Here is a 114,490-nt window from a genome sequence, read left to right as displayed (position 1 = left end):
GCCGCAATAGATCGTACGGCAGGCCTCGATCGACCCTTTTCGCGCCTGTTCCAACGCCAGGACCGGAGGGATCGCGTCACCCTCATAGCGCAGAGCCTGATAAGCCCCGTCCTCGATCACCGCGATATTCAGATCATCGGCAAGATCCAGCAGGTATTCTCGACCACGCAGGTCAACGGTTTCACCGGTTGGATTTGCGAAATCAGGCGACAGATAAGCGAATTTGACCGCGCCCTCGCCTGCGGCTTCGGAATATTCGGCGGCACCTCTATTGCCATTAAGCATAAGACGGTCGAACCGGGGCTCATAGGCATCAAAGGCGTTGATCGCCCCCAGATAGGTCGGCCAGCCGATCAACGCAGTATCCCCCGGCGACAAATAGAGCTTGCCCAGATAATCCAAGGCCTGTTGCGATCCCGAGGTGATCAGGATGTTATCGGCACTACAATCGACGCCGATCTCGCGCATATGCCGCACAAGCCATTCGCGCAATGGAACATAGCCCTCGCTGACTGAATATTGCAGCGCCTGCGGCCCAGCACTCAAAGCGGCCTGACACGCTTGGGCAAAGGCCTCGGTGGGAAACAAGTTTGGGTCTGGGATGCCGCCGGCGAACGAGATGATTCCCGGCTGATCAAGAAGTTTCAACAACTCGCGAATTTCCGATGCTTTCATCCGGGACGCGCGCGTTGCAAACAGATTCTGGGTCATCCTTGGCCTCCTCCTGCCCTGTTGCGACCCACCCTAGGTGCAAATTTTATAATGTCAATATTGCTGACCTAAATTCAACTCCACCCCCCTGCTTGAACCAGGCCCGGATACGTGGTCATATGAATTGACCAATTTCGAAAACGCGCCGCCATGCCCTTCCAAAAGATCCAAACTGAAAAGCTGTCCATTGCGGTGGTCAAACAAATCGAGTTGCTGATTCTGCGCGGGATTCTGCGCCCGGGAGAACGTTTGCCTGCAGAACGGGAACTGGCCGACCGTCTGGGCGTTTCACGCCCCTCACTGCGCGAAGCGATTTCTGATCTTCAGCATCAGGGTTTGCTGACAGCCAAGGCGGGGTCAGGAATCTATGTTGCCGAAGTCTTAGGTTCGGCTTTTTCACCGGCTCTGATCCGGTTGTTCAGCAGCCATGACGAGGCGGTTTTCGACTATCTGTCCTTCCGCCGGGACATGGAAGGGCTTGCAGCAGAACGCGCGGCAAGACTGGGGTCGGAAAGCGACCTGAAGGTCGTACAGGCGATCTTTGACAAGATGGAGGCCGCCCATGCCCGCAATGCGGCCGAGGAAGAGGCCCATCTGGATGCGCAGTTCCACATGGCCATCATTGAGGCCAGTCACAACGTGGTCATGCTGCATATGATGCGGTCGATGTTTGACCTGCTACGACAGGGTGTCTTCTACAATCGGCAGATGATGTTCCGGCAGCGTACGACGCGAGACGCCATTCTGGATCAGCACCGGGAAATCAATTCAGCGCTGCAGGCTCGCGACCCTGAGGCGGCGCGCGTTGCAGTCCAGGAGCATCTGGGCTTTGTTCGCATCTGCATGGAAGACCACCAGAAAGCCCTGCGGAACGAAGCCATTGCGCAGCAGCGCCTGGACCATGAGACAGGGCAGCACTGATGTTCATTGGGCACCTACCTGGTGCGTATCTGGTCTTTCGCACTGCGACGCCCGGATTGGATAAAGCTGCGTTTGCCGCTGCGATGATTGGTTCCATCGCCCCAGATATCGATTTGCTGTGGTTCTATTTCGTAGACAATCGCAGCCACCACCATCACGAATACCTCACACACCGCCCTCTGCTTTGGCTCGGCATCCTGACGCTCGGCCTGCTGCTGCGGCTAAGATTCCCGCGCGCAGGACTCATTACTGCAGCCTTCGGCGCCGGGGGTCTGGTGCATATGACCTTGGATTCGATTGTTGGCGAAGTGGCATGGGCTTGGCCAATTTTTGAATTCACCCACCCGCTGGTGGTTGTTCAGGCCACGCATTCTCATTGGATTTTATCTTTTCTAAGCCATTGGACCTTCAAGATCGAAATCGCAATCACTCTCCTGGCGGCCTATGTGTGGTGGACCAGCAGGCGCAAGAAACAGCAGGGCCTTGAGGGTTAAATTCCGTTCAGCCGCCGCTTAAGACTGTGAACCCACAAATTTGGCCGTTTCATTGCCTTCGGGTCCTGACTGGACAGCGACGGAAACAACCCTTCAGCTTCGGTCCGAGAGCGCAATTCCAACGGCGTGTCCAATATCGCCCCGATCAGGTCATCCGACCGGCTCTGCGCCTGACGCTCGACTTCAATCGCCTGAAGCATTTCCGAATGGTAAGCCTCAGCCGCTTCGGACCGCTGGCCCTTGCGGAACCGGAAAGCCCCGACCTGAGCATGCACGGGCACCAAATCGGTATGTCGCGAAAACCGCAGCCATAGCTCTCCGTCGACGGCAAGCTTGAGGTTCTCGTTTAGTTGGCCCCCGACCTGATCCCAAAGGTCACGCCGCCAATAGGTCGATTCCTGCTGAACCCACTGATAGTCCCCGGCAAGCAGTCTTACCCGTGAAACGGGCTTTGGGCGCCGTACAGTCAGGACATTGTCTTCTTCGTCAATGCACGTGACCCGCCCGGTCATCCAATTCATGTTTTTGTTCAACGCAAACAGCGATCCTACCGTGGCAAGGCCGCCGGGAATAAGAACATCGTCCGAATTGATCCAACCCATTACGTCGCCCGTGGCCACTGCAAAGCCTTTGTTTACAGCGTTGGCCTGCCCGGTATCCGGGCCCGAGATGATATGTGAAAACGCATCGCGGTACTTTTCGACCACCTCCATCGAACCATCGGTGCTGCCCCCGTCCGACAGGATCAGGTCCAGCTTGGGATAGTCCTGCTCGAGCACCGAGAGAATTGTCCGTTCGATGAAATCGACGCAGTTCAGGTTGGGGATAACGACACTGATCGTCGGCAATTCGGTCATAAAGGGCTCTTATCCGGTCCGGTGTCGGCAAATGCCATCGCACGGGCGCAAATTTGGTTGGAGTGTTTCCGAATATGTAACGCAGACAATCGGTCCCCGGTCAAATCGGGAAGCGGGGTTCGGGCCTGATAGCCCAAAGCCCGGACCCGGCAGATGTGCTGCCGGGCCGGAAGTGTCTTAGTGAAGCTTTTCGTTCACATCCGCGATGGATGCGTCGATCAGCTTGTTGGCCTGCGCGGCGGTCATCTGCTTGGCCAGCACAGCATTGGCTGCAGAAATAGCAACGGTGATGGCCTGATCGCGGACTTCCTTGACAGCCGACGCTTCAGCCGAAGCGATCTGATCCTGCGCGGTCGCCAGACGGCGCGCGATGGATTTCTCCAGATCGACCTTGGCTTGCTCAGCTGCCAGAACCGCATCTTCCTTTGCGGCGGCCACGATGGCATCCGCCTGACCCTGAACCTCGCGTTGCTTGCGCTCGTACGAGGCAAGCAGGCTGCGCGCTTCTTCATGCAGGGCGCGAGCTTCGTCCAGTTCGGACTTGATGCCTTCGGCACGCTTATCCAGCGCTCCACCGATCATGCCCGGGACCTTGAAGTAGAACAGGACTGCGATGAAAACGATGAAGCCCAGCAGAACCACAAAGTCGGTGTTGCCAAGCGAGAAAAACGGGCCACTTGCGGCCAGCGCGGGGCTGGCGGCAACAAATGTCAGGATAAGGGCAAGAGTGTTCCGCATGTCACTTATCCTTTTGTCTGCGCGTCAACCGCACCGTTGATGGTTTTGGCATCAGCCTCGCCACCCAGAGCGGTAACCAGTTCTACTGCCGTATCCTTGGCAACGATTTGAATGCTTTCCAGCGCACCTGCACGGATGTCGGCAATAGCCTTTTCCGATTCAGCCGCTTTTGCAGCGATTTCAGCATCTGCCTTGGCAATCGCGTCATCCAGACCAGACTGGATTTCGGCGCGTGCTTCGGCAGCGATACGCTGTGCCTCAGAACGGGCATCGGCCAGCGCCTTGTTATAGGCCTCTTCAGCCTCGACCGCTTTGGCCTTTAGATCTTCGGCCGCAGCCAGGTCATTTGTAATGGTCCCCTGACGTTCCGCCAGGATTGCCGCGATGCGGGGCAGAGCCACGCGGGACAGGACCAGAAAGATGACGACCAGCGTGATGACCAGCCAGAAAATCTGGTTGGGGAACCAATCGAAGCAAAGCTGAGGCATACCAATCGCCGACCCATGAGAGTCAACGCAGGTGCCGGCCACCTCTTCGTATACGGGTTCTGTCGCCATGATGTCCTCCGTCGGAACGTTGTCTTTACAACAGGCGGGCCGCTATGGCTTGGGCCCACCTGCGCGTAAGGATCAGGTTCCGCAGATTAGACGGCGAACATCAGCAGCAGCGAAACTAGGAATGCAAAGATCCCCAGGGCTTCTGCAAATGCGATACCGATGAACAGGGTTGCGGTCTGCGAAGCAGCCGCCGAAGGGTTGCGCAGAGCGCCAGCCAGGAAGTTGCCTGCTACGTTGCCCACCCCGATTGCGGCTGCGCCGGAACCGATTGCTGCCAGGCCTGCGCCGATGTGTGCGAGATCGCCTTCCATGATGTTTCTCCTTACGAATTGGAAGTTTCGATGTTTGGGTATCGGACCTTAGTGCGACGGATGCAGTGCATCCTTCAGATATACACAGGTCAGAATGGTGAATACGTAGGCCTGGATAAAGGCCACCAGGACCTCAAGACCGTACATTGCGGTGATCGCCAGAACGGACACAGGCGAGATCACGGCAATCGCGGCAAAGCCTGCGAAAACCTTGATAACCGCGTGGCCTGCCATGACGTTACCGGCAAGACGAATAGAGTGGCTGACCGGGCGCACGAAATACGAGATCAGCTCGATGATCGCCAGGATCGGGCGCAGCGCCAGCGGCGCGCTGGAGACCCAGAACAGGCCCAGGAACCCGGCGCCGTTCTTGACAAAACCCAGAATGGTCACAGTCAGGAACACGGCCAGCGCCAGTGGGATGGTCACGGCGAAATGCGATGTGGTTGTGAACGAGGTCGGGATCAGACCCAGGAAGTTCGCGGTCACGATGAACATGAACAGGGTCATGACATAAGGGAAGTATTTGACGCCATCCTTGCCGCAGATGTCTTCAAGCATCTTGTAGATAAAGCCATAGGCCAGTTCGGCCACCGACTGCATGCGCGTCGGGACAATGGCGCGCTTGGACGTGCTGAGCACCAGCAGGCCGATCACGGCGAGAATTGCAAAAAACAGCCACAGAGTGACGTTAGTGGGCGTGTACCAAGCAATCGCACCGTCGCCAAAAAGCGGTTTGACGATGAACTGATCCATCGGATGGAAAACCAGGCTGCTGCCTTCTGCTGCGGTGGTCTCGGTTGCCACGTTCAGTCCCTCTCGTCTTCGTCGGCCTTGTCGGCCATCTGTTTCTCTTGCGCCTGTTGTGCGCTGCGGAGCATAACCTTTACCCCGGCGACCAGACCCAGCAATGTGAACAGCACCAGGAAGATCGGGATTGTCCCGAACAGGCTGTCCAGCCCGTATCCGATGCCAAATCCGATCCCCAGACCGGATACCATTTCGATGACCATCCGCCAGGCAAGCTCGCCTCCCGAATAATCGGCGTCCGCACGGGCCTCAGGCTTTGACTTGGCCTTTTTCGCCGCCGTGATCTTAGCCTCAAGCTGCGCCATACGCTGCTTTTGGTCATCATCAGTCACGGGCGTTTCCCTCGTACAGTCTTGGGCACGGTGCTAAGGGGCGGAGAGCGCAGAGTCAACGGCGTTGGCAGCCCGAATTGCCGCACTTTACTCTATTGTTTTTAAAGGTAATTTTTCTGAGTCACCATAGGCGTGATCAGCCCGAACCACAGGAAGCGGGTACAAAGGCACGGAATCCGCATATTCAACCTTTTGGTTGATCTTTGCCCGACACCCCCTGCCAGATACGTCTGATCACGCGCCCGTCGATCAGCAGCAGACCGGCGAAGATCGCTGCCATTCCCAGTAGATGCTCGGGCCGCAGGGTTTCCCCCAGCACCCATGTTCCAAGCACCAGCGCCGAAACAGGCGCAATCAATGTCACTGTCGAGATATTGGTCGGGCCAACCTTGGGCAGCAACCAGTAGAACGCGATAAAGGCGGCGGATGTCAGCACAAACCCGATCATCGCCAGCGAGGCCCAAGTCTCGGCCCGGGTTATATGGGGTAGTCCTTCTTGCCAAAGCGCCAAGGGCGTGATGGCCAGCGTAGCACCCGTCAATGCAAGGGCGGTCAGAACCACAGGTTGCATATCCCGGAAGGCCCGCGCGATGTTGACTGAGAACGCATAGCAGATCGGTGCGCAAAGTGTCAGAAGGATCGCCCAAAATTCGGACGACGCGCCACCGCCCAGTACAGGCAGGGACAGCACAACGATACCGGTGAAGCCGCAAACCACGCCCAGAGACTTTAACAGGGTGGCACGTTCACTTCCGGGCCAGAAATGCGAAACAATGACGGCAAAGGCCGGTGTCGTTGCATTGACGATCCCTGCCACACCCGAAGCGATATGCTGTTGCCCAAGCGCATAGAACGCAAAGGGCGCGGCATAGCTGAGCGCACCAAATCCCAACAACCCAAACGCACGTGCCAGTGTCAGATTGACTGGCAATCGCGCCCCGATCACATAGACCCAGCACCCGAGCGCCCCAAATGCAACCCGTCCCATCGACACCGAAAGCGGCCCAAGTTCCCGCAGCAAAATGGCATTAAACATGAAGGACATGCCCCAACCGATGCCAAGAATACAAATCACCAGCCAGTATTTTAGTGACATCCCAACCCCCGATACACATGCCGGGGCACAGTGACCTCATACCGAAAATTGTCAAACCGGTTCTTGCGCTTTAGGAAAGGAGTATGTCCAACGATCTCGATACCGTTTTTGCGGCCCTTGCCGACCCCACACGCCGCGCCATCCTTGCGATGCTGCTGGAGGATGACATGGCGGTGACGGATGTCGCCGAACCGTTCGAGATGTCGCTTGCCGCGATTTCAAAACACCTGGTGATCCTGACCAGAGCCGGTTTGATCAGCCAGGAAAAGCGTGGACGGGTGAAGTGGTGCAAGCTGGAGCCTGACGCGCTGCGATCCGCATCCGTCTGGATGCAAGGGTTCGGGCAGTTCGAGCCGGTCAATCTGGACGCGTTCGAACGATTTCTTGAGGTTGAACTGCCCGCAGCCGAGGAATGATCCGCCTACCTGACTACAAAAACAGAGACACTGGCATGTTTCGCCAGATACCCCGCATGGCTCGAGAATATATAGTCGGTAATACGCGGCGCATGGGTGCCGACGACGATAAGGTCAGCTTCGATTTCTTCGGCAGTTCGTGTCAGGTCACCGTCAACTTCGGCGGCGACATCAACCGAATGGATATTGCGATACGCCACTTCGGTCCCGCTGCTTTCAGCCAACTGTTTGGCAAAATCACGTAGGTTCTTGTCAATCGCAGCATCTGACTGAACAGGGTCACCCGGTTGGGTGCCGGTGACACTGACCAAAGTAATCTTGGCCCCCTGCCATTCGGCTATAGCTGCTGCAACTTTGGCGGCCTTGCGCACCTCGGGTGGCAGATGAAGATCAACCGGGATCATGATATGACTGTACATGGGACGTTCCTCCTTGGCCTGAAGCATAGAGAAACCAGAGGGTGCCAGGCCTTGATCTGCCTCAACACCGTCGCCCGCTTGGTCAAACATTGAAACGGGCTAGCCTTCCTGACTGTATTCAACACCGGTCACGACCCCCGAAGGGTCCGCCCGACACAGCCACGGGGCCTGGGCCCCGGTAACGGAAACCGTCGTGACCGACCCGCCCGGTTCGGTATCGGTGGACAATGCCCGAACATCCCCGGGCCGCGTTCCAGTTTCGGCTGCGACCAGCGCCTCGCAACTGGCTTGTAAATCCGTTTCAGATGACCCGGCACAGGCGCCGCAAGCCACCAATATCATTATGGAAAGAACTGGTTTCATGTCGTCCCCTTGGACGTTTCATATTCTGGTCTAGGGCCAAGCCTGACACAATTTGGTCGTTTCACAAGTTCAATCGGATTGCGGCAAAGGACGCGCGGGTTTGCCCTCCTCGGATTTCAGCAGCAAAACCAGGGCCAGGATCGTCAGACCGGCACCGAAATAGACGACAGGGCCAACCGCCTGCTGCCCCAGAGAGATTTCCCACAGAATGACCCAACTGGGAACCAGATAAGTATAAGCCATCACCTTTGCCGATGGCAGGCGCAGCGTTGAATACTGAACCAGCACGAAACTGGCCGCGGTTGCAAAGACCGAAACATAAATCAAACCCACCCAGACTATCGCTGGCAGGTTCGCCCAGTCGGTGGCACGGATCTCGGACCACCCGTAGATCGTCAGCATTAGGCATCCCGCCAGAAGCGTACCAAAAGTAAACACCACTGCAGGCTCTCCACGGTTCAGCTTGCGTACAAGGGGGGTATACAAAGCATGCGCGACACAGCCCCAGAAATAGATGATTTCCCCCTGCCCGATATCGAACGCGCGCACGGCTTGCCAATCGGCGCGAAAGATCACCCACAGCGCGCCGACTGCCCCAAGGGTCAGTGCAAGCGCCATCCTTGGTGTGGTGATCTGGCGCAACAAGATCCAACCGGCGAATGCGGCCATAACCGGAGTCAGCGTAAAGACCGCTGCCGCGTTGACAGGCGGTGCAGTTTTCAACCCGTAGAACATCAACACGAAATAGGCCGCGAATACTCCGCCCAGAACCAAATAGCGCCACGGGGCTTGTGCCGCGCTGCGCGGCAGACCGGTGGTCATAAGGGCGGCACCCCCAATCACCACGGATGCGATGCCGAACCGGGCCGCGGTAATGGCTTCGGGCGCGATCTGATTGGCGATCAGTGACCCCAGCGAGAAACTCCCTGCAACCAGGGCCGAAAAAATCAGCATGGCCAGATGGCCACGCGCCTGTTGACTCATTTTGCCCAGCTCTTGGATTGCTCTTTCAGATAGGTCAGAAAGGCCTGCACCTTGGTCGTGCGATGCAGATCCACATGGGTAACAAGCCACAGATCACCAAACCACTCCGGCATCGGGTCGATCACTTCGACCAGGTTCGGATCTCCTGCAGCTGACCAACGTGGCATGAAACCGATACCCGCGCCGGACAGGACCGCCTCGCGGATACAGAAGTTGTTGGTACAACGGAAGGTGATGCGCTCGGCTGGCACGGTCTGGCGCAACCAGCGGGAAAACGGCGCTCGGCTGTTTTCGTCATCGGTACTGATGAAAGAATGATCTGCAAAGTCATCGAGGCTGCCAGGCTTGCCGTGCAGCGCGACATAATCGGTGCTGGCGTATAACCCGACCTCTTGCTTCATAAAGGACTGAACCACGTTGTCGGGCTGATCAGGCGCTGACCCGGCACGGATCGCCACGTGCGCTTCGCCATATTCCAGACGAAACAGCCGATCACCGGTCAGATACCGGACGATCAGTTCCGGGTGCCGTCGCTGAAACTCGGCAAGAACCGGCACCACCAGAGATGCCAGAGAGGACAGCGACGTCACGACCAACTCGCCCGACACGTCATCACCCCGACCCTTCATACGGCCGATCAGTTGATTGAACTGATCCTCAGTCGCCTGTGCCACACGCAACAGGTCCTCTCCGGCTTCGGTCGGGGTATAGCCACGCGCATGGCGCTGGAACAACTTGACCGCCAGCCGGGCCTCGATTGCATCAATGTGGCGAATGACGGTGGCATGATGCACACCCAGCACCTCGGCCGCGCCACTGACCGTTCCCATACGCGCCACCTGATAGGCGGTTCTTACCTCGTCCCAGTTGTCCACTGCGGTTTTCCATTGTGCAAATTCTAACAGACCCTGTTGACTTACCAGAGTTTTGTTCGCTCGCGCAACGCTCATATCGGGCCAAGACACATCCTGTACACCAAAGGAAATTGAACCATGACCAAAACTATCCTGCATATCGACGCATCGGCCCGCCGCGAGGGCTCGACCACTCGTGACCTGTCGGCACGCATCGTCAATCACCTGGGCGCTGACCGCATAATTCGCCGCGACCTTGCCACACCTCTGCCGCTGCTGACCGAAGCCTGGGTCAGCGCAAATTTCACCCCTGCCGATCAGCGCAGTGCCATGCAACAGGACCAGTTATCCCTGTCTGACGAGCTGGTAACTGAACTGCAGCAGGCCGATACGCTTGTCATAGGCCTGCCGATCTACAATTTCTCGGTGCCCGCGGCGTTCAAAGCCTGGATCGACCTGATTGCCCGCGTCGGAGTGACCTTTTCGTATTCCGAAAGCGGTCCAAAAGGCCTGTTGGATGGAAAGCGCGCGGTTTTAGCCGTGGCGTCGGGTGGCACAGCTGTCGGGTCTGATGTCGATTTTGCCACCACCTATGCCAAGCATGTACTTGGCTTTATCGGTATTCATGACGTGGAAATCGTCGCCGCCGACCAGTTGGCGCTGGATGCCGAAGGTTCTCTCAGCAATGCACGAAATGCGGTTTCGCAACTGGCAGCCTGATTGACCTTCACCTCAGAAAGCGTCCAGTCTGTCCTGGATACCAAATGGGCAGACTGGACGCACGCAATGAAAAAGATCGGCATTCTGGGCGGCGTGGGCTGGGCCTCGACCGTTGATTATTACCGGGCGATTGCCGAAGGCGCGGGGCAGTTTTTCGCCCAGCGCGGACATGGATCCCCTCTGCCCATCCCACCCATGACCATCGAGTCCGTGACCCAGGCTAAAACCCGTGCCCTGCGTGGCGTCGCTGGCGATGAGGCCAGTTGGGCCGGATTTGATGCTGTATTTCGGGAAGCTTTGTTAACTCTTGAAGCCTCTGGCTGTGACTTTGGGATTATCGCCTCGAACACACCCCACGCGCGGCTGCATGCAATCCGACAGGGCGTTACGATGCCCATTCTCAGCATCTTCGATGCAACCGCCGAGGTTACGGCCTCGACAGACGCCACGCGCGCGTTGGTTCTGGGCACCACGGTAACGATGCAGGCGACGCACTATGCCAACAAGCTGGGCGAGATTGGCATCAGGGCAAACGCCCGCCTGCCCGAAAGCGAAATTGCAAAGATGCAAGCGATGATCGACGGTGATTTCTACGGCGGCGCGTCAGAAAGCGCCCGTGCGCGCTTGCTGGCCTATTGTAACCGGCATGCCGAACCCGGAACCGCAATCCTTCTGGCCTGCACGGAACTGCCGCTGGCCTTTCCCGATCATCTGGACAACCCTGTGTTCAAGGCTGACGGGCATCTGTTCATCAACCCGTCCGCTGCACATGTGGCCGCGGCCCTGGAGGAGGCGTTAGTGCCCTGATCAGGGCAGCCAGTTCACCGCGCATGTAATCCGATCGAAGAAGGCCATCAAATCAGCGCGCGATATGGCAACTGTGCGGTCGTTGACCAAGGGATGCATGTTGATCACATCGGCCTGTTGTGCGGCAGCATCCATGTAAAAGCGTACATCATTCTGCACCCCGTTGATCATCGCCAGCGGGCTGACAGCCCCAGGGCGGATGCCGAGGTTTTGCAACAGCCGATCCGCCGAGCCAAAGGACAGGCTGCCGACACCCAGCTCGGCGCCCAGCGCCTTGAGGTCGATGTCGCGGCTCTGTTCCAGCGTCACCAGATAGTTCCGCTTTTTCTTATCGCGCAGATAGAGGTTCTTGAGGCGCAGGGTACGCTCACCCGGCACAAGAAACTGATCTTCGACGCCTTTCGCATCCTCAACCGTGCGCAGCGGGATGTGGGTATGCAGCCTATAGGTCAGGCCCCACGCATCCAGCTGCGCCAACAGCCCATCGGAACTGAGCGGCAATGTGTCTTGAAAAGCGGATGATGCGTCCATGGGAACCTCCTGTCTGCCTCGCTCATCGCCCAACACGGGCACGATTTCAAGCCGAGACAAACCGCAAAACGGGTGCTAGCGTGCCGCCATGAAAGTGACGCGCAATTCCTCTAACCAGTTGATCCTTTCCGATACCCCTTGGTTTATCGGCATCATGCTGGTCTTCTTCATTCTGGCATTTATCGGCGCAGGCCTGTTCTTGGCCAGCGAAGGCGGTGAGGGCATCTTGTTCGGCATCTTCTTTGCACTGTTCGGCGGTGGAATGGGCTTTGGAGCATTCTGCGCCTTTGTCCGTCGTGTTCAGGTCATCCTGGACCGAAAGGAAGACCGCATAATGATCCGCAGGCAGTCGGTTTTTGGCTATGAGACTGTCGAGCATGTGCTTTCAAACCTATCCCATGCGGAGATTGAAAGCACGATATCTAGAAGCGACAAGGGGTCATCCACCCTCTATCGCCCTGTGCTAATATTGGACAAGGGGATGAGCGCGGGACGTCATCCCATCGTCGAAGCGTTCTCGAACGGTCGTGGCGCGCATCGGCTGGTTGATGCGGTCAATAACTGGCTTCCTGCGCGCAAGGTTGACACCGCTAGCCGTTCAGCTTAAATCCCTGCCCAACATCCGGAAGCGTCTGATCTTCCGGTCCCTTGAGTCGTTCAGGGATCGCCCCCCACCAGCGAGTTTCGCCCGTGGGGGCAATTGTGTATTTAACCGGTGTTTCTTATCTGAGAAGCGCCACCAGATAACCGGCTAAGGAGGCCGCAGGCATGTTTGAAAATCTATCCGAACGCCTCTCTGGCGTCTTTGACCGGCTGACCAAACAGGGTGCGCTGTCTGAAGGGGACGTCAAGACCGCCCTGCGCGAAGTACGGGTTGCCTTGCTTGAGGCTGACGTCTCGCTGCCGGTCGCGCGGGAGTTCGTCAAGAAGGTACAGGATCAGGCCACCGGTCAGGCTGTCACCAAGTCGATCACACCCGGCCAGCAGGTCGTCAAGATCGTGCATGACACGCTGGTCGAGGTGCTGCGCGGCGAGGAGGACCCCGGCGTTCTGAAGATCGACAACCCGCCTGCTCCGATCCTGATGGTCGGCCTGCAGGGGTCAGGTAAGACGACCACAACCGGGAAACTGGCCAAACGTCTGAAAGAAAAAGAAGGCAAAAAGGTCCTGATGGCCTCGCTGGACGTCTATCGCCCGGCGGCGATGGACCAGCTGGCGGTTCTGGGTACGCAGGTTGGTGTCGACACTCTGCCGATCGTACCGGGCCAGAAACCCGTCGATATCGCCAAACGTGCCAAACAGCAGGCCACATTGGGCGGCTATGACGTCTACATGCTGGATACCGCAGGCCGTTTGCACATCGACGAAGTGCTGATGGGTGAAGTCGAGCAGGTCCGCAACGCGGTTGACCCGCGTGAAACCCTGCTGGTGGTCGATGGCCTGACCGGTCAAGTTGCTGTCGAAGTGGCCGAAGAATTCGAAGCCAAGGTCGGCATCTCGGGCGTGGTTCTGACCCGGATGGACGGTGACGGGCGCGGCGGTGCGGCGCTGTCGATGCGCGCAGTTACCGGCAAGCCCATCCGCTTTGTGGGCTTGGGCGAAAAAATGGACGCGCTTGATACCTTTGAGCCGGACCGGATCGCCGGTCGTATTCTGGGCATGGGCGACATCGTGGCCCTGGTCGAAAAGGCCCAGGAAACGATGGAGATGGAACAGACCGAGCGCATGATGAAGCGCATGGTCAAAGGTCAGTTCAACATGAACGACCTGAAGATGCAGCTGGAACAGATGATCCAGATGGGCGGCATGCAGGGCATGATGGGCATGATGCCGGGCATGGGCAAGATGGCCAAACAAGTCGAAGAATCGGGCATGGATGACAAGGTGCTCAAGCGCCAGATCGCCTTGATCCAATCCATGACCAAGCGTGAACGCGCCAACCCGCAACTGCTGCAAGCCAGCCGCAAGAAACGTATCGCGGCGGGTTCGGGTATGGAGGTCAGCGACCTCAACAAGCTGCTCAAGATGCACCGGCAGATGTCGGACATGATGAAGAAGATGGGCAAGATGGGCAAAGGCAAGATGCTGAAACAGGCCATGAAGGGCATGTTTGGTAAAGGCGGCCCCTCGCCAGAAGACATGGCGGCAGGCATGGACCCCAAGGCGCTGGAGCAGGCGGCCAAAGCGATGGGTGGCAAGATGCCCGGAATGGGCGGAGGCATGGCCCTGCCTCCGGGCCTCAGCGGATTTGGCAAAAAGAAGTAAATGACCGCCGCTGCACCTCATATCCCCCGGCTTGAAACCGAACGCCTGATCCTGCGCGCCCCGTGCGAGGACGATTTCAGCGCGCTGGAAGCATTCTTTGCCAGCGACGCATCGAAATTCGTCGGCGGTCCCAAGCGTGCGGATGAGACATGGCGGACACTTGCCCTACTGCTGGGTCACTGGACCCTTCGCGGCTATGGGTATTGGGCGGTAGAGGAAAAAGGCGCCGGCAAATACATCGGTCATGTAGGGCTGTGGTTTCCGCATAGCTGGCCTGAGCCGGAAATCGGCTGGACACTGATGAGCAGCGCAACAGGCAAAGGATACGCGACCGAGGCGGCGCTCGCCGCACGGACATATGCCTATGACGTACTGGGCTGGGATACTGCTATTTCTCTGATCGACCCCGACAATCTGGCAAGCAGAGCCGTGGCCGATCGATTGGGTGCGCGGTTTGACAGCATCTATAAACACCCGGCCTATGGCGAGATGCAGGTTTGGCGGCACCCGGCTCCATCAGACCTTGAGAACGGTGGAGTGGAGGCATACGCATGACGACGTTCTCCATCCCGATCATCGAAACTGAACGCCTTGTTCTGCGGGCCCCGCATGCGGATGACCTGCCTGAGTTGACTGCCTTCTATGCATCCGAGCGCAGCCATATGGTTGGCGGTCCGCGGGATCAGGTGGGCAGCTGGAGCTCTCTGGCAACACGTCTGGGTCACTGGGCGCTGAAAGGCTACGGCCTTTGGCATCTGGCCGAGAAATCCAGCGGTCGCTTTGTTGGCGGGGTTGGCATCATTGATGTACCTGGCTGGGACGAACCCGAACTCGGCTGGACCCTGATGGAAGGGGCGGAAGGCAAAGGTCTGGCTTTCGAGGCAGCCCTTGCAGCTCGCGACTATGCTGCACGCCAACAGGGTTTGAATGGCGTCATCAGCTATATCGCGCATGAAAACACGCGCTCTCGTGCCTTGGCCGAGCGTATGGGGGCCAGCTTCGAGCGCGAAGGCGAAGTGATGGGCAAGCCCTGCCAGGTCTGGCGCCATCCCACGCTCGATTTATCCGAACCTGCTTTGACCACCGAAAGGACCGGCCAATGACCAATCCCGTGACTCAGGCTGCCGCGTTGCTCAAGGACCACCGCGAAAGCATCGATCGCTTGGACGCGATTCTGGTTTACACACTGGGCGAGCGGTTCAAGCACACACAAGCCGTTGGCAAACTGAAAGCGGCACACGACCTTCCCCCGTCCGATCCCACGCGCGAAGCTGCGCAGATCGCACGGTTAGAAGACCTGGCGAAAGAGGCCGATCTTGACCCCGATTTCGCCAAGGCTTTTCTGAATTTCATCATTCAGGAAGTCATCCGACACCATAAGAAACACCAGAATTGACCGGGCCGTTCCCGGCACACGCCATCTAAAGGAGATACCACCATGGCAATGAAAATTCGTCTCGCCCGCGGCGGCTCGAAAAAGCGTCCCTTCTACCGCATCGTGGCTGCCGACAGCCGCATGCCGCGCGACGGCCGTTTCATCGAAAAGCTGGGCACCTACAACCCGCTGCTGCCGAAAGACAACGAAGAGCGCGTTAAAATGGACATGGAGCGCATCCAGTACTGGCTGGACCAGGGCGCCCAGCCCACCGACCGGATCGCCCGCATGCTGGAAGCAGCCGGCGCCAAGGAAAAAGCTGAGCGTAGCAACCCCAACAAGGGTACCCCGGGCAAGAAAGCTCAGGAGCGCGCGGAAGAAAAAGCTGCAAAGGCCGCTGAAGCTGCCGAAGCTGCTGCTGCGCCTGCTGAAGAAGCAGCAGCAGAAGAGTAAGCAGGGCGGCGCGTGCGGGATCAGACCTTTACCGACGATTTTCGCGCGCAGTTCGATCTGTTGTTGCGGCTCCGGCGCGACGTGCGCCGGTTTCGCGACGAAGCTGTGAACGAGGCAGTGCTGACGCGCTGCCTCGACGCGTTTCGACTGGCGCCTTCTGTGGGGCTCAGCGAGCCTTGGCGTGTGGTCCGAGTCGAAAGTACCGCCGCGCGCGAGGCTGCGCTTAAGAACTTTCAGGCGGCGAATGCCCAGGCCCTAAAGGGATACTCGGGCGACAATGCGCGGCTCTACAGTCAGCTGAAATTGACGGGAATGCAGGAAGCACCGGTGCAGCTGGCCGTGTTCTGCGACGATTCCACCGACAAGGGGCGCGGTTTGGGTGCAGGTTCGATGCCCGAGATGCGGCGCTATTCCGTGGTCTCGGCTGTCACGCTGTTCTGGCTTGCGTTGCGGGCCGAAGGGATGGGCTTAGGATGGGTGTCTATTCTGGATCCCGAACAAATGGCGCGTGATCTGAATGTGTCGGATAGCTGGCGGTTGATCGGTTACTTCTGTGTCGGATGGCCCGAAGAGCACTCGGAAACCCCCGAGTTGCAGCAATCTGGCTGGGAATTCCGCGACGACAACCTGCTTGTGGAGGTACGATAGACGTATGTTCGGACTATTACGGCTTCCTATCCTGATGATGATCGCCTTTATTGTGGGCGTGTTTTTCGAACGCTCGAACCAGCGCGAAGCGTGTGAGGCACGCGGGTTATGGCAAGACGGGCTATGTGTGACGGTGGATGGACCAAATGAATGACCTGATCTGCGTAGGAAGTGTTGCGGGCTCATACGGGGTGCGCGGCGAAGTGCGCCTGAAAAGCTATTGCGCGATCCCTGAGGATATCGAAGCCTATTCGCCGCTGACGGATGAACAGGGCGCGGAACGCTATCCGCTGGTCCTGACTCGTCCGATCAAGAATGGCTTTGCCGCCAGATTGGGCGGAGTTGAAACCAAGGAACAGGCAGATGACCTGAAGGGGCTGCGCCTGTTTGCGCGGCGCGATCAGTTGCCTTCGCTACCTGATGACGAGTTCTACCACACAGATCTAATCGGGCTTGCGGTCTATGACACAGGGGGCGCGTTGCTGGGTCAGGTTAAATCTGTCCAGAACCACGGTGCGGCGGACCTGTTGGAATTGCACGGGCCGGGCCTGAATTCCACTGTTTTGCTACCGTTCACACTCGAGTCGGTTCCTACAGTTGATCTGGAACAGGGCCGCATCGTCGCCGACCCGCCCGAAGGGCTGATCTGATGCGTCGGGTCCTGCTGCATCTGGGCCTGCACAAAACTGGCACAACAGCAGCGCAATCCTTCCTCTATGAAAATCGCGAGCTGATTTGGCCGCATTTTGCGCTGGTCCTACCGTATCGCACCCGCAATTCCGGCCTGTCCCGCGCGGCCACCAACCATTCCGTCTATGGAACGGTGGGAACCCTCTCAGGGTTTGGCAGTCAGCTGCGCGAATTTCTGGACAGCCTGGATTTCGGCGACAAGCGGGGACTGATCCTGAGCGAAGAAAACTTCGCCGGCCTCAGGCCCAGCCGCAATATCGACCAAGGCTATGCTGCGGCCCCTGATCTGGCTGCCTGTCTGGTGGATTCAATTCGCCAGCGATTTTCAGGGCAAGAGGTTGAGATCACGATATACCTGTCTCTGCGCCAGCGCGGAGGCTGGTTGCGCAGCCTGTGGGCACATGATCTGGAACGGATGCGACAGGTTTTTGACTTTGAAACCTTTCGCGACAACCTGGACCACCTGCCCCCGCTGCAAGACACCGTCAGCCGCATCAAGGAAAAGCTGCCTTCCGTCTCTGTTATGACTGAATGGCTGGAAGATTTGCAACTGCGACGGCTTGGACCTGGCGACCCCTTTGCCGAATTTATGGACCTGCCGCGTGACAAGGCCAACCTTCTGGTGCCTCCGACACAAGTCAATACCCGGCTCCCCGAAGACGTCCTGTCCGAGTTGCTGGACCTGAACCGTTCGCGCCTGGACGAGGCGGCTCTGGTGGCGCAAAAGACTGCCGTGATTGAACGCGCGCAGACAGACCTGATTGGTACATCATGACTGATACGTCCCCGAAATCTCATGGTCGCAAGGCGATCCGTCCTACGTTGAAACCGCGCGAGCTGCTTACGCCCACGCCCGATTTGCATGGGGTGTGGAAGGCCAAGATCATCACCTTGTTTCCGTCGGCCTTTCCCGGAGTTCTTGGCGAAAGCCTGACTGGAAAAGCCCTGCAAGAAGGGTTGTGGCAGCTGGAAACCGTTGACCTGCGTCAGTTCGGTGTCGGCAAGCATCGCAATGTGGACGACACCCCGGCCGGTGGCGGAGCGGGGATGGTGTTGCGCTCAGATGTATTGGGCGAAGCAATCGAGCACACGATGACCGAGGCGCAAGGAAACTGGCCTCTGATCTACCTTAGCCCGCGCGGTCGCCGCATGGACCAGTGCATGATGCAGAACCTCGCGCGCTGTGATGGCATGACCCTGCTATGTGGGCGGTTTGAAGGTGTTGATGAACGGGTGCTGGAGCATTACGGCGTCCAAGAGGTCTCGCTGGGGGATTTCGTGATGACCGGAGGCGAGATTGCCGCGCAAGCGCTGATCGACGCCACGGTGCGTCTGATCCCCGGCGTCCTGGGCAATCAGGCCTCGGCCGAAGAAGAGAGTTTTTCGTCGGGCCTGCTGGAGCACCCCCAGTACACCCGCCCGGCCGAATGGAAAGGCCGCCCAATCCCCGAGATTTTGATGTCAGGCCATCATGGTCGCATCGCCGAATGGCGTCACGATATGTCCGAACAGATCACCCGCGAACGGCGACCCGATCTGTGGGAGGCCTATCTGGGTGAACAGGAAGAGACGTCTGACTGACATCCCCCGTGTGACATGAGCCCCGCAGCTGAGCGGTCCCGGTTGCAGAATTATTCGGGGGGGAAAAGCGCGAATGCAGGCTTGATCACTTCGTCGTGGGCGACACCATCGAAACCTATGGGGTGCCCAAAGTCTAAGGGCTACCAGATTTCCAGCGCGCCCAGATTTCCGGTGGCCCGTTGAAGACATTGATATCAACCCTCCCCTGAACACCGGGCACCAGCCCGGTGCCGGTGTATTGCCAGAGCCGCCACACCGCTTTGGGATACACATTTCGCGGATGACCGGCGACCGAACGCAACCAGAACTCGGTCTTGGGCAGCCGCCCGATATTCGTATCACCATAGAAATCCACCGTCGTATAGACGATCGGACGGCGCCCATAGTGGCGTTCGAGGATATCCAGGAACCGTTGAGCCTCGGCCCGAACCGTCGCACCATCGGGGCGCAGGGTGCAGGTCTTAGAATGCGGGGTCCACTCCATGTCCAGCACATGTGGCAGATCCGATCCCTTTGGTACGTTTTGGATGAACCAGCTGGCCTGTTCCCGCGCCGACCGGCAGAAATAGTAGTAATGATATGCCCCCCACGGCACACCCGCTGCCCGCGCACCTTGCCGATGGCTGGCAAACATGGGGTCGGCCACATCGCCCCCTTCGGTCGCTTTGATAAAGACGAAACTAACGCCGGACTGCTTGGCGGTGCGCCAGTCTATCGCTCCTTGCCAGCGCGATACGTCCAGCCCGTGCACCGGGTAATGCCCCGGATGTCGCCCTTCCCATTCGTGGGGGTCTGCATCTGCAAAGGCTGGGAAGATCACAGAGGGCGGCGTAGCATCTGGAAACGACTGGGCCTCGACCAGTTGCGGCGGCGGGCTGCTGCGACCGCAGGACAGGGTCGCAAAGGCCATGACGGCGAGCATCAATGCGGTGCGCATGATCTAATCCTGTATCAAATGACTGCTCTTATAATTACGTCCAGTTTGCCTGATCAGCCCCGCAAGGCAATGGTTCTGTTTGCGTGCGGCGGAAACCCACCGTTTTCCCCGCCTTGCATGGCGATTTAGGCTTGATCCCTGCCCCCGATGCCCGTAAATGACCGCAATCCGGTGCCGCAACTTCGCGACTCCGGTGTTTTGGTTTGCATCATGTCGTGACGCCCGGCTTTCTTCAGCCACGGCGCGGCGGGCAGGCCAGAGACCAAGTGAACATTCGATCTGACCTCTGGCGGGCTGTACGCAGGACCCGGTGAAGACCAAGAGCTCTCAGGCCGTGCCCAAACTTCGTGGACCAACCACGAGCAGATAGGAGAACCTGCGATGGACCTGATCGCACAGCTTGAGGCGGAACAGATTGCCGCCCTGGGGAAAGACATCCCCGATTTCAAAGCCGGTGACACCATTCGTGTCGGCTTTAAAGTGACCGAAGGGTCGCGCACCCGTGTTCAGAACTACGAAGGCGTCTGCATCGCCCGTAAAGGTGGCAACACCATCGCCGGTGCGTTCACCGTGCGTAAGATTTCCTTTGGTGAAGGCGTGGAACGTGTGTTCCCGCTGTATTCAACCAATATCGACAGCATCACCGTTGTCCGCCGTGGCCGCGTTCGTCGCGCCAAACTGTACTATCTGCGCACTCGTCGCGGTAAATCCGCACGTATCGCAGAGGTCACCAACTACAAGCCCAAAGCTGGCGCCGAAGCGTAAGGAACGGAAAGATGAAAAAAGACATCCATCCCGATTATCACGTCATCGACGTCAAAATGACCGATGGCACCATAGTTCAGATGAAATCCACCTGGGGCTCCGAAGGCGATCAGCTGGCTCTGGAAATCGACCCCTCCGTGCACCCCGCATGGACCGGTGGCGGCGCGCGTCTGATGGACGCCGGTGGCCGTGTGTCGAAGTTCAAAAAGAAATACGAAGGTCTGGGCTTCTAAGCCTGACCCGTTTCGAATGCGAAAGGCCGCCCCTCTGGGCGGCCTTTTTCGTTTTACCCGAAACCTCTGACACCGCCCTGGCAAGAAACGCGTCAGGATCAATCCCTCAGGGTTTCGTCACGCGTGTCAGATCCGCCGCGCTGTGCACCGGGGGCACAGGGCCGCGCAGCAACATCAACCCCAGCGTCACGCCGATCAGCGCCGCAATCGCCGTCACCATCATGGCGCTGTCAAATGCGTTGTCCTGCAGGTCGCGCAAGGCCTTTGCCAGAGCACTTCCCGATGTTGGATCCATGCCTGCAATCAACTGCTGGATCTGACTGGGCGTTCCGTGGGTCAGCGCATGGGCCAGATCTTCGCGCGGGGTCGAGCCAGCCGGAAGCGCGTCAATCACTTCGGTCAGACCCCGGCGCGAAGTGATGGCCTCGGCCAGCCCGCAGACCACAGCCCCCAGCGTGGCCCCGAAGTATAGACAGGCATTGATCACACCTGACCCCTGCCCTACATGCTCGTCCGGCAAAAGCCGCAACCCAAGACGCGGCAGCAGCGAAAAACAGATGCCAAGGCCAATGCCGACGATCATCAATTTCCACCATATCTGCGCATATTGAGTGGGCACTGTGATCGTGGTCAGCAACAAAAACCCAACCGCCATAGCACTCAGCCCAATCACTACGGGCCACTGAAAGCTGTAGGGCGCCAGAAACCGGGGCGCGATGACCGAGACCGCAAACATGCTCAGGCTCAACGGCATAATCGCAAGCCCAGCCCCGATAGACGTGTATCCGAATGTATCAGGCGATTGGACGAATGTGTTGAAGTAGACGAAAAAGCCAAACAGCATAAAGCCGGTAAGGAACATCCCCGCTGCCGCCATGAAATAGCGCGGATGAAGGAAATAGCGCAGCTCGACCAACGGATCTTTACTGCGGCGCGAAGCCAGCACAAGGCCGACCATGGCCAGCATGGCCACACCCAACGGCACCAGCGTCAACGGTGCCCACCATCCACCACTTTCCCCATTGCTCAGCGCAAATGATAGCGGCCCCAGAAACAGCACAAGAGCCACAGCGCCGAGATAATCGAACCGGGCACCGGCCAGTCGCGTGTTCGGTACATAGTTCCGTTTTCTCACGGTCAAGCCAATGATAAACGCGGTGGTCAGCAGGATCAGATCGGTGGCGAATACGGCTCTCCAACTGATGTAATGGGCGAATGCGCCGCCAAGGATAGGGCCGATCCCGATCGACAGTCCGACGATGGCGCCCCATGCTCCGGTAACGCTGGCGCGTTTTTCCTCCGGGGTCGCTGCAGTCAACAAGGGCAACGACGTGCCAAACAGCGCTGCGGCCCCTGCCCCCTGCGCCCCACGGCCAAACAGCATCATCGCCCCGTCCTGCGCGAACAAGGCCGAGGCAGAGCCTATGGCAAAAACGATCATGCCAACAAGAAACACGCCCAGCTTGCCCGTGATATCACCCAGCCGACTGATAATCGTCACCAGCGTGGCACTGACCACGGTATAAATGGCCATGACCCATTGCAGGTCCGAAGGCGACAGATCGAACTCATTCTTAAGATCAGGCAGGATGGTCGCAACCGCCGTGGAGTTAAAGCCTACAACAACCATGCAAATCGCCGTCATGACCAATACAACGCGTGCGCCGAAATCAGATGAATTCGTTTGTAACATCAAATACGTCCTAAAATACGGGCGACGACTATGGATCGCCACACCGACAGTTTAGCAGGAATGTGCAAACCGCCTAGCCTTAGATCCAGTAGGACAGCGCCAGCGGCAAAGCGATGATCGTTGTCAGGGTCGAAACCAGTATGAACCCGGCAACATCGGGGCCGTATTCCGGCACATGCTGGTCTATGAACAAATAGGTCGCCACCGATGACGGCATCAAACAGCACAGGATCACCGCGCCGCGCTCAGCGCCTGTAAAGCCGAAGGCCCAGACCAACCCGCTGGCGATTGCAACTGCCATCACCAGGTGCAAAGCGGTCAGCATCACCGCACGCCCAAGGCGGTTGACCCGAAGGCTGGCCAATGTGTGGCCCAAAGTCAGCAGCATCAGCGGGATGGAAAGCCCACCCAGGATATCGAATGACTTCGCAACAGGCTGAGGCAGGCTATAGCCGCTGGCCATCAGCACCAGCGATAGGACCACCGCATATATGATCGGCGAGGTGGCGAGCTTTCTGGGCGAAAACTCTTTGGCTGGTATCCACATCCCTACAGTGAAGATGCTGACAAGAACGACCACTACAAATGCCATCGTATAGGCCATCCCCGCATCGCCTAACGCAAGCAAGGTGATTGGCAATCCGATATTGCCCACATTCCCATGCATCAGAGGCGTCAGAAAGGCCCGCGCCGGCAGACGCATAACCTTCAGCGCCGCAAATCCCAGAACACCAAACCCGGCAATCGCCAAAACCGCAGCGGCCATCACGTCCAGAAACGTTCCAACAGCGATCTTTGTGGCCGACAGATGCGAGATGATCAGTGTGGGATATCCAACCCGCGAAACGATCGCGCCAATGACCTTGTTGTCAAAGGGCGTTTTAGTCAACGCCAGTGCATACCCAGCCCCGGCACAGATCAGCACCGGCAACACCACATTCAGTACGTTCAGAAACAGATGCTCCAAGCCATGTCTTTCTCACAGTCCTTAAGCCTGGAGATTGAAACATAGTCCTGGCTTTCGCAAGTCAGCGGCCTATGGGCAGGCTGAGATTTCCGCAACACCGCCTTTTTATGCCGCCATACATTGTTTCGGGTTCTTCCCTTCCCGCTTTCCACAACATATAGTGGCCTGCAACAACGTGTACGCAAACACGGTGAGACTTGGGAATACAGGCATGGCACATATTATCGTAGTGGGGAACGAGAAGGGCGGCGCGGGCAAATCGACTGTGTCGATGCATGTGGCCACCGCACTCGCCCGCCTGGGTCACAAGGTCAGCACCCTGGATCTGGACCTGCGGCAACGCAGCTTGGGACGGTATTTCGAGAACCGGAATAGCTTTCTGAAAAGCGCGGACCTGACCCTTCCCAGCCCCCGCCACCATGACCTGCCCGAAATTGACGCAAGCACGCTGAAACCCGGCGAGAACATCTATGACCACCGCCTGTCAGCAGCCGTGTCCGAGCTGGAAAGCGATAGCGATTTCATCCTGATCGACTGCCCCGGCTCTCATACCCGTCTCAGCCAGGTGGCGCATTCGCTGGCTGATACGCTGATCACTCCGCTGAACGACAGTTTTATCGATTTTGACCTGCTAGCACGCATCGATTCAAAGGGTGAGAAAATTCTGGGCCCGTCGGTCTATTCCGAGATGGTCTGGAACGCACGCCAGCTGCGCGCGCAAGCCGGCCTGAAGCCCATCGACTGGGTCGTAGTGCGCAACCGCGTCGGCACCCAACGCATGGTCAACAAGGAAAAGATGCAGCGCGCGATCGAGATGCTGTCGCAGCGGATCGGCTTCCGGGTTGCTTCGGGCTTTTCCGAACGCGTTATTTTCCGAGAGCTGTTCCCGCGCGGGCTGACCCTATTGGACCTCAAGGATATCGGGATCAAACAGCTGAACATTTCGAACATTGCAGCACGTCAGGAATTGCGCGACATGATGAAAGAGCTGAACCTGCCGGGTGTTGAGATCGATTTTTAGAGGCTTTTTACGACGGGTAGACGGACTATACTGCCGCTCACCTGGAAAAACGAAAGTCCGTTTCTGGCAATCGTTTTAGCTTCAGAGCCCTTGTTGGGCCTAAGCTATCACTGCTTTCCAATACTCAGGGTAAACTCGAACGAAACCAAATCCATCGACAGTCAAATTTGCTTCGTATCCACTATTGATCGAAGTTTACCTATAGGTATTCTCGTTCAGCCGCTCATATCGTTGCTTCAGCGGTTTGAATGTCCAGGTTTCATCATCCAACCAAACAGCAGTGAACTCTGCCTGATCTCCAATCCCTAGCTGGAGTCGCTTGATCGCATTCGTGTTCGTGGCCGGTGTAAACCCAAGATCGATGTCGAGCAATTCATCAACAGCATCCACAACTTTGTCATTCGAGGTCCATGTACCATCGTCTTGCTTCACTAAAACAAGATCAACCCTATCTGCCCCAATCCAACGCTGTACGGTGGCGGCGCTACACTCCCATTCGTCATTACAGGTCACGGAATAAGCTATTCTGACAGGAGAATTTTCAACTACGTAGACAGCCATGCCCGAGATTACGCGAGACGTTCCGTTACGGTTAACCGAACAGGCTTCTGTGCCCACGACATCAATCCGTCGCCACATTGTACTTCGCATCATCGCCTCAACCATCGCTATTGCTTTGCTTGCCCCATAGCGGACATTCATGCGTGTTTCAGCATAGGTCAATCAGGGCTCTCTCCAACCGTTCTCGGCGGCGTGCATGAACGGCTGGGTCAGTGTTGTCAGAAGTCGAACGAGCTAACCGCTGTTCCTTGCGATGATGAAAGCAGTCGAACCCGTTTCGGGACGCCACTTTTGTTCAATTTCGAACCCATGAGCTTGCATACGCTCTACAAGGATTTCTTGCGTCAGGACGCGGATCTTGGGCAATAGGCCGATGGTCCCGAGAGCTGGTATGACGAACTTCTCGAGACCTTCCAGGCAGACCGTCGAGCTGAAGAACAGGCCACCTTCCTTCAAGGAACTGCGAACACGATCCAGTGTCGCGTCAAGTTCCAGTACCAAGTGCAGGATCGACATAGCCAGTACGGCATCATAATGTTGACCCTTCGCCGGAATAGGCCAGCACTCGAACGCGCTGACTTCAAAGTTGATGTTCTTGCTGCCCTGCGCGTCGGCTTTTTCCCGGGCGATTGAGATCATTTCGGATGAATAGTCGATGGCGTCGATATGGGCGACTTTTGGGGCGTGAATGAGCGCCGTCGTACCTGTGCCGCAACCAAATTCCAGGACACGATCTTGGGGGGACAGGTGTCTTGCAGTGATGTCCAGTTTGTATTCATACGCGGCTTGGTTTTGGACCGGACGGCGGGCATAGGATCTCGCCATCAGATTCCAGAACCGGGTGGGTTTGATGAACATATCTATTCCTATGGTAGGGTGCAGCAGACGCGATGATTTAGCTGGCGTCTTGGATGTCGAAGACTTTTTCGAGGGGCTTGTCGAATACACGAGAAATCAAGATCGCCAGTTCGAGCGTTGGCGAATACTTGGCGTTTTCAATGGCAACGATGGTTTGTCGGGTGACTCCAACCTTTTCGGCGAGTTCTTTTTGCGTCATTTCATCTGCGTCAAAGCGTAGACGTCTAATGTTGTTGGTGATCCTGAGCTTGCCCATGGATCAATACCCCCGCCGATAGCTAGCAAATTTGACAATATCTGCTGACAGGGATCCGAAAGCCATTCCGAAATAGATGATGTTGAAGCCGGTGAGCGCTGATGCGTTGAGAGCCATGGCGACGACAGCTGAGACAAAACCCGCACCCGCGAAGATAATGATGGCGTAGCTGCCACGGCGCTCGAACATCTTGTCACGTTCATCAACGACGAAGCTGGGTTTGGGTTCGTGAGTAACAATCGCAAACCCAATGTTGAACAGTATGGTGCCGATGATGGTGGCCACGACGCCCAAGGGGATCAGCCAGATCACCATGCGGGCCCAGTTGTTTACAGCGTCTGGGCCATCAAACAATCCAGAGGCATTCATTTCCAGAAGCCGTGAAACAACAAATGCACTAACGGCGAGGTTCACGAAGATCGAGACGACCGTATTGCGATCTTGGTAGGTCATTTCTGAAATCCCTATTGGACAGAACACTTCTAGTGAGTCGATTATTACTTACATCTTGTATGAAATATTATACCCAATGTCAAAAATAATATACTTCAATATCGAAGCGTAGTTGCAGCTTATGCTCGATGATGGGCATCTACCCTTCAACTGGAGTGCTGCGCGTTTGCGACTGGCCCAAAGGTTGCGTCGCCAACTTTTCGAAGACTAGAACCAGCGTTATGCTAGACCCAGTTATCCTGCGATCTCAGCAAACATCCGAAAGCCAGAGGTTGTATTACTAGAGAATTGTTTCTTCCGGATCATGTTGACTACCTCAATGCCATCGAGTGTGGCTGAAGCTGATCTAAATGGCTTGAACCCACACATGTGCCGTACGCGTCATTTAAAGTTTGCGACACAACCCCTTCGCTTCAGCAGCGGCAACTTTGGACGATATCGAAGTCCCTCACATAATCCGCAAGGGGCAATTCACACCCGGATTCTGTCCGTTTCGGCCGTTCCCTGAGCTCGCGGCCTAACTCACGAGCGATTGCTGAAACCGCTCGGCAGGTTCAGAACTTTGTAACAGAACCGTTCGAGTGCTCGAAATAGTTAAGAATCACCTGGGTCAAAGGCTGCGAATGCCTAGCAAGAAAGGTATGAGGTTCGTTCTGAGAAATCTCAAGGGAAACCTGAGGCCCTAAAATCACGACTCAATTCGACGTTGAATCGCGTCAGCTTCGGATACAAGCTAAGAAAGAGCGCCAACTGTGGTCAGAATCTGCCTCAAACGTGTCCATAAGTGGGGGGAAGCAAGGCAATTTTATGTATCCCCGCTGCAGCCTTGACTAAACTTCCCGGGTACCGCTACGTCATTAAGAAATTATGAAGGTTGTATCAGTTTTTGCGAAACAACCTTGAGTAAAACGAGAATCAATAATCAGAAGTTTGAGGTTAGGAAAATGTTAAATCGGGTCCTGAAAACTACCTCTGGTGCGTTGATGTTGTCCGTCGCGACCATGGCAAACGCTGAAACTGTTCAATTGAACAGTTTAGACGGCGGAATGACTCTGACCGGAGAGCTAATAGATTTTGATGGCGCCAATTACGAACTCCGAACGGTGGTTGGTACAATCACGGTTGACGCTTTCAAAGTTGAATGCATTGGCGAAGCCTGCCCCAGTCGGAACGAAGGTCCGGTCGAATATGGCATTTCTGGTTCTTCTCGCCTGGTCGATGTCTTATTCGCTGACCTTACGACGCAATTCGGTGAGGAGATTGGCGGCACTGCTTTGCGCTCTGAGGAAGAAGGTGTTGATAAGCTACTGCTCCGCAACGAACTAGGCGAGTTTTTGGCCGAAGTCTCCTTGATGGGTGGTGACTCCGCAGACGGGATCAAACAACTGGTCGATGGAAACTCAGCACTGGCAGTGACCACACGCCCGGCTCAACCCGACGAGCTGGCAAGCGCATCGCAGGCTGGACTCGGGGATATCACCACGAGTGAAAACGAGAAAATTTTTGCGCTGGACGGTCTAGTTGTTATTACATCGCAAAGTAACCAACTGCGGGCAGTCGCCGAACAGGATCTAGCGCGAATATTTTCCGGAGCCATTTCCAACTGGAGCCAGATTGGTGGGCCCGATGCCCCGATCCAGCTTTACATGCGAGTGCCTGAAAGCGGAACTGCGTTGGTTTTCAATGACCTGATCATGAACCCCGTGGGCGCAACATACGCGAGCGATACAAGCTTTTTCGAAACAGACACGGAATTGGCTGCAGCAGTTGCTTCTGATCCGCTTGGTATCGGAATTACCAGCCTCGCAAGTGCTGATGAGGCCAAGGTTCTTGCAATTCGCGGTGTTTGTGGAATTCAGGTTCCAGCGACACCTTTCACCATCAAGACAGAAGAATACCCGCTTAGCCGACGCTTGTATGCATATACCGGCAAAACTGCGCCAGCACAGTTGAACCGCTTCATGCAATTCCTCGAAAGCGAAAAGGCGCAAGAGACAATTGATGCTTCGGGCTTTGTGTCACTTGGGGAATCCCTGCAAGGCCCCAATGAGCAGGGACTACGCTATCTTGGCGCAGTTATGCCAACCGATGCAGAGGTTACTCTGAAACAGTTGCAGGAAATGTCGGCTGAGCTGTCCGGTGCCGACCGTAGTTCTATAACCTTTCGGTTTGCATTCGGATCCTCTCGCCTGGATACGCGGGCACAGGACGACATAAGGCGCCTTGCTTCGTTGCTTGCCAAGGAAGAAACCACAAACAAAGAACTTCTTTTGATCGGATACACAGACTCTGTCGGTGCTGGCGGATCCAACCGGTCACTCAGTCAGCAGCGTGCCAAACAAGTTAGCAATGCGTTGCTACAAGCAGCGCCTACCAACAGCCTGGACGGGTTAACCATCCGAACTCTGGGTTATGGTGAGATCTCGCCGCTAAGTTGCAACGACACTGAGAATGGTCGCCGTATCAACCGCCGAGTGGAAGTCTGGTTGCGAGACGTTGTCACCACATCCCAGTAGCGAAGCGCCAACTCAGCTTCGGAACGGGAATACAACGGTCAGTGACCAAGACGATAATTCAATGGAGTAACGTCGTATGAGAATGCTCGCAGTATTGGCCAATGTTTTCCTACTGCAATTGTCAGGGGCGGCTGTCGCGCAGGAAGACCCATACAAAACCGCAGTAGACATCTGGCTCAATGGTAGCGAGGCCGTAGGCCTGCAAGGTTTGTCGGAAGCGGCCAGTCAGGGGAACACGTCGGCGCAAATGATCCTTGGTCAGATCGATCGCGATACTGTACCTGGAGGATTTTCCGATTACTTGATCAATCATCAGGCACGAGACCAGCTTCTTCGTGCACCGGATCCCGATAAGGGAACCGTAAACTGGTTGCTTGCTCTGAGCAATCCTGCCCTACAAAAACACGGCGAGGCCATCTTTGGATATCGGGTTGGTCGTCAGCCAATCAGCAATGCGATAGCACTGCAAACTCATGGTGAGATTGAAGGTGCCGAGTATGTACTGTGGAATACACTGAATAACGGCCGTTTTGATCTGATCAATTCCATGCCTTCAGAAAACTACGGCCTGTCCGAAGCCGGTTTTCTCAAGTGGATCGAAGCTTATATGGCGCGGGAAAACAAGGCGATCACGATGCGGGCCTTTGTGGAAGAATCCAATCCCAAACGTGTTTCGGGGTTGTTGGGTCTCAAACGACTGGCACGGCTGTTGAACCTCAATCAGCATTTTTCCGACGAAGCCAACCAGTTCACGACAGTGATGCTGGGCCGGGGCTCGGACTTGCCTGAAAGTGTCGATTTGGTTCGCTTGAACGAAAGCATTTCCCGCATCAGTGAAACCGATAAATACTTGAACATCGTAAAACGCTACTGCGACTCATGCGAAGGTGAAACAGTGGACTACGATTGCGTGGTTCAGGCTCTGGAAATCATAGGTGGCTACAAGACGCTGATGTCCATCCGCACCCCAGTTGAGGGGTCAATTGACCAGGCTACATTCATGAATTCTAATCGTGCGGTCGAAATCTTCGCGCAGCTGGTAAACAACATGCGCCGCCACTACTCTCGTGGCATTCGATCGTCTTGCATTGCCGCTAATCTGAAAGCCAAGATCTAACATATAGCTAAAACAAGGTTTGATTGAGATTATCACATGTTTGAAGGCGTCGTGAACCTTTGCAAAATAGCTTAACCGTTCAATGGTTCCGGTTCCGGTAAAGCAAAAGTAAAACGTTTGTATGTACTGACTTCCTACGCTGACCAACTTGGATCGAACAGTGTGCATACTGGAAATCACGAAACAAACGGACTCGCGTAAAGAGTGTGTATAACTGAGAAACGTTTTGTGATTGGAAATTGAATAATTCCTGATGTGCAAGGGACGATAACGGACGGGACGAGGCATGGGCAACGTAATGAAACTAGTAACGACTGGTGATGAAGATACGGGTCAGATGATCGGAGCCTCTTCCGCAGACGACCTCCCTGCAGGCGCCCGGTTGTTGCATGGTCAGTACAAAATTGACCACTACCTGAACAGCGGCGGCTTCGGCATTACCTATCTGGCCAATGACAGTCTCAACCGCAAGGTGGTCATCAAAGAGTGTTTTCCAGCCATGTTCGCGCGCCGACAGAATCTGCTGGTGAAGGCTCGTGTGCAAAAACACAAAGAAGATCTTCGCCAGATTGTGCGGCACTTCATCAACGAAGCCCAGCGCCTGGCAACTATGGATCACCCCAATATCGTTGGTGTGCACCAAGTCTTTGAGGACAACGACACCGCCTATATGGCACTGGACTTCGTTGAAGGCCCGGACCTTTTGGACGCAATCGACGACGCTGAAACCCAGCTGGACGAAGCCGATGTCATGTCGATCCTGCGGCAGATTCTGGATGCGGTCGCATTTATGCACAAGCAAGGGATGTTGCATCGGGACATATCGCCTGACAACATTCTGGTCGGACCCAACAAGATACCTGTATTGATTGATTTTGGTGCTGCGCGTGAGCAAAATAGGAAAACAAACCGTGTTTTGTCTGCCTTACGCGCAGTCAAGGATGGCTATTCCCCACAGGAATTTTATGTCACTGACGGCGTGCAAGGGCCGTTTAGCGACCTCTATTCCTTGGCGGCAACATTCTATCATGTGATCACCGGAGAGCGCGCGCCAGACAGCCAGACTCGGGTCTCTGCGATTGCCGAGCAAAAGCCCGATCCTTGCAAACCTTTGCAGGGGCGCTTTGATAAGTATGATGACGTCTTTCTCGAAGCGCTCGACAAGGCTATGTCGGCGATGCCAAAGGATCGCTTTCAAACCGCTGATGAGTGGCTCGAGGCGATAGATCACTTGACCGAACAGACCGCCGTTGAACAGGATGTTAGAGTTGCGGTCTCTTCATCCGGCGGAATCAACCGTGTCGCAATAACCGGCGGGCTGCTGGCATTTGGAGTTGTAGGTGCCGTAGTCGGCGTGCTGGCCATCGGAGTATTTTCACCATCCTCCGAGCCACAAGCAACGCAAGAGGACGTTTTGGCTGCCGAAGCTGAAGCCCGCGCCCAAGCTGAGATCGAAGCAGCGGCGACAGCAGAAGCAATCGCAGATGCCACCGCACGGGTCGCAGAAGCCGAGGCACGATTGGCCCAAGCCGAAGCCCGCGCGCAGGCAGAGACCATAGCGCGTGCTGAGGCCGAAGCCGCAGCTCAGGCAGCGGCTCAGGCCGAAGCCGAAGCCCGCGCCAAAGCGGCAACCGAATCGGAAGCTCGTGCACAGGCTGAGGCCGAAGCGGCTGCCCAGGCAGCTGCCCAAGCCGAAGCCGAAGCACGTGCCAAAGCCGCTGTCGAGGCAGAAGCACGCGCGCAAGCCGAGGTTGAAGCGGCCGCCAAAGCCGCTGCAGAGGCAGAAGCGCGCGCGCAGGCCGAAGTCGAAGCGGCAGCCAAAGCCGCAGCAGAAGCGCAAGCCCGAGCACAGGCTGAGATCGAAGCAGTCGCAATGGCGATGGCAGAGGCAGAATCGCGCGCGCAGGCTAACGATGAAGTTGCTGCTAAAGTGAGCACTGGCGACACAGATCAGGCGAATGTCGAAGCTGATACTACCACTCAAATCGTTCAGGATTTAGGGCCGACTTCAGTGAAGTCTGAATGGAAGGTTCTTTTGCCTTTTGTAGCGTCGGCGGATAGTCCCGATACTGTGGAATACGTCGCTAGCGAGGCCCCGGTTTGGGTTCACGCGGGGCTGCGTATTGACTCTGTCAATGGGATTGAAATCAATGATCTGAACTCCATCGCTGCCGTTCTACTTCAATCTGGGGCTACTCCTTCGCAAGAGGGAACCATGGATGTGACCATCGGGCTTTCTAACCCAAGAGACGGTGTCGAAGTGCGGGACGTTACACTGGGTGTCGTACAAGACACGACCTTGTCGAATGGCGTCGTTTTTCAAACTCAATATGCAGAGAATGGAAAATGGGTTACGAGCGTGGCTCATGTCCCAGAAGATGTAGGCCCAGGCACAACTCTGAAACCGAACGACCAGCTGACAGCATATTTTCCGACAGATGAAAATATCGATGGGCAAGATACGATTGCCGATCTTCTGCGAGCAGGTTTGAATGACGGCCAGACTGACTTCAAGTTCACGGTCAGAAGAGGCACTTCTTTGTGGCTGGCGGACTTGCACTACGTGGGCAAGTAATAGAGAGATCATGGCTGAACGCAGTGTGCGAGTTGACCACGCCACATTGAATAGGTGGGTTGTGAAAAAGCATAAACTGGTTCTAGTCTTTCGAAAAGTTTGCGACACATCTGTCTGGGCGTTCGTCACAGACGAAGATAACGAAACCGGTATGTTTCATTTCACCGTATATGGAGAAAGTGAGCCAAAGCTCTCTGAACAAGTCGGTGTTCTGAGCAGCGGAATGCTTACCAGCCTTGCAATGAGCAAGCTATGCGGTTCCACTCGCGATTGGCGCGAAGTCCTAGCCTGTTGTCGGCACATTCATTCACTGAGATTGTGACTTTGCTAACGCAGCATGAAGGCTGCGCCACGGACGCGGCTTCGAGCCGAGACTACTGTCATTCGATTTGTGACCAAGTATTTACGCCGAGTGTGAATGCTTGGAATTTTGCGGATTATGGTCGTCGAATTGTGGTTTCTCTTTTGAATTTCGAAGTGCGCGGTACTCGATAGGCGTTTGTCCGTAGACCCGTTGGAATGCACGATAGAAGTTGGAGCGTGCCAAAAACCCTGATTGAGAAGCGATGTTGGCAACGCTTTCATTAGTTTCTGCAAGCAACCGGGCCGCATGAGCCAAACGGAACTCGTTCACGTATTGCGACATGTTGGTTCCTTGAGTTCTGTTGACAGCAGACGACACAGAGCGGGCCGGAAGGCTTAGGCGCTTGGCAAGTCGTTGGACAGTTATGTTGGGGTCCAAAAAAAGCTGTTGTTCATCCATCAATGTCTGCAGTCGTTCTAGGACTTTCGCATCTTCAGTATTGGCTACTGGCGCTGCGTATGACACCGCGTCGGCTTTAGAGAACATCACTGGGAGCGTGATTGACGTCGCAAGAAGTAGAAAGATCAACGGAACAGTTCCGTAAGAAATCAGCATTGAGGCATTGGCGCCCTTGTTGAATGCAAAGTCGATTGCGATCGCGCTATCCAAAACCAGTACAAAGACGAGAAATCCAATGCCGCGTAAAAGCCAGTTGGAAAGGGCCTGGGTGACATCGACCCGTGCTTGACTCAGTGCGTCGGGCCCCTTCCGCCAAAGTAAGAAGAGAGCGACGCAATAATACGAATAGCTGGCACTGATTACCCAATCCATACTTCTCAAGTCGCTGGCCAAGAGCAGATACAACCCAATCAAAATGAAAGGCGCACCTAGGTGCATCATGACGATCTTGGCGACGTCGTGTTTTTCGACAGCCATCGATGCAAAGCTCAGATAAAGGAGTGGCCCGAGAAACAAGGGCAAACTGCGTTGCAGCGGGATCAACCCCTCGACTCCATAACCAAACCGCAGACCGACCAACAAGGATGAGAAGGCGCCCAACCCAAAGAAGGCTGAGAACAACATGTTGGCCAGACGAAAGCCCACATCCAACCGCCAGGCCAGCATGGAAAGCACACCGCAAAGAAACGCTGTCGCCAGCGGCAAGGGAAAACTGATCAACCCGGGGCTGTCCATTTGTCCTCTTTCTATCGCGACCTGTCCTCGATCGGGATCAAGGACAGGTATAGGCAGTGCAAAGCATTGTTTCAAATAAACCTACGGCTCAGCTTTGACGCATCTTGAACGATGATTGGAGCTTTCGATGAGACAAACTTCTTACCTTCTTGCTGGAGTCTTAGCTATGTGCGCAGCCACGGCATTTGCCCAGCCGTACCGGTCTGCAATGACAGAACTCAGTATCGCCGACGTCGAGGGAAAGCGCGATCTGTCCGGATTCATTTGGTATCCAACAGATGCCACTGGGCCAGAAACATACGACTTCGAAAGCGAAGTGTGGGTGGGGACGAAAGTTGTGAAGGATGCTGCGCCAGCGACGAGCCGGTTCCCACTTGTTGTCGTATCTCATGGTATGTTTGGTAACGCTTATAATCAGGCGTGGCTTGCCGGGGCCCTAGCGCAACGTGGTTACATTGTGGCCGCCATCAGCCATCCTGGTACGTCAACTTGGTCTCGCGACCCCGATCTGACCCGGCAACTATGGGAGCGGCCAAGGGACATTTCCCGTGTTATAGACCATGCGACTGGTGCATCTGATTTTTCGCAATATGTCGATTCAGACAGGATCTATATGGCTGGACACTCACTGGGTGGGTTCACGGCCGTTGCCTTGGCCGGCGCAAGGTACGACGCAACCGGGTTAAGTCAGTTTTGCGACACTCAGCCAGACGAACTGGCTTGTGGCATCCTTTCGGGTTGGAAAATCGCGCAAACACCTGAAGATCGCGCTCAGATGGAAACTGACCTGTCTGATGCTCGGATCAAGGCATTTGCAGTTTTTGATCTTGGCGGAACACAGAGTTTTTCCGAAGCGAGCCTTCGGAAAATTGACCGACCGATGTTGGTCTTTGGGGCGCCGATCATGAATTCTGGTCTGACTCTCGACATTGAATCCCGTGCCCTGATTGCCGCGCTACCCACGCAGAATGCACGCTATATCGAGCCCGAGACGCTATCGCATTTTGACTTCCTGGGTCGCTGCAAGCCCGGTGGCTACGAACTGCTCGCAAGAGAAGAACCAGGAGACGAAATCATCTGCTCAGATGGTGGCACAGCTCGTGCTGCCAAGCATGAGATGATCATCGACGCTGTTACGGATTTCTTTTCGGATTCATAACCATGCGAAGGCGGAATGGTATGGTGAATCCGGCCTTCCGCCTTCGCCTCCTGTCATGATCGCATAAACCAGTTTAGGCGACACCACCGTCGACAACTTGCTCGGGATATAGCTCCGCCCAATCTGACAAAAACTCGGATACGGCATCTTGGCTTGCCAGTTCTATGGCACGGCGCGGAAGAGCGACGCCTTCCCGCAATGCTAGACTCAGGCACCGAGTATAGTCGCGGTCTAATCGCTGCGGGCAGTTCTCCGACCCATGAATAACTGTGGACAGAAGTGTTCCTCCATAGCCGTTCACATGTGTCAGGTCTGGCTTTAACGACAGAAGGTACTCCATGACGTCTGGCAAGCCCTCCCATCCGGCAACCTGCACCGGTGTCAATCCTTCGGTATCTGGACGGTCATATTCAACTCCTACGGCGACCAGTCGTCGAACGTGATCCAGTTTTCCCGGGATGTGCAATATCATTCGAATGATATTGCGGTAAGCGTCAGGTATCTTGTCTGGGTCAAGGTCGCCTGGCGGCTGAACGCCATCGGCAACGGCAACGGCACTCAATGTAGTTTCGATTTCACTCAAGGTCGTATCTGCGCCGCGCTCTTCGAGCATCCTCGCCAAACTGACATTTCCAAATACCCGCGCATAAGCAAAGGGTGTAGTGTTTTCAAAGGGCCGATTCAGATCGGCTCCATTTTCAAGAAGAAGCTCGACCATATCTGGCGTGGCCATCCTTCGCGCCGCCTGGTGTAGCGCAGGGACGACCCACGGTGCCTCGCCGCCAACATGCGTCCCGTCAAATTCATCTACTTTAGCCCCGTGGTCGAGAAGCATCTGAACCGCCGTTGTGTCATGGAAGTCCATCGCGCGCAGCAATGCGTTTGTCCCCTTCGGGTCGGCGCCATGATCCAGAAGCAGTTGCAATCCCTTATGATGACCCAGCTCGGTTGAGTGATAAAGGCTCTCGCCGTCGTTCGGATTTGCGCCGTTCTCCAGCAGCCATTGCCCAAGAACCATATTGTCCGAATGGCCTATAGCGAAGTAGAGCGGTGATAGCTTGTAGTCGTTGCCATGGTAGACCGGCGCACCAAGATCAACATCAGCACCGGATTCCAAAAGGGCATTTGCGATATCAAGCATGTCATTGGCCAGCCCGGATGCGCGATGAATCCACTTGGACCGGGCGAGGATCGTCAAAGGCGGCGCCAGATCGCCAATAAGCTGGGTCGCCAGTTTCGGCGTTTGGTTGAGAAATTCCAACACATCCGACTTGCGATAAAGGGCCAGACACAGCCCGAAATCTCCGTCAGCTAGATCAGGCGCGTCAGCCAGAAGTTGATCAACAGCCGTAAAATGACCCTGAGCGAGAGCCAGTTTCAGGCGCTGTCGTTTGGCGGCTTTGTCCATGCCTAGTAGTTCGGCTGCGAACTTTAAGGCAGGCCAGGTCGGAAAACTGTTCTCGCACGCAATTACGTGCAAATAGTCCGAGTGCCTGAGTGCTGTTGCCTCCGGTCGAGGTGGATAGTTTGCGATGCGTTGACGGGCGCGTAATTCGCCTGCTTCATAGTCTTTGCGAAGTGCTTTGGCATCGCGGCGCAATTGGTCCAGGGATTTTGCCATCGGTGTCCTCACTTTTGGCTCGATGGTCCGCTGAATCCGAGCATGAGACATACCGAAATAAGGCTGTCGTATTGTTGATAGAGATGCCGATGACAGCTTTCCGCGGACCTGGAGGCTTTCCCTAGAAGCATTCCTATCATAACCATCCGAAGCAGCACCCGCAAGATCGGCTTGAGTGGATGACACTGATGCGAATGACCGCAAAACGAAGGCCGCGGCCTGCAACGAGACCCAAGAAACAGATGCTGCACTCTGCACGAAGGTCGGTAATGTGCACACAGTTGCCAATTAGGAACTGTTGTTCATCTCGTTCTGAACCACGTCGGCGTCTGAATGCTCGCAGGGCCAGTTAACGAGTCATTTGCGCCTTAGACTTCACTTCACACCAACGAAAAACAAATCCTTACAAATTTTTAAGATGTCTGAAAGGTCAGTTAAAACTCCCGGTATTCTACGGACAGCTTAGTTGATTAGTAACGAGGCGAGGGTCTTGTGCTGAGTTCTGTTTTACCCGTTTTGGCTGGCGTTCTTTTTGAAATTGGGCATCTGTGGCCGGCATTCTTTCTGGGCCCCGAAAGTGTTTTGGCTTTTTCAACCAACACTGCCCAATACTTAGTCTTTGCCTGCATTGCAGCACTGGTTTTTTTGCACAGAGGCCACAATCTCTCTCGCAACCTAAGTACATCAGTTCTGAAAGTGACATCTGATCCCAAGTGTCACACCCATCGGAGGACCAACGCCCTCCCTGGTTTGGATGACAGATTAATTGATCAGCTGTTTCTTCATGCCCAAGCAGTTCGAAGTGACAGACATACAGGTCGACATTGTACCTCCACAATCACAGCGAGAATTGGATAGAAAATGTCGAAATCCAAAGGTGACGCCACCTCTGTGCTGGCCAGATTTAACGAAAGATTTGGCCTGATTCAAAAACACGTCATCACCATTCCGCCCGCAAACAACAAAGCCCGCCCGGACAATCGTGCATTTGGTGCAGGTCAGACCAACTATTCCAAGGCCAAAAAGGAGCCAAACATGTCATTGGACATTTCTAAACTAAGTGAAATCAAAGGTCTTCTGGGGGCGTGCCTCGTCGACAGCGATACCGGTCTTGTTTTAGGCACAGAGGGCGGTTCCAAGTTTGATCTTGATACCGCAGGCGCCGCGAATGTTGAAGTTGTCCGCGCTAAGCTGCAGGCAATCGAAGCTTTGAAACTCAACGATACCATCGAAGACATTCTGATTACACTTGGCAAACAGTTTCATCTGGTTCGCCCACTGGACAAAAACCCAAACATTTTTGTGTATGTCGCGTTGGACAAGAAGGTCGCCAATCTGGGTCTCATCTCGACAAACTGACGGCTTTGATGTCAACGACCCGATCAGCCGCTGCAGCAATTGCGCATGATCTGAAAAGCCCGCTCACTCATGCTTATATAGCACTTCAGAAAGCGAAGGATTCTCTACAATCGGAAGGTCGATCCTTAGAACCGATTGACCAAATTCAATCTGAACTTGATCGTCTCAAATGGACCTTCGAAACAGTTTTGAGGATCGACCGTATTGAAGAAGGAGGCGGCCCCAAAGCGTTCAGCTATCTGGATTTAAATAGATTGGGTAGAGAAACAGTTGAAAACATTATTCCACTTGCGGAGGTTAAGGACCAAAGTCTTATTTTTGTGGATAACCAATCAGGGCGTACACTAATCGAAGGTGATGAAGGTATGTTGAAACAGCTCTGTGCAAACCTTCTGCAGAACTCAATTGATCATTGTCCGGATCATTCCAGGATTCTCCTGACTGTTGAACAAGAAGAAAGCACCATTACGCTCTCGGTTATTGACGATGGCCCTGGTGTTCCCGAAAACACACTGGGCAAGCTATTTGTTCCTTTCTATAAGCTAGAAAGTGAACGAACCAGTGTTGGGAATGGATTGGGTTTGGCGCTGGTGAAGGCTATAGCAGATCATCATTCGGCGCTCTTAGCGGCGACAAACAACTCACCTGGGTTGACTGTTTCAATTAAATTCGAAATCGCTTAGCGGCTTTAATTGAGACCTTGGCTCACACAGTTGTAAAGCGTCTTGTTGGCATTGGTCGGCATGCTGAATTCTCTTACACAAAGTGGGCAAGAAAGTTTCTTGAGTGTTTTCTTCTCAAACCCTGAGATCGCTCAAGAGCCGGAGCATTGCTATTCAACCTTGCGCAATATCTAGGCCTCTTTAATGGAGGTACTTCTTCGACTGATCCACAAACGAAGTATTCAGCTCATGCGGTAACCGACGTTTCTGAGGGTCACGATCCTCTGACCATCTGCACCGATCTTGCGTCTGAGGCGCCCGACATAGACATCTACAACATTGGTCAATGGATCTTCATTCATTCCCCAAACTGAATTCAGAATCCGCTCTCTTGATAATACGCGCCCAACATTGGTCAAAAACAAAAGGAGAAGGTCGCGCTCTTTCTTCGACAGCTGGATTTCTTGACCTTCGACAGCGACCTGAAGGGATTGCTTGTCAAATGTAAGTGCTCCGCATGTAATCACCGTGTTGCTGAGATTATTTGCATAGCTGTTGGCGCGGCGGTGCAACGCTTCTATCCGAGCGATGAGTTCGTCGAAATCAAAGGGTTTAGGAAGATAGTCGTCTGCACCAATCTTCAATCCTTCTACCCGTTCCTCAGGGCTATCCAAGGCGGTCAACATCAGGATAGGGATCTTTGACTTTCGGGCACGTAGCTTGCGACAAACATCTTGTCCCTGAATTCCCGGCAACATCAGATCCAACAAGATAATATCATAATTGCCGGATGCTACGTGCTCCAAAGCATCTTCCCCGCTTGGTGCATGATCTATGGACCAACCTTCAGCAGACAATCCGCGGCGTATGAAGTCAGCTACGCGTGTTTCGTCCTCGACAAGTAGAATATTCATAGTGTGCCTCAGTTTTCTCTCTGTCTGAAACCATGTATGGCAAAGCTGCGTGAGGTTTTATGGTTTTGCAATTTGCTTCTGAAACAGACAGGCATTAGCCCGTTTCTCGTCGAACATCGGTTTGTACAATTTTCATTAGGGGTTCTTTGGGCAGCGTTATAATGATTTTCAACCCGCCCTCCTGGCGATCTTGAAGATCAACGGTCCCACCATGGGCTTCGACAATCGATTTAACGACTGGAAGCCCCAGACCGCTTCCCTCGATCCCCTGCCCCGAGGCGTTTGAGCCCCGAAAGAACCGGTCGAATGCCTGGGATTTTTCCGCTGCGCTCAGGCCGGGACCGTCGTCTTCGATTGTAATCGAGCAAGACGCGAGCCCTTCTTCCAGTATTGCGCTGATTGTTGGGCCTCCATATCGTCGTGCATTTTGCAACAACGCGAGTATTGACTGGCGAAGCCGAACCTCATCGACCGAAGCCTTCACCATACATTCTGGGCTTTCGACCTGCACCGGATCAGGGAACATCGCCACGGCATCTCGTACCACTTTTCGTAGATCCGTTTTCTTGCGATCCAGCCTAAGTTGACCCGCCTCGAACCGAGCGACGGTTAGCATGTCATCAACGATTTGATTGGTGTGCTTTGCGGAATCCCGAATACGGGCGAGTGAGTCGGAAGTATCCTCTGACAATGTGTCTGATGTCCTTAAAGTAACGTCGGCCTCTCCAAGGATAATTGCCAGTGGCGTTCGCAACTCGTGACTAATATCGGCCATCAATCGTTTGCGGTTCTCTTCCCCCATTTCAAGTTTGTCGATGAGTTGTTGAAGCTCGAACGTTCTGGCAGCAACCGTTTCTTCAAGTTGCCTCTTTTGCTCGGCGCGACTTGCTTCTCGGGCAGCCAAGCCTTCCGCCATGCTATTCAGAACAGTGCCTAATTCCCTGAATTCACGGCTACCACCAAGATCTACGGGCTTCGAATAATCGGCTCTTCGCAGGCGCCCAACGCCGTCTGCAAGCAACGTAAGTGGTTTTCTGATTTGGCGGTTGAACGATACAAGGGCCACCAGCAACACACCTATGGCCGCAAGAACGATCACGTAAACCAATCGTTCATTCCATTCTCGAAAGGCTGCTGCTTCGGCCAAAACTTCTTCAACCTCTTCCACTTCCTCATCAAGCGCGGCCTGAATTTTTTGATCCAGTTCGTCATCAATGTCCCCGTCCAGCAGGGCGGCCAGACGCTCAATCCGCACAAATGTCTCAATCGGGCTACCAGCCTCTGAAAGGTTCGCGATGGCTGCATTGACAGCTTCTATATCGTCTTCAATCTCATCGAGAAGCTCCAGCTCTTCGAACTCCTCTTCGCCTACCATCTGAATTTCCCGGGCAATGGTCTTTCGGATTGCATCCAAAGTCTGGGCGATTTTCTCCTGCAGCTCTGTCTCGCTGATCCCATCATCCCGATCGCCGATAAGAAGTGCGTCACCGTGTTGCTTGAACAGACGGTATAGGTCCGCCTCAAGCCTCAGATGCAGGCCATATGACTCATGGGCCAGGGAAATTCGGGCATCCCACCATCGGGTTTTTTCGAGACTGTATAGGGTCAGGCCCGCTAGCCCACCCAAAAAACCGATCAGTACAGCGGCATAAATCCCAAATAGAGTAGATGAACGCATATCAAATAACCCTTGAATTCTGTTCTAAACTAAGCGGGATGGCGTGTTCGGCCAAAATGATGGTGGCCGACGAAAACTCCTGCAGAGTTTCGAGCAATTCAACCGTGTGATGCCAGCATGACATCCACCTGACTGACGCGATGATGACGACATCAGCTTTGCCGAGAACAGCGCGCACGAGATCCAATTGCAGAGTCTGGAGTGGCAAAAGACCTTTACCGTTCTCCGCCAACCGTTGATCTAGGCCGCGGGGCGCCGCGAGGAGATCGGACAGCCCAAAAACCCGCATAACCGTTGCTATCCTCAGATCGCTCGGTCGTCTCCGACAGCTCAGCGTTGCGGATCGTCGCAAACTTCCCTGAAGTCCAACATGGTTGTCTCCGATAAAGGCGATCTTCGGGGTACTAACTCCCCCACCATAACAGACATCAATGCCATCGTTTGCGTCTAGCCCGGCGATGATACGCGCGAGGCTGTTTGCATGTATATCTGTTAATTTGGAAACTGATCCCGGCGGAGCCACAAATGAGATGGGCTCCTGATCAAGCTCTCCGGCCACCTTGATGGTAATCGGGTCGTTTAGGTTTATTGCAGATCTGGTCACTTCTGGTTCCGAAAGCAGCTTCTCGGCTTTTTCACGGGCGACCCTCCACGCGCAATATTGGTCCCACGCCTCAGCCAGATTTTGTAACGGAAGGGCAATCAACGCCAATACCGACAGGCAAGCTGCAACTGTCGACGGAGCAATGGCGTACCGACTGGCCTGCCAAAGCATCAGCAGAGCGGTTAACGCCACACCCAGCTGCAAGACCGCCTGCAGGCTGGTTGTTCTACCGCGACGTGCCAGCGCATCACTGCGCAAACATGCGCCCTGTTTGTCAAGCTTGCGCAGTTCACGGTCGGTTCGACCCATCTGGTCTAATTCAGGTGCGATAGAAATGCGTTCAATCATGGAAATAGCAATGTTGGCTCGATTTCGACGAAGTTTTTGATGGCGCCGAACGAGATGCCAGGCCAGCAACCCCATTGCGACCAGTGCAACACTCAGCGAGGCGATACCATTGATCGCAAGCATAGGGTCGAGAAAATAGAGAATGGATACCGCGCCAGGGATCACAATCATTGCAGACCATGCATCCGGCAATCCGCGACCAAACCAAAGTCGCGCTGCAGATAAGTCACCGACAAACCTTAGGGACAACGCTCCAACTCGGCGTTTTTCATGTCGGGACTTTGGAAGTCGCGCAATCTGTCGATAAAGCGTCCGGCGCAGTGAAATTGTGTAACTCTGGCCAAGCGCTTCTGCCCGATATCGTGAAAAGAAGAGACATGCTGCTGCGACGGTACCGGAGACCCCCAGTTGCAAGACAGTATTTGTTGCAAGTACATCCCCGGCGTGAAGTGCCGCAAAAGCATCTCGTGTAGCAAACGCTGCGAAAGCAAGCGCAATAGCCTGCACGATTCCGCAGGATACCACGAGGACCGCATCAATGATGCGGTCCCTTGTGGCCAGTCTTGGGAGGGGGTTCATGCGGCCACATCTTCGCGGTCGCGTCGCATCAACGGTGCAACATGTTGGGCGATAATCGCTGGCGACCAAAGATCTTCGCGTGTTAAAATTGGGCGGCTGGTTACTTCTGCAGCTTCAGCAGCAGCCAACGGGGAACAACTGACCTTTCCGGATACCGCAAATGGGCTGAGACCCACATTATTTAGAACGGTTACACCGCCCAACGCACTCAGCGCGTCCGGCGCAGCGAATAAAATGCCGTCCAATCGATCCCGAATGCGTGAGGATTGTAAGATTGCCCGTGTTTCCTGCTGGAAGACGCCATCAGCGATCTCGACAACCACGACTTCGGCACCGCGCGACGCTGCAGTTGCAACCAGTGTATCAAATCCGGATTCGATCGCTTCAAATGGCATTCGATACGTGGTCGCCATTCCTACGTCAGTGAAATCAAGAGCTGGCGCGCCCCCATCTTCGAAACTGTTGAAGTCACCAAAGGCCCCGGTTCCGGTGGCTTTGACACCGGCGACGGCATATCCAGAGCGCATCAACCCATGGCCAAGGCTTGATGCGGCTGTAGTTTTTCCTGAATTCATTGAGGCTCCAAAAACACCAATGACCGTTACGCGCTCGTTGGTCGGCATCGATGGTAACGCATAATCTGCCACGTTGATCACCTGACCCTTGGCATTGGTCAAAAGGCCGATTGGCTTTAACCGTGTTGGATCATCCATGCAATCATGCGCGGCGTCTACGCGACCTGCGACGCCGCCACCGGCAACGAGATCGATAAGATCATCATCAATCACCGCGCTGGCAAGAAATTGGTCTGGTGCGTATCGGTCACCCAAGCATAGAACAACGTAATCGCCTGGGTAACTGACAGAGGCGCGACGTTCCGCTAATTGGATTTTCTTGTGATGACCAATCTCGGCGATCTCACAGAGGATAAGATCCCCTGCCTTTGCAGTATCCAACTGCGCGGAAAGTCCATGTACATCGGACCGGTCAACTCTGCGGGTTGTAAACGCCCATTTTGCGATTTCGCAGGCAATATGCGAGGTTTGGGGAAACTGTGTCATGCATTGCTCCGTAACTGGCTGTTCAGTGAAATCGTTTTGCCAAAGTGATGTGAGAACATTTGCAAAGTGGAATGAAGGATTGGCATGCAAACGAATGAACGGCAAATGAACACTTTTCAGGGTCCTCGTTTCTGTCTCAAAGCAATCTGATGCTAGTTCGATCTCCGGTTTGTCCTTGCGGACAGTCACTTAGAGTGCGCAAACGAACGGTTTTCGGTCAGTCATCATCGTTCCGATCGTCGCCACGGTCATCGTCTCCATCCCGTTCACTAGCCCCTTCGTAATTAGATCCGCGATCATCTTGACCTTTAGTTCGATCTCCACGACCGCCGCGGTCACCAGTGCTACCTATCTTGTTTTTTGTTCCCCACCGTAACTCAAGGATCGTGATGCGATTGTCTCGGTTGCGATCAATGTCTTCAAGAAGCCGCCGCGCACCAACTTCTCCAAAGGCGGCGGACAGCTCATTCAAGCTCAAGACACCGTCAGAATTCGTATCAACAGACCTGAAACTAGCAGTCTGCGCCGCTACTTTATTGAATTGACTGTCGCCAATCAGAAAAGTGAAAGCCAATAAAACGGCGCAGGTTAGGTAGCGAAAAATTCTCAACTTGCGTTGCGCTGACCTACTTCCAGTCTTTGTCACAGACGATCCCCTGCTCGTCGGTTGTTTCTGTGAACCAACGGTATTTAATTTCAGTAGGACAATATGGCTCGCAGAGATGAAAAGCGCATATATAGAATGTGAACGTTGGATGAACGGTATTTCCATGCGAAAAGATGGCTTGGCCTTATTGTTTGGAAGCCTCTCGGTATCAGGTCCGGATACTAGAGACTCAGGAACTGAAAATGCGGTGTTTTCAGTTTCCTACCAGAGAAATTCGGAGTGCAGGTGCTGGGCAATTGCCGCCTTTGGTCCTCACGGAAAAACCTTCTTGGCCTCTTAATCTTGGTTTGGTCCATCAATCAGTACTCGAAGCCAACAACGTGGGTTCGTTTCAAACAGATCAAAAGGACTTCGATAATCTTGCAATTTACACAAATCAATCAGAGGCTTTCTCCACAGAAAGAAGTTTACTGTTTCTGTCAGATTGAAGGTTTGATCTTATCCAGCAACCGTTCAGTTTTACATCACCACCGAAGGCCTACTTCCCGCCAGAGATGTTTTTCGCCGCGATCACAAAGCGTACAAAGCGGTCATTCGGGCGGAGAATACCAGGGGCAAGTTTGTCCGCACAGCAGACATCGACCACCACTTCTGATCGTTTGAACCTTACAAAACTGTCAGATGACGGCTTTGAGCCCAACCCGGTCATTGTTATTTTTCGCGGCGCAGGCTCGCAACGGAAGAAATGCTACATGCACTCGAAATCTGGCGCTGTGACGCGGCGATGAAACCGGCCATTGGTGCAACGCGCAGCGAGGCTGGAACGGTCAATTCACACAGTCGGGAAAGCAGTCTTTCGCAGCGCGCGGGCCAAGGATTGCTTTACGGAATTTACGACTTCTAGATCCTTTCTCCCTGGACTGATGGAGGTACTACCATTGCCTTATCAAAGCACCAATGTATGCGACCTAGCTTGAGGCGATTGCAACTTCTGAAGATTAGGTGCGAGCTCGACATGCGCTAGCAACATTGCCTATCATCTGCTCTGCCATCAAGACTCCCTGACTTCCGCATTTAACAATCAGAGCCTGCGCTAAACGTCAGCGCCTTCTGGGCACGACGACTTGGGCTTGGAGGCGAAAACGAACGCCCTCCGCACCCACTTTGGGTGCCTCAAGCCAATAGCCGGCCCCGGCTTGTAAATTGACCGGCACCGCCCCCCATTGCACCAGCCGTGACACCGATGCGTTAACTGGCACAGCCCAGGCTTCAGCCTCCCAGTCATAGGTGCTTTCGCTTTGCAGTGAATAGGTCCAGGCACCTTCAGTGGAATAAGCAAGAAAAGGCTGGAGAAAACTCACATTCGTGGGGGTTTCGGGGTGGCTCTCCAGATCCCACAGATGATTGGCCAGCGCGCCATAGGTCCAAGGCCCGGTCTGACGCAGGGCAATGCCGGTGATCCCGGCGGCCCAGGTGTCGCTTGACACGTCGCTAAAGGTCGGTAACCGCACAACCGGACCAATGCCCCATGTCAGATCCCCTGTTCCTGTAGGAGAAAACCATGCGGAGAACAGAATATCGCCGACCCCTTCCTGACGCGTCCCCGGGACAATGTCTTCCTGCCAGATGTAAGGAATGATAGTACGGGTGATCAGGTTAAGGTCATTGTTAAGTTCAAAGGGCACGACTGGCTGAAAGTTCAACGTGGTGCGCGACCCCTGATCAGAGACACCCAGGTTATCATCATAGTTCAACTGAAACGGAACCGAGATGATGGCAGCAAGCGGGTTGGCCAGTTCCTGGGCCAAATCGGCGGCCTCGTCTGCAACGGTTGAGGTTCCTACGCTGGCTGCAAAAAACAGCCCCACAAGTGCATGGGATCGACGCATGGCCGTGTACTCCTTTTTGAAAGGCGGGATGGGCGAGTGGCCTAGTTGATCGGTTCCACCGTCGGGAACGACCAACTACCGCTCAGGATTGCATCCTCTGGCTCGTAGAGGCGGACAGCATAGTTCCAGCCCGGAGTGATCGGAAGGCAGTTCACGCGGCCGTCGTCGCACCCACCAAAATGGAGTGTGACTGATCCGTCTTCCGCGGCTTGGGCCGTATAGCCGTTGTAGCTGTTAACACCCAGATCATTAGCAGCCAGGAAACCCTCGCCATTATAGACGGTCACCGACCAGAACGCCCGAACCGGGACATCCTTAACTGTAACCGCGTGTGGCGTTTCTCCATCGTTCGCATCGACCGCGCCCAACAGGTAAATCGCTGCCTCTGGGGGCAGGCCGCCCCAACCCGAGAGCGCCCCAACCAGAAACTGAACCGGGTCAACGTCCTCTTTGGCTCTACCAAAGGCACGCGACGTATCGATGCCCAGCAGGGACAAATCGCTGATTGCCTGACGCGCTACGGCAAGTTGTTCGGTATTCCAGTTGGGCGCATCAAACGGACCAGTTCCACCGCCACTGACAACAATCTGATCCTGCGCCGCCCGCGCCGCAGCGATGTCTTGTGGGTCAGTTACATCTACAAAAGTGCGGAAGGCAATGAATCCGAAAGGCGTACCAAGGTCTTCTTTGGTGATCAGGTACGTGCCGGGCGTTGCCTCGGCGTACATGAAATGATCCTGGTTGATGACATGCATCGAGATGTAACGGCCATCCGCCTCGGGGAGCGTAACTTCGACGGGTTCGGTCAAATCGAGCAGAACCGCAGAGTAAAGCGTATCCTGGTTCATTCGGATCACCGGCTGATTGTCAGGTGTTGTGGCTTCGCGCATATGCCCTAACTCGCCAACGGCCAAGCCGAGATTACTCATGTTAGTGCGGAACATATGGTCGGTTTCCGCGCGCACGAGATTGTCCACGGTCACATCAACCACGTCCTCGGCCCAGACCCCTGTCGGGAGTGTCAGGGCGATTGCCAGAAAAAGCTTCTTCATTTTTGCATCCTGTCATTCAGTTCACGGGTTGCACGGTCGGGAATACCCAACTTCCGTCGATGACCTCGGAACCGGGCTGATACAAGCGCACGGCGTAGTTCCAGCCGTCCATGATTGGAAGGCAGTTCACGCGGCCATCGTCGCAACCGCCGAAATGCACGGTCACACTGCCATCGTCGTTCTGGGTGCCCGAAACCGAGTTGACCACGTAGGCGTCGAGGGAATTGAGTTCAAAGAATCCGTCTGCATTGTACAGGCTCACGGACCAGAATGCGTTTACGGGAACATCCGCCGGCACCTGGATATAGTATTCGCCGAGCGGCAGGCCGGGCTCGATATTGAGATAAAAGGCTTCTTCTTCTGGTAGACCTCCAAAGCCGGCTGCGGTGCCCAAGAAATGGCGCAACGGGTCGACGTGTTCTGCCGTGCCAAAGGTCCGAACGCTGTCTGTTGCAAACCTGCCCAACTCAATCGCGGCCTGACGCACGGCCGCGAAGCTTTCGGTGTCATAATTGGGCATCTCGAAGGGCGTTGCCGAGGCAGCTTCGATAGTGAACCCGTCCTGAATTGTGTTGACTGCCGCGATGTCCTCCGGACTCTCGGCATCCACCAGTATTCTCATGAAAACAAGTACGTAGGGGGTGTCAAATGTGTCCATGTCGAGCTGAAACACACCACCGCCATCAAATACTTCATTGATGAAATGGTTCTGATTGACCACCATCGTTGTCATGTACCGGTCGCCCACATCGGGCAGTGTCAAGGTTGCGCCTTTGCTGATGTCGATAACCGCAACGCTATAGAGTGTGTCCCGGTTCATCCGGATAGTGGGCTGATTGTCGATGGGCGTGGGTTCATTGAAGTGGAAGAACTGGTTTACGCCTCCGGCCAGCCTGTCATACGTTTTCAATTCGTTGTCAGTCGCAGCCCGAACAAAGTTACTTATTGTGACCGGCACCTCGTATGTCTCGGCAAGTGCATCAACTGTGGTATCAAAGCTCTGAGCCGTCGCGGAGCTCCCCAACGCTGCAGCCAAGGCCGCCAGCTTCCAGCATTTGCGCGTGTGATTGATCATTTGCCGCTCCACTAACCAATTATTGCAATACATTGCTTGATGGTCCCGACACCTGCTCAGGCGGGCATTCTCACGCCCCTCAATTGGTGGGTTGCAGAAACTCTACAATTGGAACCATGGTCGTTGTTTTTCAACAAAACACAAAACTCGAATGTATACCCTGACCGATTGGAACAACCGTGTCGGAAAACTGGTTCAAAATGACAGGTTGCAAACGCGCATTGACCAACCTGTCTGATATTCTTCTTGTTTTACGCCCATGCGGCTGACCAATCATTCTTGTTGGGATGTCAATTTTTAGACTGAGATCAGCGGATGGTAAGGCTCTGTGCTCTCAAACCTTGCCAGCTGGAGCCTGACTTTCTCAATTCAAAAAGTGTGTTTGGCTTTGACACAGGTCAGGGACGCCGAGCTGCGCCGGACTATGTTTGGAGTGCTCAAAATTTTCATTGTAGTACGTGTAGGATGTAGGATGACGGGCCAGGACGGGAACGCTCAGCACAGGACACCGCCACTTGCGCGCGGGCGGGTTCTCTTACCGCTGTTGGTGGCTTATCGGGAATCCGGTCGATCCGTAGAAGACCTCCTTGCAGGGTTCGATCTTGCGTTTTCAGAGTTGAGCGCCCCAAATTGCTTCATTCCACACGATACGATCTACGCCGTGTTCGAAGCCGTCGCGCAAAACACATCACCAGATTTTCCAGCACTGGTTGGCCAGACTTCAGATCCGACCGTTTCATCCCCATTTGGGCAGGCCTTTCGGACCGCCAATTCCCTGGCTGATTTCATCGGCAGGTTCTGCGTTCATGCAGGCAACAATACAAATGCGGTCACGATGACACTAGATGTCTCTGGAGATTACGCGGTGCTTTCTGCTAAGCGCAGGTTCACGCCGCACTGCTCTCCAGCCTATATGGATGCGTTTCAGATCAGCCGGTGGGCCACGTTACTGCATGAAACCGCTGGTCAGAATTGGGAAGCGAACAAGGTTCTTGTTCGGGTGAACCGTCCTGATCTGCTCCCGTCATACTTCTATGGTATCAGGGCAGTAGGTGCGGGCCCAGACGGGTATTCCTTCCGCTTCCCAAGCCCCTGGCTTCTGCATGATTTGGTTAACCGAACCGCCGCTGATGGCATTCCGGCAGGCCAGGACGACAAAAACCCGGTACCAACAGACTTACTGAGTTCGCTCCAGAGCGTTGCCAACTCAATGGTTGGGCGAAATGACTTTTCAGTTACGGCGCTTGCCAGGGCATGCGGTGCTCGTGGTGCTGTTCTCAATCGCCGACTTGCGGCTTATGGGACATCATTGTCGCGCATAGTCATCGAAGCCAAATGCGACCGTGCTAAACACCTGCTTTCCAGGTCTGAGACGTCAGTGGGCGATATCGCCGACCAGCTAGGGTATTCTGACGCAACCGCTATGACACGGGCATTCAAGAAATGGACGGGACAAACACCTTCCGATTTTCGCATCCACGAACTGAATCGCCACGAGGCATCTGTTCCGATACTCGACCCGGTCGAATGCGATTGTGAAGCGTAACAGGAATAAGGCGCAACATACTTTTGCCGCGCTTCAAACTCGGGATAGGTAGAAAAGGGGAGCAGGCCATGGAGTGGATACAAAAACGAGGCATCGTCGGCAGCTTTCTAGTTGCGGCGACGACGCTCCTCGGCGGATCAGAAGTTGTGGCACAGGATACCGATTGGGGCTTTTACGGCAGCTTCTACATGTACGGCGCAGACACCAAGACAACCATTGGCTCGCTGGAGTCGGAGCTGAGCTTCAGTGATGCGGTTAAAAACCTTGATCTGGCATTCATGGGTACACTTGAGGCGCGAAATGGCCGATGGTCGTTGATCGCGGATTACATGCGCACAGACCTGTCCTTTGACGGTGATACCCCCGGCCCGGTGTTCAGCGGCGCTGAAACCAGTCTGCAGACTCAGTTCTTCAGTGGGTATGCCGCTTACACAGCCTATCAGGCCCAAAACCTGGCAGTGGATTTAGGGGGCGGGTTTCGTTGGTTTGCGACAAGCAGTACAATCACTCTGGTCGGTGGGCCCACCCCGCCGCCAAGTGCAAAGACCAGCGATGATTGGTTAGACCCTCTGATCGCGGCCCGTATCCGGTATCAGATCAATGACCGGTGGTCGGCCGTAGCCTTGGCCGACTATGGTGGGTTTCGCTCAGACCGCGAAACGGCGCAGTTCATAGCGACGGTAGGTTATGCCATCACCCCAAAGTGGAATCTGCGTGCAGGCTATCGCTACATCATGGTCGACAAAGGTGAAGGTCAAGACAGGTTCAAGCTTTCACAATCGGGGCCCGTGTTGGGTGTGACTTACAGCTTCTGAGTACCGGCATGATGCGAAAGATGGCGACACCAAACACAAACAGATCGGGGATCCTTGAGTTGCGCCGGGACGTAAGCGGTGATGCCCACAGGCGTGTGACCGACAATAAGAGCCGAGGTCGAACAATCTGGCGCAAACATTTGACGAAAGGAACAAGCAGGCGACTGATTGCTCCGGCTCTGCATTTGGCAATCGCGTGTTCTTGCTGTGCACTCGCCGCTTGCGGAGCAAATATCTATGACGAAGTTGAGTTGATGCCCTCGCCAACGGTCTACGCCGAGGCCGCCTTTGACCCTTTCGTTGATATCACTGCCGAAAATTTCAATCAGCGCTCGCAGCTGTTCTACGCGACGGATCGAATGCCTGCAGTTCCGGGCGACCCACAAGCCTTTTACAATAATGAACGCGGTCACCTCCTGCGCACCGGTATCACCAACGTGCAGATCGATCCCCGACTGGATTCATGGGAAGATCTTCGCCGCATCACTATGACGAGCCGACGAGCAACGGATTACAATCTCAGCGTCTCTCACGTCCAAGAGATTGGCGTCATGCCATTTAGTGTCACGCGTTATCTTGAAGACCCTCCGTCACAACAAGATATGGAGGCGGTCGGTCGTCGTTTTGCCGAGAAGATTGAGGATCAACTTGCATCCTCTCGCAACAAAGACATCTTCATCTACATCCATGGCTACAACGTCGATTTTGATTACTCGACGCTTGTTTCCAAAGAGTTACAGCATTTTCTGGGCTATCAGGACGCATTCATCAGCTACAACTGGCCTGCAACACCCCATCGGCTCGCGTATTTTCGTGATCAAGAATCCGCGTTGTCGACGCGCCGCAACCTTCGATCCCTTATCGAATACCTGTCAAAGCAAACAAGCACGCGCCGCATTCATCTCATAGGATACAGCGCAGGTTCGAGACTCGCATTTGAAACAGCTTACCAGATTGCACTTCGGTCGAGCCCTAAACCGCGGCTGGGGCATTTGATTCTGATCAGTAGCGACCTTGATCGCAGCTACTTTTTACAGGCGATTGAAGACGGCCTGCTTGATGCGGTTTCAGATGTGACACTTTATCAGTCGCAGACCGATTCAGCGCTCGCCATGTCGCGGTTCGTTTTCGGACGGGACCGTCTGGGTCAGGTTTCTGACGAAGCAATAAACGCATCGATCTTCCAGAATCAACTGTCAGAGATCGGTTCCCTGCACATCATCGATGTGACCAGGGCTGAAGAGACCAGTGCAGGAAATGGTCATTGGTATTTCCGGTCTTCACCGTGGGCCAGCAGTGACTTGTTCCTTACTCTGCTTACAGACCGGCCCCCTCAGGCGCGTGGACTTGTTCGCGCCACAGGCGAAGCAGTCTGGAGTTTTCCGTCGAATTATCCGCTGGTACTAAAGCATTATCGTATGAGCAACTGAGTTTGACCAACGCAAGTTCAAAGTCGATCACGGATTCCTCACGTGGCACAAACGTTGGACGGAACCCCGACTACTTTGTTTCAATGCATGCCGCATCTATCGAAGCCAATATTCGCTGCATCGCAGGAGGTTGGAGAAGAAGGGCTCACAACGGAGTTCGGATGTTTTGCAAGATCCGTGCTCATTATGACCCGTCGCCTGGCTGAACCAGCCCAATCCAGACCTTCGCCCGATATTGGCGATGCTGCAGCGTGGCCCGTCAGAGAAGACATTCGCTGCAGAAGCAATGCTGCACGGCGCACGGAGGTCTGGAGTGCGGGACAATGCGGCCATTCGGTCAAACCATAGCGGGCAAATTGGGTCGAATTGAATCAAGGGCAATTATTTCATCGATTAATTAGATTTCCCAAAATCGATCCTTCCCGAACCATTGCCACTTAAGTCGAGAATTGCATTCAATCTACACCTGCACGCGGCAACAAAGCGGTCAAACCAAAGCCCGGCAACAAAGCGTCGCCGCCAATCTAAATTTACTCGGCTGGTGACCAATTTGGGCCGGGATCATAGGTCGATATCTCAGCTGTTATTTCAAGCGTATCCGGCCCAAAGTCCGCTTCGAACACGGTGCCGTTTTCACCCACGAGAAAAGAATGGATACCCGTTTCTCCGTAGTCCGCAGGCACCGCAATCAAGGCGTGACCCGCCACGAACCGATCGCCGACAAAATAGGAATAGGCACCACCCGGAGCATTTGGTCCCTGCCCCTGCAAAATTGCGAAGTAGTAACCGAGGAAAGGTTCGGGTTCGAAATCATCCGCACCGTCGCTCCACCCCGAGGCGGTGGCTCGGGCAAGGGCTTCACCGACAAAACTGTCTTCTTCTGGCCAGAAGAGGCCGTTTCGTGCGCCGGGATCCGATATGATCGTTTGGGCAAATTCCATGACGCCATCGCCATTGTGATCCACAAGACGAAACGCCGCCTGAAGATCAACATAGGCCTCAAGCGTTTCGATTACTTCCAATTCATTCAGTCCGATTTCACGGGCGGAAAGCTCCTCTACCCCGGCTTCTAAATCAAACTTCCAACCATTCTCAGCTTTCAGAATTGGGATCGGAAAGGGCCAACTATCTTCGCCAAGCAGAAGAAAAACCCCATCATCCTCGGGCTGAAAGCGGTATCCTTCAGCATACATGCCAAGCACTTCCCGCCTTCTTTGCTGATCTTCCACCGGATCACCCGTTCCGATTAGATCTTCTGCCTCTGGTCCGAAAATCTCGAGCAGCTTGTTCTGATCATCGGCCCTTAACGCTTCGACAAAAGCGTCCAGCGCGGTTTGCGGAGTTTCGAACAGGGCACCGTCGGAAAACGCCGGTCCTGTAGCCACTGCGATCACTAAAATAGAAAAAACCGATTTACGCATGTTACCGCCTCCCCTTGCCTTTGGCAGCATGTCCCCGTTTGGACGCCTTGTGAGCTTTGCCGCCTGAAGATTTTTTCTTCATAGCCTTACCTTTGGACGCAGCGGGTTTTTGCTGAGCCGTGGCCTTTTTTACCTGAGGTTTCTTAGCTGCTTGCGGTTTCTTTTTGACAGGCTTCTTCGCCGCATCTGGCCGTTTCGTCCGATCGATGGCCTGCTGCTTGGCAGCAGCCTTGTCCCGATCAACGTTACCGCGATTCACCTGCGGCAAGGACTTGCCCCCACTACCTCGATTGGCCAGAGCACCGCTCGCGATAGCCCCCGCCCCTGCACCAGCTGCAACTGCTGCCGCGCCTCCCCTGCTAATGTCTGCAGCACCGGATTCACGGCTCAGTTTTGCGCGGAGTTCGTCCGTGCGACCCTCGGGGCGGTTGACAGGCAGGTCGCCGCGACCACCTTCCGGCCTTTTGTGATCAGCGATCTTGTCCCGGGCTTCCTTTTTTCGGTCAGGATCGGGTTTCCATCCGATATCAGTTCGGTCACCAAGATCTATATCGTTACCGATATTGACGTTGCCGTCGACGTCTATGTCGATGTCCGGGTTTCTGTATATCGGGCCACCGCCCCATCCGCCGCAATTCCGGCACCCCCAATAGTCATACCAGTCGTCGTCATCGTCGAAAATCTCGTCGATCAGCGCCACGGTACCAAATGTCAGCAAGGCCGCGCCCACTACGTCCCCGGTCGACGGGCCGGTATAGACAGTCTCGGGATTATATTGCGGGACGTACACTGTTTCGGGTTGTGTCGGAGTAATTACAACCGTTTCTTCATCAGATACCTCGACAGTTTGCTCGGGCCCGGAAACAAGAGCTCCGCTGTCAATTGCCTGATCCCGCATTACCTGCACCGCATCCAGTACATCGTCGGACTGGGCCAGCATGGCGGTGCCGACTGTCTCGGTCCAATCGATGTGGGTGGCCATTTGACCGACGACTTCGGGGAACGCCGTGGCCAATACACTTACAGACGGATCCCAGCCCATAGCTTCGATTTCCGGCTCGAGCTCTACGGGGTCGCGGTCGGCGTTATCCAACAAATATCGTTCTGCCTTAACAATCTCCAGTGGCTGAGTGGCCGCAACAAATATCTGTATGAGTAGAGTGTCGGGAAAAAGAGCCACCGGGGCGACCAAAGTTTGCAACTCAGCATCAGATAGAAGATCGGATGAAGTCTCAGACGTAACTTCCGTTGCAACAGTATCGGACGCCTCTTGTGCAAACAGGGCGTTAGATGCGCTTAAACTGAGAGCAAATATTATATATCTAAACATATTGCGATCCTTCAATTTATCGAAGGATCGCCTAAGACCGTGATTCTGGCAACTGGCCTGCCAAATGGAGGATCATTTAGTAAAATACGGTCATTGGTCAAGCTGGCTTGAGCCGTCAATTTACTTACAAGGCCAGCTTCTATTGCGCAGGGCGATTAACTCCCGACAAAACTGTTTTGCGCGACAAGCTTCAGGGATTAATGGGGGCGAAAACGTACAGAGCTTTTAGTGCTTCGCTCGGCTCCACCCCCGGCAAAGCGAGACGAAATATCTCTTCCATTGTGCCCTGAGCATACATTTCTGACAGAATACTATCGACAACGAGTCGAAAGTTATCGTCACCCCTCGCGATGGCCAATCCTTGCTTTTCTATCGTCAGTATTTCCTGGGATAGTTTGAATTTGCCCTTTAGTCCCGCAGCAATGTAGTTGACCAGCAAAATCGACTGATCTGCAAAATAGGCGTCAATTTCACCGTCTCGAAGTGCTTTGATACCGTCTGGGTGTGAAGCGAACCGCACCATTTCTGCGTCGATACCTGCAGCTTCAAATGAATTCAGAACGGACGCTTCTGTTGTTGTGCTGCTTCTCATTCCAACCTTCTTTCCCGCGAGTGCACCCATGGTGCCCTCAGCCTCGATTGGTAACAATATGGACGTGCCATCGACATAAGTTGGAATTGAGAAATCAACAATTTCGCGTCGGGAAAGTGTAATCGACGCTGCCCCGCAGAGCATATCCACCTCTCCGGAAGCTACTTTGTCGAAACGATCCTTAGAGTCGACCGGAATGAACTGAACATTCAAATCCTTCAATTCCAGTTTCTGCGCAATTACCTTCGCTACATGATCGCAAATCAACGGTGACAGACCAAACGGGCGACCTTGGTCGTTAATGTAAGACAACGGAGCAGCATCTGTTCGAAAACCAAATCGGATTTCGTTGTTTTTTGTTATCCTGTCGATTGTTTGGGCAACCGCGCCGGTTGTGAATAGAACCGTCACAATAAGTATAGAAAGCAAGCGCATGGTTTTTCCCTCTTTAGTGGCGTAACACCCTTGTGGAGGTGAAAAGCACCCTGTGTCGAGAGTAAAACACATTGTGTCGCCTAGGAGTCGGTTTGTTGATGAGAGGTGCTGGCATGGTGACGAATCGAAAGCATACCCTCGCAATATTGGCAGATGCCCGAATGCATCTGCTCCTTCTCAGGGCTTAACGCGAGAGAAAAGTCTTGTGGGCAGAGCTTATGCTCGAAGTTTCAAAGGACCCGCGTCAACTGCAAGTCGTTGCGACAACACAACACCGCACCAGTATATTTTCGTGGTGCAAACTGTTGACCTTCGCCGTGACGCTGTACGGTAGGGTTGATATTCAACGGTGAGGTTGAGCGAAGGGTAATGGGAATAGAACTACAACCGAGTTTGGCGGAACTTGGGGCGCGTAAAACCGTACCTTTTGCCTTTGTGTGTTTGCTGTTCTTCGCATCCTGTGCAACCACGAACCCAGAACTTTTGAAGTCCGAGTTGAACGCTCGACCCAGTGCACAGAATGCGTCGCCAAGCGACTACGCCGGGGAAGTTCAATTTAGCATCTCAAACAAGATTCCCGCTCGTGGGAAAAACCTACCTTACACATTTAACGCGGGCATCAGCAGTGCGACGTCAACGCGCCTAGGTTTCCGGGGGCTCTTAGATCTGCGAGAAATCCAAGTCCAAGCGCAAGCGCTTCTGTCGGGTACTCTGGAACAAAGTTGCTCTTTGAATGTTGACTTTGAACTCGACGACGCCCGCGCCAGCGGTGATCTCATTGAACTCGTAGGCTCAGTGGACGTCGAGCTTTATCGTTGTCGAAACGAAGAATCCGAGGGAACCAACGGGCGTGGAGTTCGCTTTATCTCGACGACTGTTGGGATCGCCGCAGCGGCACGCGCCAATGTTCAAGATCAATGCGTTCACTTTGATCTTGCCGACGTCGTGCTTCAACCTACTGGGTTTGTCGGCGGGTTGGTTAACCTAATTGGCCTCACGGAGCGTGTCGAGGAGGTCGTTCTCACCAAGGCAAAGGAGTTCACCGAAGAGAATGTGATTTGTCCGGAGATGCCTTCGGAGCTTTCTTCGTTGAATCCGGTTCTCGACGCCGGCGGTACACGAGAAATTGGTGACGGTGGCATCGGTGTTGCGTTGAGCGGCTCAATCGACACCAGTGCGATGACGATGATGGAACTCCTGGCGGTTATGCAATCTCGCGGTATTGTTGGGGGGGCAGGATGATGGATCGGATCTTTCTTCTGATACTAGCTACTGCCGGGCTTTTCGGATCCGCGCTGCTGGCTGAAGAGGTTACCTTCGAAGCAAACGGGGACGTCAAGCTAGGAGATCGTGAGTTTCCCGTTGATCTGGCATTGAGACTAAAAGATGTGAACGCGACAAGGATCTCAATCGAAAGTGTCATAGACCTACGCCGAGCAAACGAAATACTTGTAGAGGAACTCAAACGAGCCGCGTTTGTAGATGTCTGCAACGCACTGATCGGCGTGACCGAAGCAACGGCCCGTGCCGACGATACAGTGATTTCGCTAAGTGGGAGGATCGAAGCAGAGCTTTTCCGATGCGAAAGCCGCAGCGGCGGTGGATCTATACGCGGCGAGAACACTTTCGCTGGTGGTTTGACGGTGGGTGCTTCCGCTTCGGCCGAATTCAAAGATGACTGCCTTTTTTTCCGTTTGGATGACCTGAGACTTGCTCCGGATCAACTCACCGAGTCGTCCGATGCAAAGGGTAATGTCGAAAAGGTTCGGCAGGTATTCATCGAGACCGCGAACGCAATACTTCAAAGAAACCCGGTATGCCCAGAACTACCTCCCGAACTTGTCTCTCTCTCGCCAACTTACGACGCCGGTGGCACACGGGAGTTAGGGGAAGGTGGCGTCGGACTGTTCTTCCGAGGTTCAATCGAAACGAGTACTGAGGCGATTATTGACATCCTTCAGGTACTCCAGTCGAAGAAGGTGCTTCCACCTCCGCCCCGCTGAACCTAGTCAACGGTTAGTGCGGCAGATAGAATTTAATTATTTCGAAGAACAGGAACGAGTCGTAGAAATATGCATTTAACGTAGCATCATTCGTGCAATAGATGAGGTCGAAAATGATCCGTTTAGCATCTGTTCTTACCATTTTTCTTGCTTTTTGCGCCCATGCCGAGGACATCCCGAGCACTCAACGCGGCGACAGGCAGTATTCACCTTATCCACGGCAGAGCTTTCCCAATCAGGTCTTTTTTGGCGACACTCATTTGCATACGTCCGACTCTGCAGATGCCGGTATGATCGACAATGTGCTAGGCCCTGAAGAAGCGTACCGCTTTGCCAAGGACGAGGTGGTGATATCCAGCACCGGTGTCGAAGCTAGGCTGCGCTGACCATTGGACTTTTTGGTGGTTGCCGATCACGCTGAGAACTTGGGTCTCGCGCCGCTGTTGGCACCGAAAGACGCCACGCTTCTCATGACTGAGTTTGGGCAACAACTTAACGCTGCCGTTGAACCCACTGCGGACCCGATCCGTTTCGAAGAAGTCGTGGGCGGCATCGGTGGCGACGAGAAGGTTGCCCAATATGCATGGCAATCTTCGGCGTCGGGAATGGCGGCAGTTTGGGCAAGAGAAAACACACGCGAGGCCATTTGGCACGCTCTTGCTCGGAAAGAAGTCTACACAACCACAGGTCCGCGCATGCGCGTTCGCGTTTTTGCCGGATACGATTTTGAAGATACGGACCTGCCGCGTGCAGATTTTGCCGCGTATGGATATGAAGGAGGCGTCCCGATGGAGCCAATCTAGACCGCATTCAAATCGTCAAAGGGTGGTTAAATAGCGACGGGACAACTTCGGAACGCGTTTACGATATATCTTGCGGCGGGCGCGAACTAGTGAACGCGAAGTGTGGCGGACCCGTTGGCGGCACGGTTGACGTTGAGAGCGCTACTTGGACAAACGATATTGGTCAGGCAATTCTATCCGGGTATTGGGAAGACCCCGATTACGATCCGGAACAAAGCTCTTTCTACTATCCCAGAGTGTTGGCAATACCAACGCCACGTTGGACAACATACGATGCCAAAGTGCTCGGAACCGAGATCCCTGACGAAGCCCCACGGTCGATACAAGAGAGGCATATACATCGTCAATCTGGCACACACCTTAGGGACGATTTTTATAAGGCTGAAACCAGAATTTACTTGGTCCGCTTTGGGCTCATACCAGACCCCGGTGCCGTTGCAGAAAGGGCTCCTGCCCCACCTATAACTGATCATGCGGACAGCCCATTCCGAACCTTCACGCCATAATCTCCATGCTGCGGCGCGGCCCGTCGAACCTGCCGTTCGCTGCGAGCGCAAAATCAAAGGCTGCTTGAACTCGCAAAGTGCGGGACGAAGTTGCCCTTCGCCTGTCTAGGATCAAAGACCGCAAGCGGCCCAGAGCCGACATCCCTCAGCCAACTTACATGCTGCGGTCGCAGCCCGCATTACTGCCCTTCGCCGCGAGTGCAAAGCCAGAAGGCCATTATGCTCACAGATCGCGGACTTTGCAGCCATTCGGTTGCCCCTGCTGAATGTCCGCTACTCAAAAATAGACCCGACGCTTGGCCTGGTCAGTTGGTGACGACGGGGATCGTCACTCCGTAATGTGGTGGTCAAAGGTATTCCAGAAAGCGCCTCATTCAGCTTGTTGGGGCTTGCGTTTTGTGAAGCGGGAGAAAAGCCGCCCATCTGTTACAGCAAAGCCAAGAGCAATGATGGCGAACCCGACCCAAGCTTCCGGCTCCATCTTTTCACCAAGGAACGTGACACCAAGACCGATAGCGAACGGTGGGATCAGCAGCGTAACCAAAAGAAGATTGGCGGCTCCGGCGCGCGCAAGGATTGCGAAATAAAGTACATAGGCCAGCGCTGTTGATAGAGCGGCCATCCCAAGAAGCGCAGCCCATACGCCAGAAGACAGAGCCAAGTTTGGAGGGCCATCCATCACGAGAACAATCGGGATCATAAGCACTGTACTGCTGATCAGCATGCCAAGTGCGTTCACAAGTGGTGGTTGGCCTGAAAGAGCAGTTCTACCCCAGACACCGGCAAAAGCATACGAGAGCGTCGCCCCAAGGATAGCCAACTGCGCCAAATTACTCGGATTGAACTCAGTCAATGCACTTGGTCCCATAATGAAGGCCACCCCTAAAATACCCAGGGCGGCACCTGCTATTTTCTTCGGAGTCAGCGGCTCATCCTTTAGAAGCAAGCCAGCCACGACCGCTGCAAACATTGCCGTCGTTGCGTTGAGTATTGAAGCCAACCCGCTGTCGATTTGCGTTTGCCCCCAGAAGATCAGCGAGAACGGAATAGCGTTATTGAGCGCTCCCATAACGAGATAAGCGCCCCATACCCGAGGGGCACGTGGAACTCTCAATCCTTTGAATAGGACGATGAGTGCCAGTATTGGGACAGCCCAGATCACCCTATGCAGCGTTATTGTCAGCGGGGGCACTTCAGTCAGTGCGACCTCGCCAAAGAAGAAGGACCCGCCCCAAACAGCAGCGAGCAGAAGCAGCATGACGCTGGCTGTAAAATCCATTGCTGGCATGGGTTGGTTTGTCATGTCTTCTGGTTCCGTCACTAACTATCACCTAACGGATTAGCTGACGTGCCCCCGACACCGCGACCCGTTTCTTGCGGAAAGCCAAAACAATGCCAACTCTCATCTATCCAATTGTGAACGGCTGCATTCGCCTATCGGCGGAGTGCCTCAGCAATCATTTCTGCAAGCCTTTCGGGCTGATCAACGCTCGCCCAGTGTGTGGCATTATCGAGAACGATCCGATCCATCTTGTTTTCTTCTAACCAACGGACGGTGCTATCCGGACAGTTATCAGGGTTGTAGAGATAAATCACATTTGCCGCTTTCTGCAAAAATTCGCCGGGCACGCAGCTTGCTGAAAAACGCCGTGCGTCGGTGCCGAGTTGCCACAGCGCCAGAGTATCAGCCTTCGAAACTTCATTACGATACCGTCGGATGATTGGTGCCGTTTTCGCCATTTCATCAAGCCGCTCAAGAAAAGCTGCACGAAACGCAACCGGATCACTGTAGTCCGCGGCAGCTCCAGAAAAATAGGCATCCTCAGCGGTGATATTACCCTCTAGAGAAATAATGGTTGTCAAAGGACAGTCGGCCCTTTTGGCGGCCAGGGAGGCTATGATTGAAGCAACCGAATGAGCGACAATGATCTCAGCTCCGTGCTTGATCGCTTTGTCGGCGACGGTTTGTGCAAGTGCTTCAAGAGTTGTTGCCTTTGCCAGAGGCTGAGCGCCAAACCCCGGAAGATTGATGGGTAGCAAACGATAGCTATTGGCGAGGTGGGTGTCAGCCAAACCTTCAAACATGCTCGCATTGCCACCAAAGCCTGCAGCACAGAGAATGGTGGGTCTTTCATCGTTCATTTGACTGGGGTGTTTGGTCATTTCGGCTTCCAGAGCATCGTTTGCAGACATTAACACTGCTCCGCAGCATTCGACAATTCGAGCTCGTTACGGTCATCGACAGGCAGTACAACTTCACCTTTTTCAGACGAAAACCTGACCGTCGCGCACGGCCCGAAGGAGACATTCATCGTAAGTGCCGCCGCAGCAATGCGGCTTCGGCCTCTCGCTGCGCTCGCAAGATCGTTCGCCATGCGAATTCACAGATCGCGCAACAATCCTGCCGTTCCCAGCGAAGAACTCAGTTGCCACTCGCGAACCAAAGCTGACCTTGCGTATTCGCAAATCGAGCCGGAACGGGCTAAAAAAATCGTTTGGGTACTAAAAGTACAGCCAAGCAGGGTCCTGATCCGGATTTGTGCTTTGGACACCTCAAGCCGGGTTGCCTACTAGCTCTTTTTGATACCCGAAAAGTGCGGGCAACCCGCCCGTGTGCAGCAAAACGACTTTCTCACCTGGTTTTATCTTTCCACGTTCGATCAGGTCCAGCAAACCGGCGAATGTTTTGGCAGAATAGACCGGGTCTAGAAAAACCCCTTCGGTTCGGGCCATTTTCTCCAAAGCAGCGCGTGTTTTGGCATTCACTTTGCCATAGCCTGGCGGCAAGGCTTCATCCCAAACATCAATCCTGTCCTGTAGAAAACCTGCGTCGATATTCAGCAAATCCGCGAGATTCTGCAGAACGGTTTTCATTCGAGCCTTTTGCTTTTCACGATCCCGGCGCACGCAAATCCCAAACACCGAGGCAATGCTTTCTTCCAGCGCCAATCCGGTTAGCAAACCGCCATGTGTCGCGCCGCTGCCTGACGGGACAACGACCGCATCGAAATCTGGCATCTGCTGGTACAATTCCTGCCCAGCGACGACATAACCCAGGGCTCCTAGGGGTGGATGATGCAGGCCAAGGTGAATAACGTAAGGTGTGCAACCTTGGGCTTTCAATTCGTCGGCGCGTGCATGCAATGCCGCGTCCGCTCCGGGTTCGTCTTCGCCCTCTGGGTAACTCATTTGCTCGGCACCCAAGATTTGTGCCAGGAGTACATTTCCGGACGCATAATACTCTGATCCCATGTCCGGCACACGCTCTTCCAACTGAAGCACCGATTGCATACCCAGTTTGGCCGCTGCGGCGGCTGCAGATCGCACAAAATTGGATTGAACGGCGCCCGTGATCAGAATGGTATCAGCGCCTTTTTGCTGCGCATCTCCTAGATAAAATTCAAGCTGCCGTGTTTTGTTGCCACCAAAACTAAGCCCGGTCAGATCATCACGTTTCAGCCAGAGATCGATATCCAGCTCGGCCGATAGGTTGTCCAGGTGCTCCAAAGGTGTTGGGCCAGACATGAGTTGGGCACGTGGAAATCTGTGCAGATTTTCGTTTCGTATCATCGTGTGACCTTTGAGATTAAGCCGTCATATAGGCGCGATAGAACAGAACACAGCACGCGATCAGTGAAACCACGCGGATCGATGCTATGACGACCGCCTGTGGCAAGTAGGGACCTGTCGCACGGCCAAGTAAGCTGCCGATCAAGGTTATGGCGAGGAACCCCCATACTGACGACCCATACGAGATTGATTGTGCCCCGGACAGATTGTGCAACAAAAATGCGATGCCATATGCCACCAGCGCTATTGGTTGAACCAGCTTTGCCACCTCTTTGGCGGACCGACCCTTTGCAATCAAACCGAACACCATAAGTGGACCCGGGGTTGCCGCCCATACAGTTGCAAGTCCGGACAATCCGGTAACAGCTGAAAACCCGACGTTTCCAATTGAGCCACGCAAGGGGAGCAAGGTTGTAATCAAGCCGATTAACAACAGGCAGGCCGTCAGGGCGAGAACAAACGCCTCGCTCAAAAGGGGATAAACAATGCGGCCAGCAGCCACTCCAACGCAGCATCCAATGACCGCAGTGACGATTATCCGCCGATTATTTTTCAGAACATGCCGGTCCGTTGCCACCGCTGACACAACGGTGTTTAGCAGAAGCAAAATGGGAACCGCCGTCGGCGTGCCAAGCATAATCATCATGGGTGGCCCCGCAATGATGCTAAATCCGATGCCAACCCCGACTTGCAGCATAGCGCCAACGCAAATAGCGGTCATCAGGATGTACAGTTCATCGGGCACTCAAACTCCTATGGATCGGGGGATTGTTGCAGGGCCACAGGTACCTTGATTGACCAGCTGAGGTCTACTTCAATTCCAACCCACCTACGGCACGGCGCGGTCAGCGCTGCTACGGCATCATTCCAGAGTATGGTACTCGGGCCGCCACAGAATGCGCCATATGCGCCAGTGTCGTAAGGTCAAAAATGGGAAGCCGCAGTTCTTCCTGAAGGCGCGTGGCATATGGCGGCAGATCTGTACACTCCAATACCAATGACCGAATATCCGGAGCTTCAAGCATAAGACTGCGAGCGGCATCCAAGACCTCGGCTTCGATCAGATCAGTATCCATCCTCGTTCGTGCGTTCCGCAAGATCACCTCGGCGAATTCTGATGTACCTTCCAAGCCCTTCACTGCCACAGGAACACCGGCTGCACCGACACCTTCAAAATGCTGGGGCGTCAGTGCCGATGCATCCGCAGTCAGCACGCCCACTGGGGCGCTGGCCCCGGTCATGTGATAAGCCAGCGGCACCTGGATCAGGCTGGATGCAAAAACAGGAACGGAAACCGCCGCTGCCAGCTCTTTTTGAAACAGGGCCAGGAAGCCACAACTGCCGGTGATGGCACGAACGCCTTCAGCCTCAAGCCGCTTGGCTCCTTCAATGAAGGGGGTCAGCAATTCGGGCGTAGGATTATTCAGCAAGGTCGGGACAGTCACGCCGTCGATCATCTCATACAGGACCGGAAATGGCAGACTGGATGGGTTCTTGATATGGCCCGGCGGTTTTGGAAAATAACTTTCAAGGCACAGAACACCGATCGACGCGCCGCATATATTCTGACCACCTTGGTAAATTGGCATTGTTATCAGACCTTTCTAACTTGAGTGTTCAAAACCTGGCCAACGAAAACGGGGCCATATCGACGTTCGGGCTGCGACCGGACACAAGATCCGCCACAAGCTCACCGGTTTTCGGGGCCATCATCAGCCCGTAATGTGAATGTCCGAACGCGGCATACAGCCCGTCTGAGCCGTTGATCGGCCCGATAGCAGGCAAACTGTCCGGAAATGATGGCCGTCGACCCATCCAGAATCGTGCCTCGCTTGTTTCGAGGTCTGGCAACATCGCCTTTGCCTGTTCGGTCAGGATTTCTTTCTTGCGCGGATCAGCGGGCGCATCGACGCTGCCAAATTCGGCCGTGCCGGCGACTCTCAGGCCGCCCAGCATCGAGCTTGCGACGACCTTTGCGTCCACATCCATGACCGAGTTGTTCAATTGGACTGAACGGTTCGGGAATTCAACGTGGTAGCCGCGCTCGGCAACAAGGGGCACTGACAGCCCAAACGGTTTCAGCAGGTCGGCGGACCACACCCCAGCCGCAAGTATAAGCCTGGGGGCGTGCAGCGTATCCTGTGATGTTGTAATCTGCCAACTTCCATCTTGGGTCTGGATCAACTTGGAGACTTCGGTTTGTACGATCTCGGCCCCTTGCATGCATGCTTTTTCAGCCAGAACTGCCCCCAGACGTCCTGGTGAGGTTACGCGTGCCTGACCTTTGATCACGATCGCGGCTTTGAATTCCTCTGACAGTGCAGGTTCCAGGCCGCGCAACTCGGCACCATCGACAAGCTCCAGATCGCCTCCTTTTTCCTGGCGGATCAGATATCCAAGCCCATTCAGATCAGCCTGCTTCCGATGGCGAAATGCGTGAATATAGTAGCTGTCAGTGATCAGGTTTTCGTGCCCGGTGCCTTGAAGATGACGACGATACAGGTCGATAGAAGGGCGGCACAAAAGCTCCATCGCGTCCGAGATTTCGCGCACTGACTTTTCGCCGGAATTTCCCAAAAACCGCAGCCCCCAGGGGATCATTTTTGGCCAGAAACTGATTCTGACCGAAAGCGCACTTTTAGGATCCAGTAGCATCTGGGGCAGTGATTTCCATATGCCCGGCATCGCTTGCGGAATGATTGACCACGGCGACACTACACCTGCATTCCCGAAAGAGGTTTCCTGACCTGGTTCACCACGGTCAATCAATCGAACCGGAATGCCGCGTTCCTGTAACGACAAAGCGCAACAAATGCCGACGATCCCTGCGCCGATAATGGTCACTTGTTCTGTCATGGTTTCACGCCGGTGAGTGACTGCGGTTGCGGGCGATCAGTTGAGTGACGATGACAGGTGATGCCACGGCCAGCGCGATCAGATCAGCAGTCAGGCTGGGCGCGACAAAGATAATCCCAGCGATGGCCAACAGAATGCGCGATGCGATATTCAGCGGACTCAACCAATACCCAACCACAGCCGCCGACAGGGCAATAACCCCGGCGATGCAACTGGTCGCGGTATAGGTGAATTCCCATAGGTTGAACCCGGTTGACGACACGAACAGCAGCACCGGCGCATAAACAAAGGCCATAGGCGCTATCACTTTGCCCAATCCAAGGGTGAAGGCAGAAAGACCAGTTCGGAACGGGTTCGAGTTCGCAATGGCAGCCGCGGCATAGGCTGAAGTACAGACCGGTGGTGTAATTTCGGACACCACACCATAGTAGAGTACGAAAAGGTGGCTGGCGATGGGTGGAACACCCAGTTGCGCCAGCGCAGGCTGCGCCACTGACACCAGCATGATATACAGCGCGGTGGTCGGAATGCCCGCGCCCATCAAGATACAGACGACGGCGATGAACACCAGTGAGATGAACAATTGTAAGTCTTCCATCGCAAAGAACTGGAAGCTGCCGAACGAGATCATGTTGTACAGATCCGATGCCAGGTTGCCTGCGCCCTGTGTAACCATGAAACCGATGCGGAACCCGATGCCAGTGGTGTTGATCACGCCTACCACGATACCGACCGCAGCAGCGGCGGCGCCCACGGCTAGGGAGTATTTCACACCCAATTCTACCGCCTGTAGCATCTCGGGCACTTCGATGCGTTTCTGAGGGTTCATAGTTGCGACCACCGTCAATCCGCACAGGATTGTTGTCATGGTCAGGTCAAAGCCGCCGTCTGAGAACTTCCACAGTACAAAGCTGAGGAACGCTGCCGCGTAGATCAATGTCGGCGGTTGCCTCAAGCGCGACATGCCCGCGATTACCGCAAGTGATATGCCGCAGAAGGCCGACATGAAGGGCGTGTAACCCGTGAACAGAACCACTAGCAGGCCGATCAGGGGCACTATGTTGGCCCAGCCTTCGGCCCAGACGGCTTTGAGCTGCGGCATTTGCTCTTTGGTCAGACCTTTCAAGTTCAGCTTGCGCGCCATCAGGTGCACCACGGCAAAGACGCCAACATAGTGCAGAAGGGCTGGAAAGATCGCTGCAATCACGATCGTGGTATATGGAACCTCGAGGAATTCGGCCATGATAAAGGCGGCGGCCCCCATGATCGGCGGAGTGATCTGACCACCAGCAGAAGATGCTGCTTCGACGCCGCCCGCAAAGTGGCCGGGGTATCCTAGACGCTTCATGTTGGGAATGGTCAGCGCGCCGGTCGAAACGGTGTTGGCCACCGAAGAACCCGAGATCGTGCCGAAGAAGGCCGAGGATACCACCGACACTTTTGCCGGACCGCCGGTATAACGGCCCGCCAAAATAGTTGCATTGTCGATGAACAGCTGCCCCAGCCCCGTACGCTGCGCGATCACGCCAAACAGCACAAAATGAAACACGATGGTCGAAACAACCCAAAGAGTGACGCCATAGATGCCTTCCTGCGGGAAATACATCGACGACACGAAGGTTTTGAAGTTCACGCCGGGATGTTGCAGCAATCCGGGGAAATACGGCCCCAGCAGGGCATATGAGATAAACACACAGATGATCAGGGGCAGCACCCAACCCAAGGTGCGGCGCGCGATGTCCAGCACAAGCAGGATAATGATAACGCCCAAGATCACGTCATAGCTATTGGGGTTACCCATGCGGAACGTCTGTTCCTCGATACCCAGAAAAGGAATGCCGCGCCAGGCGACGCCAACATACAGCGCTGCAATGATCCCCAGCACCATGAAGACTAAGTCGTACAGTGGGACGTTGCCTATGCGAAACCGGCTTACCTTAAGCGCATAAAGGCTTTTGGCCCCGATAATCGGGATTGTCGCGTAGACCAGAATGAACAGCAGGGCCAGATAAATGCCCATGTGCCAGTGATCGGCAGGCAGGCCAAACCCGGCTGTGAAAAATTCGTAGAATGCAAAGATCAGGGCGACGAAGCGCAGAACAATTCCGGTTGTCGGAGTTACCTGACGGACGGCGGCGCCTTCGTCGAATTGTTCTTCGATTGCAGCCAGTTCCTCGGCTGTCAGCTCGTGGTCATCAAGCTTTTGTGTCTCGGACATGATGGCCCCCTGATTGCGCGTATTTTGAGTACCCGGTGCTCAGATCTGAGCACCGGACAACTAAGTTTCGGGAGAAAGAATTACTGAAGAAGCCCGGCTTCTTTGTAGAACTTCTCGGCACCCGGATGTAGCGGAACACCCAGCGCCTCCACGCCGTCCAACGCCGTATCTGGTGTGATCTGCTTACCCTTGGCATGACCGTTGTCCAGCAGCTTGCGAGTGTTGTCATTCCAAAGAGCTTTGGTCATCTGATAGACCAGATCATCGGACAGGTCCGAGGATACAACCAGCATCGCGCTTACCGCGGGGGTCTTCGTATCCGCATCAATACCTTCATAGACACCGCCAGGGATGGCCGAAGGGATATAAGCCGGAATGATCTCATTGATTTTGGCCAGGTCCTCATCGCTGAACGAGTGCAGGTTCATGCCTTTGGTCGAAGATAGTTGCACCATCGCAGCAACCGGCCAGCCCGCAGCGTAGAAATAGGCGTCGAGCTGACCATCGGCCAGCCGCTCGGCGCTCTGGCTGTTGTTAAGCTCGGCCTCATCCATGTTGTCACGGTTAACGCCCCAAGCATCCAGCATCTGCAAAACGGCAACCTGCGTGCCGGAACCAGCCTGCGCAATACCAACGCGCTTGCCTTCCAGATCACTCAGATCGTTAATCGTCGAGCCGGCCGGAAGCACCAGGTGCAGGTCTTCGGGGAACAGATTGGCGACGATGCGCAGTTTTGGATGGGGTTTGCCTTCGAACTTTCCTTCACCCAGATACATCGAACGGGTGACGTCGGCTGCAGCCAGCCCGGCCTCAAGTTCTCCGTTCTGCACGGCGGCATTGTTGAAGACCGAAGCGGTGGTGGATTGCGCGATCGCGATCAGGCCCGGAACACCGCACTGGCCGCCTTCTTCACACGGGCGCGATCCCGGAGGGGCGGAGATTCCGTTTGCGATGGTGCCACCGATGGGGAAATAGGTTCCGCCAGCGCCACCGGTGCCAATACGGAAGAACGTTGGGTCCTGCGCCAGCGCGGGGGCTGCCAGCGCGCCGGCCAATGCAAGACCAGTCAAGCATTTCACAAATTTCATTATCATCTCCCTTGTTGGAATTTCGGTTTTGGTTTTCCCAAACTTCGATCCTGCAAGCGTAGAGACAAACTTCATAAATACAAATTTGTTATATTTCACTAAACTAAAGTTTTGCTTATGTTTAAGAATATGAACCTAACTCAGCTAACCGTATTTCGTGAGGTGATGGAGACCGGCTCCATCTCTCAAACCGCCAAGAAACTAAATCGCACGCAGCCTGCAATCAGTCTTGCGTTGAAAAACCTTGAAAAATCTCTGGGCCTGATGCTGTTCGAACGTAAAGGACGGCGTTTGGTGCCGGCTCCCGAAGCGCATTATCTTTTGGCAGAAACGACAGGCATTCTTGACCGCCTTGCGTCGATCTCCAACACCATGGAAGGTCTCATCAAAGGGCATGCCGGAAGCTTGAATATTGCAACGATGCCTGGTCCATCTGCCTTTTTGTTCCCGCGTTTCATAAGCCAGTCAGTTGGCGAAAACCCCGAAATTCGCATAACACTTTCCACTCGCAGCTCACCTCAGATTATGGAGCTTGCGGGATCACAAAACATCGACTTCGGCTTTGCTGACTTCGAGCATTCAACCGGTAAAGAACCCCAATACTCCGCCGAGCTTATCCAGGCAGATTGCTTCTGTGCCCTTGATCGCGATCATCCGCTTTCATCGCGCCAGAGCTTGGCCTTATCAGACCTGGATAGAACGCCAATGGGCGGCCTGCATCCTTCACACCCGTTTCAACGAAAAATCCGGCAGGAGTTTGAAAATGTTGCCGCTGAATACAACCCAACGGTAACTTGCCAGTACTTTCTGCCATTAATCCCCTTTGTGAGTTCAGGACAGTGTTGCAGCATCGTAGATCCGCTGACAGTTGCGACTGAGCGTGAACTTAACTTCTCGAATGGCAAAGTGGTTTTCTTACCCTTCACGAAACCGCTCAGATATGAGTATGCCATCCTCGAACCAAACCACCGACCACCGTCCCAATTGGCACTACAGACCAAAGCGGGATGGAAGGCAGAAGTGTTGAGGATGTTGGGTGGTGTGAAGGCAAACCCCCTTTCCTTTTGGGTAGATGAAGCAGGGACAGAACATAATAGATCACAATAGACCTTACGATCTGAAAACCAATTTTTGTGTTTGGCTACTGTGTGACCAAAAGCCGGCATTCATGCATGTTGCAGCATTCGTGACTTTGGGCTCACTACGGACCTCGGAGACAGCGCAGCATCCATGCGATAAACGACCTGGGCACGGTCAGTCCGGCCCTTCGCAGTCATTCAATAGATCTACCAAATGCTGCCGCTGCATTCCCAACAACAGACGTTCATAACTCCGCCGAACTTCTCTTGCTTCTAAGTCGGTGTTGTCAGAAATAGCAGTTGGCGCGTGACTTTTGTGGCGAGGCTAAGTAGCATCTACCCTATGTATGACCATTGGGAAGATAAGGTACGGCGCCCATCCACCAAGGCCCTATTTTGTGCAATTGTTAGGATGGTGGGTCCTTGGAACCGACATTTTCGAGCAAACTCATGAGAGACTTAGCGACAGAACCCAAGAAGGCTTACCGTCACCTCGGAAGTGAAAACGGTCAAGCCTTCATTGGTTTGGTGGCGGACTTTAGAGCGGCCATCTTTGCCGGAGATGTACCGATGGGTCCAATTTCGGCCACCAGAGTAGGAGACAGTTTCGAATTAGACTGGTTCGTATCGTCTGGTTGTACGCTGAAAACAGTGATAGCTGCACGCGGCGCTGGGGACGAAGCTTGGAAAGATTCTCATAGAATCCAACTAGAGGCTCTAAAGATTGGCGGGGAGATATTGACTTAATGTTTGAACCAGACTGGGCTTCCCCACCGGGTGACACGATCTCTCGACTGGCTACCGCAGGCAATCTGTCTGTGCACGACTTGGCCGAACGCATAGGGTTCGAAGAAGACGTGCTCTCTGGCATCATGGACGGCAGAACCCAAATTTGCGATGAGATTGCAGACGCACTATCCAACGAACTCGGTGCATCGCGCCAGTTCTGGATCGAGCGTTACAATCAATTTCTTGACGACAAAGAGCGCATTGCTGGTTCTGCTCAAACAGAGACGCTTTCCACATGGGGGCAGTCTTTTCCAGCCAAAGCATTGCGGCAACTAGGCTGGCTGCCGAAGGGCTCTCGCGGTGAGCGGTTATCCAAAGACATACTAGATTTTTTTGGGTGCGACAGCATCAAAGGTTGGAATGAGCGCTACTCATCTGGGATAGGCCAAGTTGCGTTTCGAACGTCTTTTGCGTTTGAAACTGATGAAATGGCAACTTTGGCTTGGCTGCGCGTCGGTGAGGTTCAATCCGAAAGCTTGGCTCTCGCGAGGTTTTCTGCGAACGACTTCAAAAACCGTTTGCCTGAATTGAAGAAGTTGTGCGCACTCAAGCGCCCTGAGTTGTTCTTTCCAAAACTTCAGCAAGCTTGCGCCGAACACGGCGTTGGTCTTGTTAGTTCGAAGGCACCGACAGGTTGTCGAGCAAGCGGTGCCACTTGGACGTCGGCCAAGGGCAACCCTATTATTTTACTAAGTTTCCGATATCTGAGTGAGGACCATTTCTGGTTTACCTTTTTTCACGAAGCTGCGCACGTAGTTCTTCATGGCACTGACCACATTTCGGTTGATGGCAGCGACCCGTCGCCTTTAGGTGTGTCCGCAGTCGAAGATGAAGCTGATATTTTCGCTCAAGATGCGCTTGTCGCAGCTGATCTACGAGACGAGATGCTAAATGCCATACCGACTCGTCCACATGCACGTAGGATCGCGCGAAAAGCTGGGGTGACACCGGGCATTGTTGTCGGGCAGCTTCAGAAATCTGGGGCGCTCCAACCACACCAGTTTAACGATCTTAAGCGCCGGTACAAATGGAGCGACAACACAATACTTCCTGTCCTTTCTCAACCTCGGAAATACACGTAGGCATTCGGGCTTTTTTGCCAGTTGCAAAGGCTATCCTCGATCACTTGCTTGCCTACCCCGAGAATCTCGTCCAAGGCATCAACACGCGGCTCCAAGGCTCTGCCGGTGATATTGTGATCTCGGTTGTTAAAAAACAGTAGCCGTGCCCCAGCAAGCGGTCCTGTTGCCTTGTCCAAGTAGACGCTACCGGGTGTAATCGGAGCAAGCTGAAGTTTGCCGAGCATCGTAAGGAAGTCAAACCTGCCGAGGCGACCACCCCCAAACCCAAATACCCCCTTCATGGATTTGTAGAGAGCATCGAAAGCGGCCTGCGGCTCCTGACCCACACTTGCATGTGTCGCGATCATTCGTTCGCGAAAGCCACCGAGCTCGGTTTGCCACTCATAGTATGTTCGAAACGTCTTGGCTATTGCGAGTGGTTTTTTGCTTTGGAATTTGCGGTGGTTAGAAAAACTACCGGAAATGCTGGCGTCGGCCAAGCCAGCAGAGTTCACGCCCAACATGTTTTCGAAGCCTGCCGGGTTCGCAGCATATTGAGCGAATGTCCAAACTGGTCCTGCGCCGAACGATCCATAGACATTTGCAGCGAGCTTCCATTCGTCTACCGCATGTTTACCGAAATGAGTGAGGACGAATGTTATCCATACTGCTTCGTCCAACTGTCCACCTCGTTGAAAGTGAAGCGCCCCTCGTATTGGGTCGAAAATTCCAGAATGCGGATCACACCTGCCCGCGTTCACGCCACGCATCAACAACAAGTCAGTATATGAAATTCGGCGTAGGCTGGACACGATTTGTTGTGCCCAGCAACGTCTCCGCTGAGCACTCGCAATACTCGGAAGTGGACCAAATTGCGCTTCGATCTGGCCGATCTTTGCGAGAATTTCATCTATTCTGTCTTTGTGGATGCCGTTCATTTGCCGCCGCCTCAGCTCAAATTTTCAAATAGATCCCTAACGGGAGATTTTTTTCTTTCGAGCCTACCAAGGATGTAGATTCGATAGGTCGGTGAAATATCCTTCATGATATTTACAACTCTACGTAGCTCGGGCCTCTCGGTTCTGAGGCCATCTCCGCGTTTCTTCATTTCCTCAAACATCTTATGAATTCTGAAGAGTTCAATGAAATCTCGCCAGTATGCGTCAAGGTCAGTTGGAACAACGTAACCTATGTTGCCAGATCGAATTTCCTGCTCCGCTCTCTTTACCTTATCGATGCTCGGCCATGGGTTTCCTGATGGCATTTCAGGCATTGGCGAGAAATCATGGAAACCCTCTCTGTAGTATGCTTCGGCACCAGATGTCGAAGTGTTCGCTAGGCGATCCTCAGTTGCCTCACAGTCATGGTATAGGTGTAGGCTTGTTACAGAATGGGTGTAATTACCCAACCCAAAGCCAAGTTCACGAGCTGCAACCTCTTGAAGCATAGTGAATGTGAAGATGTCGTGCGGGAGGCCGAAGAATGCGTCATTGGAACGCATATGCGTGTGCATCATCAACTGCCCATTCCTAACCGCAAATTGAATGGTACAGGTGCAAGGCTTGTCGCCGTTCTTGGGCCTTGCATCGGAGTTGGCGTAAATTTGTACTAGTGCGTTGCGCGAGCCTTCTCGCTCACGCAAAGTACGGATCACCCGATCCCACTCGCTAACTCCGTCACGCTTTTCTAGTGCCCCTTTTCCAAAAATTCGCGGTCCGTAGGCCCCGTTTGCAGTGACTTCGTCTTTTATCAGTTTTGGATAATTGGGGATGTAGTGTTTGATGAAATCGACGCTATCACTGCCCGCTAGATACCAGAAAAACTCGCCAATTGGGCTAAAAGCTTTGGCCTTTGAAAATGATCGGCTTAGCCGCGCCCGCGGGTTTTTTAGTTCTAAGAGCGCGCCAAAAACCTCGGTGCTTCTTCCCTTGTTTGAGTCGACTTCAAAATTCCCACGCCCGTTGAGAAGCTGCTTGAAGACAGCCCTCATCAGATCATCTAGGCTGTCTTCGCTCGCGTGAAACAACTTCGCTCAACCTCACCTTTTGGTTGAATTTCGACGTTGTCTCGGGAAAGTTCAAGGGGTTAGCCGAGCGGTTTCCTGAACTTAATCCACAAGCGGCGCAACGGAGAAAACTATGACCGCAATTGAAATCAAGAAATTTATCGAGGGAGTGGAAGAGCTGAGGTCGTGGCGCCTAAACAATATCTACTGCGAAATAAAGGAATGGGGTGATCGGCCAATCGAGTTCAAATCTGATCCTCGCGGGACCCAACTATTTTCAATAGAGGAAATGAAAAGATCATTCTGTAGGCGATTTATTAACTTAGCCGATTCAGCTGGCCGACTACTTGAGGAGAATAGGGTAGTAAGCGCGGCCATCCTTGCGAGAGCACAGATTGAGACTGTCGGCATGGCAGCCTTTTTTGTGCATGAGGTGTCTCGAATGACGCAGAAGGGCGACCTTGAAGCTTTTGAAGGACGAGTTGCTCAGTTCCTCGGCGGACCGGTCGACGGCGGGGGCATCGCCAAGCGCGTTCACGTCATGGATGCTATGAGGCACCTCGACAAACTAGACCATACCTATGTTGAATACCTCTGGACCAAATATCCTGTAATGAAAGGTTTTTTTAACGCGTTAGACGAGGTCAAGTCATCAGGACTGGAAATCCAAGACCTTGTTAGCAGGATTTCTGCGATGAAGAACTATGACACGTTGAGCGAGTTCGTTCACCCAAATGCTCTGGGAACCTTTTTCATCTTTGGGCAACCTGAGGATAGAGGCCCAGACGAAGAAAAAGTAAGCGAGCTACTACGAAGGATGACTGGTGCAGCCACATGGCAAGGGCACCATATGATAACAGCCTTGAATGCCGCCGAGGGGTGGTCTGACGATTACTTTCAGCAGTTTGGGACCGAACGTCCGCTTTCTCCGTAATATACTGTTCGCTTTGCACTCGCGGCCAAGGTCAGCTCTCCGCCCTTATTACCAAAATATACAAGCCGCAGCATCGGTCAATACGGGCTTGAATCGAACAACCGCTGCGGCACGAATGTGAGTCCGATCCGGATTGGCGAACGGCAAGTGCGGCCCGCTAACGTGGTTCAAATGTCGATCTGCTCGGCGATGCTCAGCGCATCTTTAAGTTCGACACCAAGGTATCTGACAGTGCTGTCTACCTTTGTGTGTCCAAGCAGGAGTTGAACTGCTCTGAGATTTCCGGTTTTGCGGTATATCTCCGCTGCTTTGGTCCGGCGCAGCGAATGGGTACCGTATCCACTGGGCCCCAGCCCGATCGCCGCCACCCAATCTCGCACAAGTCGACCATATTGGCGTGTTGAGATATGCGAGCGGTCGTGAAACCGGCTGGGAAACATGAAACGGCAGCCGATCATTTCCGGTGACGTGATCCAAGAGGCAATCGTATCGCGCGTGTTTTCAGAGAGTTCGAACTGAACGGGCCGCTTGGTTTTGCTTTGGATAACAGACACGCGCACGGATAGCCCAAACCTGTTTCGGAAGCAGCGGCCGTTTCTGGCCGACAATCCGGCCCTTGTTCCAGGCTTTTCGTTTCGGAGTGACAGCGGGAAGTTGGACTCTTGGCATGATTTGCCCTCCGATCCTCCCTCCATCCCCGAACATCAGCACCGCGCTGACGAAGTTATCGTACAAACGGAGTGAATGCCTGCTCTCGGAAGTCAGCCGAGAACACCATTTCTGCCGGTGCATTCGGCAGCTAGGAGCCCAATCCTTCCTAGCTGTTGCAGTGCAGCGAATGACTGCTACTAAAAGTCGAGGTGTGTGTTTGAGTGAAAGGGTTTTCACTTAGGGACGCAGTGATGGAGCCGCGACTCATACGAACTGGGTCAAAATCAAATTCTGTAGCGCCGTGTAGTCTTGAATAGAAATAGCCCTTTGCCTATACCAGCGCCAACAGGTGGAGTTCACTCTTGATGACTCGATGGGACAATGTATGAAGAACGCTCTTTTGTTATCAGCTTCGCTGGTGGTTTTGGCATCTTGTGATGTCGCGCCCACGTCGGAAGTAGAGGGTTTTACACTGTCAGAAACTCCTGCATCTCAAAGCAATCCGGCACCTCAAGTGGCTGAAATAGATGGTCTTTCATTTATGGTCGCTACTTCGGATGACAGATCAGCGGCATTGGTTGGCATCCCAAGGCAACGCGGATCATATACTGGAAGTGATGTCGAATCCGCCGCGGAGCAGATTACGGGGTGCGACGCAACAATTGTACCGGGGGAGTGGTTTTTCCTCGGTGATTTGAAGAACTTTGAATTGAGCAATCTCCGACCCAATGTACGCCATCCATTTACGGGTTGGCAGGTCGAACTCAGCTGCTGATTTAGTCGGATACAAAATGCGATGCGAGTTAGCTGTTCACCGAGATTTTTCTGGCCGTTGCTGTAAAACGGACATCGGCGCAACCGCAGCGAATTTACCCTTCGTCCCGCAACCTGTAAATCTGGGAAGTAAATCTCGCAGCGGCATGCTTGAATGGCCGGTTTTCACACCGCGCAGCGGCGCTGAGAATGATGCGGCCGTGGAGATTTTCGTGCTGCGAGCGCACGCAGCGAGAAAACCGAATTCACAGAATGGGCTCAAACCGGACGCTCAAACGCCTGATTGCGTTCCGGCAACATTATAAACCGTAAACAGCTCTTTCGGCTCGGCCACACCGCGCAGCATATAGCGCCCGACCGAGATCAGATCCTGATCGCAGGGCTGCGCCGCGCGGGCTACGTCATCCGAGATCAGTATCCGTTGCCCCAAAGACCGATGCATGCCAGCGATACGCGCGGCCTGATTCACCGCTGGGCCGATCACCGTGAAATCCAAACGTGTCTCAGAACCGATATTGCCATACAGAATTTCGCCCGCATGCAAGGCCAGTGTGAAGTTGGCCACCGGCAGTCCAGCGGATTCGCGCTGCGCATTCAGTTCGGCGATCCGGTCCTGCAACATGGGAACCGCCTGCAGGGCCGCCTGCACGTCCTCTTCAATCTCGCCGACATTGAACATAGCCATCAGTCCATCGCCCATGAACTTCAGAATATTGCCGCCATTATCGTGCACGACGCCAACGGCAACCGCCAGATAGTCGTTCAACATATCGATGATCTCGATTCCGGGCAGATTCTCGGAGAGGCTGGTAAAGCCCTCAAGGTCGAAATTCCATATCACGGCGTCGATCTGCTGTAGGGATCCGCGACGAATTTCACCCGACAAAACACGCCGTCCAGCATCCCGACCTAAGTAGACGCGCATCAGATCTTTGGATATCCGCGCGTTCGAGGCTGACTTTAGTGCCAGGCCCAAATGGGGCAGGGCCGTATTGATAAGGTCAAGATCCTGTTCCCGAAACCCATCCGGCGCGTTCGAGGCCCACGACAACAGGACTCCATCTACGGCTTTTTTTGAGGTCTGCGACCGCGGATCGAAATTCACACCTTTAGCGTAATACTCGGTCGCACCAGCTTCGCGTAATTCATTGATCAATGGATAGCGGCTGGGCTCGTTCTGATCGACCATGCGTTCATGGACGCCGTCAAGATCGTGATGTAAAATCGCATATAGAGGACTGCTCATCCAGTCTTCTCTGGTCTCTTCTGAATACTCGAATTTTTGATAGTCACCGCCGGTGTCTTGATACCAGCTGTATCCGGTGCCGCCATATACCGGGTGCAGCGCCGATTGCGCCGCGTGAAATCGCATCAGGGGCACACCAAGTTCAATCAGACGGGTGCAATAGCCATCCAGCAATTCTTCTTTTTCGGCACCTTCAAGGCCCCGCGTCACCAGCCAGTTGATCAGATCATTTGATTTTGCCGCGTTTTGGTTCGGGGCTGTCATTTCACATTCCTGTGTCCGCTCTGGCTTCCATCTGGGAGCGAAAGGTTCGAATTACCAGAGGTCAATTCATATCAGCCAGCTTTCGCAACATTTTGCGCAACAAGGTAGCCTCGTTTTCTGTGAACATTGCGGCAAGCTGAGCATCATATTGCTGCGCAATACCGCGCAATTCGCGATAAACCGACCGTCCGGCCGTGGTCAATGCAAGATGTTCAACGCGGCGATCTGTCTGGCTGACGGTTCTGACAAGAAATCGGCGCTGCTCAAGCCTGCTGACCGCGCGGCTTATCTTGGTTTTGTGAATCCGGGCGCGTTGACCGATTTCTTTCGCGCTCAATTCTCCGTAATTGCCCAGATGAAACAACACTCTCCATTCCGTGCGCAGCATCCCATAGCGGTCTTTGTATACACGCTGAAATTCCAGTGCGCTTTCCTCGGCTGCCCGGTTCAGCAGATAGGGCAGGAAATCCAGCAGATCAAACCCGTCTCTTTCGGTACTTTCTGTCTTTGTCATGCTTGTTAGTTACAAAATCAACTATTATCTCACAAGCAGAAAACAGCAGGAGCCAAGGATGAACCATCCGACAGACCCGCATAAAATGATCCAGGCCAGTACGCCCTCTGGCACCCATCCGGGCTATATGCCCGGCTTTGGCAATGATTTCGAAACCGAGGCCCTACCCGGTGCGCTGCCGCAGGGCATGAACAGCCCGCAACGCTGCAACTATGGGCTATACGGCGAACAACTGAGCGGCACTGCCTTTACCGCCAACCCACCCGAGCGCACCTGGTGCTATCGTATCCGCCCTTCGGTGAAGCATTCGCATCGCTACGATAAGATCGACCTGCCCTATTGGAAATCGGCGCCTTGTGTTGACCCAGATGTTACCAGCCTGGGCCAGTATCGCTGGGACCCCGTCGCTCATACCCAAGATGGGCTGACATGGCTGACAGGCATGCGCACGATGACCACAGCAGGGGATGTGAATACGCAGGTCGGGATGGCCAGCCACATCTATCTGGTCACCGAATCGATGGTGAATGACTATTTCTTCTCGGCCGATTCCGAATTGCTGGTGGTGCCGCAAGAAGGCCGCCTGCGCTTTGCGACCGAGTTGGGGATCATCGACCTTGAGCCCAAGGAAATCGCCATTCTGCCGCGCGGGTTGGTCTATCGGGTTGAGGTTCTTGAGGGCCCTGCCCGCGGCTTTGTCTGCGAGAATTACGGGCAAAAATTCGAACTGCCCGGACGCGGCCCGATCGGCGCCAACTGCATGGCTAACCCACGAGATTTCAAGGCACCTATCGCGGCCTATGAAGACCGTGAGGTACCATCGACCGTCACCGTCAAATGGTGCGGGCAGTTCCACACCACAAAGATTGGGCAAAGCCCGCTGGATGTAGTCGCCTGGCACGGCAATTATGCCCCGTACAAATACGACCTGCGCACATATTGCCCGGTGGGGGCGATCCTGTTTGACCACCCTGACCCGTCGATCTTCACCGTACTCACCGCGCCGTCTGGACAGCCGGGCACAGCCAATATCGACTTTGTCCTGTTCCGCGAACGCTGGATGGTGGCCGAAGATACGTTCCGTCCTCCGTGGTACCACAAGAACATCATGTCCGAGCTGATGGGGAACATCTACGGCCAGTATGACGCCAAACCACAGGGCTTTGTTCCCGGCGGCATGAGTCTGCACAACATGATGTTGCCGCACGGACCTGACCAGGATGCCTTTGACAACGCGTCGAATTCGAACCTTGGACCGGATAAGTTGGATAATACGATGTCCTTCATGATCGAAACCCGGTTCCCGCAGCATCTGACATCATTTGCAGCGACCGAGGCCCCGCTGCAGGATGATTACATTGACTGCTGGACGTCGCTTGAGAAAAAGTTCGACGGTACACCGGGCAAGAAATAATACCGATTGAGGTCGCAGATTTTTCGACGAAAAATCTTGGCCCCTGACAGAGGTTTGGAGACAAAATGCCATTGAAGAAATCCTGGGTGAGCTCGGCCAATTCTGCCGATCACCCTTTTCCTTTGAACAACCTGCCTTATGGCGTGTTTTCGACAGGCGGCGAAGACCCGCATTGTGGTGTTGCAATCGGCGACATGATCCTTGATGTCACAGCTGCCGAGGCCGAGGGCCTGGTCGTTCTGGACGACGAACCGCTGTTCGACCTGCCTTTCTGGAACCCACTGATGGAGCAAGGCCCCGCCGTTTGGGCCGCCCTGCGCAACCGTCTGATGGATCTGCTGGCCGAAGGCAGCGCGGCACAAGAGGACGTCGCGCCTTTGCTTGTGGCGCAGGCAGATGCCGAGCTGCACATGCCTTTTGCCGTCAGCGAATATACCGATTTCTACGCCGGTCGGCACCACGCCCAAAATGTCGGCACCATGTTCCGTGGACCAGAGAATGCATTGCCCCCTAACTGGCTGCATATTCCCATCGGGTATAATGGCCGGGCGTCTTCGGTCGTGGTGTCGGGAACAGATATCCGCCGCCCCTGGGGTCAGTTGAAATCCCCCGATCAGGACCTTCCGGCCTTCCTTCCCAGCCGTCGTTTCGACATCGAGCTTGAGATGGGCGCCATCGTGGGCACACCCTCTGACGGACCAATTTCCGTGCAAGAGGCCGACGACAATATCTTTGGCTATGTCCTTCTGAATGACTGGTCCGCCCGCGATATTCAGGCGTGGGAGTATCAGCCGCTTGGGCCGTTTCAGGCCAAGGCAACCGCAACGTCGATCAGCCCATGGATCGTGACCAAGGCGGCGCTGGAACCTTTCCGCTGTGACACGCCCGAGCGGGATTTTGAGTTGCTGGCCCACCTCAAAGAACCCGGCCCGATGCTGTATGACATTGATCTGTCGATCACCATGGCCCCGGACGGCAAGGCCCCGACGACCATTGCGCGGACAAACTATAGTCAGATGTATTACTCCGCCGCGCAGCAACTGGCCCATCATACGACCTCGGGCTGCCCGATGAACACCGGCGATCTGCTGGGGTCCGGCACCATCTCTGGCCCGACAAAGCCCGAGCGCGGTTCGATGCTGGAGCTCAGCTGGGGCGGGAAAGAGCCGCTAACGCTGGAGACCGGCGAAAGCCGCAGCTTTATCGAGGATGGCGACACGCTGACCCTGACAGGGGCGGCCAAGGGGAAAGGGTACACGATCGGATTTGGCGAATGTGCCGGAACCGTGCTGCCCGCTCTCGAAAACCCATATTCGCGATAAGGAACCAGAAATGGCCAAGGCATTTGCGTCCCAAGGGGACATGTCGGAAAAGAAAATCTCGTTCACCGAGGTAGGAGACGGGCTTTATGCCTTTACCGCCGAAGGGGATCCGAATTCGGGCGTCATCATCGGTGATGACAGTGTCATGATTGTCGAGGCACAGGCGACGCCCCGTTTGGCCAACAAGGTAATCGAATGCGTGCGCTCGGTCACCGACAAGCCGATCACGCATGTGGCGCTGACCCATTATCACGCCGTCCGTGTTCTGGGTGCCAGCGCCTTTGGGGCGCAGCAGATCATGATGTCAGACATGGCCCGCGCGATGGTGGTGGAACGGGGACAGGAAGATTGGGACAGTGAGTTCCAGCGTTTCCCGCGCCTGTTCGAAGGGCACGAAAGCATTCCCGGTCTGACCTGGCCCACGACCACGTTCAGCGACACCATGACGGTATATCTGGGCAAACGTCGGATTGACCTGATGCATCTGGGCCGCGCACATACAGCAGGCGATATCGTGATCCATGTACCCGATCAGAATGTGATGTTTACCGGTGACATCGTCGAGTATCACTCGGCCTGTTACTGCGGCGATGGGCATTTCGGCGACTGGGGCGATACACTGGATGAGATCAAGTGGTTTGATGTCGACGCCATTGCGCCAGGCCGTGGCGATGCCCTGGTCGGCAAGGACATGGTCAATGCAGCCATCGAAAACACCCGCGATTTTGTCGACAGCACCTATCGTCCAGCAGCCAAGGTCGCGGCGCGCGGAGGAAGCCTGAAAGAAGCATGGGACGCGGTGCGCGCCGAATGCGACCCGAAATTCGCCGATTACGCGATCTATGAACACTGCCTGCCCTTCAACGTCGCCCGTGCCTATGACGAGGCGCGCGGGATCGACACCCCGCGCATCTGGACCGCCCAACGAGATCTGGAGATGTGGGAAGCCTTGCAGAGTTAAGGACATACGGTCGCATTTGATCCAGATCGTTTTTCGCAGGACGGATTAGTGAGACCCTGGGATCGGGACCACTGAGCCTGAACGGCTGGTGGAAAGGACCCTCAGCGCAGCGCAATGGGAGAGCCCCATGAACAAGATCTTCGAAATACCGCTTTACGCCTACGCGCGAAATCCCGATCAGGACGCCGTAGCCCCAATACGCCACAAGGTGATCGTCATCGGCGCCGGGCCAATCGGCTTGGCCACAGCTATTGATCTGGCACAACAGGGCGTTGAGGTTGTCGTTCTAGACGAAAATGACAAGGTCAGCTTTGGCAGCCGGGCCATCTGTTTTTCACAGCGCACGCTGGACATAGCCGACAGGCTTGGATGCGCAGAGCCCTTGGTCCGGAAAGGTGTTCTTTGGGATACCGGCAAGGTCTTTTTCGACACAAGACAGATCTATGAATTCAATTTGCAGCCAGAACAAGGCTATGCCAATCCGGCATTTATCAATCTGCAGCAATATCACCTAGAACAGATCCTTGTGGACCGCTTGCGCGCACTCCAAGCTGAAGGCGCGCCAATCGATATTCGCGGCCGCAATAGGGTCGAGGCGATCGGCACCCATGAGGACCATGTCACGCTTGAGGTAGAGACCCCCGAAGGCCCCTACAACATAGAAGCCGACTGGTTGATCGCCTGTGACGGCGCGCACTCTCCGGCCCGCAGGATGCTCGGGTTGGATTTCGACGGGCGCGTGTTCGAAGATAACTTCCTGATAGCTGATGTCGTGATGGAGGCTGACTTTCCTTCCGAACGCTGGTTCTGGTTTGATCCACCGTTCAACAGGGGGCAATCCGCCCTGCTTCACAAACAGCCTGACAATGTTTGGCGCATTGACCTGCAACTGGGTTGGGATATCGACAAGGAACGGGAAAAACGGCCCGAGAATGTGATCCCGCGCCTCAAGGAGATGCTGGGCGAAGATGTCGAATTCGATTTGGAATGGGTCTCGATCTATACCTTCCAGTGTCGCCGGATGGAGCGATTCCGGTATGGCCGGGTCCTGTTTGCCGGCGACAGCGCCCATCAGGTTAGCCCGTTTGGTGCGCGTGGGGCCAATTCGGGTGTGCAGGATTCGGACAACCTGTGTTGGAAGCTGAAGCTGGTTATCGACGGAAAAGCGCCCGATTATTTGCTGGATAGCTACAGCCATGAACGGGTGCAGGCCGCTGATGAGAATATTGCCTATTCCAGTCGCTCGACCGACTTCATCACGCCGAAATCCCAGATGTCCCGCCTGTTGCGCGACGCCGTTCTTGACCTGGGCGAGCACTACGAATTCGCGCGCCCTCTGGTGAATTCCGGCCGTCTGAGCACACCTTGTACCTATGCGGGCTCGTCGTTGAATTCCGCAGATGCGCTGAACGGGCCAGATATTACCCGTCCCGGCGCTGCGTGCCCGGATGCCCCCCTCGGCGCCGCGTTCCTGCTGCCGAAACTCGCGGGCAAGTTTACCCTTTTGACGATTGACGCCGACGCACCAGACACTCTTGAGGAAGACGGGGTTCAGGCAACCCGCTTGGCGTTGTCCGTTAAGGACGATCCGACCCTGGCGCTCAAGCGCCGCTATCTGGGGGATGCCACCAGCGCGGTTTATCTGATCCGTCCCGATCAACACGTGGCCGCCCGCCGTGATACGTACGAAGAAAACGCATTCCGGCAGGCGATCCGCAGGGCCACCGGTAAGGAGTAAGCGAGATGACCCAACTGATCCTCACCCCTAATCTGGACAATGCAGATGATTTCTATTTTGAACTGATCGCCGCCCATGACGGGCTGGATAAAACCGACAGCGACGCGCTGAATGCGCGGTTGGTACTGGTGCTAGCCAACCATATCGGAAATGCCGAGGTGTTGTCTGAAGCCCTGAAAGCCGCCAAGCTGAACGAGAATTGACGTAAACAGGAGGCCAGCGATGAGTGGCGTAGTTCTGTATGATTATTGGCGCTCGTCGGCCAGCTACCGGGTGCGGATCGCGTTAAACTTGGCTGGCATCACCTATCGTGCGGTGTCTGTCGATCTTGTCGCCGGAGATCACAAATCTGACGCTCATCTGAGGCGCAACCCGCAGGGGCTGGTTCCTGTGCTTGAGATTGACGGGCTGCGGCTGACGCAATCTTTGGCAATCATCGACTATCTGGACATGACACGGGGTCTGGGGTTGCTTCCTGCGGAACCCGGTATCCGCGCACAAGCACTGGCGCTGGCACAAACCATCGCCATTGATCTTCACCCAGTCTGCAATTTGTCAGTCGCACGCCATGCAACCGCGCTCAGTGGGAATGCAGAAGGCATGCCTGGCAACTGGATGAACCATTTCATACGACCAGGTCTGCTTGCGTTCGAAGCCCAGTTGGGCGGTTTCCAACAGACCCCATATTGCACTGGACCGCAGCTAGGGCTGGCTGATCTGTGCCTGATCCCACAGATGTACAATGCCCGCCGCTATCAGGTCGATCTGACCGACCTGCCCCGTATCCTGGGCGTCGAGGCCGCCTGCGCCAAACACCCAGCCTTTGCCGCAGCGCATCCCGATCAACACGCCCCCACCTGATCCTCTGCACAGGGTCTGTGTGACGATGCGAATGGGAATTGCCTGACCCCTGCCTTACGTTCTTCAAAACAAAATGCAGGAGGCCCCAATGCCCGAAATCATCGGCTATCACGCCCATGTCTATTTCGATGCAGAAACGCAGGATACCGCCCGGCAGCTCTGTGAAGAAGCAGTGCGCCTGTTCCCAGTTGCAATGGGGCGGATGCACGCCCGCAATGTAGGCCCACATCCAAGGTGGAGCTGCCAGTTGGGCTTTGCAGCCGACGCATTTGATCAGGTCATTCCCTGGCTGACGCTGAATCGGCAAGGGTTGACGATATTCACCCATCCCGAAACCGGCGAGCATCTAGCAGACCACCGCGACCGCGCCATTTGGATGGGTGAGATGCTGGATCTGGATCTGTCGATCTTCGACCAGCCTTAACCCAATGCCTTCGCCTGATCTCTCAGCTTGAACTTCTGAATCTTGCCGGTCGAGGTCTTTGGCAAAGGACCGAAGACCACCGTCTTAGGCACCTTGAAATGGGCCATGTTGTCCCGGCAGAACGCGATGATCTCTGCCTCTGTCGCTTGCCCATCTGGTTTGAGTTCAACAAAGGCGCATGGTGTTTCGCCCCATTTGTCATCGGGGCGGGCGACCACGGCGGCCTCCATCACGGCGGGGTGCTTGTACAAGATATCCTCAACCTCAACCGATGAGATATTCTCACCTCCTGAGATGATGATATCTTTGGACCGGTCCTTGAGTGCGACATATCCATCCGCATGCATCACCCCAAGATCGCCCGAGGCGAACCAACCGCCCCGGAACGCCTTGTCCGTGGCATCGGAGTTTTTGAGATAACCTTTCATGACAACATTGCCCTGCATGAAAATCTCACCCAGCGTCTCGCCATCCGCAGGCACGGGTTCCAACGTATCCGGGTCGGCCACCATAAGGCCGGACAGGGCCGAATACCGCACACCCTGACGAACCTTCAAAGCGGCGCGTTCTTCGCCTTCTTTGCTGTTCCATTCATCCTTCCAGGCGCAGACCACGGACGGACCATAAGTCTCGGTCAGGCCATAGACATGGGTAACCTCGATCCCCATATCCTCCATCTTCTTAACCACAGCCGCCGGAGGTGGAGCGCCTGCGGTCATCACTTTGATCTCGTGATCGAAATCCTTAAGGTGATCGGGCGCGTTGGCCAACATGTTCAGAACAATCGGCGCACCGCAGAAATGCGTGACCTTCTCATCCCGGAAGGCGGCATAAATCGGCTCATCCCGAACCGCCCGCAGGCAAACCGAGACCCCTGCATTTGCCGCCATGGCCCAAGGGAAACACCAGCCGTTGCAGTGGAACATCGGCAAGGTCCACAGATAGACTGAATGCCGGGGCATGCCCCAGTCCAGCAGATCAGATTGGGCATTCAGGGCCGCACCGCGGTGATGATACACAACCCCTTTTGGATTGCCTGTGGTGCCCGAGGTATAATTAAGCGTGATCGCATCCCATTCATCCGCTGGCAGGGACCATGCGAACTCGGGATCGCCTTCGGCCAAGAGCGCATCGTAAGTCAGACTGCCCTGTTTCTCGCCACCATCAAAGCTGGGATCCTCGATATCGATGACGAGAATATCGTGATCAACCTGTTCCAGTGCGTCTTGCACAACCGTAGAAAATTCCGGATCGACCAGCAGCACCTTGGTTTCCGCATGGTTCAGGATGAAGGCAATGATCGGCGCGTCCAGCCGGGTGTTAATCGCGTTCAGCACGGCGCCGGCCATGGGAACGCCAAAATGGGCCTCGTACAGTTCGGGGATGTTTGCTGCGATGATCGAAACTGTATCTCCTCGCCCTATTCCACGCCTATCCAGAGCGCTCGCCAGTCGACGACAACGGGTATAGGTTTCGGCCCAGGAATACCGGCGGACGCCATAAACAACTGACGGGTAATCAGGGTAGACCTGCGCCGTCCGTTCGATAAAGCTTAGCGGTGACAGCGGCGTATAATTCGCCTGACATTGATCCAAGTGGCGTTCATATATGTTGGCCCCTGTCATCTGCGGATCCTCCCAAATCGCAAGTTGCGCGAATTGAACACAAACATAGTCCCATGACAAACCCGTAGAAATACGGGCTGAGGCGGCCAAATAACCGTGCTGTGCCCGACTGGCGATACGAACCTACCCGATCTGGCCCTATCTTGTACTGGCCATTCACGCTGATCTGAGCCATCGAATATACAAGCCGAGGCGACACCGCCTCTGCAAGATGTGCACACGCTAATTTTGAAAGGACATGTCATGGACGGCACGTTCAACGAAAACGATCTTTCCCGCGTCGTCGAAGCCGACCGCGCCCATATTTGGCACCACTTGATCCAGCATAAACCCTTTGAAACCAACGACCCGCGCATCATTGTCGAAGGTAAGGGCATGCGTGTCTGGGATCAAAAAGGCAAAGAGCATCTGGACGCTGTATCGGGCGGCGTATGGACTGTGAATGTCGGCTATGGCCGCGAATCGATCTGTAAGGCGGTTTACGATCAGCTGATGAAGCTGTGCTATTTCGCCAACTCGGCGGGCTCGATCCCAGGTGCTTTGTTCGCCGAAAAGCTGATCGAGAAAATGCCTGGCATGAGCCGCGTGTATTACACCAACTCGGGCAGCGAGGCGAATGAGAAGGCGTTCAAGATGGTTCGCCAGATTGCCCACAAGAAATACGGCGGCAAGAAGACTAAGATTTTGTACCGTGACCGCGACTATCACGGCTCGACCCTGGCAGCGATGTCGGCAGGTGGTCAGGACGAGCGCAACGCGCAGTACGGGCCTTTCGCCCCCGGTTTCATCCGCGTGCCGCATTGCATGGAATACCGCAAGCACGAGCTGGACGGCGCGCCCGAAGAGAATTTCGGCGAATGGGCCGCGGATCAGATCGAAGAGGTGATCCTGCGCGAAGGCCCCGATACGGTTGGCGCCCTGTGCCTTGAGCCCGTGACAGCCGGTGGCGGCGTGATCGAAGCGCCAGAGGGTTATTGGCAGCGTGTGCAGGAGATCTGCAAGAAGTACGACATCCTGCTGCATATTGACGAGGTCGTCTGTGGCGTTGGCCGCACCGGTACCTGGTTCGGGTATCAACAATATGGTGTGAAGCCGGATTTCGTGACCATGGCCAAGGGTGTCGCCTCGGGCTATGCCGCCATCGCCTGCATGGTGACCACCGAGGAAGTCTTTGACATGTTCAAAGAAGACGCCTCGGACCCGATGGGCTACTTCCGCGATATCTCGACATTTGGTGGCTGTACCGCCGGTCCAGCGGCCGCGATCGAGAACATGCGGATCATCGAGGATGAGAACCTTCTGGCCAACTGTGTCGCTATGGGTGACCGGATGACGGGCAACCTTCAGGCGCTGATGGAAAAGTACAAGGTCGTCGGCGACGTCCGCGGCAAGGGCCTGTTCCTGGGTGCTGAGCTGGTCGCAGACCGCGCGTCCCGTGAGCCGGTCGATGAAAAACTGGCGCAGGCCGTTGTGGCCGACTGTATGGCGCAGGGCGTGATCATCGGCGTCACCAACCGCTCGGTCCCCGGTCGGAACAACACTCTGTGCTTCTCACCAGCGCTGATTGCCACCGCGGATGACATCGACCAAATCACCGATGCTGTCGATGGCGCACTGGGGCGTGTATTCGGCTGACACCGATAGCAGTCTCTTAGGATGAGACCATGAAAACCGGCGCTGCTTGCGCCGGTTTTTTTCTCAATACGGATGCCCAAACCCTTAATATGCGACCGGATGTTCCCGCTCAGTGCTGAATGTCGGCGGCCCGGATTGTAGAATCCGTTGATGTATTCGTTGAGCGTAAGCGTTGCAACTGACCCCTGAATTAGCCCCTGATCTGCCTCTTGTTTCCATGGCATATTGTCTAAAACGAGAGGCGGCAGCAACGAGGCAAGTTCCGCAATCATTCTAAGTCTATGGTTTCACCATTTAGGTGCATGCGGGAGGACGCCGTGTCTGGCCACCCGGCTTCAAGCGGTTTGTCAAAACCAAACTTGATCTCGGTGAACTGACTGTTGGTGACATCATGGAGGATTGCAACGTTTCGCAATCCCTCGTCTACAAATGGAGGTCAGGCGTGAAATCTTCACGGGTCAGAAGCGTCGCGCGGAACGAAGAACAAATTTTTTCGAAGGTTCTAGTTAACGAAAAGACGCAGCCAGGCCGTGATCCAGAAACTGACAATCGCAATCTTCTGGCGCACCGGGAAAGCACCATGCCTTTCCTGCCAATTATCCGGTGAACTGTTTGGTCAAAATTGCACTCGCGATGGATAGCCATTCATGATTTCACCAGCTGGCAACTTTAAATTCTACGCCGCCACCAAGCCAGTCGATTTTCGTAAAGGTATGGGTGGTTTGGAGGCGATCGTACTGAATGAATTCGATCTCGATCCATGCTGTGTTGCCATATTTGTTTTCCGTTCGACACGCACGGGCCGGCTGAAGCTCATAGTTTGGGACGGGGCGGGTCTTGTGCTGATCTATAAGCGGATCGGGGGTGAAGGTTTTGAATGGCCACGCGTCAGTGACGGGGTGATGACGATGACCAAATCGCAGTTTGAGGCCCTATTCGAAGGGCTTGATTCGAAGCGTGTGATAACGCGCTCTTCGGACTGCAATCAGTCCCTGATGTGAATAGCAGCGAACGGCGATACCAAGCCCAAAGCAGAATTTTGAGAGATAGTGGAAGGAGCACTCCGCCGTCACCACGGCGAAGTGCTGAATTGTGTGTGTCTAGTCGTTATTGAGACATCCCGCCTTCGCTGGAAACCTGTTTCTCAACTTGGCTTTGATTGGCCAGGTCAGAGCCACGCGGCGGGAACTCTTGGAATGTCTGAAGGTGTTGCTGCACCAGTCGCGCAGCAGGTCCAAACGCCCACATCTTCTGCCCCATCCATTTGGTATACATCCCGGATTCTTCGGCGGCCTTTTCATAAGGGTCGCGGCGCAGATTAAACAACATCGGCGCATTTAATTCTTCTTTTGGTCCGGCCCAGCCATGCTCTTGGATTACGAAATGGGCTTTCCAGTCCCTGTAGCGGACGGCCTGAAGGCTCGTGCCTTCGTAGTAGATGATTTCGTCGCGGTTGCTTTCGGCACCTCCCGTCAAATACGACAGTTGGTTGTATCCGTCCAAATGTGCTGTGTAGCCTTCATATCCAGACAAGAGCGCCTCGGGCAGGTTGTCAGGGCCACCTGCCGCTGCCACCAGCGTCGGCATCCAGTCCATACCGGACATAATGCCGTTTGCAACGCGTCCAGCAGGAACATTGCCGGGCCATTTGATAATCGCCGGAACGCGGAAACCACCTTCCCAGGTTGTTCCTTTTTCCCCGTGAAATGGTGTCGTGCCACCATCCGGCCAGGTCATCGTTTCAGGGCCATTGTCAGCAGTGAAAACCACAATTGTGTTGTCAGTGACACCCAGCTCGTCAAGCCGCGCCATCACTTTGCCCACATTGTCGTCAAGCTCTTGCATCACAACGTCCTGCAGCCCACGCCCATCGCCCAGCATGTCTTCGTATTTGGGGCTCAGGTGCGTCCAAACATGCGCTCTGGCCGGGGCCATCCATACAAAAAACGGTGTGTCCGCTTCGACAGCGCGATCAATAAAGTCGATCGTCTTTTCGGTCACCTCATCATCGAGCGTCTTTTGACGCTCGGGCGGCGCGGGTCCATCGTCCAGGATGCGCTGATTGCCGACCACGCCCCAACGCGGATCCACCGTTTCATCCAGTTCTTCGGTTGCAAAGGCATGTATGATGTTGCGCGGACCGAATTGGGCATTAAATTCGGGATCGTCTGGCCAGTCAGGGTCCGACGTATATTCCATCGCATTCAAATGGTAGAGCCAGCCCCAGTACTCGTCGAAACCTTTTGTTGTTGGCAAAAACTGGTTCTGGTCGCCCAAGTGGTTTTTCCCGAATTGACCGGTGGTATACCCCAAGGCCTTTAGCATGTTTGCAAGCGTGGGGTCTTCATTGCTCAGACCCACGGGATCACCGGGAAGACCAACAGTGTGCATCCCGACACGTACAGGAAACTGACCCGTCAAAAACGCAGCGCGACCTGCGGTACAGGTCGGTTCCGCGTAGTAGTCCGTCAGCCGCGTTCCCGCTTCGGCAAGCTGGTCCAGGTTCGGTGTTTTGATGCTTTTGACGCCTTGGTGGTAGCTTCCCAAGCTGGCCCAACCGACATCGTCAGCCATGATCACCAAAATATTTGGCTTGTCCTCTTGAGCAACTGCACTTGCGGCGACAGCAACCGAAGCGACGACCGCTCCGACGAAAGTGCGCGCGATTGATAAGCGTTTCTGCATGAATCATCCTTTCTTGCATCGTATCGGGGTCGTCTGGTCGTCCTCATAGCCCCAAATTCATAAGCGCGTAATTACTGTACAGCAGCGGAAAATGTCGCGCTTAAACGTTTGTTGAGCATCGCGTGTGGCTCGATTGAGCTACCATAGTAGAGCTGTGCAAAGGCGGCGATGTCGTTGAACAGAACCACAGCGTTGCCATCTGTGCCTTCATAGACAAGCAGTTTCTGGCAAAAGGCATCAAGACCGATCGCCGGGTAATCCGCCATTGCGACTCCACCGGGCGCTGGCCCCCCGAACAGCAGCAGCTTTGCGGCGGGAAGGGCAACGTCAAACGCGGCAGCTTCTTTCATAAAATCGATCTCGCCGAACCAAATTGTATCTGTTTGCGCGGTCACTGCTTTTTCGAGGCGCGCAACCGTTTCGGCAACGCCATACGCCGACGCAATTTCAATAATGCCAAAATCACGCTCGACAGCATCGGTGGGAATCGGGCTCGGATCTGCGCCATCTACCGCGCGCAGTACCGCTTGCAGGCGCTCATCAAAGGCAGCAAGGGCCGCTGACCCCTCAAGTCCGTGACGTTTGGCGATGAATGCAGAGGACGTGTAAGACAAGGACGGCTTAGCCTCGTCGCCGTATGACAACACCCTGAAGGGCAGATCCAACCCCGCACGAATGTTCTCGCTCAGGATGGCAGCGTTCACGCCGGGATCAGAGAAAAGCAAAACTCTCGACGGTGGCATCTCCACGCCTTCGCCAGCCGCCAAACGGGCATGATCTATCTCGATCACCCTTGCCATTTTGGCATCTGTCACCGCCTCTGCCACTGCTTCGAACAAAATATCGGTGTCGGCTTGCAGTGTATCATCTGCATCGGCGGAGATCGGAGTTAATGCCAGCGCAGCGGCCAACAGAGTGTTTCGGATACCCAAGTTGACCCTCCTGATCAAACCGCGCCTTGTTGACGCAAACGAAGCAGAGCCAAAGCTGCGAAAAGGATTTCTGCCAAAAAGTAGAACACCAGCAAGAAATTTGGCAAGCCATCGACCAAAAAGCTCAGCAGTCGGCCAGCGGCGAGCCCGGCCATGAAGAGGAACAGGCTCCAAAGGGCGGCGTTTGTAAGGGCGGGCTTGAATGCCCCGGCAATCCAAAACATCAACATCGCCAGATACAGCCCCATAATTGCCCGGAAGATGTGGGTGAGCTCTGTCGTGTCGACTGGAAATCCCAGCAACATCGGCACACTCGCCGACGGCATCGCGCCATAAGACAGTGCGATCGGGAACAACCCAACGGATGCGAGCAACAAAACAAAACGGTCAGACAAGGAATTTCCCTTTTGGCTGCCTCTACAAGAGCCAGATAGAATATACTTTCAATTCCGCGTTAGGCAACTCAGAACCATGGTCAATTTCCTTACCGCCGGAAACTTACGCGGGACGTTAGGATAATACCGCAGGCACGACCTGCATATCAGGCTTTGTCCCCAACTCAGTCACGCATGTACCACGAGACGTATTACCGCTTCGTCCCGCGACTTGATCCTTAGTCCACCCGTTGATGTTGCTTGCGCAGCGAATGGCCGGTCTGGTGAAGCGGCGCTGTCGAGGAAGATGGATGTCTCCTTTGGGCCATCTGCTACGATGCTAGTTCTGCGAAACTGGCAGATGCCGCGCCGCATCTGAGGTCGGCACTGAGCCCAACCTGTACCTTCGGTATTTTTGCTGCGCGCGCTCGCAGCACGAAAATCGCCGTAAGAGGTCAGGTTCCGCCGCCGCAGGGCAGCGGCAAAATCTGCCATTCGTCGATTGCGCAGAATTTTTAATACGACATATTCACAGGTTGCAAGACAAGACGGCCATCGGCTTCAATCGCGCCAACAGCCGCTGACAAATTTAAGAACCGGATTTCCCTGTCAGCATAAATTGATTTGAAGGTGCGCCTGCCCGTCGCTTGTCCGTTCAACAGAATGTCCTTTGGGACCAATTACACCACGAATGCGCGAGCGGAAATTTGAGAAGCCTTCGGATGTGACAACGTCTACGGCTTCATCCAAGTGCACCTCTAACCGGAACCATCCTGGTTTCATGATCGAAATAGAGACCACATGCCCCGTGAACGGTTGCGATAGATACGTTCCGCTGACCTTGTCACCGATGGCCCATCCCTTGGGTGGTCCGTTTCCGATGGCTGCAAACATCGTGTTCCAATCGCGGAACCCGTGTTGGTGGGCGACCAACTCGAGGGACTTGGCATGGCCAATCGATGCACCTTCCTCGGTCAATTTTGTGCGCAAACGCTTAGCTTGATCCTTAGCTTGCGTAGCTGACGGAAATTGCGTGTTCATGACGCCACTCCTTTTTTGGTGTGGAAAATGCCCCATTTTAGCTCTGGGTCTTGGGCGGAGAGCCAAAGCACTACAACAGTGAGACCCAACATCATCACTTCGGCCAGCGGGCCCGCATACCAGATGCCAACTTCGCCAAACCAGAGGGGCAACAGGAACGTCAACGGGATCGCAAAGGCATAAGGTTTTGTCAGCCCTAGAAGGGCTGCCTTTCCTGCAGATCCAATCGCCTGAAAATAGGTCGCAATCATCATCAACGGGCCCAACAGGAAAAAGACACATGTCATTACCGGCAAGATGCGCGCAACCTCTGCAATGACCGACGTGTCGTCTACAAACGCGCTCGCGATCCGGCTAGGCATGCTAATCACAACGACCTGCACGATTGCGCAATAAACAAACGCGACCCAAAGTGCCATGCGCAGGCTTGCATCTGACCTTTGCCAAAGTTCAGCACCATAGTTGTTGCCCGTGATCGTCTGCATTGCAAACGACAAGCCCAGAAGTGGCAGGAAAGCAAAGGTGATGACCCGCGTGATGATCCCGTAAGCAGTAATTGTGTCGGCGTAACCCGGGCGACCAATCCATTGGAGGGCTGAGATAATCGCGGCCGACCCGAGAGCTAGTCCAATGAAATTGAGGCTTTGTGGTGCACCCAGTGCGAGGATCCGCCCCCATTTTCCGCATACGGAATGGGACAGCAAGGTCGCAGGACGCAGCGATGTTTCCCCAAACAATCGGAACGCAAATATGATCGCAAACGCGAGCGCTTGTGCCGCCGCTGTGCCATAGGCTGACCCAGCTACGCCCATGTCCAGAACGGCGATGAGTACGTAGTTGAACCCGATGTTTGCAATCGAAACCAGCAGGCTCATCGCGGCCATAAAGCCCACGCGCCCTTCGTTGCGCAGCGCATCAGAATTTACCGACAACACGAACAAAAGCGGTGAGAAGAACACCGTAATCCGCAGGTAGACCAACCCCATTTGCGCCAAAGTCTCTGACCCACCAGCGGCCAGCAATGCAACTGGCTGGCCCAATAGAAGGAACAACACTATCAGAACTGCGCCCAATCCAATTGCCAGCCCATGTGCGCCAGCAAACGTGGCACGCGCGCCGTTCATGTCACCCGCGCCAAGGGATCGCGCCAGAAGGCTCGACATGCCGTTCGCCACAAGCGTGGAAAGCGCCACAATCAACATGTAGATCGGGAACATCAACGTGACCGCAGCCAGCGCATCAGGGCCTACATAAATGCCCAGAAACAGCGCATCTGCAACAGACAGAAGCCCATTCATCCCCATCACGAAAATGATCGGGAGTGCGGTCCTAAAGTAGATGGTGCCAAGCGGCCCATCGGTGAATGTATTGGTGGGGGTATCAGTCATGTCCCATATCTCTCTTGCCTGATCGCGCAATTTGAGATGGGACCCGCATTACCATCCGCGCGATATGCGGAAAGAGGTAGATAGAGAATTAAGTCGCAGAACTTAACCAAGACAAAAGTCAGCGGGAGGCAGGCGTCCACAGCCTGTACGTTGGCTAATCTGATATTTTTCTGTCGTCAAGCGGTTAGTCTGCATCCGATTTTGCGGAAGCTGACTTACGCCGCGTTGCAGAAAAATTGGTAAAATGGGCTCTTACCACCAGTTGAAGCGCTCCGCAGAGAGTGGCGACAGGAGAGCCCATAGATACAGACGCAGCAACGTGTACCAATGTCTGCTGTTGCTATGCTATAGCCACAATCGGAGGGATTTTACGACCATGGGACAATTCGCCAGCTGATTGGATCAACGCGTTGGCGTCAATGCGGAAATGACGGTACAAATCCGCAATAGACCCGGTTTGGCCGAAATGCTCCACACCGTGCGGAATCGTTTTGTGGCCATGAACGGCACCCAACCAGGACAAAGTTGCCGGGTGTCCGTCGATCACTGTGATCAATGCGCAGTCGCGCGGCACATCTGCCAGCAGCGTTTCGATATGTGCCTCAGCGCCCCGAATGCCATTTGCGCGCGCCCGTTGCGCTGCAGTCCAGCCGGCGTTCAACCGGTCGGCAGAGGTCACGGCCAGAACGCCGACATCCCGCCGCCCCTGGGCGATATGGCCCGCTGCCCTGATGGCCTCCTGGGCAACCGCGCCCTGATAAGCAATGACAACTTCGCAGTTCGGTCCCGGTTTGCGTAGCCAATAGGCACCGTCGATGGCCCCCTGACGGAAATCGTCATCCACGCGTTTACCGGGCTGCTCAATCGGGTTGGTCGTCAGACGTAAATAGACCGAACCGCCGGTCTCGTCGCGCAACCACGTGCGTTCATCGGGATCTCCCTCGCCATCTTTTTGCATATAGGCAAAGGCCCATTCCATGATGACCGCCAATTCATCCGCAAAGGCGGGCTCAAATGCGGCCAACCCGTCTTGCGACATGCCAATCAGCGGCGAAGCGATTGATTGATGCGCCCCGCCTTCCGGCGCCAAAGTGACGCCAGAGGGCGTGCCCACGATCATGAAACGGGCATCCTGATAACAGGCGTAATTCAACGCATCCAAGCCACGGGACACAAAAGGATCATAGACCGTTCCAATGGGAATGAGCCTTTTGCCAAAAACCGAGTGCGAAAGCCCTGCCGCCGCCAGAAGCAAAAACAGGTTCATTTCAGCAATGCCAAGTTCGATATGCTGACCATCTGGTGTAAACTCCCACTTCGCGGTGGAGGGGATATTTTCAGCCTTGAAAGTGTCGGATTGATGGGTGCGCGCAAACAGTTTCCTGCGATTGACCCAAGGGCCAAGATTGGTTGTGCCGGTCACATCCGGAGAGGTCGTCACGATCCGCTCGGCCAGCGCGCTGTTGCCTTTGGACAGGTCATCCAGAATCTTGCCGAATGCCATTTGAGTCGAGATTTCACGACCCGGATCCAACTCAACTGAGGGGACGTCGATAACGTCATCTGAGTATCGGCGCGGCCCGCTGGCGAAGAAGGGCGTCTTTGCCAGCATTTTCTCAAACGCTGCCGGGTCTGCGATGGTGGCAAAGCGCTCCCATTCATCACCTTCAGTAACACCCATGAATTTCTTCCATTCGGCCATCTGAGTCTTGTTCATCAACCCACCATGGTTGTCCTTGTGGCCAGCAATCGGCGTCCCCCAGCCCTTGATCGTATAGGCAAGGAAACAGACCGGGCGGTCGTGATCTATTGCGGCGAAGGTATCTGCCATGGTGGTGACGCAGTTCCCACCCAGATTTTCCATCAGAGCGGCCAGTTCATCATCGCTGCGCGCATCAAGCAACGCGCTTACGTCGCCTTGATCGCCGAGGGTTTCCATCAGTCGCTCGCGCCACACCGCGCCCCCCATGAAGGTCAGTGCCGAGTAGAGCTGGTTGGGGCACTGATCAATCCATTGACGCAGCTTCTCTCCGCCCGGCTCTTTAAACGCAGCGCGTTGCAAAGCGCCGTATTTAACCCGCACAACATCCCATCCGAAGGCGTCAAAGATTTTCTCAATCCGTTGGAACAGTCCTTCACGCACGACACCGTCCAATGACTGGCGGTTATAATCAATGATCCACCAGCAATTACGCAGATCGTTCTTCCATCCCTCTTGCAGGGCCTCATAGATATTGCCTTCGTCCAGCTCAGCATCGCCAACCAATGCGATCATGCGTCCAAGCTTTTGCGTATCGCCCCAGGATTTGGCCTGTACATAATCCTGCACAAGTGACGCAAACGAGGTGATAGCAACGCCAAGGCCCACCGAACCGGTCGAAAAATCCACGTCATCGATATCTTTCGTGCGGGAAGGATAGCTTTGCGCGCCACCAAATCCGCGAAAGTTCTCCAACTTCTCACGGGTCTGGTTTCCCATCAGATACTGAATCGCGTGAAAGATCGGCGAAGCATGTGGTTTGACAGCAACCCGGTCTTCCGGGCGCAGGGTCTGAAAGTAAAGCGCAGTCATGATCGACACCATCGACGCCGAAGACGCCTGATGCCCGCCAACCTTGATCCCGTCAGCCTTGGGCCGAATGTGGTTCGCATGGTGGATCATCCAGTGGGACAGCCACAGCAGACGTTGTTCAATTGTCTTGAGATCAATGGACATGGTCAATTTCCTTAAGCTGCGCTGCGGACAGGGGGTCTTGGTAAGGCTTGTTCGAGATCGTGGATCACGTCGTCGATCCCCTCCAGACCAATGGAGAGGCGGACCAGCCCATCGCTGATGCCATGTGCGGCGCGTTCTTCAGGCGTATAGGTAGAGTGGGTCATGCTGGCCGGGTGCTGCACCAATGTTTCAGCATCTCCCAATGATACGGCGCGGGTGATCATTTGCATACTGTTCATCATCGCGCGCCCTGCTTCCAGACCGCCATCCAGTTCAAATGCAATCATGCCGCCGAATTTGGACATCTGCCGCTGCGCGACATCATGCTGTTCGAAACTGCTCAGTCCCGGATACCAGACCTTTCGCACACCGGCGGATTGCTCCAGATATTCGGCGATAGTCGCAGCGCTGCTGCAATGCCGATCCATGCGCAATTCTAGTGTCTTGAGGCCGCGCAGTATGAGCATCGCGTTAAACGGGGCCATGACCGCGCCGGTCATATCCTTCATCCCATAGAGGCGGATTTCAGTCACCAGCTCGGCCGATCCGGCCAGCAACCCTGCAACAACATCTCCGTGACCGCCTAGATATTTCGTCGCCGAGTGCAGAACGATATCTGCGCCATGTTTGATTGGCTGGGTCAGATAGGGCGTGGCATAGGTATTATCCACCACCACGTAGGCGCCGTTGGCATGGGCAATGGCTGATACAGACTGGATATCTACAAGGCGCATATTCGGATTGGCGGGTGTTTCAAAATAGACCACCTTGGTTTTTCCGCTGATCGCCGCTGTCAGGTTTTCCGGCTCCGTCAGATCCACATGGGTCACTGTCACACCGAATTTTGCCAGCCCGTGCCGCATGAAGGAAAATGTGCAGCCATAGAGCGTCTTGTCGAGAATGACCTCATCCCCCGGGGCAAGAAGAGTCCACATCGTTGCGGTGATCGCCCCCATCCCCGAGGCCAGGGCCAATCCTGCCTCTGCCCCCTCAAGCACCGCGATGCGTTGCTCCAGCAAATCGCAAGTCGGGTTCGAGATGCGCGAATAAACATGCCCTGCCTGCTCGCCCGCGAACATCGCTCCGCCTGCTTCCGCGGTTTCGAAAGCGAATGTCGAGGTCAGATGCAGCGGAGGCGTCAACGCACCTTCGTTTTCCATCGGGTTATAGCCATGGTGAATGGCAAGAGTGGAAAAGCTGTCGGGGCGGTTGCGCATTGGGTGACTCCTTGGTTTTCAAGAAGCAGAGTATGACGACACGAGTGGCAAAATATTCCAAAAATGTCTTATCCTCCCTCGTTTGTAGCAGTATATGCTAATCTATGAAAAAAATAGACCGTAAAGACCAACAGATCATTCGAGCGTTGCAGCGCAATGGTCGAATGACGAATCAAGACCTGGCAGCAGGGGTGAACTTGTCACCTTCGCCCTGTCTGAGGCGGCTGAAGCTGCTCGAGCAAAATGGAATCATCACCGGCTATAGCGCCAACATAGACGCCGAGGCCTACGGGTTGCCGGTAACGGTATTCGTTCACGTCAAACTGGAAAGCCATACTGAAGCGACTGTAAAGAAATTCGAAGCAGCCATTGCGCGGATTGACCAGGTACTGGAGTGTTTCGTTATGACCGGCTCATCGGATTACCTGCTTCGTGTGGTCGTGGCTGATCTTTCAGATTACGAAAAATTCGTTCGCAGAAAGCTGCATCCTCTTGGAGGTATTGCCTCCATGGACAGCAGCTTTGTCTACGGAGTTGTCAAGAAGACAAATGTATTTCCAGTGACAGAGTAACGTTGCTTGATGAACTGAGATGAAATGATTGCGGACATTAGCGCAGATGCAGCGAAAGCTCGCTTTATGCGTCATTCCAACAAATGCTGCACATCGAGCGAATGAGTGGATTGGGTCATTCTATGGGGAGTACTTGAATTTATCCCTAACTAGGGATATATGCGCAACATGAGACATAAAAATCAAGCCCGAGAAAACCAAACCCTGGTGCTGGCCCTGCTACGCAGTCAGCAATTGTTCATGCGCGCTATGGTGTCTGCGTTTCGTTCGGCGGGCCTTACAGCGCCACAATGGGACGCGCTGGAAACACTTAGCAACAAGGGTCCGCTGTCAATCAACGATCTGATGCGGCTGACACTGTCTACATCCGGCAACCTGGATGTGGTTGTCAAAAACCTGGTTCAAGCCGGATGGGTGGAAAAGAGTGTCGATGAAACCGACAGACGGGCGCGTGTTCTGTTATTGACCGCAGCCGGGCGCCAAAAAGTGGCCGAATTCCTACCACTCCACAATCAAGCTCTGGAACAGATTTTTGGTGATCTCAGCGTGCAGGACAAACGCCAGGCGATCAAGACACTCAACCAATTCCGAAAAAAACTGCCTCAACCTTAGAAAGTCGTAACATGCCTAACAAAACACTCCTGACCGCGCATGGCGTGATTTACATGTTGTTCGCGCTCGCGCTGTTCTTTGCCCCGGCCATCCTCTGGCCAAACTACGGCCTGCAATTAAACGACCAATACGCTGTGTTCCTGTCACAGCATAACTCGATATTTCTGGGCGGCATCGGGATCATCAGCTTTCTGTTTCGGGACGTTGAACATGGCAGTGAAGCTGCAATCGCCATTCTCACAGGATTGATGTGGACCAATCTACTTGGCGTCATCATCACGCTTTACGCCTGCCTGACAGGAGTTTTCACCGGGTTTGGCTGGTCTGACCCCATCTTCTTCGCCTTGCTTGCGGTCCTATGCTTCTTCCAACTCGGGAAAAACCGCTGAACTTTCCCAAACTCACAAAGGAAACTAAACATGAGTACACTGAAAGTCTGGGATCTGCATATGACCTATGAAGGTCCGATCACAGAAGAATTTCTCGCCGGCACCGAGCAACTTGCAAAGAGTATCGCGGAGGAGCCAGGAATAATCTGGAAGATTTGGACTGTCGAAGATGGAACCAATCACTATGGGTCCACATACCTGTTTCGGAACCGCGAATATCTGGAAAGCTATAAAAGTATGCATCTGAAGCGCCTGGAAGCGATAGGGATCACAGTGACCGCCGACCATGTTTTCGACATTATGGAAGAGGTCAGTCGCATCAACAGAGCCCCGCTTGAAGGCTAGCGAGCAATGACCGGACATTGACACGCTAAACGTTGATGTCCGGTTCATCCGCTATCCGGAATTGCAAAATTTGGTCTTGATTGTCCGCTTTGGGCTGGGTCTGTCATTTGTCGCGTTTGGTATCACCGCTGCTTCACTAAGATACTCGTGATTTTGCTTGAGCTGGCGTCAACACGACCACCATGCTTTATGACAGATCAGACACATTGATAAGGTAGACGAAAACCATGGCAGAACGATTTGAGCGTCACCGTCAAGCTTGGACACAAGAGGAAATTCAAAAATTGCACCTACTGGTGTCAAAGGGGATGGGTTTGAAGGCCATTGCCAAAGCTCTCACGCGCTCTGAGGAATCGACCAAGAGCAGAGCGAAGCTTGACAAAATAAAGATCAAGAAAGCACGCTGATTTTGGTGCCTTTAGTGTACTCCTGTCGTTCTTTACTGCCACGACCAATGTCCGATTTGGGCGGATGCAGGCCAAAACCCTGATTTTAGTGAAGATGGGCGAAAAACTTGCCCGCAGAAGGCCTTTCCGAATATTCGCCCGGGGGTCGGCCCAATACTCTCGTCGGCAATGTCCGAAGCTTTCAGTGGCCCTACCAGGCACTGGGTTGCAATTAGGGCGCCACAACGGGTTCTGGCAGAATGGAATTCAGTTGCTAGGTTTGTTAGGGTTCTGCACCCAAACACCCAATTTAAAAAGCTGCCTTACGGATTAGCGTAGTAAAAAGAAGGAAAGCTATGCCTTGCAACGATCCTAACTTCTGCTGATACAGTGGCGAATTGACCGACAACTTGGCATTCAAAAATCCCGCCCGGTGCTTCGATTGTCACGGACCTGCCGGGAGATAGTGACCCGTTGCCCTCGCACGCCACCACAACAGACAATGCGCCTGTCCCCCCAGCCGAATTTGCCAGTTCTCCCTTTTCAGAGGCCCAGACAGTTTTAATATGGTTCTTCCCTGATTTCGAACTGAACATGACCAAGTATTTACCGTAGCTGCCGCCAATGCCAAAATTAGACATCGGGTATTGTTTACTAGCCGCCCCGCTTAACTCAATTGCAGCGTTGGTCAATTTTTGGCGTTCACTAAGCGAAATACCTAGATAGTCTGCATCGACAACCAAATACGGCAACCCGGCATCGACTAGAGAAACTGGAATGTTTCCATTTAGAGGAAGATTCAATATTTGATTATTAATCAATAGCTTGGGCTTGACAGTAAACCACTTGGCATGTGTCATAACGCTACCTGTTCGGGTTACTTGTACTTCCATGACACCATTTGCTGTTTCCAAAGCAACAACTTGTTGATCTTTGGCTAATGCTTGACGCTTCGCGCTCGCAATTATGGTGGCTGCAGCCATGAGTGCGGTTCCGGCATATGGTGCGTATGCAAACTGAGAGGCTAGAAAAAGTGCCCCATCGGTACCTTGCTCAAAGGGTGGATAGAGTAGGCAAGAGTTGATGAGGTGGTTTCCATTTGGTGGGAGGTTCAAAAAACCCCGAAACTGTTCATGATCCGAACGAAGCTCCAGCAAGGCGCCAGCCGCGTTGCTAGAAACTAGTTTAGGAAGACCAGAAACTGCCACTCGAAGAATATCTCCAGCGAGATCTACATCTATCGCACCCGTTTGTCCCTGGTGTTTATAAGGCATTGTTCGGCGTCCTGGATATCGTGTGCTACCTTGTAGCTTCTGGCTGCAAACATCCATGCTTGCTTTCAGCTGATGGTGTATTGGACTGAGTCTGTGTGAAAACTCTGGATGATGTATGCTTTTCGGCAAAGGCTGGAGGCATGTATGTCGAGATTTATCGCAGGCGCCGAGCGAAGTCAGTCGATGCTTTTCCCGACCAGCTTGAAGATTGGACCAACGGGTGCGTAGCCACACCACGACGTCAATAATGCTGCAAAACCTCACTTTGTTGCGCATCTCGGACTACAAAGTTTAATTGTGAAAGTCCGCTAATAGCGCACAGCGGACGTCGAGATTTTTCAATAGCTAGGTGGATGCTACTTGGACGCTAGAGGCCTCACCAATACCAGTAGTTGCTTTCCAGGAAGAGGCATTGTTTCCATCTCAAACCTGAGCGTCGTGAAGGCTCACAACTTGAATTTTCCTGGAAAAAGCCCGCCTAAAAATCTTCGAATAAGTTCAGCAGAGCGTCGTCGCGAAAAAACCTGCATATCGGTAAGGTAATTTACCCACATACCTTCCAGTAAGGCCAACGTTCCGCTAGTGGCATCATTCACCAAGTTCGGGTCATGTCCGTTTTGTTGGGCTATCTCCGTGAACGCACGCCGCAAAGTCTCGACAAGTTTGGGATCCTGAGTGCTGCTGTATCGGGCAATACCTGGGTGTGAGCTCGCGATGCCTCGGAATGCATGCCAGATTTTCGTACTTCGTGGATTGAGCAAAGCTTCGGACAGATCCGCCTCGATCACAGCCATCACTCGCTCTTCGGGCGATGCATCCGAGCCCAGATCGGTCATTCTGTCCATCTCGGCATAATACTCTGTACTGAAATGCTGGGCCGCTGCGGTCAGCAAATTGTCCTTCCCCCCGAAATGCAAATGGATCATTCCGCGCGACAGACCTGAGCGCTCGCAGATGCGACTGACCGAGGTATCGGTGACTCCAATATCAGCAATAGTATCCAGTGTCGCCTTGATCAGAAGCTGCCTGTTGGCTTCTGGATCGCGCTTCGAGCTACGTTTTCTTCCTTTAGGCTCTGTCACTCTATTCAATGATTCCATCAGCTTAGGGTCTTCTCATATGGGTGGCTCACAGGAAGATTGACACGAAAGGCCTTTCTGGCGCAACATTAAATGGACGATCGTCCATTATGGACTCGTAAGTACCGAGATGGGAGATAGGGTGATTTTTCGTAGCGAAGCGTCCCGGGGTTATGCCCTCAGCGCACCAGCCACGGCATACGTGGGGTTTCTGGTGGCGGCGCCTTTGGTGATCCTGATCGCCTATTCGTTCTGGACCCAAACCTACGTAACGCTCGACAAGACACCGACGCTGAAAAACTATAGCGACGCGTTTGCCGATCCGCTGGTTCGACATTTAATGCTAAGGTCGATCTGGATTGCCGGAGCAGTTACGGTAGTCACTGTCGCACTGGCCTATCCCATCGCGTACTTCATCGCGATGAAGGCCCGGAAAAAGACCATCTGGCTTCTGCTCATCACCATTCCGTTCTGGTCCAGCTACCTCCTGCGCGTATTTGCCTGGAAACTCATCCTTGGGTTCAACGGGGTGATGAATTCTGCACTATTGATGCTTGGTCTGATCGACGAACCGCTCGACTTCTTGCTCTATAATGAATTCGCTGTCGTACTGACGCTTGCTCATGCCTGGGCGCCTTTTGCGATCTTGCCGATCTATGTCTCGTTGCAGAAGATCGATCCAAGCCTGTTGGAGGCTGCCACCGACCTCGGCAACAGTCCTTTGCAACGCTTCATGCGGGTGACGCTGCCGTTGACCATCCCAGGGATCATTGCTGCTTGCCTGATCATCTTCATTCCGACTGTCGGTGACTACGTGACCCCAGCGCTGGTCGGCGGATCGGACGGGAAGATGATTGCCAATCTTATTCAGGTGCAGTTCGGGGCCGCCAACAACTGGCCTCTCGGCGCAACACTTTCGCTGATCGCGATGCTGTCAGTCGGTTTCGTCGCCATCGTGTTTGTCGTTACCGCCACCCAGCTTGGGAGGAGGATCAGATGAAGCGTCCCTCGACCCTGACAGCCTATGCTTTCCTGTATTTGGTGTTTCTATACCTGCCAGTTCTTTTCCTACCGTTGTTCTCGTTCAACAGCGGTACAATCGTTGCCTTTCCGATCAAGGGCTGGACGCTGGACTGGTATCGGAAGCTGGGCGAACAGGATACGTTGATCCAGGCCCTTTGGAATTCGCTTGGTGTTGGCACGGTCGTCGCACTTCTATCCACCGCTATGGGGCTGTTCGCTGCGCGCGCCTTTGTTCGATACCGTTTTCGGGGTCAGCGTGCGGCTGAAGGTTTGGTGATGCTGCCTTTGGTCATACCTGGCATTATCGTGGCCTCTTCAATGCTGGTCCTGTTTCTGTTTCTCGGTCTCAAGCCATCTCTGCTGACCGTTGTTCTGGGCCATACGTTCCTTGCCTTGCCATTTTCCGTTTCGATTCTGAAGTCTGCCTTTGATGACTTCGACGCGTCGCTGGAAGAGGCATCTTACGATCTGGGCGTCGGCGTGTTCGAAACCTTCCGTCGCGTGACGCTGCCGGTCGTTTCCCCCGGCATCGTAGCCAGCATGCTGGTCACTTTTACGGTCAGCTTCGATGAGTTCGTCCTGGCCTTTTTCCTGTCAGGCAACCAGCCAACCCTGCCGGTCTATATCTGGAGCCAGATCCGTTTCCCCGCCAAGCTTCCAAACGTTTTGGCCTTGGGTTCTATCCTGCTGCTCACCTCGGTTCTGCTTTTGGTGCTGGCCGAGTACTTCCGCCGCCGCTCATCCGCATCAGAGGTCCGATGACAGACAGAAACATCATAGAACTCAGGGGCGTCGAAAAGCGCTATGGCACATTCCTGGCGGCCAGCGGGATCGATCTCGATCTCAAAGAGGGCGAGTTTTTTTCACTCCTCGGCCCCTCGGGATGTGGCAAAACCACGGTATTGCGGATGATCGCGGGCTTCCAGGAACCGACCGAGGGTACCGTGCTGATCGACGGTCAGGATATGGAAGGTGTGCCTGCCAACAACCGTCCAACGAATATGGTATTTCAGAGCTACGCCATCTTCCCGCACCTGAACGTCGGGAACAACGTGGCCTATGGCTTGCGGGGCAAGGCGCCCAAGGCCGAGATCGAACAGCGCGTAGCCGAGGCCCTGGAAATGGTCGAGCTGGGCGGTCTTCAGGATCGCGGCGCAAGTGAATTGTCGGGTGGGCAGCGGCAAAGGGTGGCGCTTGCCCGCGCGCTGATCATGCGACCCAAAGTATTGTTGCTGGACGAGCCCTTGTCAGCACTCGACAAGAAGTTGCGCGAACAGATGCAGTTTGAAATGCGCAACCTGCAGCAATCCCTTGGCATTACCTTTGTGATGGTCACACACGACCAATATGAGGCGATGACCATGTCCGATCGTATTGGCGTGATGTTCAATGGACGACTCAAGCAGGTGGATACACCAACCACGCTTTACGCCCGTCCTTGTGATCAGCAAGTGGCCAGTTTCATCGGTGAGATGAACATACTGCCTGCCCAATTATCAGGCGAAACAGGCAATATGTTGTCGATCGATGCAGCCGCCTTCGGGCGGATTGAGATTGAGAGAAATCCCAACGTTGCGACCAGCTCTAAAGACATGAACATCGGTATTCGCCCGGAACAATTGGAAATCGCTGCTGAAAAACCCGAGGACTATCCATCAACTGTTCAAGGCACGGTCAGCAATGTCGCCTTCTACGGTGAGAACATTCACTACCACATTCAGGTTGCGGGAGCTGAGAAACCCATCTCGGTCTCAGTTCCAAACTATTTTCACACGGTCGATTTCAAACGCGGTGACGCAGTTTGGCTGGGGCTTCAGGGGGCAAGCGTGATCGATCTAGGTACAGACACAAAGTAAAATAGTGGGAGGATAAAATGAGAGTTCAGGGAATTGCGGCCTTCGCATGTGCGACGGCGATAAGTACGGGAAGTGCCATAGCAGGTGGCGCTGATCTGACGGTTTTTGACTGGTCGGGATATGAAGACCCCGGGTTCTTTGCCAGCTACATGGAAAAATACGGGGATGAGGCGCCAAGCTATTCCTATTTCGGAAGTCAGGAGGAAGCCTTTACGAAACTGAGTTCAGGTTTCACGGCTGATCTGGCGCATCCTTGTTCCGACGCGGTCCGGAAATGGGTCGCAGCCGATCTGATCCAGCCGCTCGATGAAAGCAAGCTGACCAATTGGGCCGATGTTTTACCTGAGATTAAGGAAGTCGACGCCATCGTCCTGGACGGCCAGCTTTACATGTTGCCGTTCGAGTGGGGGAACACGGGTCTTATCTATCGTACCGACAAAATCTCGGGGGATGATATCTCGCTGCAATTGCTGGCTGACCCGGCCTATGCAGGTAAGATCGCGATCCCGGATGCGGCGTCGTCTGCATATGCCCTGGCTGCGCTGGCCACTGGAAACGCTGATGATTACACAAATCTGAGCGATGAGCAGTTCAAAGAAGCATCGGATTTCCTGCGCTCAATCCACCCAAACATGCGCTTTTACTGGTCCGATGCAGGTCAGTTTGATCAGGCCATGACCAGCGGTGAGATCGAAATGGGTTGGGCCTGGAACCAGTCCGAACTGAACCTGATCTGGAACGAAGTGCCTGCCGCCATGATGCGTGACGTCGACAAAGGTATCGCGACCTGGGCCTGTGGCTACGTGCATCTGAAGTCTTCCACAACACCGGTCGATCAGGTCTATGATCTGTTGAACGCGCTCACTGATCCTGCAAGCGGCCAATACATCATCGACAATTGGGGCTACCCGCATTCCAACGCAAAAGCCTTCGAAGTTGCCGATCAAGCCAATATCGAAGCCTATGGTTTTGCCGATCCGAAAAGCTTCTTCGAAAGCAGTTTGTTCTTTGACGCGGTGAACCCCGAGTTGGAGGCAAAAATGCTGGCAGAATTTGAACGGATCAAAGCCGGATTCTAACACAACCATATTTCCGGGGCCTTCGGGCTCCGGAACCCAAATATAGGAAAAACGCGTGATTATGTCGGACGCGAACCCATACGCTCTGCTCTTCGAACCGGTTCAGATCGGGCCTGTCACAGCCAGAAACCGCTTTTATCAGGTGCCGCATTGCACCGGACTGGGACACCTCAGGCCACGGGCGGATGCTGCCGTCCGCGGAATGAAGGCTGAAGGTGGTTGGGCAGTGGTTTCCAATCAGGAGACCGAGATACACCCTACCTCGGACTTGTCCCCCTATGCCGAGGGGCGATTGTGGGATGGACGCGATGTACCTGCGTTGCGGCTGATGACAGATGCAGTACATGCACATGGTGCGCTGGCGGCCATCCAGCTGGTACATAATGGCAATCATGCGCAAAACCTGCTGACCCGCGCTCCGGTTCTTGCTCCGTCCGAGATGTCCGTTGATATGACGCATCCCAAGCAGGCGCAGGCCATGGATAAGGCCGATATCCGGGAATTCCGCCGCTGGCATCGCGAGGCCGCCCTGCGCGCGAAAGATGCCGGATTTGACATCATTTACGTCTATGCCGGACACACCATGACTTTGGCGCAACATTTCATGCTGCCGCATATGAACCAGCGTAGTGATGAATATGGCGGTTCGCTTGAAAATCGCGTGCGCCTGACGCGCGAATTGCTGGAAGATACCCACGAGGCTGTAGGCGACAGCTGTGCCGTGGCGTTCCGCTTTGCCATTGATGAGATGGTGGGCGCCGACGGTATGCAGGCCGCAGAAGAAGGCCGTGCCGTGGTCGAGCTTTTGGCCGATCTTCCTGACCTATGGGATGTGAATGTGGCCGACTGGTCCAATGACAGTGCCACAACCAGATTCCAGCCGGAAGATGGTTATCAGAACGCGTTTCTGTCCCACGTCAAACAGATCACACGGAAACCCGTGGTAGGTGTCGGTCGCCTGACCTCCCCCGATATGATGCTGTCGATGGTCAAGAAAGGTATTGTCGACCTTATCGGAGCGGCGCGACCTTCTATTGCGGACCCGTTCATACCGAATAAGATTGAAGAAGGCAGGATCGACGAAATTCGCGAATGCATCGGCTGCAACATCTGCGTGTCTTCGGACAATCTGGGTATTCCGATCCGCTGCACCCAAAACCCGACTATGGGCGAGGAATGGCGTCGCGGCTGGCACCCTGAGATCATTGCACCGAAAAAAAGCGAGGCGGAAGCACTGGTAATCGGTGGCGGACCCGCAGGTCTTGAGTGTGCCATGCAAATCGCACGGCGAGGATATCAGGTGACCTTGGCCGAAGCCTCAGCTGAATTTGGTGGACGTGTTGCAAAGGAAAGCAAGCTTCCCGGCCTAGCGGCCTGGTCGCGCGTCGTCGATTATCGCCTGAATGATCTGAAACAGCGCGGCAACGTTCAGTTGTTCACCGACAGCAGACTTGACGGCGATCAGGTGGCAGAGCTTGGCGTCGAACACGTCTTTGTCGCCACCGGCAGCCGTTGGCGTACGGATGGCATGGGGCGAAACACCCAGCGCCGTATGCCTCATATCGAGCAAAGCGCCAGAGTGCTGACACCTGATGATATCATGAACGGCATATTGCCTCCGAATGGCCCGGTGATGATCTATGATGATGACCATATCTATTTGGCAGGTGTGATTGCAGAAAAACTGGCAGCTGCCGGATATCCGGTGGTCTTTGTCACGCCGGAGAGTTTGGTCTCTGCTTACGCCGTATATACTTTGGAGCAGCCTCGCATTCAGGCCCGCCTGATCGAGCTTGGTATCGACATTCGCTGCAATCAGGTGCTGACGGCGGTCGAAGGTGACATCGCGCGCATCGGGTGTGCCTTTACCGGTCGCGTAACGGATATTCCGTGCGCCTCGACAATTCTGGTCACCGAGCGCCAGCGAGAGACAGCGCTTTACGACAGCTTGCGCGGGGTTGGGTTGAAGACCCTCGAACTTATAGGCGATGCCGCGTCTCCGGGACTGATCGTCGACGCTGTCTTCGCAGGCCACCGCGCGGCCCGCGATTTTGAACGCCCAAAGGCAGAAGCAGACAAGGATTGGTTTCGCCGCGAGATAGTCGATTTGGAGGAAACGTGATGAACAGCCGACCGTTTGAGTTAGATGCTTTGATAGCCTCGCACCAGCACGGCCACGCTCTGCCGCGCGGATTCTATACCTCGCAAGACATCTATGACTATGACATCGCCCAGGTCTGGAACCGTAACTGGCTTTGGGCAGGGCATGTCAGCCAAATCCCAAACCCCGGAGACTATTTCCTGTTCGACTATGGCCCGGAGAGCATCATTATTGTTCGCGACCGCGAAGGCGAAGTTCGCGCTCATTTGAACGTCTGTCGCCATCGTGGATCTCGCGTCTGCACTGAACACTCCGGCAACTCCCGTGTTCTTGTTTGCCCGTATCACGCCTGGACATATGAGCTATCGGGAAAACTTCGTGCAGGCCACAACATGGGGGAACACTTTGACCCATCCAAATTCGGGCTCTTTCCCGTTCAGGTGAGTGTCTTCAAAGGCCTGATTTTTGTCTGTGCCTATGCAAACACGCCATCGCTAGATCCTGTCCTCAGCCAGCTTTCACCACTCGTCGAACCCTATGGCTTTGACGATCTGAAAGTGGCGCATACGGCGTCTTTTCCGGTTCCAGCGAATTGGAAACTGGCGGTTGAGAACTATCTTGAATGCTACCACTGCGGACCAGCACACAAAGAATACTCTCGCTCTCATAGCCTGAAATCGCCACAAGACATGGCTGGCTTGGTCGAGCCGCTAAATGCAAGGGCTTTAGAAGTCGGGCTGACACCTGATGAATTGGCGCTTGTTGGCGAGGCTGCGCCCACCCCATTCACCAGCGGGTACTATCGACGCTACCCGCTTTACCAAGGTTACAAAACCGGTAGCAAATCGGGTGAGGCGCTTGCGCCATTACTTGGAACGCTGAAAGGCTTCGACGGTGGCGCAACTGACTTTGATATTGGCCCATTGAATTGGTTCCTGATCTATTCGGATCACATGGTGGGTTACCGCTTTGTTCCACGTGGTCTGCAGGAAACCGACATTCAGGTGGTCTGGCTGGTTCGCGCTGACGCAGAAGAAGGCCAGGACTACGATAAGGAAGACCTGACCTGGCTTTGGCATGTCACATCTTTGGATGACGAACGCATCATTCGCCACAACCAGTCCGGTGTGAATTCTCAATACTTCCAACCGGGGCCCTTGGGCGAAATGGAAACCTCGATCCAGGATTTTTACGATTTCTATTTTGCCATGATCCGCTCGGAACCAGAACAAAGGATGGCCGGTAATGGCTGAGGTAAAATCACGCCGTCGCGGAGGTGGTGGGCGCGCCGCGCGCATAAAGGTTCAACAGGCGACCACGGGCAATGAGGCCGTGCGTGGGGGATTAAGTGGCGGCCGCTATAAGCCGCTTACCCCAACAGATATGGAGAACATCCATCAAGCGGCTCTGACCGTTCTGGAAAAAACCGGCATTACCGACCATTTCCCGGAATTACTTGATCTGGTGCTGCCCAAGGGCGCGGTGATGAATGATCTAAATCGGCTGTGCTTCCCCCGCGCACTGATGGAAGACATCCTGGCTAGTGCTGCCAAGGAGTTTTACCTCTATGCCCGCGGAGAGCGTGAAGGCAAAGACGACATGCATTGCTCGGCGGAGAGCGTCTATTTCGCCAACTCCGGCACCGCCGTGACCACCTTCGATTCCGAAACTAAATCTTATCGCCCTTCGATCCTGCGCGATGTCTATGATTTCACCCGTCTGGTGGACCGTTTGGACAACATCCATATGCTGGGCGACACGGTTTTGGCCACCGATGTGACTGATGATTTCGCTCATGACATGAACACCATTTATGCCATGCTCGCAGGCAGCCAAAAACCTGCCTGTCTGACCTTTCGCGACCGCAGCCATATTCCGCATGCCATCCGCATGTTTGATTTTGCTCAAGGTGGCGAAGGGGCTTTCATGAAAAAGCCAAGCGTCATATTTGGCGGCTGCCCTATGGTTTCCCCCTTGCGGGTCGGCAAGGAAAACATGGAAATCCTGATTGATACCGCCAAGCTAGGCCTGACGGTTGATCTGGCGGTGCCTCCTCAGGCCGGGGCGACAGCCCCTGCGACGCTTGCGGGAACATTGGTGCAAACCGTGGCCGAAACGCTGGCCTGCGTTGCCATCGTAAACCTCATCACACCGGGCTGTCCGGTCTGCTTTGCCGCCTGGCCCTTCATCACTGACCTGCGCAGCGGGTCGTTCACCGGCGGCAGTGGCGAACAGGCTCTGATCGGGGCCGCAGCCATTCAGATGGGTAACTTTTATGGCCTTCCAACCTCTGTCGGCGCAGGCATGACCGATGCCAAGATACCCGACGCGCAATACGGGTTGGAAAAGGCACTAACCTTCACGCTTGCCGCTCATGCCGGTGCCAATCGTTTGTGCGAGTTCGGGGGTATGATCGGTAGCCTGATGGGATGCAGTTTTGAAAGCATGGTCATCGATGACGAAGCGGGCGGTATGATCCTGCGGTCGTTGCGCGGGATTGAAGTCACGGATGAAACCATGGCGGTGGATGTGATCCATCAGTGTGCCATCGACCCTGGTCATTTTCTCGGCAACCCGCACACACTGAGCTATATGAACAGCGAATTCGTCTACCCACGGCTCATGGATCGTGAGCGCACGGACACATGGGAAAACGAAGGCAAAACTGATCTGCTGGACCGCGCCCGTGACAAGGCCAATTCCATTCTCGACAGCCATTTCCCCAACTACTTCGGCGCTTCAGACGCTCAGGTGCGCGAAGAGTTCCCAATTGTGATGAGCACAGAAAGCATGGCCCGCCGTGGATAACTCTAACGTCAAGCAATGGGATAACGATCACTTCCTGCACCCGTGGGAAGCGATGGCAACTTTGGGCGAAAACGATCGGACATTTATCGAAGGTGCCAGCGGCATCCATGTCATGAACGAAAAAGGCGAACGCTTGATCGACGGACCGGGAGGCATGTGGTGCACCCAGATCGGTTATGGCCGAGAGGAGATGGCCGAGGCCATGGCTGAGCAGGCTCGAAACCTTGCCTATTTCTCACCCTTTAACAATTCCAACTCGACTACTGCGCGGTTCGCGCGCGAAATCGCTAAACGTGCGCCGGGCGAATTGAACAATGTCTTTTTTACCACCGGCGGTTCCACCGCAGTTGATACGGCCATCCGGTTTGTTCATTTCCGCAACAACCTCTTGGGACGCCCCGAGAAAAAGAAAATCATTTCAAGGCAAAAAGCTTATCATGGAAGCACTTTTTTGGCGGCCAGCGTCAGTGGAAAAGAGCGTGACAGGCTTTGGCTCGACAAGGCGGATGACCTCGCACATTTCTTGCCAGACGTGAATCCGCTTTATCGTGCGCCTGGTCAAAGCGAAGAGAGCTTTCTGAAAGAGAAAGTTTCGGACCTGGAAAACGCCATTGTGGCGCTTGGCCCAGAAAATGTTGCCGCTTTTATCGCCGAACCGGTTCTTGCCTCTGGTGGCGTGATAGTGCCGCCGAAAGGGTATCACGAAAGTTGCCTAAACATCTGCAAGAAGTATGATGTTCTATACATTTCCGACGAAGTAGTGACCGCTTTCGGGCGATTGGGCCATTGGTTTGCGTCAGAAACAGTCTTTGGCATTCAGCCAGACATAGTCACCTGCGCCAAAGGAATGACATCTGGGTATGCGCCGATGGGAGCCGCTATTATCTCGGACAGGCTAATCGCCGATATTGCGGGAAAAGATGCAACCTTTTCTAATGGCTACACCTATTCTGGCCACCCGGTCAGCGCGGCCGCTGGTCTGAAAAGTATGGAAATTATTGAACGGGAAAAGCTTCTCGAACACGTTCGAAGGGTCACTCCGATTTTTCAGGATCAGCTACAGCAGTTGGGTCAGATTGACATCGTTACCGATGTGCGCGGCATGGGGTTGATGGGATGCGTTCAGTGCTCAGTCGATGGTGATCCCCAGAGCGATCTGGGGTGCGACTACGAGATTGGTAGCCAGATCGATATCGAATGCCAGAAACGTGGGTTATTGGTTCGACCTGTGATCAACATGTGTGTTCTTTCACCGCCCCTAATCATTAGCGAAAGTGAAATTGAGCAAATGTTTGCTGTCTTGCGAAAAGGGCTTGAAGCGACAAGTGCGTGGCTCAGCGGGATTAGAGGCCAATGAATTGCTTGCGCTATTGTTGCGAAAGCCCGGAGGCCGACATTTCAGCGTATTGTCGTATGCTCCACGATCTCCGCCAAAACCGTTCGGCCTTGGCGGTTTTGAAGAAGGTTTTGACAGCGACGGTTTCCTACGGGTTGGCATTATCTATTACGGGTCTGTCACAGTGTTTTTCTCGTACTTCTTGCTTCCACGGTGCTTCCAGTTGTGATGGCGCAACGCAAAAGCCCGCTCCGGCACGGTGTGTAATATATTGATATTGTGTAGTGATTTTGGTTGCAGGAGTAGGGTTTGAACCTTTGGCCTTCAGGTTATGAGCCTGACGAGTTGAAGAGGTTAGCAATTGATCCAGTGGATC

111 protein-coding genes and 2 pseudogenes (1 of these 113 cut by a window edge) are annotated in these 114,490 nt (G+C 54.5%); 56 read left to right on the top strand and 57 right to left on the bottom strand.

Going from position 1 to position 114,490, the window contains the following annotated elements; translation table 11 throughout:
* Positions 1-711, bottom strand: partial view of an aminotransferase-like domain-containing protein gene (locus tag AC2FLB_RS15830; protein WP_496709616.1) — the 5' portion only. 480 nt of this gene lie to the left of the window's left edge; only the first 711 of its 1,191 coding nucleotides appear in the window; its start codon is at positions 709-711; its stop codon lies beyond the left edge, outside the window.
* A gap of 150 nt (positions 712-861) precedes the next feature.
* Here AC2FLB_RS15830 and AC2FLB_RS15825 point away from each other — a divergent pair, with 150 nt between their 5' ends.
* The gene (locus AC2FLB_RS15825; protein WP_142639185.1) at positions 862-1,632 is read left to right on the top strand and encodes an FCD domain-containing protein; all 771 of its coding nucleotides are present in this window, start codon (positions 862-864) and stop codon (positions 1,630-1,632) included.
* Positions 1,632-2,126 (top strand): metal-dependent hydrolase, encoded by a 495-nt coding sequence (locus AC2FLB_RS15820; RefSeq protein WP_496698464.1) that lies wholly within the window; start codon positions 1,632-1,634, stop codon positions 2,124-2,126. The genes AC2FLB_RS15825 and AC2FLB_RS15820 overlap by 1 nt, the downstream gene beginning before the upstream one ends.
* On the opposite strand, the gene AC2FLB_RS15815 is transcribed toward AC2FLB_RS15820, so the two are convergent.
* The 7 genes from AC2FLB_RS15815 to AC2FLB_RS15785 form a co-directional block, all read right to left on the bottom strand.
* The gene (locus AC2FLB_RS15815; RefSeq protein ID WP_496709615.1) at positions 2,123-2,983 is read right to left on the bottom strand and encodes a glycosyltransferase family 2 protein; all 861 of its coding nucleotides are present in this window, start codon (positions 2,981-2,983) and stop codon (positions 2,123-2,125) included. The two genes, AC2FLB_RS15820 and AC2FLB_RS15815, sit on opposite strands and share 4 nt — an antisense overlap.
* Positions 2,984-3,160: 177 nt before the next feature.
* The gene (locus AC2FLB_RS15810) at positions 3,161-3,721 is read right to left on the bottom strand and encodes a F0F1 ATP synthase subunit B (protein ID WP_496709614.1); all 561 of its coding nucleotides are present in this window, start codon (positions 3,719-3,721) and stop codon (positions 3,161-3,163) included.
* 5 nt (positions 3,722-3,726) lie between these two features.
* On the bottom strand, positions 3,727-4,278 hold the full coding sequence (locus tag AC2FLB_RS15805) for a F0F1 ATP synthase subunit B' (RefSeq protein ID WP_271951428.1): 552 nt from the start codon (positions 4,276-4,278) through the stop codon (positions 3,727-3,729).
* Positions 4,279-4,364: 86 nt separating this feature from the next.
* Positions 4,365-4,589 (bottom strand): F0F1 ATP synthase subunit C, encoded by a 225-nt coding sequence (locus AC2FLB_RS15800; RefSeq protein ID WP_005981269.1) that lies wholly within the window; start codon positions 4,587-4,589, stop codon positions 4,365-4,367.
* 48 nt (positions 4,590-4,637) lie between these two features.
* Entirely contained in the window at positions 4,638-5,396 is a 759-nt protein-coding gene (locus AC2FLB_RS15795) for a F0F1 ATP synthase subunit A (protein ID WP_142639176.1), read from the bottom strand.
* A gap of 2 nt (positions 5,397-5,398) precedes the next feature.
* On the bottom strand, positions 5,399-5,731 hold the full coding sequence (locus AC2FLB_RS15790) for an AtpZ/AtpI family protein (protein ID WP_142639174.1): 333 nt from the start codon (positions 5,729-5,731) through the stop codon (positions 5,399-5,401).
* Between the two features lie 184 nt (positions 5,732-5,915).
* Positions 5,916-6,827 carry a DMT family transporter gene (locus AC2FLB_RS15785; RefSeq protein WP_496692180.1) on the bottom strand — a complete coding sequence of 304 codons (912 nt, stop codon included), beginning with the start codon at positions 6,825-6,827 and terminating at the stop codon, positions 5,916-5,918.
* Between the two features lie 83 nt (positions 6,828-6,910).
* Between AC2FLB_RS15785 and AC2FLB_RS15780 the strand changes: the two genes are divergently transcribed.
* The gene (locus AC2FLB_RS15780; protein ID WP_142639170.1) at positions 6,911-7,243 is read left to right on the top strand and encodes an ArsR/SmtB family transcription factor; all 333 of its coding nucleotides are present in this window, start codon (positions 6,911-6,913) and stop codon (positions 7,241-7,243) included.
* Between the two features lie 5 nt (positions 7,244-7,248).
* Here AC2FLB_RS15780 and AC2FLB_RS15775 read toward each other — a convergent pair whose 3' ends face one another.
* The 4 genes from AC2FLB_RS15775 to AC2FLB_RS15760 all read right to left on the bottom strand — a co-directional run bounded on the left by AC2FLB_RS15775 (position 7,249) and on the right by AC2FLB_RS15760 (position 9,884).
* Positions 7,249-7,752, bottom strand: coding sequence for a universal stress protein (locus tag AC2FLB_RS15775; protein WP_281995864.1), 504 nt, complete (start codon positions 7,750-7,752; stop codon positions 7,249-7,251).
* Positions 7,753-7,761: 9 nt separating this feature from the next.
* Positions 7,762-8,025 (bottom strand): hypothetical protein, encoded by a 264-nt coding sequence (locus tag AC2FLB_RS15770; RefSeq protein ID WP_142639168.1) that lies wholly within the window; start codon positions 8,023-8,025, stop codon positions 7,762-7,764.
* A gap of 69 nt (positions 8,026-8,094) precedes the next feature.
* Entirely contained in the window at positions 8,095-9,009 is a 915-nt protein-coding gene (locus AC2FLB_RS15765; RefSeq protein ID WP_496692179.1) for a DMT family transporter, read from the bottom strand.
* Positions 9,006-9,884, bottom strand: a complete 879-nt coding sequence (locus AC2FLB_RS15760; RefSeq protein ID WP_142639300.1) for a LysR family transcriptional regulator — start codon at positions 9,882-9,884, stop codon at positions 9,006-9,008. Before AC2FLB_RS15760 ends, AC2FLB_RS15765 begins: the two co-directional genes overlap by 4 nt.
* 117 nt (positions 9,885-10,001) lie before the next feature.
* Between AC2FLB_RS15760 and AC2FLB_RS15755 the strand changes: the two genes are divergently transcribed.
* Positions 10,002-10,583 carry an FMN-dependent NADH-azoreductase gene (locus AC2FLB_RS15755; protein WP_271951444.1) on the top strand — a complete coding sequence of 194 codons (582 nt, stop codon included), beginning with the start codon at positions 10,002-10,004 and terminating at the stop codon, positions 10,581-10,583.
* Positions 10,584-10,649: 66 nt separating this feature from the next.
* A complete protein-coding gene (locus AC2FLB_RS15750) occupies positions 10,650-11,390 on the top strand; it encodes an aspartate/glutamate racemase family protein (RefSeq protein ID WP_496709640.1) in 741 nt (246 codons plus the stop codon).
* On the opposite strand, the gene AC2FLB_RS15745 is transcribed toward AC2FLB_RS15750, so the two are convergent.
* Positions 11,391-11,921: a prolyl-tRNA synthetase associated domain-containing protein gene (locus AC2FLB_RS15745; RefSeq protein ID WP_142639160.1), complete on the bottom strand. Its 531-nt coding sequence runs from the start codon at positions 11,919-11,921 to the stop codon at positions 11,391-11,393.
* An 88-nt stretch (positions 11,922-12,009) separates the two neighbouring features.
* Between AC2FLB_RS15745 and AC2FLB_RS15740 the strand changes: the two genes are divergently transcribed.
* The 11 genes from AC2FLB_RS15740 to trmD all read left to right on the top strand — a co-directional run bounded on the left by AC2FLB_RS15740 (position 12,010) and on the right by trmD (position 18,933).
* On the top strand, positions 12,010-12,528 hold the full coding sequence (locus tag AC2FLB_RS15740) for a hypothetical protein (RefSeq protein ID WP_496709613.1): 519 nt from the start codon (positions 12,010-12,012) through the stop codon (positions 12,526-12,528).
* 161 nt (positions 12,529-12,689) lie between these two features.
* Positions 12,690-14,186: a signal recognition particle protein gene (ffh, locus tag AC2FLB_RS15735; protein WP_496690338.1), complete on the top strand. Its 1,497-nt coding sequence runs from the start codon at positions 12,690-12,692 to the stop codon at positions 14,184-14,186.
* Positions 14,187-14,741, top strand: coding sequence for a GNAT family N-acetyltransferase (locus AC2FLB_RS15730; protein ID WP_142639154.1), 555 nt, complete (start codon positions 14,187-14,189; stop codon positions 14,739-14,741).
* A complete protein-coding gene (locus tag AC2FLB_RS15725; protein ID WP_496709612.1) occupies positions 14,738-15,289 on the top strand; it encodes a GNAT family N-acetyltransferase in 552 nt (183 codons plus the stop codon). Before AC2FLB_RS15730 ends, AC2FLB_RS15725 begins: the two co-directional genes overlap by 4 nt.
* Complete coding sequence (locus AC2FLB_RS15720) at positions 15,286-15,582, top strand: chorismate mutase (protein WP_142639150.1); 297 nt, start codon at positions 15,286-15,288, stop codon at positions 15,580-15,582. The genes AC2FLB_RS15725 and AC2FLB_RS15720 overlap by 4 nt, the downstream gene beginning before the upstream one ends.
* A 42-nt stretch (positions 15,583-15,624) precedes the next feature.
* Positions 15,625-16,014: a 30S ribosomal protein S16 gene (gene rpsP / locus AC2FLB_RS15715; protein WP_142639148.1), complete on the top strand. Its 390-nt coding sequence runs from the start codon at positions 15,625-15,627 to the stop codon at positions 16,012-16,014.
* A 12-nt stretch (positions 16,015-16,026) separates the two neighbouring features.
* Positions 16,027-16,662, top strand: coding sequence for a 5,6-dimethylbenzimidazole synthase (bluB, locus tag AC2FLB_RS15710; protein ID WP_496703706.1), 636 nt, complete (start codon positions 16,027-16,029; stop codon positions 16,660-16,662).
* Positions 16,663-16,666: 4 nt separating this feature from the next.
* Positions 16,667-16,816: a hypothetical protein gene (locus AC2FLB_RS15705; RefSeq protein ID WP_496692173.1), complete on the top strand. Its 150-nt coding sequence runs from the start codon at positions 16,667-16,669 to the stop codon at positions 16,814-16,816.
* Positions 16,809-17,312, top strand: coding sequence for a ribosome maturation factor RimM (rimM, locus tag AC2FLB_RS15700; protein ID WP_271951457.1), 504 nt, complete (start codon positions 16,809-16,811; stop codon positions 17,310-17,312). Before AC2FLB_RS15705 ends, rimM begins: the two co-directional genes overlap by 8 nt.
* Positions 17,312-18,127: a hypothetical protein gene (locus AC2FLB_RS15695; protein ID WP_496709611.1), complete on the top strand. Its 816-nt coding sequence runs from the start codon at positions 17,312-17,314 to the stop codon at positions 18,125-18,127. The genes rimM and AC2FLB_RS15695 overlap by 1 nt, the downstream gene beginning before the upstream one ends.
* Complete coding sequence (trmD, locus tag AC2FLB_RS15690; protein WP_496703704.1) at positions 18,124-18,933, top strand: tRNA (guanosine(37)-N1)-methyltransferase TrmD; 810 nt, start codon at positions 18,124-18,126, stop codon at positions 18,931-18,933. The genes AC2FLB_RS15695 and trmD overlap by 4 nt, the downstream gene beginning before the upstream one ends.
* A 133-nt stretch (positions 18,934-19,066) precedes the next feature.
* Here trmD and AC2FLB_RS15685 read toward each other — a convergent pair whose 3' ends face one another.
* The gene (locus tag AC2FLB_RS15685) at positions 19,067-19,870 is read right to left on the bottom strand and encodes a glycoside hydrolase family 25 protein (RefSeq protein ID WP_496709610.1); all 804 of its coding nucleotides are present in this window, start codon (positions 19,868-19,870) and stop codon (positions 19,067-19,069) included.
* Positions 19,871-20,251: 381 nt separating this feature from the next.
* Between AC2FLB_RS15685 and rplS the strand changes: the two genes are divergently transcribed.
* Positions 20,252-20,635, top strand: coding sequence for a 50S ribosomal protein L19 (rplS, locus tag AC2FLB_RS15680; RefSeq protein ID WP_142639138.1), 384 nt, complete (start codon positions 20,252-20,254; stop codon positions 20,633-20,635).
* Between the two features lie 11 nt (positions 20,636-20,646).
* A complete protein-coding gene (gene rpmE, locus AC2FLB_RS15675; RefSeq protein ID WP_142639136.1) occupies positions 20,647-20,868 on the top strand; it encodes a 50S ribosomal protein L31 in 222 nt (73 codons plus the stop codon).
* A 106-nt stretch (positions 20,869-20,974) separates the two neighbouring features.
* Here rpmE and AC2FLB_RS15670 read toward each other — a convergent pair whose 3' ends face one another.
* Both AC2FLB_RS15670 and AC2FLB_RS15665 read right to left on the bottom strand, forming a co-directional pair.
* Complete coding sequence (locus AC2FLB_RS15670; protein ID WP_496709609.1) at positions 20,975-22,561, bottom strand: MFS transporter; 1,587 nt, start codon at positions 22,559-22,561, stop codon at positions 20,975-20,977.
* A 79-nt stretch (positions 22,562-22,640) separates the two neighbouring features.
* Complete coding sequence (locus tag AC2FLB_RS15665) at positions 22,641-23,528, bottom strand: AEC family transporter (protein ID WP_496692168.1); 888 nt, start codon at positions 23,526-23,528, stop codon at positions 22,641-22,643.
* 211 nt (positions 23,529-23,739) lie between these two features.
* Between AC2FLB_RS15665 and AC2FLB_RS15660 the strand changes: the two genes are divergently transcribed.
* Complete coding sequence (locus AC2FLB_RS15660; RefSeq protein ID WP_142639130.1) at positions 23,740-24,549, top strand: division plane positioning ATPase MipZ; 810 nt, start codon at positions 23,740-23,742, stop codon at positions 24,547-24,549.
* Positions 24,550-24,744: 195 nt separating this feature from the next.
* Here the strand turns inward: AC2FLB_RS15660 and AC2FLB_RS15655 are convergent, their stop codons facing one another.
* The 4 genes from AC2FLB_RS15655 to AC2FLB_RS15640 all read right to left on the bottom strand — a co-directional run bounded on the left by AC2FLB_RS15655 (position 24,745) and on the right by AC2FLB_RS15640 (position 26,677).
* A complete protein-coding gene (locus tag AC2FLB_RS15655; protein WP_496709608.1) occupies positions 24,745-25,251 on the bottom strand; it encodes a putative glycolipid-binding domain-containing protein in 507 nt (168 codons plus the stop codon).
* 93 nt (positions 25,252-25,344) lie between these two features.
* Positions 25,345-25,968 carry a class I SAM-dependent methyltransferase gene (locus AC2FLB_RS15650; RefSeq protein ID WP_496709607.1) on the bottom strand — a complete coding sequence of 208 codons (624 nt, stop codon included), beginning with the start codon at positions 25,966-25,968 and terminating at the stop codon, positions 25,345-25,347.
* Positions 25,969-26,005: 37 nt separating this feature from the next.
* Entirely contained in the window at positions 26,006-26,224 is a 219-nt protein-coding gene (locus AC2FLB_RS15645) for a helix-turn-helix transcriptional regulator (protein ID WP_142639124.1), read from the bottom strand.
* A 3-nt stretch (positions 26,225-26,227) separates the two neighbouring features.
* On the bottom strand, positions 26,228-26,677 hold the full coding sequence (locus tag AC2FLB_RS15640) for a hypothetical protein (RefSeq protein ID WP_496692165.1): 450 nt from the start codon (positions 26,675-26,677) through the stop codon (positions 26,228-26,230).
* An 899-nt stretch (positions 26,678-27,576) separates the two neighbouring features.
* On the opposite strand from AC2FLB_RS15640, the gene AC2FLB_RS15635 reads away from it, so the two are divergent.
* The 3 genes from AC2FLB_RS15635 (at position 27,577) to AC2FLB_RS15625 (ending at position 32,885) form a co-directional block, all read left to right on the top strand.
* Positions 27,577-29,193: a phosphate ABC transporter substrate-binding/OmpA family protein gene (locus tag AC2FLB_RS15635; protein WP_496709606.1), complete on the top strand. Its 1,617-nt coding sequence runs from the start codon at positions 27,577-27,579 to the stop codon at positions 29,191-29,193.
* A 94-nt stretch (positions 29,194-29,287) separates the two neighbouring features.
* Positions 29,288-30,310: a hypothetical protein gene (locus AC2FLB_RS15630; RefSeq protein WP_496709605.1), complete on the top strand. Its 1,023-nt coding sequence runs from the start codon at positions 29,288-29,290 to the stop codon at positions 30,308-30,310.
* Positions 30,311-30,608: 298 nt separating this feature from the next.
* Entirely contained in the window at positions 30,609-32,885 is a 2,277-nt protein-coding gene (locus AC2FLB_RS15625) for a serine/threonine protein kinase (protein WP_496709604.1), read from the top strand.
* A 403-nt stretch (positions 32,886-33,288) separates the two neighbouring features.
* Here AC2FLB_RS15625 and AC2FLB_RS15620 read toward each other — a convergent pair whose 3' ends face one another.
* Complete coding sequence (locus tag AC2FLB_RS15620) at positions 33,289-34,383, bottom strand: helix-turn-helix transcriptional regulator (protein ID WP_496709603.1); 1,095 nt, start codon at positions 34,381-34,383, stop codon at positions 33,289-33,291.
* 208 nt (positions 34,384-34,591) lie between these two features.
* Here AC2FLB_RS15620 and AC2FLB_RS15615 point away from each other — a divergent pair, with 208 nt between their 5' ends.
* The gene (locus AC2FLB_RS15615; protein WP_496709602.1) at positions 34,592-35,542 is read left to right on the top strand and encodes an alpha/beta hydrolase family protein; all 951 of its coding nucleotides are present in this window, start codon (positions 34,592-34,594) and stop codon (positions 35,540-35,542) included.
* 73 nt (positions 35,543-35,615) lie between these two features.
* On the opposite strand, the gene AC2FLB_RS15610 is transcribed toward AC2FLB_RS15615, so the two are convergent.
* Positions 35,616-37,163: an ankyrin repeat domain-containing protein gene (locus tag AC2FLB_RS15610; RefSeq protein WP_496709601.1), complete on the bottom strand. Its 1,548-nt coding sequence runs from the start codon at positions 37,161-37,163 to the stop codon at positions 35,616-35,618.
* A gap of 861 nt (positions 37,164-38,024) precedes the next feature.
* Here AC2FLB_RS15610 and AC2FLB_RS15605 point away from each other — a divergent pair.
* A complete protein-coding gene (locus AC2FLB_RS15605; protein ID WP_496709600.1) occupies positions 38,025-38,522 on the top strand; it encodes a hypothetical protein in 498 nt (165 codons plus the stop codon).
* A gap of 8 nt (positions 38,523-38,530) precedes the next feature.
* Positions 38,531-39,205 (top strand): sensor histidine kinase, encoded by a 675-nt coding sequence (locus tag AC2FLB_RS15600; RefSeq protein WP_496709599.1) that lies wholly within the window; start codon positions 38,531-38,533, stop codon positions 39,203-39,205.
* Between the two features lie 221 nt (positions 39,206-39,426).
* Here AC2FLB_RS15600 and AC2FLB_RS15595 read toward each other — a convergent pair whose 3' ends face one another.
* From AC2FLB_RS15595 to AC2FLB_RS15560, 8 genes are all read right to left on the bottom strand, one after another.
* Entirely contained in the window at positions 39,427-40,098 is a 672-nt protein-coding gene (locus AC2FLB_RS15595; RefSeq protein WP_496692155.1) for a response regulator transcription factor, read from the bottom strand.
* Positions 40,099-40,192: 94 nt separating this feature from the next.
* Entirely contained in the window at positions 40,193-41,776 is a 1,584-nt protein-coding gene (locus AC2FLB_RS15590; protein ID WP_496709598.1) for a sensor histidine kinase, read from the bottom strand.
* Position 41,777: 1 nt separating this feature from the next.
* Positions 41,778-43,307 carry an ABC transporter transmembrane domain-containing protein gene (locus AC2FLB_RS15585; RefSeq protein WP_496709597.1) on the bottom strand — a complete coding sequence of 510 codons (1,530 nt, stop codon included), beginning with the start codon at positions 43,305-43,307 and terminating at the stop codon, positions 41,778-41,780.
* Positions 43,304-44,368 carry a hypothetical protein gene (locus tag AC2FLB_RS15580; RefSeq protein ID WP_496709596.1) on the bottom strand — a complete coding sequence of 355 codons (1,065 nt, stop codon included), beginning with the start codon at positions 44,366-44,368 and terminating at the stop codon, positions 43,304-43,306. The genes AC2FLB_RS15585 and AC2FLB_RS15580 overlap by 4 nt, the downstream gene beginning before the upstream one ends.
* 217 nt (positions 44,369-44,585) lie before the next feature.
* Positions 44,586-45,014, bottom strand: coding sequence for an EF-hand domain-containing protein (locus AC2FLB_RS15575; RefSeq protein WP_496692151.1), 429 nt, complete (start codon positions 45,012-45,014; stop codon positions 44,586-44,588).
* Between the two features lie 1,061 nt (positions 45,015-46,075).
* Positions 46,076-46,864, bottom strand: coding sequence for a transporter (locus tag AC2FLB_RS15570; protein ID WP_496709595.1), 789 nt, complete (start codon positions 46,862-46,864; stop codon positions 46,076-46,078).
* Between the two features lie 41 nt (positions 46,865-46,905).
* Positions 46,906-47,916: a DUF1254 domain-containing protein gene (locus AC2FLB_RS15565; protein WP_496709594.1), complete on the bottom strand. Its 1,011-nt coding sequence runs from the start codon at positions 47,914-47,916 to the stop codon at positions 46,906-46,908.
* 16 nt (positions 47,917-47,932) lie between these two features.
* The gene (locus tag AC2FLB_RS15560; protein WP_496692146.1) at positions 47,933-48,991 is read right to left on the bottom strand and encodes a DUF1214 domain-containing protein; all 1,059 of its coding nucleotides are present in this window, start codon (positions 48,989-48,991) and stop codon (positions 47,933-47,935) included.
* Positions 48,992-49,463: 472 nt separating this feature from the next.
* On the opposite strand from AC2FLB_RS15560, the gene AC2FLB_RS15555 reads away from it, so the two are divergent.
* From AC2FLB_RS15555 to AC2FLB_RS15545, 3 genes are all read left to right on the top strand, one after another.
* Positions 49,464-50,537, top strand: a complete 1,074-nt coding sequence (locus AC2FLB_RS15555; RefSeq protein WP_496692145.1) for an AraC family transcriptional regulator — start codon at positions 49,464-49,466, stop codon at positions 50,535-50,537.
* A 68-nt stretch (positions 50,538-50,605) separates the two neighbouring features.
* Positions 50,606-51,352 (top strand): porin family protein, encoded by a 747-nt coding sequence (locus tag AC2FLB_RS15550; RefSeq protein WP_496692144.1) that lies wholly within the window; start codon positions 50,606-50,608, stop codon positions 51,350-51,352.
* 95 nt (positions 51,353-51,447) lie between these two features.
* Positions 51,448-52,782: an alpha/beta hydrolase gene (locus AC2FLB_RS15545; protein ID WP_496709593.1), complete on the top strand. Its 1,335-nt coding sequence runs from the start codon at positions 51,448-51,450 to the stop codon at positions 52,780-52,782.
* Between the two features lie 530 nt (positions 52,783-53,312).
* Here AC2FLB_RS15545 and AC2FLB_RS15540 read toward each other — a convergent pair.
* From AC2FLB_RS15540 to AC2FLB_RS15530, 3 genes are all read right to left on the bottom strand, one after another.
* Positions 53,313-54,203 (bottom strand): DUF2950 family protein, encoded by an 891-nt coding sequence (locus AC2FLB_RS15540; protein WP_496709592.1) that lies wholly within the window; start codon positions 54,201-54,203, stop codon positions 53,313-53,315.
* Position 54,204: 1 nt separating this feature from the next.
* Positions 54,205-55,533 (bottom strand): DUF3300 domain-containing protein, encoded by a 1,329-nt coding sequence (locus tag AC2FLB_RS15535; RefSeq protein WP_142639955.1) that lies wholly within the window; start codon positions 55,531-55,533, stop codon positions 54,205-54,207.
* A 190-nt stretch (positions 55,534-55,723) separates the two neighbouring features.
* On the bottom strand, positions 55,724-56,560 hold the full coding sequence (locus tag AC2FLB_RS15530) for an amino acid ABC transporter substrate-binding protein (RefSeq protein WP_496709591.1): 837 nt from the start codon (positions 56,558-56,560) through the stop codon (positions 55,724-55,726).
* Between the two features lie 369 nt (positions 56,561-56,929).
* Between AC2FLB_RS15530 and AC2FLB_RS15525 the strand changes: the two genes are divergently transcribed.
* The 3 genes and pseudogenes from AC2FLB_RS15525 to AC2FLB_RS15515 all read left to right on the top strand — a co-directional run bounded on the left by AC2FLB_RS15525 (position 56,930) and on the right by AC2FLB_RS15515 (position 59,872).
* Positions 56,930-57,802: a hypothetical protein gene (locus tag AC2FLB_RS15525; protein WP_496709590.1), complete on the top strand. Its 873-nt coding sequence runs from the start codon at positions 56,930-56,932 to the stop codon at positions 57,800-57,802.
* Complete coding sequence (locus AC2FLB_RS15520; RefSeq protein WP_142639961.1) at positions 57,799-58,563, top strand: hypothetical protein; 765 nt, start codon at positions 57,799-57,801, stop codon at positions 58,561-58,563. The genes AC2FLB_RS15525 and AC2FLB_RS15520 overlap by 4 nt, the downstream gene beginning before the upstream one ends.
* Positions 58,564-58,664: 101 nt before the next feature.
* Positions 58,665-59,872 (top strand): annotated as a pseudogene (locus AC2FLB_RS15515) (DUF3604 domain-containing protein).
* A 370-nt stretch (positions 59,873-60,242) separates the two neighbouring features.
* Here AC2FLB_RS15515 and AC2FLB_RS15510 read toward each other — a convergent pair.
* From AC2FLB_RS15510 to AC2FLB_RS15475, 8 genes are all read right to left on the bottom strand, one after another.
* Positions 60,243-61,175 carry a DMT family transporter gene (locus AC2FLB_RS15510; protein WP_496709589.1) on the bottom strand — a complete coding sequence of 311 codons (933 nt, stop codon included), beginning with the start codon at positions 61,173-61,175 and terminating at the stop codon, positions 60,243-60,245.
* 131 nt (positions 61,176-61,306) lie between these two features.
* Positions 61,307-62,065 (bottom strand): alpha/beta fold hydrolase, encoded by a 759-nt coding sequence (locus AC2FLB_RS15505; protein WP_496709588.1) that lies wholly within the window; start codon positions 62,063-62,065, stop codon positions 61,307-61,309.
* Positions 62,066-62,425: 360 nt separating this feature from the next.
* Complete coding sequence (locus tag AC2FLB_RS15500; RefSeq protein ID WP_496709587.1) at positions 62,426-63,397, bottom strand: D-cysteine desulfhydrase family protein; 972 nt, start codon at positions 63,395-63,397, stop codon at positions 62,426-62,428.
* Between the two features lie 61 nt (positions 63,398-63,458).
* Positions 63,459-64,187, bottom strand: a complete 729-nt coding sequence (locus AC2FLB_RS15495; protein WP_496709586.1) for a TSUP family transporter — start codon at positions 64,185-64,187, stop codon at positions 63,459-63,461.
* Positions 64,188-64,296: 109 nt separating this feature from the next.
* The gene (locus AC2FLB_RS15490; RefSeq protein WP_496709585.1) at positions 64,297-65,031 is read right to left on the bottom strand and encodes an aspartate/glutamate racemase family protein; all 735 of its coding nucleotides are present in this window, start codon (positions 65,029-65,031) and stop codon (positions 64,297-64,299) included.
* Positions 65,032-65,059: 28 nt separating this feature from the next.
* Positions 65,060-66,298, bottom strand: coding sequence for an NAD(P)/FAD-dependent oxidoreductase (locus AC2FLB_RS15485; RefSeq protein WP_496709584.1), 1,239 nt, complete (start codon positions 66,296-66,298; stop codon positions 65,060-65,062).
* Between the two features lie 4 nt (positions 66,299-66,302).
* On the bottom strand, positions 66,303-68,516 hold the full coding sequence (locus tag AC2FLB_RS15480; protein ID WP_496709583.1) for a TRAP transporter permease: 2,214 nt from the start codon (positions 68,514-68,516) through the stop codon (positions 66,303-66,305).
* A gap of 80 nt (positions 68,517-68,596) precedes the next feature.
* A complete protein-coding gene (locus AC2FLB_RS15475; RefSeq protein WP_496709582.1) occupies positions 68,597-69,604 on the bottom strand; it encodes a TAXI family TRAP transporter solute-binding subunit in 1,008 nt (335 codons plus the stop codon).
* A 129-nt stretch (positions 69,605-69,733) separates the two neighbouring features.
* Here AC2FLB_RS15475 and AC2FLB_RS15470 point away from each other — a divergent pair, with 129 nt between their 5' ends.
* A complete protein-coding gene (locus AC2FLB_RS15470) occupies positions 69,734-70,711 on the top strand; it encodes a LysR family transcriptional regulator (RefSeq protein ID WP_496709581.1) in 978 nt (325 codons plus the stop codon).
* Positions 70,712-71,429: 718 nt separating this feature from the next.
* Entirely contained in the window at positions 71,430-72,554 is a 1,125-nt protein-coding gene (locus tag AC2FLB_RS15465; RefSeq protein WP_496709580.1) for an ImmA/IrrE family metallo-endopeptidase, read from the top strand.
* Here AC2FLB_RS15465 and AC2FLB_RS15460 read toward each other — a convergent pair.
* Both AC2FLB_RS15460 and AC2FLB_RS15455 read right to left on the bottom strand, forming a co-directional pair.
* The gene (locus AC2FLB_RS15460) at positions 72,533-73,471 is read right to left on the bottom strand and encodes an alpha-glutamyl/putrescinyl thymine pyrophosphorylase clade 3 protein (protein WP_496709579.1); all 939 of its coding nucleotides are present in this window, start codon (positions 73,469-73,471) and stop codon (positions 72,533-72,535) included. The genes AC2FLB_RS15465 and AC2FLB_RS15460 overlap by 22 nt on opposite strands.
* An 11-nt stretch (positions 73,472-73,482) precedes the next feature.
* The gene (locus AC2FLB_RS15455) at positions 73,483-74,523 is read right to left on the bottom strand and encodes a thymidylate synthase (RefSeq protein ID WP_496709578.1); all 1,041 of its coding nucleotides are present in this window, start codon (positions 74,521-74,523) and stop codon (positions 73,483-73,485) included.
* Between the two features lie 148 nt (positions 74,524-74,671).
* On the opposite strand from AC2FLB_RS15455, the gene AC2FLB_RS15450 reads away from it, so the two are divergent.
* A complete protein-coding gene (locus tag AC2FLB_RS15450; RefSeq protein ID WP_496709577.1) occupies positions 74,672-75,472 on the top strand; it encodes a hypothetical protein in 801 nt (266 codons plus the stop codon).
* A gap of 167 nt (positions 75,473-75,639) precedes the next feature.
* Here the strand turns inward: AC2FLB_RS15450 and AC2FLB_RS15445 are convergent.
* Positions 75,640-76,141, bottom strand: a pseudogene (locus AC2FLB_RS15445) (tyrosine-type recombinase/integrase).
* 367 nt (positions 76,142-76,508) lie between these two features.
* On the opposite strand from AC2FLB_RS15445, the gene AC2FLB_RS15440 reads away from it, so the two are divergent.
* Entirely contained in the window at positions 76,509-76,898 is a 390-nt protein-coding gene (locus tag AC2FLB_RS15440) for a hypothetical protein (protein ID WP_496692096.1), read from the top strand.
* 270 nt (positions 76,899-77,168) lie between these two features.
* On the opposite strand, the gene AC2FLB_RS15435 is transcribed toward AC2FLB_RS15440, so the two are convergent.
* Together AC2FLB_RS15435 and AC2FLB_RS15430 are read right to left on the bottom strand one after the other, a co-directional pair.
* A complete protein-coding gene (locus AC2FLB_RS15435; RefSeq protein ID WP_282022217.1) occupies positions 77,169-78,407 on the bottom strand; it encodes an adenylate/guanylate cyclase domain-containing protein in 1,239 nt (412 codons plus the stop codon).
* A gap of 61 nt (positions 78,408-78,468) precedes the next feature.
* Positions 78,469-78,921 (bottom strand): MarR family winged helix-turn-helix transcriptional regulator, encoded by a 453-nt coding sequence (locus AC2FLB_RS15430; protein WP_142639108.1) that lies wholly within the window; start codon positions 78,919-78,921, stop codon positions 78,469-78,471.
* A gap of 58 nt (positions 78,922-78,979) precedes the next feature.
* Here AC2FLB_RS15430 and hmgA point away from each other — a divergent pair, with 58 nt between their 5' ends.
* The 7 genes from hmgA (at position 78,980) to AC2FLB_RS15395 (ending at position 85,641) form a co-directional block, all read left to right on the top strand.
* Positions 78,980-80,335: a homogentisate 1,2-dioxygenase gene (gene hmgA, locus AC2FLB_RS15425; protein WP_496709576.1), complete on the top strand. Its 1,356-nt coding sequence runs from the start codon at positions 78,980-78,982 to the stop codon at positions 80,333-80,335.
* A 65-nt stretch (positions 80,336-80,400) separates the two neighbouring features.
* On the top strand, positions 80,401-81,657 hold the full coding sequence (gene fahA, locus AC2FLB_RS15420) for a fumarylacetoacetase (protein WP_282022216.1): 1,257 nt from the start codon (positions 80,401-80,403) through the stop codon (positions 81,655-81,657).
* A gap of 10 nt (positions 81,658-81,667) precedes the next feature.
* Entirely contained in the window at positions 81,668-82,618 is a 951-nt protein-coding gene (locus AC2FLB_RS15415; RefSeq protein WP_496692094.1) for an MBL fold metallo-hydrolase, read from the top strand.
* Positions 82,619-82,745: 127 nt separating this feature from the next.
* Complete coding sequence (locus AC2FLB_RS15410; RefSeq protein ID WP_496692093.1) at positions 82,746-84,356, top strand: FAD-dependent oxidoreductase; 1,611 nt, start codon at positions 82,746-82,748, stop codon at positions 84,354-84,356.
* 5 nt (positions 84,357-84,361) lie between these two features.
* Complete coding sequence (locus tag AC2FLB_RS15405; protein WP_142639098.1) at positions 84,362-84,559, top strand: DUF2783 domain-containing protein; 198 nt, start codon at positions 84,362-84,364, stop codon at positions 84,557-84,559.
* 19 nt (positions 84,560-84,578) lie between these two features.
* On the top strand, positions 84,579-85,217 hold the full coding sequence (gene maiA / locus AC2FLB_RS15400; RefSeq protein ID WP_282022213.1) for a maleylacetoacetate isomerase: 639 nt from the start codon (positions 84,579-84,581) through the stop codon (positions 85,215-85,217).
* Positions 85,218-85,305: 88 nt separating this feature from the next.
* Complete coding sequence (locus AC2FLB_RS15395) at positions 85,306-85,641, top strand: DOPA 4,5-dioxygenase family protein (RefSeq protein ID WP_281973544.1); 336 nt, start codon at positions 85,306-85,308, stop codon at positions 85,639-85,641.
* Here AC2FLB_RS15395 and AC2FLB_RS15390 read toward each other — a convergent pair.
* Positions 85,638-87,266 carry an acyl-CoA synthetase gene (locus AC2FLB_RS15390; RefSeq protein WP_282022212.1) on the bottom strand — a complete coding sequence of 543 codons (1,629 nt, stop codon included), beginning with the start codon at positions 87,264-87,266 and terminating at the stop codon, positions 85,638-85,640. The two genes, AC2FLB_RS15395 and AC2FLB_RS15390, sit on opposite strands and share 4 nt — an antisense overlap.
* Before the next feature lie 243 nt (positions 87,267-87,509).
* Between AC2FLB_RS15390 and AC2FLB_RS15385 the strand changes: the two genes are divergently transcribed.
* Together AC2FLB_RS15385 and tnpB are read left to right on the top strand one after the other, a co-directional pair.
* Positions 87,510-88,901 carry an aminotransferase family protein gene (locus tag AC2FLB_RS15385; protein WP_496709575.1) on the top strand — a complete coding sequence of 464 codons (1,392 nt, stop codon included), beginning with the start codon at positions 87,510-87,512 and terminating at the stop codon, positions 88,899-88,901.
* Between the two features lie 647 nt (positions 88,902-89,548).
* A complete protein-coding gene (gene tnpB, locus AC2FLB_RS15380) occupies positions 89,549-89,902 on the top strand; it encodes an IS66 family insertion sequence element accessory protein TnpB (protein ID WP_496692091.1) in 354 nt (117 codons plus the stop codon).
* A 106-nt stretch (positions 89,903-90,008) separates the two neighbouring features.
* On the opposite strand, the gene AC2FLB_RS15375 is transcribed toward tnpB, so the two are convergent.
* The 7 genes from AC2FLB_RS15375 to AC2FLB_RS15345 all read right to left on the bottom strand — a co-directional run bounded on the left by AC2FLB_RS15375 (position 90,009) and on the right by AC2FLB_RS15345 (position 99,254).
* Positions 90,009-91,586, bottom strand: coding sequence for an arylsulfatase (locus AC2FLB_RS15375; protein ID WP_496692090.1), 1,578 nt, complete (start codon positions 91,584-91,586; stop codon positions 90,009-90,011).
* Positions 91,587-91,657: 71 nt separating this feature from the next.
* Entirely contained in the window at positions 91,658-92,497 is an 840-nt protein-coding gene (locus AC2FLB_RS15370; protein ID WP_496692089.1) for a DUF302 domain-containing protein, read from the bottom strand.
* A gap of 35 nt (positions 92,498-92,532) precedes the next feature.
* Positions 92,533-92,913 carry a DUF4345 domain-containing protein gene (locus tag AC2FLB_RS15365; protein WP_496702829.1) on the bottom strand — a complete coding sequence of 127 codons (381 nt, stop codon included), beginning with the start codon at positions 92,911-92,913 and terminating at the stop codon, positions 92,533-92,535.
* A 588-nt stretch (positions 92,914-93,501) separates the two neighbouring features.
* Entirely contained in the window at positions 93,502-93,933 is a 432-nt protein-coding gene (locus AC2FLB_RS15360; protein ID WP_281973536.1) for a glyoxalase superfamily protein, read from the bottom strand.
* A complete protein-coding gene (locus tag AC2FLB_RS15355; RefSeq protein ID WP_496709574.1) occupies positions 93,930-95,321 on the bottom strand; it encodes an MATE family efflux transporter in 1,392 nt (463 codons plus the stop codon). Before AC2FLB_RS15355 ends, AC2FLB_RS15360 begins: the two co-directional genes overlap by 4 nt.
* Positions 95,322-95,661: 340 nt before the next feature.
* The gene (locus AC2FLB_RS15350) at positions 95,662-98,037 is read right to left on the bottom strand and encodes a thiamine pyrophosphate-binding protein (protein ID WP_496709573.1); all 2,376 of its coding nucleotides are present in this window, start codon (positions 98,035-98,037) and stop codon (positions 95,662-95,664) included.
* Positions 98,038-98,048: 11 nt separating this feature from the next.
* Positions 98,049-99,254 carry a methionine gamma-lyase gene (locus tag AC2FLB_RS15345; RefSeq protein ID WP_496692084.1) on the bottom strand — a complete coding sequence of 402 codons (1,206 nt, stop codon included), beginning with the start codon at positions 99,252-99,254 and terminating at the stop codon, positions 98,049-98,051.
* Between the two features lie 113 nt (positions 99,255-99,367).
* Here AC2FLB_RS15345 and AC2FLB_RS15340 point away from each other — a divergent pair, with 113 nt between their 5' ends.
* The 4 genes from AC2FLB_RS15340 (at position 99,368) to AC2FLB_RS15325 (ending at position 101,172) form a co-directional block, all read left to right on the top strand.
* A complete protein-coding gene (locus tag AC2FLB_RS15340; protein ID WP_271952681.1) occupies positions 99,368-99,826 on the top strand; it encodes an Lrp/AsnC family transcriptional regulator in 459 nt (152 codons plus the stop codon).
* Between the two features lie 168 nt (positions 99,827-99,994).
* Positions 99,995-100,438 carry a MarR family winged helix-turn-helix transcriptional regulator gene (locus AC2FLB_RS15335; protein WP_496692083.1) on the top strand — a complete coding sequence of 148 codons (444 nt, stop codon included), beginning with the start codon at positions 99,995-99,997 and terminating at the stop codon, positions 100,436-100,438.
* An 11-nt stretch (positions 100,439-100,449) separates the two neighbouring features.
* Positions 100,450-100,827 (top strand): hypothetical protein, encoded by a 378-nt coding sequence (locus tag AC2FLB_RS15330; protein ID WP_496692082.1) that lies wholly within the window; start codon positions 100,450-100,452, stop codon positions 100,825-100,827.
* 30 nt (positions 100,828-100,857) lie between these two features.
* Positions 100,858-101,172 carry a monooxygenase gene (locus AC2FLB_RS15325; RefSeq protein ID WP_142640352.1) on the top strand — a complete coding sequence of 105 codons (315 nt, stop codon included), beginning with the start codon at positions 100,858-100,860 and terminating at the stop codon, positions 101,170-101,172.
* Positions 101,173-101,881: 709 nt separating this feature from the next.
* Here AC2FLB_RS15325 and AC2FLB_RS15320 read toward each other — a convergent pair.
* Positions 101,882-102,832, bottom strand: a complete 951-nt coding sequence (locus AC2FLB_RS15320; protein WP_496709572.1) for a proline racemase family protein — start codon at positions 102,830-102,832, stop codon at positions 101,882-101,884.
* Between the two features lie 446 nt (positions 102,833-103,278).
* Entirely contained in the window at positions 103,279-103,932 is a 654-nt protein-coding gene (locus tag AC2FLB_RS15315; RefSeq protein ID WP_496692080.1) for a TetR family transcriptional regulator C-terminal domain-containing protein, read from the bottom strand.
* 109 nt (positions 103,933-104,041) lie between these two features.
* On the opposite strand from AC2FLB_RS15315, the gene AC2FLB_RS15310 reads away from it, so the two are divergent.
* From AC2FLB_RS15310 to AC2FLB_RS15275, 8 genes are all read left to right on the top strand, one after another.
* On the top strand, positions 104,042-104,911 hold the full coding sequence (locus tag AC2FLB_RS15310; protein ID WP_496709571.1) for an ABC transporter permease: 870 nt from the start codon (positions 104,042-104,044) through the stop codon (positions 104,909-104,911).
* The gene (locus tag AC2FLB_RS15305; RefSeq protein WP_496690593.1) at positions 104,908-105,696 is read left to right on the top strand and encodes an ABC transporter permease; all 789 of its coding nucleotides are present in this window, start codon (positions 104,908-104,910) and stop codon (positions 105,694-105,696) included. The genes AC2FLB_RS15310 and AC2FLB_RS15305 overlap by 4 nt, the downstream gene beginning before the upstream one ends.
* Positions 105,693-106,790: an ABC transporter ATP-binding protein gene (locus tag AC2FLB_RS15300; protein ID WP_496692077.1), complete on the top strand. Its 1,098-nt coding sequence runs from the start codon at positions 105,693-105,695 to the stop codon at positions 106,788-106,790. The genes AC2FLB_RS15305 and AC2FLB_RS15300 overlap by 4 nt, the downstream gene beginning before the upstream one ends.
* 17 nt (positions 106,791-106,807) lie before the next feature.
* Entirely contained in the window at positions 106,808-107,869 is a 1,062-nt protein-coding gene (locus tag AC2FLB_RS15295; RefSeq protein ID WP_281973932.1) for an extracellular solute-binding protein, read from the top strand.
* A 61-nt stretch (positions 107,870-107,930) separates the two neighbouring features.
* On the top strand, positions 107,931-109,991 hold the full coding sequence (locus tag AC2FLB_RS15290; RefSeq protein ID WP_496709639.1) for an oxidoreductase: 2,061 nt from the start codon (positions 107,931-107,933) through the stop codon (positions 109,989-109,991).
* On the top strand, positions 109,991-111,223 hold the full coding sequence (locus tag AC2FLB_RS15285) for an aromatic ring-hydroxylating oxygenase subunit alpha (protein WP_496709570.1): 1,233 nt from the start codon (positions 109,991-109,993) through the stop codon (positions 111,221-111,223). The genes AC2FLB_RS15290 and AC2FLB_RS15285 overlap by 1 nt, the downstream gene beginning before the upstream one ends.
* Positions 111,216-112,778 carry a trimethylamine methyltransferase family protein gene (locus tag AC2FLB_RS15280; RefSeq protein WP_496692075.1) on the top strand — a complete coding sequence of 521 codons (1,563 nt, stop codon included), beginning with the start codon at positions 111,216-111,218 and terminating at the stop codon, positions 112,776-112,778. Before AC2FLB_RS15285 ends, AC2FLB_RS15280 begins: the two co-directional genes overlap by 8 nt.
* Positions 112,779-112,830: 52 nt before the next feature.
* Positions 112,831-114,135 (top strand): aminotransferase class III-fold pyridoxal phosphate-dependent enzyme, encoded by a 1,305-nt coding sequence (locus tag AC2FLB_RS15275; RefSeq protein ID WP_496709638.1) that lies wholly within the window; start codon positions 112,831-112,833, stop codon positions 114,133-114,135.
* A gap of 127 nt (positions 114,136-114,262) precedes the next feature.
* Here AC2FLB_RS15275 and AC2FLB_RS15270 read toward each other — a convergent pair.
* Positions 114,263-114,490, bottom strand: a 228-nt coding sequence (locus AC2FLB_RS15270) for a hypothetical protein (RefSeq protein ID WP_496692073.1), incomplete at its 5' end; no start/stop codon positions are given.

It is taken from the genome of Ruegeria sp. CDSA236 (genome assembly GCF_059611285.1).
This window is presented reverse-complemented; position numbering and strand designations above follow the sequence as displayed.

Bases quoted from the DNA above. Each gene is read 5' to 3' on its own strand.
- AC2FLB_RS15825 (WP_142639185.1), top strand. From the start codon at position 862: ATGCCCTTCCAAAAGATCCAAACTGAAAAGCTGTCCATTGCGGTGGTC.
- AC2FLB_RS15820 (WP_496698464.1), top strand. From the start codon at position 1,632: ATGTTCATTGGGCACCTACCTGGTGCGTATCTGGTCTTTCGCACTGCG.
- AC2FLB_RS15815 (WP_496709615.1), bottom strand. From the start codon at position 2,983: ATGACCGAATTGCCGACGATCAGTGTCGTTATCCCCAACCTGAACTGC.
- AC2FLB_RS15810 (WP_496709614.1), bottom strand. From the start codon at position 3,721: ATGCGGAACACTCTTGCCCTTATCCTGACATTTGTTGCCGCCAGCCCC.
- AC2FLB_RS15805 (WP_271951428.1), bottom strand. From the start codon at position 4,278: ATGGCGACAGAACCCGTATACGAAGAGGTGGCCGGCACCTGCGTTGAC.
- AC2FLB_RS15800 (WP_005981269.1), bottom strand. From the start codon at position 4,589: ATGGAAGGCGATCTCGCACACATCGGCGCAGGCCTGGCAGCAATCGGT.
- AC2FLB_RS15785 (WP_496692180.1), bottom strand. From the start codon at position 6,827: ATGTCACTAAAATACTGGCTGGTGATTTGTATTCTTGGCATCGGTTGG.
- AC2FLB_RS15780 (WP_142639170.1), top strand. From the start codon at position 6,911: ATGTCCAACGATCTCGATACCGTTTTTGCGGCCCTTGCCGACCCCACA.
- AC2FLB_RS15775 (WP_281995864.1), bottom strand. From the start codon at position 7,752: ATGTTTGACCAAGCGGGCGACGGTGTTGAGGCAGATCAAGGCCTGGCA.
- AC2FLB_RS15770 (WP_142639168.1), bottom strand. From the start codon at position 8,025: ATGAAACCAGTTCTTTCCATAATGATATTGGTGGCTTGCGGCGCCTGT.
- AC2FLB_RS15765 (WP_496692179.1), bottom strand. From the start codon at position 9,009: ATGAGTCAACAGGCGCGTGGCCATCTGGCCATGCTGATTTTTTCGGCC.
- AC2FLB_RS15755 (WP_271951444.1), top strand. From the start codon at position 10,002: ATGACCAAAACTATCCTGCATATCGACGCATCGGCCCGCCGCGAGGGC.
- AC2FLB_RS15750 (WP_496709640.1), top strand. From the start codon at position 10,650: ATGAAAAAGATCGGCATTCTGGGCGGCGTGGGCTGGGCCTCGACCGTT.
- AC2FLB_RS15745 (WP_142639160.1), bottom strand. From the start codon at position 11,921: ATGGACGCATCATCCGCTTTTCAAGACACATTGCCGCTCAGTTCCGAT.
- AC2FLB_RS15740 (WP_496709613.1), top strand. From the start codon at position 12,010: ATGAAAGTGACGCGCAATTCCTCTAACCAGTTGATCCTTTCCGATACC.
- ffh (WP_496690338.1), top strand. From the start codon at position 12,690: ATGTTTGAAAATCTATCCGAACGCCTCTCTGGCGTCTTTGACCGGCTG.
- AC2FLB_RS15730 (WP_142639154.1), top strand. From the start codon at position 14,187: ATGACCGCCGCTGCACCTCATATCCCCCGGCTTGAAACCGAACGCCTG.
- AC2FLB_RS15725 (WP_496709612.1), top strand. From the start codon at position 14,738: ATGACGACGTTCTCCATCCCGATCATCGAAACTGAACGCCTTGTTCTG.
- AC2FLB_RS15720 (WP_142639150.1), top strand. From the start codon at position 15,286: ATGACCAATCCCGTGACTCAGGCTGCCGCGTTGCTCAAGGACCACCGC.
- rpsP (WP_142639148.1), top strand. From the start codon at position 15,625: ATGGCAATGAAAATTCGTCTCGCCCGCGGCGGCTCGAAAAAGCGTCCC.
- AC2FLB_RS15705 (WP_496692173.1), top strand. From the start codon at position 16,667: ATGTTCGGACTATTACGGCTTCCTATCCTGATGATGATCGCCTTTATT.
- rimM (WP_271951457.1), top strand. From the start codon at position 16,809: ATGAATGACCTGATCTGCGTAGGAAGTGTTGCGGGCTCATACGGGGTG.
- AC2FLB_RS15695 (WP_496709611.1), top strand. From the start codon at position 17,312: ATGCGTCGGGTCCTGCTGCATCTGGGCCTGCACAAAACTGGCACAACA.
- trmD (WP_496703704.1), top strand. From the start codon at position 18,124: ATGACTGATACGTCCCCGAAATCTCATGGTCGCAAGGCGATCCGTCCT.
- AC2FLB_RS15685 (WP_496709610.1), bottom strand. From the start codon at position 19,870: ATGCGCACCGCATTGATGCTCGCCGTCATGGCCTTTGCGACCCTGTCC.
- rplS (WP_142639138.1), top strand. From the start codon at position 20,252: ATGGACCTGATCGCACAGCTTGAGGCGGAACAGATTGCCGCCCTGGGG.
- rpmE (WP_142639136.1), top strand. From the start codon at position 20,647: ATGAAAAAAGACATCCATCCCGATTATCACGTCATCGACGTCAAAATG.
- AC2FLB_RS15670 (WP_496709609.1), bottom strand. From the start codon at position 22,561: ATGTTACAAACGAATTCATCTGATTTCGGCGCACGCGTTGTATTGGTC.
- AC2FLB_RS15660 (WP_142639130.1), top strand. From the start codon at position 23,740: ATGGCACATATTATCGTAGTGGGGAACGAGAAGGGCGGCGCGGGCAAA.
- AC2FLB_RS15655 (WP_496709608.1), bottom strand. From the start codon at position 25,251: ATGAATGTCCGCTATGGGGCAAGCAAAGCAATAGCGATGGTTGAGGCG.
- AC2FLB_RS15650 (WP_496709607.1), bottom strand. From the start codon at position 25,968: ATGTTCATCAAACCCACCCGGTTCTGGAATCTGATGGCGAGATCCTAT.
- AC2FLB_RS15645 (WP_142639124.1), bottom strand. From the start codon at position 26,224: ATGGGCAAGCTCAGGATCACCAACAACATTAGACGTCTACGCTTTGAC.
- AC2FLB_RS15640 (WP_496692165.1), bottom strand. From the start codon at position 26,677: ATGACCTACCAAGATCGCAATACGGTCGTCTCGATCTTCGTGAACCTC.
- AC2FLB_RS15625 (WP_496709604.1), top strand. From the start codon at position 30,609: ATGAAACTAGTAACGACTGGTGATGAAGATACGGGTCAGATGATCGGA.
- AC2FLB_RS15620 (WP_496709603.1), bottom strand. From the start codon at position 34,383: ATGGACAGCCCCGGGTTGATCAGTTTTCCCTTGCCGCTGGCGACAGCG.
- AC2FLB_RS15615 (WP_496709602.1), top strand. From the start codon at position 34,592: ATGACAGAACTCAGTATCGCCGACGTCGAGGGAAAGCGCGATCTGTCC.
- AC2FLB_RS15610 (WP_496709601.1), bottom strand. From the start codon at position 37,163: ATGGCAAAATCCCTGGACCAATTGCGCCGCGATGCCAAAGCACTTCGC.
- AC2FLB_RS15605 (WP_496709600.1), top strand. From the start codon at position 38,025: ATGTCGAAATCCAAAGGTGACGCCACCTCTGTGCTGGCCAGATTTAAC.
- AC2FLB_RS15600 (WP_496709599.1), top strand. From the start codon at position 38,531: ATGTCAACGACCCGATCAGCCGCTGCAGCAATTGCGCATGATCTGAAA.
- AC2FLB_RS15595 (WP_496692155.1), bottom strand. From the start codon at position 40,098: ATGAATATTCTACTTGTCGAGGACGAAACACGCGTAGCTGACTTCATA.
- AC2FLB_RS15590 (WP_496709598.1), bottom strand. From the start codon at position 41,776: ATGCGTTCATCTACTCTATTTGGGATTTATGCCGCTGTACTGATCGGT.
- AC2FLB_RS15585 (WP_496709597.1), bottom strand. From the start codon at position 43,307: ATGAACCCCCTCCCAAGACTGGCCACAAGGGACCGCATCATTGATGCG.
- AC2FLB_RS15580 (WP_496709596.1), bottom strand. From the start codon at position 44,368: ATGACACAGTTTCCCCAAACCTCGCATATTGCCTGCGAAATCGCAAAA.
- AC2FLB_RS15570 (WP_496709595.1), bottom strand. From the start codon at position 46,864: ATGCGTCGATCCCATGCACTTGTGGGGCTGTTTTTTGCAGCCAGCGTA.
- AC2FLB_RS15565 (WP_496709594.1), bottom strand. From the start codon at position 47,916: ATGAAGAAGCTTTTTCTGGCAATCGCCCTGACACTCCCGACAGGGGTC.
- AC2FLB_RS15560 (WP_496692146.1), bottom strand. From the start codon at position 48,991: ATGATCAATCACACGCGCAAATGCTGGAAGCTGGCGGCCTTGGCTGCA.
- AC2FLB_RS15555 (WP_496692145.1), top strand. From the start codon at position 49,464: ATGACGGGCCAGGACGGGAACGCTCAGCACAGGACACCGCCACTTGCG.
- AC2FLB_RS15550 (WP_496692144.1), top strand. From the start codon at position 50,606: ATGGAGTGGATACAAAAACGAGGCATCGTCGGCAGCTTTCTAGTTGCG.
- AC2FLB_RS15540 (WP_496709592.1), bottom strand. From the start codon at position 54,203: ATGCGTAAATCGGTTTTTTCTATTTTAGTGATCGCAGTGGCTACAGGA.
- AC2FLB_RS15535 (WP_142639955.1), bottom strand. From the start codon at position 55,533: ATGTTTAGATATATAATATTTGCTCTCAGTTTAAGCGCATCTAACGCC.
- AC2FLB_RS15530 (WP_496709591.1), bottom strand. From the start codon at position 56,560: ATGCGCTTGCTTTCTATACTTATTGTGACGGTTCTATTCACAACCGGC.
- AC2FLB_RS15525 (WP_496709590.1), top strand. From the start codon at position 56,930: ATGGGAATAGAACTACAACCGAGTTTGGCGGAACTTGGGGCGCGTAAA.
- AC2FLB_RS15520 (WP_142639961.1), top strand. From the start codon at position 57,799: ATGATGGATCGGATCTTTCTTCTGATACTAGCTACTGCCGGGCTTTTC.
- AC2FLB_RS15510 (WP_496709589.1), bottom strand. From the start codon at position 61,175: ATGACAAACCAACCCATGCCAGCAATGGATTTTACAGCCAGCGTCATG.
- AC2FLB_RS15505 (WP_496709588.1), bottom strand. From the start codon at position 62,065: ATGTCTGCAAACGATGCTCTGGAAGCCGAAATGACCAAACACCCCAGT.
- AC2FLB_RS15500 (WP_496709587.1), bottom strand. From the start codon at position 63,397: ATGTCTGGCCCAACACCTTTGGAGCACCTGGACAACCTATCGGCCGAG.
- AC2FLB_RS15490 (WP_496709585.1), bottom strand. From the start codon at position 65,031: ATGCCAATTTACCAAGGTGGTCAGAATATATGCGGCGCGTCGATCGGT.
- AC2FLB_RS15485 (WP_496709584.1), bottom strand. From the start codon at position 66,298: ATGACAGAACAAGTGACCATTATCGGCGCAGGGATCGTCGGCATTTGT.
- AC2FLB_RS15480 (WP_496709583.1), bottom strand. From the start codon at position 68,516: ATGTCCGAGACACAAAAGCTTGATGACCACGAGCTGACAGCCGAGGAA.
- AC2FLB_RS15475 (WP_496709582.1), bottom strand. From the start codon at position 69,604: ATGAAATTTGTGAAATGCTTGACTGGTCTTGCATTGGCCGGCGCGCTG.
- AC2FLB_RS15470 (WP_496709581.1), top strand. From the start codon at position 69,734: ATGAACCTAACTCAGCTAACCGTATTTCGTGAGGTGATGGAGACCGGC.
- AC2FLB_RS15465 (WP_496709580.1), top strand. From the start codon at position 71,430: ATGTTTGAACCAGACTGGGCTTCCCCACCGGGTGACACGATCTCTCGA.
- AC2FLB_RS15460 (WP_496709579.1), bottom strand. From the start codon at position 73,471: ATGAACGGCATCCACAAAGACAGAATAGATGAAATTCTCGCAAAGATC.
- AC2FLB_RS15455 (WP_496709578.1), bottom strand. From the start codon at position 74,523: ATGAGGGCTGTCTTCAAGCAGCTTCTCAACGGGCGTGGGAATTTTGAA.
- AC2FLB_RS15450 (WP_496709577.1), top strand. From the start codon at position 74,672: ATGACCGCAATTGAAATCAAGAAATTTATCGAGGGAGTGGAAGAGCTG.
- AC2FLB_RS15440 (WP_496692096.1), top strand. From the start codon at position 76,509: ATGAAGAACGCTCTTTTGTTATCAGCTTCGCTGGTGGTTTTGGCATCT.
- AC2FLB_RS15435 (WP_282022217.1), bottom strand. From the start codon at position 78,407: ATGACAGCCCCGAACCAAAACGCGGCAAAATCAAATGATCTGATCAAC.
- AC2FLB_RS15430 (WP_142639108.1), bottom strand. From the start codon at position 78,921: ATGACAAAGACAGAAAGTACCGAAAGAGACGGGTTTGATCTGCTGGAT.
- hmgA (WP_496709576.1), top strand. From the start codon at position 78,980: ATGAACCATCCGACAGACCCGCATAAAATGATCCAGGCCAGTACGCCC.
- fahA (WP_282022216.1), top strand. From the start codon at position 80,401: ATGCCATTGAAGAAATCCTGGGTGAGCTCGGCCAATTCTGCCGATCAC.
- AC2FLB_RS15415 (WP_496692094.1), top strand. From the start codon at position 81,668: ATGGCCAAGGCATTTGCGTCCCAAGGGGACATGTCGGAAAAGAAAATC.
- AC2FLB_RS15410 (WP_496692093.1), top strand. From the start codon at position 82,746: ATGAACAAGATCTTCGAAATACCGCTTTACGCCTACGCGCGAAATCCC.
- AC2FLB_RS15405 (WP_142639098.1), top strand. From the start codon at position 84,362: ATGACCCAACTGATCCTCACCCCTAATCTGGACAATGCAGATGATTTC.
- maiA (WP_282022213.1), top strand. From the start codon at position 84,579: ATGAGTGGCGTAGTTCTGTATGATTATTGGCGCTCGTCGGCCAGCTAC.
- AC2FLB_RS15395 (WP_281973544.1), top strand. From the start codon at position 85,306: ATGCCCGAAATCATCGGCTATCACGCCCATGTCTATTTCGATGCAGAA.
- AC2FLB_RS15390 (WP_282022212.1), bottom strand. From the start codon at position 87,266: ATGACAGGGGCCAACATATATGAACGCCACTTGGATCAATGTCAGGCG.
- AC2FLB_RS15385 (WP_496709575.1), top strand. From the start codon at position 87,510: ATGGACGGCACGTTCAACGAAAACGATCTTTCCCGCGTCGTCGAAGCC.
- tnpB (WP_496692091.1), top strand. From the start codon at position 89,549: ATGATTTCACCAGCTGGCAACTTTAAATTCTACGCCGCCACCAAGCCA.
- AC2FLB_RS15375 (WP_496692090.1), bottom strand. From the start codon at position 91,586: ATGCAGAAACGCTTATCAATCGCGCGCACTTTCGTCGGAGCGGTCGTC.
- AC2FLB_RS15360 (WP_281973536.1), bottom strand. From the start codon at position 93,933: ATGAACACGCAATTTCCGTCAGCTACGCAAGCTAAGGATCAAGCTAAG.
- AC2FLB_RS15355 (WP_496709574.1), bottom strand. From the start codon at position 95,321: ATGACTGATACCCCCACCAATACATTCACCGATGGGCCGCTTGGCACC.
- AC2FLB_RS15350 (WP_496709573.1), bottom strand. From the start codon at position 98,037: ATGTCCATTGATCTCAAGACAATTGAACAACGTCTGCTGTGGCTGTCC.
- AC2FLB_RS15345 (WP_496692084.1), bottom strand. From the start codon at position 99,254: ATGCGCAACCGCCCCGACAGCTTTTCCACTCTTGCCATTCACCATGGC.
- AC2FLB_RS15335 (WP_496692083.1), top strand. From the start codon at position 99,995: ATGAGACATAAAAATCAAGCCCGAGAAAACCAAACCCTGGTGCTGGCC.
- AC2FLB_RS15330 (WP_496692082.1), top strand. From the start codon at position 100,450: ATGCCTAACAAAACACTCCTGACCGCGCATGGCGTGATTTACATGTTG.
- AC2FLB_RS15325 (WP_142640352.1), top strand. From the start codon at position 100,858: ATGAGTACACTGAAAGTCTGGGATCTGCATATGACCTATGAAGGTCCG.
- AC2FLB_RS15320 (WP_496709572.1), bottom strand. From the start codon at position 102,832: ATGCCTTATAAACACCAGGGACAAACGGGTGCGATAGATGTAGATCTC.
- AC2FLB_RS15315 (WP_496692080.1), bottom strand. From the start codon at position 103,932: ATGGAATCATTGAATAGAGTGACAGAGCCTAAAGGAAGAAAACGTAGC.
- AC2FLB_RS15310 (WP_496709571.1), top strand. From the start codon at position 104,042: ATGGGAGATAGGGTGATTTTTCGTAGCGAAGCGTCCCGGGGTTATGCC.
- AC2FLB_RS15305 (WP_496690593.1), top strand. From the start codon at position 104,908: ATGAAGCGTCCCTCGACCCTGACAGCCTATGCTTTCCTGTATTTGGTG.
- AC2FLB_RS15300 (WP_496692077.1), top strand. From the start codon at position 105,693: ATGACAGACAGAAACATCATAGAACTCAGGGGCGTCGAAAAGCGCTAT.
- AC2FLB_RS15295 (WP_281973932.1), top strand. From the start codon at position 106,808: ATGAGAGTTCAGGGAATTGCGGCCTTCGCATGTGCGACGGCGATAAGT.
- AC2FLB_RS15290 (WP_496709639.1), top strand. From the start codon at position 107,931: ATGTCGGACGCGAACCCATACGCTCTGCTCTTCGAACCGGTTCAGATC.
- AC2FLB_RS15285 (WP_496709570.1), top strand. From the start codon at position 109,991: ATGAACAGCCGACCGTTTGAGTTAGATGCTTTGATAGCCTCGCACCAG.
- AC2FLB_RS15280 (WP_496692075.1), top strand. From the start codon at position 111,216: ATGGCTGAGGTAAAATCACGCCGTCGCGGAGGTGGTGGGCGCGCCGCG.
- AC2FLB_RS15275 (WP_496709638.1), top strand. From the start codon at position 112,831: ATGGCAACTTTGGGCGAAAACGATCGGACATTTATCGAAGGTGCCAGC.